The 107,038-nt window shown below is 61.6% G+C and carries 130 protein-coding genes (2 of these 130 only partly in view); 55 read left to right on the plus strand and 75 right to left on the minus strand.

Features of this window, described 5'->3' with window-relative positions; translation table 11 throughout:
- From lepB to folK, 8 genes are all read right to left on the minus strand, one after another.
- Positions 1-352, minus strand: the beginning of a protein-coding gene (lepB, locus tag V8J81_RS15375; protein ID WP_368476623.1) for a signal peptidase I. It extends 428 nt beyond the left edge of the window; only the first 352 of its 780 coding nucleotides appear in the window; the start codon lies at positions 350-352; its stop codon lies beyond the left edge, outside the window.
- Between the two features lie 165 nt (positions 353-517).
- Positions 518-970: a holo-ACP synthase gene (acpS, locus tag V8J81_RS15380; RefSeq protein WP_368476624.1), complete on the minus strand. Its 453-nt coding sequence runs from the start codon at positions 968-970 to the stop codon at positions 518-520.
- The gene (locus V8J81_RS15385; protein WP_368476625.1) at positions 967-1,407 is read right to left on the minus strand and encodes a hypothetical protein; all 441 of its coding nucleotides are present in this window, start codon (positions 1,405-1,407) and stop codon (positions 967-969) included. The genes acpS and V8J81_RS15385 overlap by 4 nt, the downstream gene beginning before the upstream one ends.
- A gap of 70 nt (positions 1,408-1,477) precedes the next feature.
- Complete coding sequence (locus tag V8J81_RS15390) at positions 1,478-2,218, minus strand: pyridoxine 5'-phosphate synthase (RefSeq protein ID WP_368476626.1); 741 nt, start codon at positions 2,216-2,218, stop codon at positions 1,478-1,480.
- 4 nt (positions 2,219-2,222) lie between these two features.
- Positions 2,223-2,855: a DUF2062 domain-containing protein gene (locus tag V8J81_RS15395; protein WP_368476627.1), complete on the minus strand. Its 633-nt coding sequence runs from the start codon at positions 2,853-2,855 to the stop codon at positions 2,223-2,225.
- A gap of 121 nt (positions 2,856-2,976) precedes the next feature.
- Positions 2,977-5,145 carry a RelA/SpoT family protein gene (locus tag V8J81_RS15400; protein ID WP_368476628.1) on the minus strand — a complete coding sequence of 723 codons (2,169 nt, stop codon included), beginning with the start codon at positions 5,143-5,145 and terminating at the stop codon, positions 2,977-2,979.
- Positions 5,142-5,495: a DNA-directed RNA polymerase subunit omega gene (gene rpoZ / locus V8J81_RS15405; RefSeq protein ID WP_368476629.1), complete on the minus strand. Its 354-nt coding sequence runs from the start codon at positions 5,493-5,495 to the stop codon at positions 5,142-5,144. The genes V8J81_RS15400 and rpoZ overlap by 4 nt, the downstream gene beginning before the upstream one ends.
- 84 nt (positions 5,496-5,579) lie before the next feature.
- The gene (folK, locus tag V8J81_RS15410; RefSeq protein ID WP_368476630.1) at positions 5,580-6,155 is read right to left on the minus strand and encodes a 2-amino-4-hydroxy-6-hydroxymethyldihydropteridine diphosphokinase; all 576 of its coding nucleotides are present in this window, start codon (positions 6,153-6,155) and stop codon (positions 5,580-5,582) included.
- A gap of 129 nt (positions 6,156-6,284) precedes the next feature.
- On the opposite strand from folK, the gene V8J81_RS15415 reads away from it, so the two are divergent.
- On the plus strand, positions 6,285-6,857 hold the full coding sequence (locus V8J81_RS15415) for a LabA-like NYN domain-containing protein (RefSeq protein WP_368476631.1): 573 nt from the start codon (positions 6,285-6,287) through the stop codon (positions 6,855-6,857).
- A complete protein-coding gene (locus V8J81_RS15420) occupies positions 6,854-7,315 on the plus strand; it encodes a hypothetical protein (RefSeq protein WP_368476632.1) in 462 nt (153 codons plus the stop codon). Before V8J81_RS15415 ends, V8J81_RS15420 begins: the two co-directional genes overlap by 4 nt.
- 8 nt (positions 7,316-7,323) lie before the next feature.
- Here V8J81_RS15420 and V8J81_RS15425 read toward each other — a convergent pair whose 3' ends face one another.
- On the minus strand, positions 7,324-7,824 hold the full coding sequence (locus V8J81_RS15425) for an anthrone oxygenase family protein (RefSeq protein WP_368476633.1): 501 nt from the start codon (positions 7,822-7,824) through the stop codon (positions 7,324-7,326).
- Positions 7,825-7,913: 89 nt separating this feature from the next.
- On the opposite strand from V8J81_RS15425, the gene V8J81_RS15430 reads away from it, so the two are divergent.
- The gene (locus V8J81_RS15430) at positions 7,914-8,501 is read left to right on the plus strand and encodes a TetR/AcrR family transcriptional regulator (protein WP_368476634.1); all 588 of its coding nucleotides are present in this window, start codon (positions 7,914-7,916) and stop codon (positions 8,499-8,501) included.
- Between the two features lie 9 nt (positions 8,502-8,510).
- Here the strand turns inward: V8J81_RS15430 and V8J81_RS15435 are convergent, their stop codons facing one another.
- Both V8J81_RS15435 and V8J81_RS15440 read right to left on the minus strand, forming a co-directional pair.
- The gene (locus tag V8J81_RS15435; RefSeq protein WP_368476635.1) at positions 8,511-9,035 is read right to left on the minus strand and encodes a cytochrome b; all 525 of its coding nucleotides are present in this window, start codon (positions 9,033-9,035) and stop codon (positions 8,511-8,513) included.
- A 12-nt stretch (positions 9,036-9,047) separates the two neighbouring features.
- Entirely contained in the window at positions 9,048-9,536 is a 489-nt protein-coding gene (locus V8J81_RS15440; protein WP_368476636.1) for an EF-hand domain-containing protein, read from the minus strand.
- Between the two features lie 70 nt (positions 9,537-9,606).
- On the opposite strand from V8J81_RS15440, the gene V8J81_RS15445 reads away from it, so the two are divergent.
- Entirely contained in the window at positions 9,607-10,050 is a 444-nt protein-coding gene (locus V8J81_RS15445) for a MarR family winged helix-turn-helix transcriptional regulator (protein ID WP_368476637.1), read from the plus strand.
- Between the two features lie 103 nt (positions 10,051-10,153).
- On the opposite strand, the gene V8J81_RS15450 is transcribed toward V8J81_RS15445, so the two are convergent.
- Positions 10,154-10,690: a peroxiredoxin-like family protein gene (locus V8J81_RS15450; protein ID WP_368476638.1), complete on the minus strand. Its 537-nt coding sequence runs from the start codon at positions 10,688-10,690 to the stop codon at positions 10,154-10,156.
- Positions 10,691-10,807: 117 nt separating this feature from the next.
- Positions 10,808-11,266: a GNAT family N-acetyltransferase gene (locus V8J81_RS15455; RefSeq protein WP_368476639.1), complete on the minus strand. Its 459-nt coding sequence runs from the start codon at positions 11,264-11,266 to the stop codon at positions 10,808-10,810.
- A gap of 224 nt (positions 11,267-11,490) precedes the next feature.
- On the opposite strand from V8J81_RS15455, the gene ispH reads away from it, so the two are divergent.
- The 12 genes from ispH (at position 11,491) to V8J81_RS15515 (ending at position 18,706) form a co-directional block, all read left to right on the plus strand.
- On the plus strand, positions 11,491-12,441 hold the full coding sequence (gene ispH, locus V8J81_RS15460) for a 4-hydroxy-3-methylbut-2-enyl diphosphate reductase (RefSeq protein WP_368476640.1): 951 nt from the start codon (positions 11,491-11,493) through the stop codon (positions 12,439-12,441).
- Positions 12,438-12,794 (plus strand): hypothetical protein, encoded by a 357-nt coding sequence (locus V8J81_RS15465; protein ID WP_368476641.1) that lies wholly within the window; start codon positions 12,438-12,440, stop codon positions 12,792-12,794. The genes ispH and V8J81_RS15465 overlap by 4 nt, the downstream gene beginning before the upstream one ends.
- Before the next feature lie 3 nt (positions 12,795-12,797).
- Positions 12,798-13,436, plus strand: a complete 639-nt coding sequence (locus V8J81_RS15470; RefSeq protein ID WP_368476642.1) for a 2-hydroxychromene-2-carboxylate isomerase — start codon at positions 12,798-12,800, stop codon at positions 13,434-13,436.
- Positions 13,437-13,482: 46 nt separating this feature from the next.
- Positions 13,483-14,313 carry a phytanoyl-CoA dioxygenase family protein gene (locus tag V8J81_RS15475; protein WP_368476643.1) on the plus strand — a complete coding sequence of 277 codons (831 nt, stop codon included), beginning with the start codon at positions 13,483-13,485 and terminating at the stop codon, positions 14,311-14,313.
- Complete coding sequence (locus V8J81_RS15480; RefSeq protein WP_368476644.1) at positions 14,310-14,765, plus strand: YdeI/OmpD-associated family protein; 456 nt, start codon at positions 14,310-14,312, stop codon at positions 14,763-14,765. The genes V8J81_RS15475 and V8J81_RS15480 overlap by 4 nt, the downstream gene beginning before the upstream one ends.
- Before the next feature lie 81 nt (positions 14,766-14,846).
- Positions 14,847-15,461 carry a LysE family translocator gene (locus V8J81_RS15485; RefSeq protein WP_368476645.1) on the plus strand — a complete coding sequence of 205 codons (615 nt, stop codon included), beginning with the start codon at positions 14,847-14,849 and terminating at the stop codon, positions 15,459-15,461.
- A gap of 74 nt (positions 15,462-15,535) precedes the next feature.
- Entirely contained in the window at positions 15,536-15,994 is a 459-nt protein-coding gene (locus V8J81_RS15490) for a DUF3429 domain-containing protein (RefSeq protein WP_368476646.1), read from the plus strand.
- Positions 15,991-16,587, plus strand: a complete 597-nt coding sequence (locus tag V8J81_RS15495; protein ID WP_368476647.1) for a class I SAM-dependent methyltransferase — start codon at positions 15,991-15,993, stop codon at positions 16,585-16,587. The genes V8J81_RS15490 and V8J81_RS15495 overlap by 4 nt, the downstream gene beginning before the upstream one ends.
- Positions 16,580-17,053: a ribonuclease HI gene (gene rnhA, locus V8J81_RS15500; protein WP_368476648.1), complete on the plus strand. Its 474-nt coding sequence runs from the start codon at positions 16,580-16,582 to the stop codon at positions 17,051-17,053. Before V8J81_RS15495 ends, rnhA begins: the two co-directional genes overlap by 8 nt.
- Positions 17,046-17,435: an NUDIX hydrolase gene (locus V8J81_RS15505; protein ID WP_368476649.1), complete on the plus strand. Its 390-nt coding sequence runs from the start codon at positions 17,046-17,048 to the stop codon at positions 17,433-17,435. The genes rnhA and V8J81_RS15505 overlap by 8 nt, the downstream gene beginning before the upstream one ends.
- On the plus strand, positions 17,432-18,058 hold the full coding sequence (locus V8J81_RS15510) for a trimeric intracellular cation channel family protein (protein ID WP_368476650.1): 627 nt from the start codon (positions 17,432-17,434) through the stop codon (positions 18,056-18,058). Before V8J81_RS15505 ends, V8J81_RS15510 begins: the two co-directional genes overlap by 4 nt.
- A gap of 327 nt (positions 18,059-18,385) precedes the next feature.
- A complete protein-coding gene (locus V8J81_RS15515; protein ID WP_368476651.1) occupies positions 18,386-18,706 on the plus strand; it encodes a hypothetical protein in 321 nt (106 codons plus the stop codon).
- A gap of 96 nt (positions 18,707-18,802) precedes the next feature.
- On the opposite strand, the gene V8J81_RS15520 is transcribed toward V8J81_RS15515, so the two are convergent.
- From V8J81_RS15520 to argH, 4 genes are all read right to left on the minus strand, one after another.
- Positions 18,803-19,834, minus strand: coding sequence for a hypothetical protein (locus tag V8J81_RS15520; RefSeq protein WP_368476652.1), 1,032 nt, complete (start codon positions 19,832-19,834; stop codon positions 18,803-18,805).
- Positions 19,835-19,903: 69 nt separating this feature from the next.
- Positions 19,904-20,374 carry a transcription elongation factor GreA gene (gene greA, locus V8J81_RS15525; protein ID WP_368476653.1) on the minus strand — a complete coding sequence of 157 codons (471 nt, stop codon included), beginning with the start codon at positions 20,372-20,374 and terminating at the stop codon, positions 19,904-19,906.
- A 129-nt stretch (positions 20,375-20,503) separates the two neighbouring features.
- Complete coding sequence (locus V8J81_RS15530; RefSeq protein ID WP_368476654.1) at positions 20,504-20,653, minus strand: hypothetical protein; 150 nt, start codon at positions 20,651-20,653, stop codon at positions 20,504-20,506.
- 33 nt (positions 20,654-20,686) lie between these two features.
- Complete coding sequence (argH, locus tag V8J81_RS15535; RefSeq protein ID WP_368476655.1) at positions 20,687-22,102, minus strand: argininosuccinate lyase; 1,416 nt, start codon at positions 22,100-22,102, stop codon at positions 20,687-20,689.
- Between the two features lie 32 nt (positions 22,103-22,134).
- Between argH and V8J81_RS15540 the strand changes: the two genes are divergently transcribed.
- A complete protein-coding gene (locus tag V8J81_RS15540; protein WP_368476656.1) occupies positions 22,135-22,692 on the plus strand; it encodes a TlpA family protein disulfide reductase in 558 nt (185 codons plus the stop codon).
- Between the two features lie 147 nt (positions 22,693-22,839).
- Here the strand turns inward: V8J81_RS15540 and V8J81_RS15545 are convergent, their stop codons facing one another.
- Complete coding sequence (locus V8J81_RS15545; protein WP_368476657.1) at positions 22,840-23,424, minus strand: DNA-3-methyladenine glycosylase I; 585 nt, start codon at positions 23,422-23,424, stop codon at positions 22,840-22,842.
- 105 nt (positions 23,425-23,529) lie between these two features.
- On the opposite strand from V8J81_RS15545, the gene V8J81_RS15550 reads away from it, so the two are divergent.
- The 4 genes from V8J81_RS15550 to yddG all read left to right on the plus strand — a co-directional run bounded on the left by V8J81_RS15550 (position 23,530) and on the right by yddG (position 27,612).
- Entirely contained in the window at positions 23,530-24,360 is an 831-nt protein-coding gene (locus V8J81_RS15550) for an EAL domain-containing protein (RefSeq protein ID WP_368476658.1), read from the plus strand.
- Between the two features lie 170 nt (positions 24,361-24,530).
- Positions 24,531-25,706, plus strand: coding sequence for an acetyl-CoA C-acetyltransferase (locus tag V8J81_RS15555; RefSeq protein ID WP_368476659.1), 1,176 nt, complete (start codon positions 24,531-24,533; stop codon positions 25,704-25,706).
- Between the two features lie 93 nt (positions 25,707-25,799).
- The gene (gene phbB, locus V8J81_RS15560; protein ID WP_368476660.1) at positions 25,800-26,522 is read left to right on the plus strand and encodes an acetoacetyl-CoA reductase; all 723 of its coding nucleotides are present in this window, start codon (positions 25,800-25,802) and stop codon (positions 26,520-26,522) included.
- Between the two features lie 214 nt (positions 26,523-26,736).
- Entirely contained in the window at positions 26,737-27,612 is an 876-nt protein-coding gene (yddG, locus tag V8J81_RS15565; RefSeq protein WP_368476661.1) for an aromatic amino acid exporter YddG, read from the plus strand.
- A 185-nt stretch (positions 27,613-27,797) separates the two neighbouring features.
- Here yddG and V8J81_RS15570 read toward each other — a convergent pair whose 3' ends face one another.
- Positions 27,798-27,938, minus strand: coding sequence for a hypothetical protein (locus V8J81_RS15570; RefSeq protein WP_368476662.1), 141 nt, complete (start codon positions 27,936-27,938; stop codon positions 27,798-27,800).
- A 325-nt stretch (positions 27,939-28,263) separates the two neighbouring features.
- Between V8J81_RS15570 and gcvA the strand changes: the two genes are divergently transcribed.
- Complete coding sequence (gene gcvA / locus V8J81_RS15575) at positions 28,264-29,211, plus strand: transcriptional regulator GcvA (RefSeq protein ID WP_368476663.1); 948 nt, start codon at positions 28,264-28,266, stop codon at positions 29,209-29,211.
- A 29-nt stretch (positions 29,212-29,240) separates the two neighbouring features.
- Here gcvA and V8J81_RS15580 read toward each other — a convergent pair whose 3' ends face one another.
- The 3 genes from V8J81_RS15580 to V8J81_RS15590 all read right to left on the minus strand — a co-directional run bounded on the left by V8J81_RS15580 (position 29,241) and on the right by V8J81_RS15590 (position 30,453).
- On the minus strand, positions 29,241-29,405 hold the full coding sequence (locus V8J81_RS15580; protein WP_368476664.1) for a YdcH family protein: 165 nt from the start codon (positions 29,403-29,405) through the stop codon (positions 29,241-29,243).
- Between the two features lie 107 nt (positions 29,406-29,512).
- A complete protein-coding gene (locus tag V8J81_RS15585; protein ID WP_368476665.1) occupies positions 29,513-30,241 on the minus strand; it encodes a tRNA1(Val) (adenine(37)-N6)-methyltransferase in 729 nt (242 codons plus the stop codon).
- Entirely contained in the window at positions 30,238-30,453 is a 216-nt protein-coding gene (locus V8J81_RS15590) for a putative signal transducing protein (protein ID WP_368477662.1), read from the minus strand. Before V8J81_RS15590 ends, V8J81_RS15585 begins: the two co-directional genes overlap by 4 nt.
- A gap of 52 nt (positions 30,454-30,505) precedes the next feature.
- On the opposite strand from V8J81_RS15590, the gene V8J81_RS15595 reads away from it, so the two are divergent.
- Positions 30,506-31,519, plus strand: coding sequence for a polyprenyl synthetase family protein (locus V8J81_RS15595; RefSeq protein ID WP_368476666.1), 1,014 nt, complete (start codon positions 30,506-30,508; stop codon positions 31,517-31,519).
- Here V8J81_RS15595 and V8J81_RS15600 read toward each other — a convergent pair.
- The 3 genes from V8J81_RS15600 to V8J81_RS15610 form a co-directional block, all read right to left on the minus strand.
- Positions 31,516-32,307 carry a 4-(cytidine 5'-diphospho)-2-C-methyl-D-erythritol kinase gene (locus V8J81_RS15600; protein WP_368476667.1) on the minus strand — a complete coding sequence of 264 codons (792 nt, stop codon included), beginning with the start codon at positions 32,305-32,307 and terminating at the stop codon, positions 31,516-31,518. The two genes, V8J81_RS15595 and V8J81_RS15600, sit on opposite strands and share 4 nt — an antisense overlap.
- Positions 32,304-33,986: a tetratricopeptide repeat protein gene (locus tag V8J81_RS15605; RefSeq protein WP_368476668.1), complete on the minus strand. Its 1,683-nt coding sequence runs from the start codon at positions 33,984-33,986 to the stop codon at positions 32,304-32,306. Before V8J81_RS15605 ends, V8J81_RS15600 begins: the two co-directional genes overlap by 4 nt.
- Before the next feature lie 77 nt (positions 33,987-34,063).
- A complete protein-coding gene (locus V8J81_RS15610; protein ID WP_368476669.1) occupies positions 34,064-35,713 on the minus strand; it encodes an electron transfer flavoprotein-ubiquinone oxidoreductase in 1,650 nt (549 codons plus the stop codon).
- A gap of 191 nt (positions 35,714-35,904) precedes the next feature.
- On the opposite strand from V8J81_RS15610, the gene V8J81_RS15615 reads away from it, so the two are divergent.
- The 3 genes from V8J81_RS15615 (at position 35,905) to V8J81_RS15625 (ending at position 40,221) form a co-directional block, all read left to right on the plus strand.
- Positions 35,905-36,213 carry a DUF2834 domain-containing protein gene (locus V8J81_RS15615; RefSeq protein ID WP_368476670.1) on the plus strand — a complete coding sequence of 103 codons (309 nt, stop codon included), beginning with the start codon at positions 35,905-35,907 and terminating at the stop codon, positions 36,211-36,213.
- Between the two features lie 158 nt (positions 36,214-36,371).
- Complete coding sequence (gene lysA / locus V8J81_RS15620) at positions 36,372-37,637, plus strand: diaminopimelate decarboxylase (protein ID WP_368476671.1); 1,266 nt, start codon at positions 36,372-36,374, stop codon at positions 37,635-37,637.
- Between the two features lie 31 nt (positions 37,638-37,668).
- On the plus strand, positions 37,669-40,221 hold the full coding sequence (locus V8J81_RS15625) for a DUF4175 domain-containing protein (RefSeq protein WP_368476672.1): 2,553 nt from the start codon (positions 37,669-37,671) through the stop codon (positions 40,219-40,221).
- 7 nt (positions 40,222-40,228) lie between these two features.
- Here the strand turns inward: V8J81_RS15625 and V8J81_RS15630 are convergent, their stop codons facing one another.
- Entirely contained in the window at positions 40,229-41,074 is an 846-nt protein-coding gene (locus tag V8J81_RS15630) for a zinc-ribbon domain-containing protein (protein WP_368476673.1), read from the minus strand.
- A gap of 246 nt (positions 41,075-41,320) precedes the next feature.
- Here V8J81_RS15630 and V8J81_RS15635 point away from each other — a divergent pair, with 246 nt between their 5' ends.
- Genes V8J81_RS15635 through V8J81_RS15655 form a run of 5 tightly spaced genes read left to right on the plus strand, consistent with a single transcriptional unit; the run spans position 41,321 to position 44,430 of the window.
- Positions 41,321-41,998 (plus strand): cell division ATP-binding protein FtsE, encoded by a 678-nt coding sequence (locus V8J81_RS15635; protein ID WP_368476674.1) that lies wholly within the window; start codon positions 41,321-41,323, stop codon positions 41,996-41,998.
- Complete coding sequence (locus V8J81_RS15640) at positions 41,995-42,897, plus strand: cell division protein FtsX (protein WP_368476675.1); 903 nt, start codon at positions 41,995-41,997, stop codon at positions 42,895-42,897. Before V8J81_RS15635 ends, V8J81_RS15640 begins: the two co-directional genes overlap by 4 nt.
- The gene (locus V8J81_RS15645; RefSeq protein ID WP_368476676.1) at positions 42,894-43,619 is read left to right on the plus strand and encodes a lysophospholipid acyltransferase family protein; all 726 of its coding nucleotides are present in this window, start codon (positions 42,894-42,896) and stop codon (positions 43,617-43,619) included. Before V8J81_RS15640 ends, V8J81_RS15645 begins: the two co-directional genes overlap by 4 nt.
- Positions 43,619-44,218, plus strand: a complete 600-nt coding sequence (locus V8J81_RS15650) for a pyridoxamine 5'-phosphate oxidase family protein (RefSeq protein WP_368476677.1) — start codon at positions 43,619-43,621, stop codon at positions 44,216-44,218. Before V8J81_RS15645 ends, V8J81_RS15650 begins: the two co-directional genes overlap by 1 nt.
- Positions 44,215-44,430, plus strand: a complete 216-nt coding sequence (locus tag V8J81_RS15655; protein ID WP_368476678.1) for a hypothetical protein — start codon at positions 44,215-44,217, stop codon at positions 44,428-44,430. Before V8J81_RS15650 ends, V8J81_RS15655 begins: the two co-directional genes overlap by 4 nt.
- Here the strand turns inward: V8J81_RS15655 and V8J81_RS15660 are convergent.
- The 7 genes from V8J81_RS15660 to def (V8J81_RS15690) all read right to left on the minus strand — a co-directional run bounded on the left by V8J81_RS15660 (position 44,427) and on the right by def (V8J81_RS15690) (position 50,161).
- A complete protein-coding gene (locus tag V8J81_RS15660) occupies positions 44,427-45,386 on the minus strand; it encodes an acetyl-CoA carboxylase carboxyltransferase subunit alpha (protein ID WP_368476679.1) in 960 nt (319 codons plus the stop codon). The two genes, V8J81_RS15655 and V8J81_RS15660, sit on opposite strands and share 4 nt — an antisense overlap.
- A gap of 91 nt (positions 45,387-45,477) precedes the next feature.
- Positions 45,478-46,653 (minus strand): LytS/YhcK type 5TM receptor domain-containing protein, encoded by a 1,176-nt coding sequence (locus V8J81_RS15665; RefSeq protein WP_368476680.1) that lies wholly within the window; start codon positions 46,651-46,653, stop codon positions 45,478-45,480.
- Between the two features lie 73 nt (positions 46,654-46,726).
- Positions 46,727-47,683, minus strand: a complete 957-nt coding sequence (locus tag V8J81_RS15670) for an L-malyl-CoA/beta-methylmalyl-CoA lyase (protein WP_368476681.1) — start codon at positions 47,681-47,683, stop codon at positions 46,727-46,729.
- A gap of 213 nt (positions 47,684-47,896) precedes the next feature.
- The gene (locus tag V8J81_RS15675) at positions 47,897-48,166 is read right to left on the minus strand and encodes a hypothetical protein (protein ID WP_368476682.1); all 270 of its coding nucleotides are present in this window, start codon (positions 48,164-48,166) and stop codon (positions 47,897-47,899) included.
- Between the two features lies 1 nt (position 48,167).
- The gene (fmt, locus tag V8J81_RS15680) at positions 48,168-49,076 is read right to left on the minus strand and encodes a methionyl-tRNA formyltransferase (protein ID WP_368476683.1); all 909 of its coding nucleotides are present in this window, start codon (positions 49,074-49,076) and stop codon (positions 48,168-48,170) included.
- On the minus strand, positions 49,076-49,570 hold the full coding sequence (def, locus tag V8J81_RS15685; RefSeq protein WP_368476684.1) for a peptide deformylase: 495 nt from the start codon (positions 49,568-49,570) through the stop codon (positions 49,076-49,078). The genes fmt and def (V8J81_RS15685) overlap by 1 nt, the downstream gene beginning before the upstream one ends.
- A 66-nt stretch (positions 49,571-49,636) precedes the next feature.
- Complete coding sequence (def, locus tag V8J81_RS15690; RefSeq protein WP_368476685.1) at positions 49,637-50,161, minus strand: peptide deformylase; 525 nt, start codon at positions 50,159-50,161, stop codon at positions 49,637-49,639.
- A 102-nt stretch (positions 50,162-50,263) separates the two neighbouring features.
- On the opposite strand from def (V8J81_RS15690), the gene V8J81_RS15695 reads away from it, so the two are divergent.
- Complete coding sequence (locus tag V8J81_RS15695) at positions 50,264-51,433, plus strand: MalY/PatB family protein (RefSeq protein ID WP_368476686.1); 1,170 nt, start codon at positions 50,264-50,266, stop codon at positions 51,431-51,433.
- Here V8J81_RS15695 and V8J81_RS15700 read toward each other — a convergent pair.
- The 4 genes from V8J81_RS15700 to V8J81_RS15715 are packed head-to-tail and all read right to left on the minus strand — an operon-like array spanning position 51,427 to position 54,268.
- Positions 51,427-52,299 (minus strand): DMT family transporter, encoded by an 873-nt coding sequence (locus V8J81_RS15700; protein WP_368476687.1) that lies wholly within the window; start codon positions 52,297-52,299, stop codon positions 51,427-51,429. The two genes, V8J81_RS15695 and V8J81_RS15700, sit on opposite strands and share 7 nt — an antisense overlap.
- The gene (locus V8J81_RS15705; protein ID WP_368476688.1) at positions 52,300-53,163 is read right to left on the minus strand and encodes a hypothetical protein; all 864 of its coding nucleotides are present in this window, start codon (positions 53,161-53,163) and stop codon (positions 52,300-52,302) included.
- Complete coding sequence (gene mobA / locus V8J81_RS15710) at positions 53,151-53,708, minus strand: molybdenum cofactor guanylyltransferase MobA (protein ID WP_368476689.1); 558 nt, start codon at positions 53,706-53,708, stop codon at positions 53,151-53,153. Before mobA ends, V8J81_RS15705 begins: the two co-directional genes overlap by 13 nt.
- Positions 53,705-54,268, minus strand: a complete 564-nt coding sequence (locus V8J81_RS15715) for a hypothetical protein (RefSeq protein WP_368476690.1) — start codon at positions 54,266-54,268, stop codon at positions 53,705-53,707. The genes mobA and V8J81_RS15715 overlap by 4 nt, the downstream gene beginning before the upstream one ends.
- A gap of 102 nt (positions 54,269-54,370) precedes the next feature.
- Between V8J81_RS15715 and V8J81_RS15720 the strand changes: the two genes are divergently transcribed.
- Together V8J81_RS15720 and V8J81_RS15725 are read left to right on the plus strand one after the other, a co-directional pair.
- Complete coding sequence (locus tag V8J81_RS15720; RefSeq protein WP_368476691.1) at positions 54,371-55,105, plus strand: AzlC family ABC transporter permease; 735 nt, start codon at positions 54,371-54,373, stop codon at positions 55,103-55,105.
- Positions 55,102-55,431 (plus strand): AzlD domain-containing protein, encoded by a 330-nt coding sequence (locus V8J81_RS15725; RefSeq protein ID WP_368476692.1) that lies wholly within the window; start codon positions 55,102-55,104, stop codon positions 55,429-55,431. The genes V8J81_RS15720 and V8J81_RS15725 overlap by 4 nt, the downstream gene beginning before the upstream one ends.
- Here V8J81_RS15725 and V8J81_RS15730 read toward each other — a convergent pair.
- Positions 55,428-55,898, minus strand: a complete 471-nt coding sequence (locus V8J81_RS15730; protein ID WP_368476693.1) for an Lrp/AsnC family transcriptional regulator — start codon at positions 55,896-55,898, stop codon at positions 55,428-55,430. The two genes, V8J81_RS15725 and V8J81_RS15730, sit on opposite strands and share 4 nt — an antisense overlap.
- Positions 55,899-56,035: 137 nt before the next feature.
- Between V8J81_RS15730 and ald the strand changes: the two genes are divergently transcribed.
- Positions 56,036-57,154: an alanine dehydrogenase gene (ald, locus tag V8J81_RS15735; protein WP_368476694.1), complete on the plus strand. Its 1,119-nt coding sequence runs from the start codon at positions 56,036-56,038 to the stop codon at positions 57,152-57,154.
- Positions 57,155-57,205: 51 nt separating this feature from the next.
- Here ald and mscL read toward each other — a convergent pair whose 3' ends face one another.
- Positions 57,206-57,643 (minus strand): large conductance mechanosensitive channel protein MscL, encoded by a 438-nt coding sequence (gene mscL, locus V8J81_RS15740; protein WP_368476695.1) that lies wholly within the window; start codon positions 57,641-57,643, stop codon positions 57,206-57,208.
- A gap of 156 nt (positions 57,644-57,799) precedes the next feature.
- Between mscL and V8J81_RS15745 the strand changes: the two genes are divergently transcribed.
- The gene (locus tag V8J81_RS15745; protein ID WP_368476696.1) at positions 57,800-58,501 is read left to right on the plus strand and encodes a glutathione S-transferase family protein; all 702 of its coding nucleotides are present in this window, start codon (positions 57,800-57,802) and stop codon (positions 58,499-58,501) included.
- Here V8J81_RS15745 and V8J81_RS15750 read toward each other — a convergent pair.
- The 6 genes from V8J81_RS15750 to pheS form a co-directional block, all read right to left on the minus strand.
- Positions 58,498-60,102 (minus strand): GMC family oxidoreductase, encoded by a 1,605-nt coding sequence (locus V8J81_RS15750; protein WP_368476697.1) that lies wholly within the window; start codon positions 60,100-60,102, stop codon positions 58,498-58,500. The two genes, V8J81_RS15745 and V8J81_RS15750, sit on opposite strands and share 4 nt — an antisense overlap.
- A gap of 48 nt (positions 60,103-60,150) precedes the next feature.
- Positions 60,151-60,600, minus strand: a complete 450-nt coding sequence (locus V8J81_RS15755; protein ID WP_368476698.1) for a YtoQ family protein — start codon at positions 60,598-60,600, stop codon at positions 60,151-60,153.
- Between the two features lie 148 nt (positions 60,601-60,748).
- Positions 60,749-63,154: a phenylalanine--tRNA ligase subunit beta gene (pheT, locus tag V8J81_RS15760; RefSeq protein WP_368476699.1), complete on the minus strand. Its 2,406-nt coding sequence runs from the start codon at positions 63,152-63,154 to the stop codon at positions 60,749-60,751.
- Positions 63,155-63,220: 66 nt separating this feature from the next.
- Positions 63,221-64,009 carry a CE1 family esterase gene (locus tag V8J81_RS15765; protein ID WP_368476700.1) on the minus strand — a complete coding sequence of 263 codons (789 nt, stop codon included), beginning with the start codon at positions 64,007-64,009 and terminating at the stop codon, positions 63,221-63,223.
- Positions 64,010-64,101: 92 nt separating this feature from the next.
- Positions 64,102-64,533, minus strand: coding sequence for a hypothetical protein (locus tag V8J81_RS15770; RefSeq protein WP_368476701.1), 432 nt, complete (start codon positions 64,531-64,533; stop codon positions 64,102-64,104).
- Positions 64,530-65,603, minus strand: coding sequence for a phenylalanine--tRNA ligase subunit alpha (gene pheS, locus V8J81_RS15775; RefSeq protein WP_439649903.1), 1,074 nt, complete (start codon positions 65,601-65,603; stop codon positions 64,530-64,532). Before pheS ends, V8J81_RS15770 begins: the two co-directional genes overlap by 4 nt.
- A gap of 338 nt (positions 65,604-65,941) precedes the next feature.
- On the opposite strand from pheS, the gene V8J81_RS15780 reads away from it, so the two are divergent.
- The 3 genes from V8J81_RS15780 to V8J81_RS15790 are packed head-to-tail and all read left to right on the plus strand — an operon-like array spanning position 65,942 to position 67,472.
- Positions 65,942-66,118: a hypothetical protein gene (locus V8J81_RS15780; RefSeq protein ID WP_368476702.1), complete on the plus strand. Its 177-nt coding sequence runs from the start codon at positions 65,942-65,944 to the stop codon at positions 66,116-66,118.
- 4 nt (positions 66,119-66,122) lie between these two features.
- Positions 66,123-66,980, plus strand: coding sequence for an OmpA family protein (locus V8J81_RS15785; protein WP_368476703.1), 858 nt, complete (start codon positions 66,123-66,125; stop codon positions 66,978-66,980).
- A gap of 15 nt (positions 66,981-66,995) precedes the next feature.
- Complete coding sequence (locus V8J81_RS15790) at positions 66,996-67,472, plus strand: hypothetical protein (protein ID WP_368476704.1); 477 nt, start codon at positions 66,996-66,998, stop codon at positions 67,470-67,472.
- A 79-nt stretch (positions 67,473-67,551) separates the two neighbouring features.
- On the opposite strand, the gene rplT is transcribed toward V8J81_RS15790, so the two are convergent.
- Positions 67,552-67,911, minus strand: coding sequence for a 50S ribosomal protein L20 (rplT, locus tag V8J81_RS15795; protein ID WP_339987467.1), 360 nt, complete (start codon positions 67,909-67,911; stop codon positions 67,552-67,554).
- Positions 67,912-67,923: 12 nt separating this feature from the next.
- Entirely contained in the window at positions 67,924-68,124 is a 201-nt protein-coding gene (gene rpmI, locus V8J81_RS15800; protein ID WP_368476705.1) for a 50S ribosomal protein L35, read from the minus strand.
- Positions 68,125-68,297: 173 nt separating this feature from the next.
- Between rpmI and V8J81_RS15805 the strand changes: the two genes are divergently transcribed.
- Entirely contained in the window at positions 68,298-68,900 is a 603-nt protein-coding gene (locus V8J81_RS15805) for an exopolysaccharide biosynthesis protein (protein ID WP_368476706.1), read from the plus strand.
- A 53-nt stretch (positions 68,901-68,953) separates the two neighbouring features.
- Here the strand turns inward: V8J81_RS15805 and V8J81_RS15810 are convergent, their stop codons facing one another.
- Positions 68,954-69,184 carry a hypothetical protein gene (locus V8J81_RS15810; RefSeq protein WP_368476707.1) on the minus strand — a complete coding sequence of 77 codons (231 nt, stop codon included), beginning with the start codon at positions 69,182-69,184 and terminating at the stop codon, positions 68,954-68,956.
- Between the two features lie 2 nt (positions 69,185-69,186).
- Positions 69,187-70,635, minus strand: a complete 1,449-nt coding sequence (gene pyk / locus V8J81_RS15815; protein ID WP_368476708.1) for a pyruvate kinase — start codon at positions 70,633-70,635, stop codon at positions 69,187-69,189.
- A gap of 174 nt (positions 70,636-70,809) precedes the next feature.
- Between pyk and V8J81_RS15820 the strand changes: the two genes are divergently transcribed.
- Entirely contained in the window at positions 70,810-71,559 is a 750-nt protein-coding gene (locus V8J81_RS15820) for an N-formylglutamate amidohydrolase (RefSeq protein WP_368476709.1), read from the plus strand.
- A gap of 21 nt (positions 71,560-71,580) precedes the next feature.
- Positions 71,581-71,877: a DUF1244 domain-containing protein gene (locus V8J81_RS15825; RefSeq protein ID WP_368476710.1), complete on the plus strand. Its 297-nt coding sequence runs from the start codon at positions 71,581-71,583 to the stop codon at positions 71,875-71,877.
- A 210-nt stretch (positions 71,878-72,087) separates the two neighbouring features.
- Here V8J81_RS15825 and yaaA read toward each other — a convergent pair whose 3' ends face one another.
- The 5 genes from yaaA to V8J81_RS15850 form a co-directional block, all read right to left on the minus strand.
- Positions 72,088-72,867 carry a peroxide stress protein YaaA gene (gene yaaA / locus V8J81_RS15830; protein ID WP_368476711.1) on the minus strand — a complete coding sequence of 260 codons (780 nt, stop codon included), beginning with the start codon at positions 72,865-72,867 and terminating at the stop codon, positions 72,088-72,090.
- A 42-nt stretch (positions 72,868-72,909) separates the two neighbouring features.
- Positions 72,910-74,970 carry a DNA helicase RecQ gene (gene recQ, locus V8J81_RS15835; RefSeq protein ID WP_368476712.1) on the minus strand — a complete coding sequence of 687 codons (2,061 nt, stop codon included), beginning with the start codon at positions 74,968-74,970 and terminating at the stop codon, positions 72,910-72,912.
- Positions 74,971-75,077: 107 nt separating this feature from the next.
- Positions 75,078-75,731, minus strand: a complete 654-nt coding sequence (locus V8J81_RS15840) for an HAD family hydrolase (RefSeq protein ID WP_368476713.1) — start codon at positions 75,729-75,731, stop codon at positions 75,078-75,080.
- On the minus strand, positions 75,728-76,285 hold the full coding sequence (gene rsmD, locus V8J81_RS15845) for a 16S rRNA (guanine(966)-N(2))-methyltransferase RsmD (RefSeq protein WP_368476714.1): 558 nt from the start codon (positions 76,283-76,285) through the stop codon (positions 75,728-75,730). Before rsmD ends, V8J81_RS15840 begins: the two co-directional genes overlap by 4 nt.
- A gap of 10 nt (positions 76,286-76,295) precedes the next feature.
- Positions 76,296-77,504: an NAD(P)/FAD-dependent oxidoreductase gene (locus V8J81_RS15850; protein WP_368476715.1), complete on the minus strand. Its 1,209-nt coding sequence runs from the start codon at positions 77,502-77,504 to the stop codon at positions 76,296-76,298.
- A 75-nt stretch (positions 77,505-77,579) separates the two neighbouring features.
- Here V8J81_RS15850 and V8J81_RS15855 point away from each other — a divergent pair, with 75 nt between their 5' ends.
- Complete coding sequence (locus tag V8J81_RS15855) at positions 77,580-78,068, plus strand: peroxiredoxin (protein WP_368476716.1); 489 nt, start codon at positions 77,580-77,582, stop codon at positions 78,066-78,068.
- Positions 78,069-78,127: 59 nt separating this feature from the next.
- On the opposite strand, the gene V8J81_RS15860 is transcribed toward V8J81_RS15855, so the two are convergent.
- The 5 genes from V8J81_RS15860 to V8J81_RS15880 are packed head-to-tail and all read right to left on the minus strand — an operon-like array spanning position 78,128 to position 81,815.
- Positions 78,128-79,021 carry a mechanosensitive ion channel family protein gene (locus V8J81_RS15860; RefSeq protein WP_368476717.1) on the minus strand — a complete coding sequence of 298 codons (894 nt, stop codon included), beginning with the start codon at positions 79,019-79,021 and terminating at the stop codon, positions 78,128-78,130.
- A 27-nt stretch (positions 79,022-79,048) separates the two neighbouring features.
- On the minus strand, positions 79,049-79,348 hold the full coding sequence (locus V8J81_RS15865; protein ID WP_368476718.1) for a 4a-hydroxytetrahydrobiopterin dehydratase: 300 nt from the start codon (positions 79,346-79,348) through the stop codon (positions 79,049-79,051).
- A complete protein-coding gene (locus V8J81_RS15870; RefSeq protein WP_368476719.1) occupies positions 79,345-80,526 on the minus strand; it encodes a GNAT family N-acetyltransferase in 1,182 nt (393 codons plus the stop codon). Before V8J81_RS15870 ends, V8J81_RS15865 begins: the two co-directional genes overlap by 4 nt.
- 60 nt (positions 80,527-80,586) lie before the next feature.
- On the minus strand, positions 80,587-81,351 hold the full coding sequence (locus V8J81_RS15875; protein ID WP_368476720.1) for a glycerophosphodiester phosphodiesterase family protein: 765 nt from the start codon (positions 81,349-81,351) through the stop codon (positions 80,587-80,589).
- A complete protein-coding gene (locus V8J81_RS15880; protein ID WP_368476721.1) occupies positions 81,348-81,815 on the minus strand; it encodes a RidA family protein in 468 nt (155 codons plus the stop codon). Before V8J81_RS15880 ends, V8J81_RS15875 begins: the two co-directional genes overlap by 4 nt.
- Positions 81,816-82,092: 277 nt before the next feature.
- Here V8J81_RS15880 and V8J81_RS15885 point away from each other — a divergent pair, with 277 nt between their 5' ends.
- Positions 82,093-82,887: an MlaA family lipoprotein gene (locus V8J81_RS15885; protein WP_368476722.1), complete on the plus strand. Its 795-nt coding sequence runs from the start codon at positions 82,093-82,095 to the stop codon at positions 82,885-82,887.
- Entirely contained in the window at positions 82,877-83,491 is a 615-nt protein-coding gene (locus tag V8J81_RS15890) for an MlaC/ttg2D family ABC transporter substrate-binding protein (RefSeq protein WP_368476723.1), read from the plus strand. The genes V8J81_RS15885 and V8J81_RS15890 overlap by 11 nt, the downstream gene beginning before the upstream one ends.
- A 7-nt stretch (positions 83,492-83,498) precedes the next feature.
- Here the strand turns inward: V8J81_RS15890 and hspQ are convergent, their stop codons facing one another.
- Positions 83,499-83,825, minus strand: coding sequence for a heat shock protein HspQ (hspQ, locus tag V8J81_RS15895; protein ID WP_368476724.1), 327 nt, complete (start codon positions 83,823-83,825; stop codon positions 83,499-83,501).
- Positions 83,826-83,912: 87 nt separating this feature from the next.
- Here hspQ and V8J81_RS15900 point away from each other — a divergent pair, with 87 nt between their 5' ends.
- Positions 83,913-84,800 (plus strand): AEC family transporter, encoded by an 888-nt coding sequence (locus V8J81_RS15900; RefSeq protein ID WP_439649904.1) that lies wholly within the window; start codon positions 83,913-83,915, stop codon positions 84,798-84,800.
- Between the two features lie 86 nt (positions 84,801-84,886).
- A complete protein-coding gene (locus tag V8J81_RS15905) occupies positions 84,887-85,462 on the plus strand; it encodes a transglycosylase SLT domain-containing protein (RefSeq protein ID WP_368476726.1) in 576 nt (191 codons plus the stop codon).
- On the opposite strand, the gene V8J81_RS15910 is transcribed toward V8J81_RS15905, so the two are convergent.
- The 6 genes from V8J81_RS15910 to V8J81_RS15935 all read right to left on the minus strand — a co-directional run bounded on the left by V8J81_RS15910 (position 85,459) and on the right by V8J81_RS15935 (position 92,908).
- Complete coding sequence (locus tag V8J81_RS15910) at positions 85,459-86,076, minus strand: LolA family protein (RefSeq protein WP_368476727.1); 618 nt, start codon at positions 86,074-86,076, stop codon at positions 85,459-85,461. The two genes, V8J81_RS15905 and V8J81_RS15910, sit on opposite strands and share 4 nt — an antisense overlap.
- 122 nt (positions 86,077-86,198) lie before the next feature.
- Positions 86,199-86,747, minus strand: a complete 549-nt coding sequence (locus tag V8J81_RS15915; protein ID WP_368476728.1) for a YbhB/YbcL family Raf kinase inhibitor-like protein — start codon at positions 86,745-86,747, stop codon at positions 86,199-86,201.
- Positions 86,748-86,848: 101 nt separating this feature from the next.
- On the minus strand, positions 86,849-87,403 hold the full coding sequence (locus tag V8J81_RS15920) for a class I SAM-dependent methyltransferase (RefSeq protein ID WP_368476729.1): 555 nt from the start codon (positions 87,401-87,403) through the stop codon (positions 86,849-86,851).
- Positions 87,404-87,415: 12 nt separating this feature from the next.
- Positions 87,416-90,286: a DNA translocase FtsK gene (locus tag V8J81_RS15925; protein WP_368476730.1), complete on the minus strand. Its 2,871-nt coding sequence runs from the start codon at positions 90,284-90,286 to the stop codon at positions 87,416-87,418.
- A gap of 12 nt (positions 90,287-90,298) precedes the next feature.
- Positions 90,299-91,480, minus strand: coding sequence for an aminotransferase class I/II-fold pyridoxal phosphate-dependent enzyme (locus tag V8J81_RS15930; RefSeq protein WP_368476731.1), 1,182 nt, complete (start codon positions 91,478-91,480; stop codon positions 90,299-90,301).
- A 105-nt stretch (positions 91,481-91,585) separates the two neighbouring features.
- The gene (locus V8J81_RS15935) at positions 91,586-92,908 is read right to left on the minus strand and encodes an amidase (RefSeq protein ID WP_368476732.1); all 1,323 of its coding nucleotides are present in this window, start codon (positions 92,906-92,908) and stop codon (positions 91,586-91,588) included.
- 48 nt (positions 92,909-92,956) lie between these two features.
- Between V8J81_RS15935 and V8J81_RS15940 the strand changes: the two genes are divergently transcribed.
- The 3 genes from V8J81_RS15940 to V8J81_RS15950 all read left to right on the plus strand — a co-directional run bounded on the left by V8J81_RS15940 (position 92,957) and on the right by V8J81_RS15950 (position 95,148).
- Positions 92,957-94,210: an FAD-dependent monooxygenase gene (locus V8J81_RS15940; RefSeq protein WP_368476733.1), complete on the plus strand. Its 1,254-nt coding sequence runs from the start codon at positions 92,957-92,959 to the stop codon at positions 94,208-94,210.
- A 97-nt stretch (positions 94,211-94,307) separates the two neighbouring features.
- Positions 94,308-94,751, plus strand: coding sequence for a hypothetical protein (locus tag V8J81_RS15945; RefSeq protein WP_368476734.1), 444 nt, complete (start codon positions 94,308-94,310; stop codon positions 94,749-94,751).
- Complete coding sequence (locus V8J81_RS15950; protein WP_368476735.1) at positions 94,744-95,148, plus strand: hypothetical protein; 405 nt, start codon at positions 94,744-94,746, stop codon at positions 95,146-95,148. Before V8J81_RS15945 ends, V8J81_RS15950 begins: the two co-directional genes overlap by 8 nt.
- A gap of 12 nt (positions 95,149-95,160) precedes the next feature.
- Here the strand turns inward: V8J81_RS15950 and V8J81_RS15955 are convergent, their stop codons facing one another.
- The 5 genes from V8J81_RS15955 to V8J81_RS15975 all read right to left on the minus strand — a co-directional run bounded on the left by V8J81_RS15955 (position 95,161) and on the right by V8J81_RS15975 (position 98,888).
- Entirely contained in the window at positions 95,161-95,340 is a 180-nt protein-coding gene (locus tag V8J81_RS15955; protein WP_368476736.1) for a Trm112 family protein, read from the minus strand.
- A complete protein-coding gene (locus V8J81_RS15960) occupies positions 95,337-95,981 on the minus strand; it encodes an LON peptidase substrate-binding domain-containing protein (RefSeq protein WP_368476737.1) in 645 nt (214 codons plus the stop codon). The genes V8J81_RS15955 and V8J81_RS15960 overlap by 4 nt, the downstream gene beginning before the upstream one ends.
- Positions 95,982-96,033: 52 nt before the next feature.
- Positions 96,034-96,954 (minus strand): tetratricopeptide repeat protein, encoded by a 921-nt coding sequence (locus V8J81_RS15965; protein ID WP_368476738.1) that lies wholly within the window; start codon positions 96,952-96,954, stop codon positions 96,034-96,036.
- 63 nt (positions 96,955-97,017) lie between these two features.
- On the minus strand, positions 97,018-97,809 hold the full coding sequence (locus V8J81_RS15970) for an exodeoxyribonuclease III (protein WP_368476739.1): 792 nt from the start codon (positions 97,807-97,809) through the stop codon (positions 97,018-97,020).
- Between the two features lie 113 nt (positions 97,810-97,922).
- Complete coding sequence (locus tag V8J81_RS15975; RefSeq protein ID WP_368476740.1) at positions 97,923-98,888, minus strand: alpha/beta fold hydrolase; 966 nt, start codon at positions 98,886-98,888, stop codon at positions 97,923-97,925.
- A 44-nt stretch (positions 98,889-98,932) separates the two neighbouring features.
- Between V8J81_RS15975 and V8J81_RS15980 the strand changes: the two genes are divergently transcribed.
- On the plus strand, positions 98,933-100,171 hold the full coding sequence (locus tag V8J81_RS15980; protein ID WP_368476741.1) for an MFS transporter: 1,239 nt from the start codon (positions 98,933-98,935) through the stop codon (positions 100,169-100,171).
- Between the two features lie 98 nt (positions 100,172-100,269).
- On the opposite strand, the gene V8J81_RS15985 is transcribed toward V8J81_RS15980, so the two are convergent.
- Positions 100,270-100,647 carry a VOC family protein gene (locus V8J81_RS15985; RefSeq protein WP_368476742.1) on the minus strand — a complete coding sequence of 126 codons (378 nt, stop codon included), beginning with the start codon at positions 100,645-100,647 and terminating at the stop codon, positions 100,270-100,272.
- A gap of 160 nt (positions 100,648-100,807) precedes the next feature.
- A complete protein-coding gene (locus V8J81_RS15990; protein ID WP_368476743.1) occupies positions 100,808-101,494 on the minus strand; it encodes a response regulator transcription factor in 687 nt (228 codons plus the stop codon).
- Positions 101,495-101,643: 149 nt separating this feature from the next.
- Between V8J81_RS15990 and ribA the strand changes: the two genes are divergently transcribed.
- Both ribA and V8J81_RS16000 read left to right on the plus strand, forming a co-directional pair.
- Positions 101,644-102,717: a GTP cyclohydrolase II gene (gene ribA / locus V8J81_RS15995; RefSeq protein ID WP_368476744.1), complete on the plus strand. Its 1,074-nt coding sequence runs from the start codon at positions 101,644-101,646 to the stop codon at positions 102,715-102,717.
- Positions 102,718-102,778: 61 nt separating this feature from the next.
- Entirely contained in the window at positions 102,779-103,294 is a 516-nt protein-coding gene (locus V8J81_RS16000) for a L,D-transpeptidase family protein (protein WP_368476745.1), read from the plus strand.
- Here V8J81_RS16000 and V8J81_RS16005 read toward each other — a convergent pair.
- Both V8J81_RS16005 and V8J81_RS16010 read right to left on the minus strand, forming a co-directional pair.
- Complete coding sequence (locus tag V8J81_RS16005; RefSeq protein ID WP_368476746.1) at positions 103,291-103,944, minus strand: YggS family pyridoxal phosphate-dependent enzyme; 654 nt, start codon at positions 103,942-103,944, stop codon at positions 103,291-103,293. The genes V8J81_RS16000 and V8J81_RS16005 overlap by 4 nt on opposite strands.
- A gap of 71 nt (positions 103,945-104,015) precedes the next feature.
- Positions 104,016-105,215, minus strand: a complete 1,200-nt coding sequence (locus V8J81_RS16010; protein ID WP_368476747.1) for a porin — start codon at positions 105,213-105,215, stop codon at positions 104,016-104,018.
- 513 nt (positions 105,216-105,728) lie between these two features.
- Between V8J81_RS16010 and V8J81_RS16015 the strand changes: the two genes are divergently transcribed.
- Together V8J81_RS16015 and leuS are read left to right on the plus strand one after the other, a co-directional pair.
- Positions 105,729-106,220, plus strand: coding sequence for a DUF3576 domain-containing protein (locus V8J81_RS16015; protein ID WP_368476748.1), 492 nt, complete (start codon positions 105,729-105,731; stop codon positions 106,218-106,220).
- 84 nt (positions 106,221-106,304) lie between these two features.
- A protein-coding gene (gene leuS, locus V8J81_RS16020; protein WP_368476749.1) for a leucine--tRNA ligase crosses the window boundary here: on the plus strand, positions 106,305-107,038 show its 5' end (the start). Its footprint extends 1,840 nt past the window's final position; the window shows 734 of its 2,574 coding nt (coding positions 1-734); its start codon is at positions 106,305-106,307; the stop codon falls past the right edge of the window.

The raw sequence follows: 107,038 nt of genomic DNA on the forward strand, positions 1-107,038 counted from the left end.
GATGCAGTACACCGTCGATCATTTGTACCCGGTCGCCGGGAAGGCCGATCACACGCTTGATGAAATCGGTGCCATTGGTCGGGTGGCGGAAAACAACCACATCGCCACGCTCCGGCTCAGAGCCAAAGATACGACCCTCGAACGGGCAGGCCGAAAACGGGCAGGAATGACGCGAATAGCCATAGGCCATTTTATTGACGAACAGGAAATCGCCGATCAACAGCGTGTCTTTCATTGACCCTGACGGGATCCAGAACGGCTGGAAAAACAGGGTGCGAAAGATGCCTGCGATCAACAAGGCCCAGAACACGGTCTTCACCGTCTCCATGATCCCGCCTTCGGATTTGGCCATGCTCTGGCTCTCCTGCCGTTAGATGTCGTTCGGGCGGTTCTGGCCCGCGCCCCTGCCCTAGTCAAGCAAAGCGGCGCCACTTTCGTGTCAGGACGCGGGTTCGCGCCAGCCCCTCGGGACGGCGGGAGGGGCGACGCGCCTTGCGCGAGCGTCTCCCCGACGTCCTCAGGACATACGCCGGGGCGCCCGCCGCTCAGGCACCGGGCGCAATTCCTCAACGTCCGCCGGCAAGGCCTCGATCACCACCATCGCCTGCGCCCAGGGGTGATCATCGGTCAGCGTCACATGGATCACGGCCACATGGCCCTCCGGTGTCATGGCGTCCAACCGCTCCTTGGCCCATCCCGTGACCTCCATCACCGGCTGACCCGTCCGCAAATTGCGCACCGCCATGTCTTTCCATGCAATCCCCATGCGCAGCCCTGTGCCCAAAGCCTTGGAGCAAGCTTCTTTCGCCGCCCACCGCTTGGCATAAACCGCCGGTGGCTCCGGTACCCGTTCGGCGCGGGCCTGCTCAACCTCGGTATAAACACGGTTGCGAAACCGGTCGCCAAACCGTTCCAGCGTGCGCTCGATCCGTTCGATATTGGCCAGGTCCGTACCGATCCCAAGGATCATCGCAGCGTAACCGTCCCAGTCGCTTGGTTTACCGCAAAGGTCACGGGCCGCGTGCCACTGCCGTCCGCAAACGCAATTGGCACCGTGATGATCAACCCGGCTGACGCATCGTAAACCGCCGTCGCCTGATTGATGAAGGCCTGCCCAAAGAACCGCGTCACGCCCGATGCATAAATCGCAGTGCAGCGACGGAACGGGCCACCTGCATCAGATGGCACCGGGTGCAACACACCCAGAGCCGCACCGCTGGCAACATTCGGGTCAATGAAGACCTCGAAGATACGGATCGCCCCGTTGGCAAAGGCTTGGGAGCTTTCCTCCCACGGCTCGGTGATCGTCATGGGCGTGAATTCAGGACCGCATTCGTCAACGACAAAGGCGCTGGCCGGTGCGGCCAAGGCGCAGATGGCGGTCAGGGTGGAAAGGGCTCTCTTCATCGGACACTCCAAATTCATTGATCTCAATAGACCGGAACTTTTCCGCATCCGGGCCGCCCGCGCAATGGCGCTAAACCCGCGCTGCATCCATGCGGGCGCGCATTCCCGCAATCGCCGCCTCAAGGCCCACGAACAGCGCCTCACCCATCAGGAAATGCCCGATGTTCAGCTCTCGCACCTCCGGCAGGGCGGCAATTGGCGCAACCGTGTCGTAGTTCAACCCGTGGCCCACGTGCACCTCAAGACCCAGATCGTGACCCAGCTTCACCCCGTCCACAATCCGCGCAAGCTCTGCATCGCGCGCCTCGATATTCCCCTCACTGTCGAAATCCGTGTAAGCGCCCGAATGGATCTCGATCACCGGCGCACCGATCCGGGCAGCAGCTTCAATCTGCGACCGTTCGGCGGCGATGAAAAGTGACACGCGAATGCCCGCATCGCGCAGCGGCCCGATATAATGCGATAGCCGGTTCTGGTCGCCCGCCACCTCAAGCCCGCCTTCCGTCGTCCGCTCTTCCCGCTTCTCGGGCACGATGCACGCCGCGTGGGGCATATGCTGCAACGCGATCCCCTGCATCTCGTCCGTCGCCGCCATCTCGAAATTCAGCGGAATGGAAATCGCCTCCATGATCGCCCCGATATCCGCATCTCGAATATGCCGACGATCCTCCCGCAGATGCGCCGTGATCCCGTCGGCGCCCGCCTGCTCGGCCAGCACAGCCGCGCGCACCGGGTCCGGCGTGGCCCCGCCCCGCGCATTGCGCAGCGTCGCCACATGGTCGATGTTCACACCCAGCCTTAGCTTTTCCATCTGCTCACTCCGCTGCTTCCGCCTGCTGGCGGAGCTTGTCCATCTTCTTGCGCAGTCGCGCCGCGCGGCGGTTCTGATAGGCCCGGATCACCGGAACGCTCAGATAATAGCAAACGATCCCGCAGATCAGGCCGGGCAGAATACCCCCGACCGTCCAGGGCCACACCACCGTATCCCAGAAAATATGCAGCTCCCGCCACGAGGCCACATCATCTGTGAACATCGCCTTGAAGTTATGCCACAAATCGCCCGCCGCATTGCCAAACCGCGCGAACATGGAATCGTTGATTTCGCCATGCATCCGCGTGCCCAGCATGAAATGCCCGATCTCAAGCGAGATGAACGCGATCGGCACATAGGTCAGCGGATTACCTATGAACGTCGCCAATAACGAAGCGATGATCGACCCTCGCATGACCCGCGCCAGAAACGCGGCCAAAACGAAGTGCAGTCCGAAATAGGGGGTGAAAACAACAAACGCCCCGGCCATGATCCCGCGCGCAATCTGCTCTGGCGTGCCAGGCAGGCGCCGCATCCGGTGTTTGACATATTGCGCCGCACGCACCCAGCCGCCCCGGGGCCACAACGCCTCGAGGATCACACGATACCAGGGTCTGTAATCACGGCGTCTGAACACGCGCCGCCCCTTCCGTCATGATGCTGTCCTAAGTCACAGATATGGACCGCATAACCCCGTTGAACAACTCTTGTTCCCGCGAAGCCATGCGCCTTCATGGTCGGCGTTGCATACGTGCCCGTCAGGGCCGCCGATCCAGATCACGAAACCGGTCCAGCGTGGCAACGTCGCCTTCGGCCTCAACTGCGATCATGACCGCATGCAGATGCTCTGCATCACGCACATCCACATCAATCAGCAGACGGAAGAAATCCGGCTTCCGGTCTACGAAGTGCAGGTCCGATATATTCGCATTCTGCTCCCCGATCAGAGTGCAGATCCGCCCGAGCACGCCATTCTCGTTCGAGATCGTCACATCCAGAGTCACATTGTGGATCGCGGCATGCCGACCCTCGGTCCAATGCAGATCAATCCAGCGATCCGGCTGGTCGTCAAAGGCCGCTAAGGCTGCGCAGTCAATCGAATGCACCAACGGCCCTTTGCCCGGATAAGCAATCCCGATGATCCGCTCACCCGGAACCGCCTGACAGCATTGCGCCCGCTGCGTGCGCGCGCCCGGCGGCAGGCCGATCACGGCGCGCGTCTCTTCGATTACCGCTTCGTCGCCCTTGTCGGCCAATTCCGGGTAAAGCTGCTGCACCACGTCCCGCGCGCTCAGCTCAGCCGATCCGATCCGCGCCAGAACCTCGTCTGCATCTTTCAACGCCAGTGCCTTGGCCGCTGTCGAAAGCGCCTGATCCGTCGCCTTCTTGCCGAATTGCTCAAACGCCACTCGGGCCAGCTCACGGCCCAGCTTGATATAACGGTCCCGATCCACTTCGCGCAGCGAGCGTCGGATCGCGGCCTTGGCCCGGCCCGTCGTGGCAATGTCGATCCATGTGGCCTGCGGCGTCTGCCCCTCCGCGGTGATGATATCGACCGATTGGCCGTTCTTCAGCCGCGTCCACAGCGGCACACGAATGCCGTCCACCTTGGCACCCACGCAGGAATGCCCGATCCGCGTGTGGATCGAATAGGCGAAATCAATCGGCGTCGCCCCACGCGGTAGCTTCACCACATCGCCTTTGGGCGTGAAGCAGAAGACCTGGTCCGAATACATCTCAAGCTTCACATGCTCGAGGAATTCGTCGTGGTCGTCGGCGTTCTCAAACCGCTCGGTCAGGCTTTCCAACCATTTGGCAGGATCGACGGCAAAGGGGTTCTGGACCCGCACACCGTCCCGATAGGCCCAGTGGGCCGCAACACCGGCCTCGGCCACTTCGTGCATCTGGCGGGTGCGGATTTGTACCTCCACCCGCTTCCCATCACGCCCGCTGACGGTGGTGTGGATGGACCGGTAGCCGTTCGACTTCGGCTGGCTGATATAGTCCTTGAACCGCCCCGGCACCGATTTCCACCGCTGGTGGATCGCTCCCAGAACGCGGTAGCAATCGTCTTCCGTCTCAGTAATCACGCGGAAACCGTAGATGTCGGACAACCGGCTGAAAGCCAGCTTCTTATCCTGCATCTTGCGCCAAATCGAATAGGGCTTCTTCGCCCGCCCAAAAACCTGACCCGTCACGTTGTGCTTGGCCAGAACCAGATCAATATCGTCGGTGATTTTCGGGATCACGTCGCCCGTCTCACGTTGCAACGTGATGAACCGCCGCAAGATAGAAGACCGCGCCTCAGGATTGACCACCCGGAAGGAGAGGTCTTCGAGCTCCTCCCGCATCCAGTGCATGCCCATCCGCCCCGCCAAAGGCGCAAAGATGTCCATCGTCTCCTGCGCCTTCTGGCGCTGCTTCTCTGGGCGCATATGCCGGATCGTGCGCATGTTGTGCAGCCGGTCGGCCAGCTTGACCAGGATCACCCGCAGGTCCTTTGACATCGCCATGAACAGCTTGCGGAAATTCTCCGCCTGCTTGCTTTCACGGTTGCTGAGCTGCAGGTTCGTCAGCTTCGTGACGCCATCGACCAGCCCGGCGATTTCCTCGCCGAACCGATCCGCCACTTCCGTGTAGGTCGAGCGTGTGTCTTCAATCGTGTCGTGAAGAAGCGCCGTGACGATGGTGGCGTCGTCCAACTGCTGCTCCGTCAGGATTGCGGCGACGGCAACAGGGTGGGTGAAATACGGCTCACCAGAATGCCGCGTCTGCCCTTCGTGCATCTCGCGGCCATAGTCAAAGGCGCCGCGGATCAGCGCCTCGTTCGTGTTCGGATTGTAGTTGCGGATCAGGCTGAGCAGATCGTCGGCGTCGATGGCCTCATCGGCGCCGGTGCTATGATCGAGCGCAGCCTGCCTGTTCACTTCTGGCCCTGAGCTTCCATGAGCGCGCGCAGCATCTGCTCTTCGCTCATGTCATCCTGGGCCGGGCGATCCTGCTCGACACCCTGCAGAAGCGCCATGGCATCTTCTTCCGGCTCGTCGACTTCGATCTGGGTCTGATGGCTCTCGATCAGGCGCTCGAGCAGATCGTCGGCCTGCTGGGTTTCGTCTGCAATCTCACGCAGGGCAACGACGGGATTCTTGTCGTTGTCGCGGTCAATGGTCAGCGGATCACCAGCGGAAATCTCACGCGCGCGATGCGACGCAAGCATCACCAGCTCAAACCGGTTCGGGACCTTATCAACGCAATCTTCAACCGTGACGCGGGCCATGGGGGCACTCCAGACGTGTAGAACAGATGGATTAGAGCGGCCTACATAGTGGCCAATCCCTTTATTGACAACCTGATTCCACCCTCAACCCAAGGGGCAGATTGTTTCCAATTCTTCCGGGTCGAGCGCGTCCAGCATGGCGCGCACCGAAAGCCCCGTCGACGGGTCCACCCAATCGGGCGCAACATCGGCCAGCGGCACCAACACAAAGCCACGGTCGGCCAGCCTCGGATGCGGCAGGATCAACTGATCCGGTACCACCTTCGCAGCCTCTTCCGGCGACAAGGCCGCCCACTCGGCGCGCACCTCAGGGCTTGGCAGAACCGCATCGCCAAACCCGATCAAATCAAGGTCCATCACCCGCGCTTCCCAGCGGTTGGCCCGCGTGCGCCCGAACTCTTCCTCAATACCGTGAAGGGCTTGCAGCAACGCTTCTGCCGAGCGGCGCCACATCACACGCATCGCGGCATTGACGAAATCAGGCCCCGAACCTGCCGGGAAGGCAGGGGTGGAAAACAATCGGCTCCGCACCGCGCCCGGCCCACAAATCGCCTCGAGTCGATCCATCGCCAGCGGCACGCTGTCTTCCGGCGGAATGTCGCCCGAAGGCAGGTTCGCGCCTAGCGCAATCAAGCCAGTCGTCGTGTCACCTGTATACATGCCGTATTGCACCTGCCCCGTCGAACATCCATATTGGCATGCATCCCGTGCCGCGGGCGCCCGGCCTCACTCTCCGGACATTACTTTGCTTGCGGTGCATTACACTCACTCACGGGCTTTGGACATATTATGTTTTATCGTGACGAACGTTTGGCGCTGTTTATCGACGGCTCCAACTTATACGCCGCTGCAAAAGCGCTTGGATTCGACATCGACTACAAGCTGCTGCGGCAGGAATTCATGCAGCGCGGCAAACTCCTGCGGGCCTACTACTACACCGCCCTGCTTGAGAATGATGACTATTCGCCGATCCGGCCACTGGTCGACTGGCTGCACTATAACGGCTTCACCATGGTCACCAAACCGGCCAAGGAATTCACCGACAGCCAGGGCCGCCGCAAGGTCAAAGGCAACATGGATATCGAGCTGACGGTCGATGCCATGGAAACCGCCGAGCATGTTGATCACATCGTCCTGTTCTCAGGCGATGGCGATTTCCGGCCTCTGGTCGAAGCGCTCCAGCGCAGAGGGTGCCGCGTCTCCGTGGTCTCCACGATCCGGTCGCAGCCTCCGATGATCGCCGACGACCTGCGCCGGCAGGCCGACAATTTCATTGAGCTGGAAAGCCTCAAGGACGTAATCGGCCGCCCGCCACGTGAGCCTCGTCCGATGGACGACCACGCGGAAGAAGCCGTCGAATGATCCGTCGCCTGGGCGCAATCGCGGCTGCGGCGCTGATCATCGGCGCCCCGGCAGCATTGGCCCAGGATGAACAGGTCTGCTCCAGCACAGGTGCCGCCGCCACCGATGAAAGCTACACCACCTTCGCCGCTCAGGCCTTCCTGAACAGCGAATGGGGCCAACCGGATGAGACCATTGCCACGGTCACACCCGGCGACCATGAACGCATCATCACTGAAGGCGAAGATCCCACACTTTACCCCGGTGCGTTTGTCAAAACCTCCTCTGGGCGCATGTTGCATGTCACCACGTTCGGCGATGTGCAGGGCGGCGGTCTGATCCCCTACCATCGCGTGGGTGTTGTCAGGTCCGCCGATGTGCAGGGTATCCTTGCGCTGACAGCCTGTGGCGAGGTCTATTTTCACACCTGGACGCAGCCGAGCTTCCTTTCGCAATTCACTTGGCCGGAGCCGGGCTGACCGACCACTCAGGGCTTCGCCCCCAACGCGACCAAACCCAAGCCTGTCAACACCAACGCCCCGCCCGACGCGCATGTCCGCACGATGTTAAAGGTCTGCCATCTGGGTGAATATTCAGTCCAGATCGCGCGCGCAGCTTCGACATCAGTAGGCACCACCACCTCAGCCAAAGCCTCGTTCATCGGCACGTTGACCATCATGGTCAGGACCAACCCGCCAACTAGATAGAGCACACCGGCAACGGCAAAGATCCGGCCCGCGCGCCTGTTGCCAGCGCCATACGCCAAGGCCCCCGTCACAAACAGGGCAAAGGGCGTGCCAAAGAAAGCCGGTGCAAATACCGCGTTTCGCACGCTCGCATTCATCCCCTGCATCGCCTCGATCGCCACGCGCGGATCAATTGCGTCCAGCCCCCACATGGTCGAACAAACCCAGGCGTAGAAAAACCCGAAAATCGCACCCACCAGCAGCAGCGACAGGAATGCGAAGCCATACGTCGTTGTGGTCATCATACTTTCCTTTCAATAACCGTAATCTGCATTACGTCTTGCGATAACCCGTAACCGTAATTACGATTACAGATCAAGAGGGAAGGCACATGAAACCGGACAAACAAGAAGAACGCCGCACTCAGATCGAGGATGCCGCCTACAGGATGCTCGGCGAAAGGGGCTATTCCGGCACGTCGATGCAGGCGATTGCCAAGGCCGCCAAGGCCTCCAACGAGACGCTCTACAATTGGTATGGTGACAAGAAGGGTCTGATGGCCGCGCTCATCGCCCGCAACACGGAGGTCGTGCGCGCGGCACTCGCGGAAAACGACGCCGACGACCCGCTAGACCAACTCGCCCGCCTTGGCCCCATCCTGCTCGGCATGGTGCTCGGCCCCCGCGCCGTGGCCCTCAACCGCGCCGCCGCCGCCGATCCCTCTGGCGATCTGGGCCGCGCGATTTCCGCAGGCGGGCGAGAGGTCGTCGCCCCCATGATCACCGCGATCATGGCCCGTGCCATAGCCGAAGGCCCGCTACACGGCACAGCTGAGGATCTCGCCCAACTCTACCTCACTCTCCTGATAGGAGACCTGCAAATCCGCCGTGTCACCGGCGCAATGGACGTGCCTACATCTGAATTTTGCAGGGACCGCGCGGCAGGGTCCCTGCATCATATTCAAAACCTAACCCGATAGCGGCCCGGCTCAGCGGCCCGACACCATCCGCGTCAGCGTCCGATCTTTCAGGATCAGATGGTGATAAATCGCCGCCCCTGCGTGCAGCAAGATCGCCGCCGCAATCAGACGACCGCCGATCCCATGGGCCGCCCGTGGTGGCAAATCGGCAAGCTCCGGCATCGGCGCCGTGCCAAATATCGCGTCCGGCAGGCCCGACATCACCGACATCGCAATACCGCTGGCCAGCATCACGAAGATCAGCAGATATAACGCCCGATGCGTCCAATGCGCCGCTGTTTCCTGCCACGCTGGCACACCGCCGACGGGCCCGGGCTTGCGATCAAACCGCAACCACCAGATCAGTCGGAAAACGGTCAAAAGCAGAACAAACACCGCCACCGGCACATGCACGCTCCAGGCCGATAGCTTCACCTCCGGGTCGGTGGCAAAACCGGCCCGAAACCCACTCCCGACAAGTGTGATAATCAGCAGCGCACTGGCCCAATGGATCAATCGGGCCATGCCGCCATAAGTCTCGGCTGTGCTTTTCATCGCGCCGCCCTCCTAGAGGTCTGGCCGAATGGCGGCGCGCATGGCCACCATAATCGGGAAGCTCTGGATGAATTCCTCCGGCGTCAGCAGCCCATCGTTGTCCAGATCGGCGCGCCGGAAATCATGGGCCATCGCAAAACGCATTTCCGGCTCGGTCATCTCTCCGTTGCCATCGCGGTCCCAGAAAGCGAACACCACCCGCGACGCGGTTGCGAAATTGTCCAGCCGACCTTCGGCTTCGGCAATGCGCGCAAATCCCGGGTCCCAGCTTGTGAACTCCTCATACGTCACTCCGCGATCGCCATTGCTGTCCATGCCTGCAAAGACGCTGTCGCGGAATGCCTCCATGTCACCGGCGTGGATCGACCCGCGGTTCGTCGTATCGATGGTTGCAAACAGGGTCTCGCCCAGCACCCGGCCCTCCTGCCCCTGCGCGGCAATCGGCCCTGAAAGCGCTGCCGTGATCAGCGCGGCGGTTAAAATCGGTGTTCGGATATTCATTGCTGTTCTCCCATCGACTCACTTGGTAGGGTTACATAACCTGACAATTATTTACATGGCAACTATTAATATGGAAGCTAAATCTCTCTCTGCGCCGCACTCCATCGGACGCCAGCTCAACTTCGCGGCCTCAACGGCCTCAGCTGTATGCAATCAGCTGCTGGAACCCCACGGCCTTACGCTCGCGCAATGGGCGGTTCTGGTGGTGCTTTGGCGAAATGGCGAGGCGAGCGTGAAAGACATCGCGGCGCTCACCGGCAACGCCCCGCCCGCCGCCTCTCGCATCGTGGATCGCATGGTCGCCGCCGATCTGGTGGAACGGCGCCAAAACCCGACGGACCGACGCGCGGTGTCCGTTGCCCTGACCGAAAAGGGCGAAGGCCTGCGCCCCCTCCACGACATCTACGAACAGGTAAACGCGGTCATGCTGGCCGATCTGTCCGAGGCCGAGGCAGAGACCCTTTTTGCCCTTCTGGCCCGTGTGCAGGCGTCAGGGCGCAATTGGATGAAGTGACAGGTCGACAGGCGGGAAAACAGTTGAACCAAAGGTTAACAGATTAAGATTATGATTTACTAACAGTGACTTAACCCCTCCGCTCACGCGTGAGCAGCCCGCCTCAAACCGGCCCCTCATACTCGCCCCGAGCCGGGTAATTCTTCTCGATGGCGAAATCGACCGCCCCCAGAAGCTCCCGGAAATGGGGTCGTACAAACGGCATCGTCTGCACGCTCATATAGTAGAGCGTCTGGTCGGGATTGATCAGGAACAGCCCCGGCTCCGCAAACAGCGCAGGCTCCTCGATCCCAATGGAAGTCTTGCCCCGTGAGGTGGAGATATAAAGCCCCCATTCCCGCGCTTTGGCGAGCGGCAGGTCATAGCCAAACCGTAGCTTGGTTGCGCCGATCTTTTCCTTCATCCCCGCCGCGCGCTCCTCGCCATCGCTGGAAATCGCCACCGAAGCGATCCCTCGCTCAGCGAACTGATCCACCAACTTCTCAAACTCCGTCAGATAAGTCGCGCAAATCGGGCAATGCAGCCCCCGATAAAAGCACACGACTGTCCCGCGCTCTGACGTCTCAGCAGACAGATCAAACGTCCCACCGCCCACAAGCGGCAAGGAGAGGTCAGGGGTTTTCTGGCGGGGCATCAACATGGGCGGGTTCCTTTTCCAAGCGTTTCGCCCATCCAAACCACGCCCGAAACCCGCCGTCTATTCCGCACCATCGCAGAGCCCCCCGCGCACAATCGCGCAGAGGACTTGCCACGGGACCTACAGCCTTTTCGCCAAGGAAATACGGTCCTCACCTTCCGCCCAAAAGTCGCGCACGACGCCCTCGATGCGGTAGCCAACCGATTGATAGAAGGCCACTGCCGGGATCTGCGCGACGTCGCTTGAGGTATCAACCACCAGCAACCGACCGCCCATTTCCCGCACGGCATCCTCGGTCGCCCGCACAAGACCCTGCCCAACCCCGCTACGATGCAAAGCGGGGGACACGGCGAGAGCCTTCATATTCCATACCGCATCGGCCAGCTCTTCAGCGCGGGTGAAGGACAGGCCAACGGGCACGCCATCGCGCAGGGCAGTGATCCAAAGCTGATCCTGAGCCCCTTCCAGAAAGGGCGCGATCAGCTCTGGCAGCATGTCGCCGGGAAACAAAGTGGCATCGGCGATCTTTGAAAGGTCAGTCACGTGATCCGGCTGAGCCGGCATGTAGATCATGGTCATGGTATGTCTCGGAACTTGAAAGTGGCCGAGGTGAGGACCATCGGCACAGAAAAAACGACCCATCGCGCATCTGCGTTGGGAAGACAGTGGATATGTCCGTAGCCGCCGAGCTGGGGCAGCAATACCCCCGCCGCACTATTATCGCAACTCCACCGCCTGCGCCGATGCACCACTTTACGCCTCACCCGTGAAGCCTTACCTCTGAGACGACAGGAGACGCGACCATGACCAAGCCCCCCCTCACGCTCTACCTCGCCGCCCCGCGCGGCTTTTGCGCAGGCGTGGACCGTGCCATCAAGATCGTGGAGATGGCATTGGAGAAATGGGGCGCGCCCGTCTACGTCCGGCACGAGATCGTCCACAACAAATACGTGGTCGACGACTTGCGTGCCAAAGGGGCCGTGTTCGTCGAAGAGCTTGAAGAATGCCCCGATGACCGCCCCGTCATCTTCTCGGCCCATGGCGTCCCGAAATCCGTGCCCGCCGCCGCCCAGGCGCGCGAGATGGTCTATGTCGACGCCACCTGCCCGCTGGTGTCCAAGGTCCATATAGAGGCACAGCGCCATGCCGATAACGGCCTGCAGATGATCATGATCGGACACAAGGGCCACCCCGAAACGGTCGGCACTATGGGCCAGTTGCCCGAGGGCGAGGTCCTTTTGGTGGAAACTGTCGAAGACGTCGCCACCGTCGAAGTCCGCGATCCTGCGAAACTCGCCTTCGTGACGCAGACAACCCTCTCCGTGGATGACACCGCCGACATCGTCGCGGCCCTGCAGACCCGCTTCCCCGCCATCGTAGGCCCCCACAAGGAAGACATCTGCTACGCCACGACCAACCGGCAGGAAGCCGTAAAGGCCATGGCCCCGAAGGCTGACGCGATGCTGGTCGTCGGTGCGCCGAATTCCTCCAACTCCAAGCGCCTTGTCGAGGTGGGCGCCCGCGCAGGCTGCAACTATTCGCAGCTCGTCCAACGCGCGTCCGACATTGACTGGCGCGCATTGGAGGGGATCACGTCGCTTGGCATCACCGCGGGCGCCAGCGCGCCCGAAGTCCTGATCGAGGAGGTGATCGGCGCGTTTGAGGATCGTTTCGACGTGACCCGCGAGCTGGTCGAAACCGCCGTCGAAAACGTTGAATTCAAAGTCCCCCGCGTTCTGCGCGAACAGGCATGAACGCCGCCGCGCTGCACCCTTCCGTCGCCGCACTCAAGGCACTGGGACGGCCGCTCACCGACGATGATCCTGACCTGATCGCAACAGCCCATCCGCTGACCGACGAACTGCCCGCCAACCCGAATGCGGCCGAGGTCGAAGCCCTGCTCGGGTTGATGCCTGCAAACGGTGATACCGGCCACGGCCTGAACTGGTCCATCCTGCACTGCATCGAGGCCTCGCCCGATTGGCCCCTCTGGGATCTCATCGCCGAGCCCGACCACGAATGGCACACGATCCTACGCACCCGTCTGAAGAATGGCGGCTATACCCCTCCGAAAGCATCATTCCTTAAACGTCTGTTCGGGGGCTGATCCGTGTCAGAAATCATCTACGTCTATTCCGCCCATTCCGCCTATGCCTATCTTGGTTCCGCTGAGCTGATGCGCATTGCTGCCGCCCACAATGCCAAGATCATACACCGCCCGATCCTCCTGTCGCCCGTGGTTGAGCATCAAGGCAGTCAGCCTTTCGCCGACCGCACGCAAGCCCATGTCGACTACTTCTTCGGGCGCGAGATTGAACGGTGGGCGGAATATCGCAACGTGCCGATCATCAATCATCGCCCAACGTACCACGATGCGGATTACAGCCTCGCCTCCGGAATGATCCTCACCTTGGGTGAGTCCGGACCAGCGGTGGACGATTTGGTGCACCGCCTGCTGGAGGCTCATTGGCGCGACGACATCGACTTGTCTGATAGAGACGCATTGGCGGATGTCGCAACAGCCGCAGGCCATGATGCGCGCGCCCTGCTGATCAAGGCGGGGTCTTCTGCTGTTCAGTCCCGCCTCAAGGCCAACAACGATTGGGCCGTTTCGCAAAGCGTCTTCGGCTCCCCGACGTACATTGTCGACGGCGACCCGTTCTATGGGCAGGACCACCTGGGACTTGTGGAGCGGGCGTTGCAGACCCCTTTCGCACCATCCACTTGGCGCAACCCACCGGTAGGATGACGCAAACACGCTTGTTGTGTCGGGCCTGAGCGGCCACACTTCCGCCATGCTCGATCTTCAGACCCTCCCCACTGACACCCTCGCTAACTTCCGCCGCGATGGCGCTGTCGCGATCCGCAATGCCTTCTCGCCCAACTGGCTCGACAAATTGCGCCACGGCATCGACACCGCCACCGCCGCGCCCCATCCCAACGTGGCCCGCCACACCAAGGACCCCGACGCCCCCGCCTATCTGGAGGGCTATTGGCTTTGGTCCGAGATCCCGGAGTTCACCGATTTCGTCCACAACTCCCCCTGCGCGCCGCTGGCCGCGCAGCTGTTGGATGCGCCAAGCATCAATCTGGTGATGGACAACTGGTTCCTGCGTGAGGCGGGCTCAACCTCTCGGCCACCGTTCCATCAGGACCTCGCCTATTTCGATTTCGAAGGCACGATGTGTGTCCTGTGGCTACCGCTGGAACCAGTGACCAAGGAAAACGGCATCGCCTTCGTGAAAGGCTCTCACCTTTGGGACAAGCTGTTCATGCGGGTGCGCTTCGCCGATGGGCATGCCAGCATGGAGCCGCAGACGGTCAACGGAAAAACCTACCACATCCCGCCCGAGATCACGGCGGACAGCCACGAGTTGCTGCAATGGGATCTCGACCTCGGCGATTGCATCTTCTTCGACATGCGCACCCTGCACGGCGGCCTTGCCTCGGTCACGCCAACAGAAACGGTGCGCCGCTTCACCCTGCGCATGACGGCGCCGGACGGCATGATCCGCTACCGTGGCGATTGGGCCAAGGACGAACGCGCGCAGTTCGAGGCGGCGGGTTATGCCGAAGGCGACCGGATAGCAGGCGATTTCTTCCCACAACTCTGGCCGCGCCCTTGAGCGACTATGTGACGTTCGAGGCGCAGGTGCAGCCGATGCCCTGGGGCGAGGCCGTCTACACGGTGGTGCCCCTTTCAGAGGAAATCCTCGCGGCCCTCGGCAAAACAAAGCGCGTGGAAGGAGAGTTCAACGATCATCCGGTGAACCTTGCCATCGCCAAAGCACCGGCCGATGTGATTGCGACGCCCTTTCTCTGGGCCGGCAAATCACTGTTGGATCGCATTGGGTTGGAGCCAGGCGAAGTGTTCGAGGCACGCCTGCGCCCCGCGGCGGATGATCAGGTTGATGTTCCGCAGGATGTGCTGAATGCATTGCGCTCGTCCGGGCTGAGCGAGGCGTGGGACGCATGGACTCCGGGCAAGAAACGCAGCGCGCTCTACCCGGTCGAAACCGCCAAACGCCCCGAAACCCGCGCAAATCGCATCTCAAAGCTGTTGGATACCCTCCGATAGATCCGACCTTCGGCAATGTCCTTGCCCTCCGCTGGGAAACCTGCGAGGTTAAATCCGTAATTTAAGTTACGGACACACCCAATGCTTAGCACCCAATTCCTTCTAACCGCTTTCGTCGTTGTCATCGCCCCCGGAACGGGCGTGCTTTATACGTTGGCGCTCGGCCTTGGCCGGGGCCGCCGCGCGGCGCTTTGGGCGGCTTTGGGCTGCACCTTCGGCATCGTGCCGCACCTGCTGGCGGCAACACTTGGCCTCGCCGCCGTGCTGCACACCTCGGCTTTGCTCTTTAACGTGGTGAAATTCGCGGGCGTGGCATACCTGCTCTACCTCGCCTATTCCGCCCTGCGCTCCGGCGGCGCCCTGAATGTGGAGCCGTCGACAAACCCAGAGCCCGGCATTGCCATCGCCCGGCGCGGCGCGCTCATCAATATCCTCAACCCAAAGCTCTCGATCTTCTTCCTTTCGCTGTTGACCCCGTTCCTGTCCGGCAACCCGGCCACCGTGACGCAGGAGATCCTCATCCTCGGCTCCGTCTTCATGGCCATGACTTTCGCGGTCTTCGTTCTCTACGGCCTGTTCGCTGCCCAGGCGCGCGCGAAAATCCTCGGATCGGCCCGGATCATGGCGTGGCTCAACCGCTCCTTCGCGGCGATCTTTGCGCTGCTGGCGGGCCGCCTCGCGCTTGAGCGCGCCTGACCTGTAAGGTCTTCGATGCGCGCGCATATCGTTCTGACTGGACGCCATCCCAAACGCGCGCCACATAGGCAGCCATGTCACGCATTCCAAACTCCGCGCTGCTTCTTGGCCTCGCCGGCCTGATCCCCTTTCTTTGGGGCGCAGCCAGTGCCGCATGGATCGTGGCAGACTACCTGAATGTCCCTGACATCGTACTGATCTATAGCGGCGTGCCGGTTCTGATCGCCTATGGCACAATCATCCTCAGCTTCATGGCAGGCGTGATCTGGGGCTTTGCGGCCAAAGACGGCGGTCCGTGGATGCCCATTGGACTGACCCTTTCAGTGCTGCCCGCGCTGTTGATGTTCTTCGTGTTCAACTTGCCAGCCCTGACGCAAATCTTCGCACTAATCCTCGGCTTTGTGGGCCTTCTGGCCGTCGACTGGGTTTGCGCCCGCAAAGGCCTCGCCCCCGACTGGTGGATGAGTCTGCGTCTGATTCTGACCCCAGTGGTTGTCTTTTGCCTCGGCATTGGCGCAGCCTTCGTCCCATGACAGACCGCGAAACCATTGACGTCTACGAGGCGCAGGCGCAACGCTACGCCGATCTGCCCATCAGCCAGATGCAGCGCGACGCCATCAACCGCTTCCTGTCGATGCTGCCGCCGCGCGCCACGATCCTTGATGCCGGCTGTGGACCGGGTGTGCACGCCGCCGTCATGGTCTCGGCAGGCCACGACGTCCACGGCATCGACCCGACCGAAGCCTTTGTCAGCGACGCACTCCATCGCGGGGTGAACGCGCGTCTCGGCAGCTTCGACGACATTACCGGCGACGCACTCTTCGACGGCGTCTATGCCAGCTTCAGCCTGCTTCACGCTCCCCGCGCGGACCTACCCCGCCACCTCGCGGCCATGGTTAAAGCGCTCAAACTTGGCGGTGCGCTGTTCATCGGCATGAAATCCGGCAGCGGCGAAGAGCGTGACACAATCGGCCGCCGCTACACGTACGTGACGGAACTCGAGATGCGCGGCCTCCTGCGCGATCTGGGCGCAAACGTCACCCATGTTGAAACCGGGGAAGAGGCCGGTCTTTCTGGCGAAGTCGCCCCCTTCTTCCTGATGCATGCAAGAGGGCCAGATGCCTGATCTCTACGCCTATACAGACGGCGCCTGTTCCGGAAACCCCGGCCCCGGCGGCTGGGGCGCGCTTTTACAGGCCAAGAACGGCGAGACCGTGGTCAAAGAGCGTGAGCTGAAGGGCGGCGAGGCCGAGACCACCAACAACCGGATGGAACTGCTGGCCGCGATCCATGCGCTCGAAGCCCTCGAACGCCCCTCCGCCCTGACCGTCGTGACCGACAGCGCCTATGTGAAGAACGGCATCACCGGCTGGCTGCACGGCTGGAAGCGCAACGGCTGGAAGACCTCCACCAAGAAACCCGTGAAGAATGTCGAACTCTGGCAACGCCTTGATGAGGCCGCCGCCCGCCACAACGTGACATGGGAATGGGTCAAGGGCCATGCCGGCCATCCCGAGAATGAACGCGCCGACGAATTGGCCCGCGCGGGCATGGCGCCGTTCAAGCCGTCGCGCAAAAGCGAAAATGGATAAGGTTTGCCCGGTCGTCATTCGAGGGGACGGCCGCATATTGGCATTCCGACACCCGCTGGCCGGACTGCAATTCGTGAAAGGCACGTTGGAAGAAGAGGAGTCGACCCCAGAGGCGGCAACACGCGAACTCCACGAGGAGGCAGGCGTGGTTCTTTCGGCTGTGCATTATCTTGGCGAAAGCAGCACAATCGTGGATGATGAGACATGGCATTTCTGGCTCATGCAAGACTCCGACCTGCCCGAAACTTGGGACCATGCCTGCGAGGATGATGGGGGCCATGTGTTTTCCTTCTTCTGGCAAGATCTTACTCAACCCTTACCGCAGGAGTTCGCCGCACCGTTCCAAAGGGCCGCAGAGCATTTGCGTGAGGTGCTTACATGAATGTAGCGCTCAGCCTCGACTATACGTCGGCTCTGATCTTTGCCCTCTCTGGCGCGCTTGCAGCCTCCCGCGCGCAGCTCGACATTGTCGGCTTCATCTTTTTCGCGGCCCTGACCGCCATAGGCGGCGGCACCGTGCGGGATCTGTTGTTGGACCGTGATCCGGTGTTCTGGATCGCCGACCCCACACCGCTTGGCATCGCGGCGCTGGCCGCCATCCTCGTCTTCTTCACCGCGCACCTGCTGGAAAGCCGCCTGAAATGGTTGATCTGGCTGGATGCCGCTGCCCTTGCCATTGCCGTCGCAGCCGGCGTGGCAGTGGCGCGCAGCCTCGACGCCTCAGCGCCGGTAGTACTGGTGATGGGCGTGGCCACCGGCACGTTCGGTGGGTTGGCCCGCGATGTCATCGCCAACGAAGTGCCGCTGGTCCTGAAACAGGGGGAGCTTTACGTGACCGCCGCCTTCGGCGGCGCGGGCGCCGCGTTGCTCGGCCTACACTTCCTCTCAGCCGACCCGATTTGGGGGACGGTCATTTGCGTCGCCGTCACCTTCGGCCTGCGCGCAGGATCCCTTCTGTTTGGCTGGTCCCTGCCCGTCTACAAGGCCCGCCCGCCCCGCCGATAATGAAATTGGTAGCTGCCCCTAAACGAACTGCAAGCGACTCGGCCTAAGCCCCCCGAATCCTCCAAATATTTCAATCACCCCTCCCCCGTCTCACGCCCCCGCGAGCCGTGATCACGCGGGCGTGGGGTTCGTGCAGCGCATGGGGAAGTCTGTGCACATGCGCACCTATATCCGCTAATTCTCGCGCTTCCGTGTATGGAATGTCAGGCCCGCACCCCGCATATTCATCTCATCGGACGGCCACAGAGGCTCTCCACCGAAACCAAACCAAACCCGGGCCACCTCCCAAATCAGGCCCACACACCAAAACTGAATAGGACCAGTAAAATGAAAAAGATCGCTCTCATCGCCGCCGTTGTCGCCACTGTTGCCGCCCCGGCTTTCGCCCAATCCGCAGCCTCCGTCGCCGCGATCCAGCACTTCAACATGTTCGAGGACAACGCGCTGGAGCGCACCAATGTGAACGGCGTTGGTCAGTCGGTGTCGCCCAGCGGCGCGCTTGGCCAGACCTTCGAGATCCTCAACAGCGACCAGGACGTCGCCTCTGACCTGCGCGGCGTGAATGGCGCGACGCTCGTCAACGGCCAGCCGGCCTACGGCGCTGACATCTTCGACCGCCTGCGCGCAGCGTCGCTCGAAGACGAGTAAGACCAGTTACACGAATGAGCCTTTTCGAGGCTCTGGTCCGGGTGCCCTCCGCCAGTAATGGTGGGGGGCATTCGACATTTTGGGGGAGTCTAGACGTCAATCAAACGTGCCGGTCACACGCCCAAGCAACATGAACGCCCGCGCCGTGCGCGTGTCGGACAATTCAGCAATTTCGGCATCCGAGGCGTTCTTTTCGAACTCCATGAAGGTCCGGTCGAAATGGCGCAGGAAATGGTGGACCGCATCGCGGAACACCGGGTCTTTGCGCATCCGGCCCGCCGCCAGAACCAGCGACGAGCGGTCGTGAATACCCCCAAGCGCTGCAATGGGACGGCCCCGTTCGCCCTTGGCAAAGCGGCGCCAAACCTCGGGCCGTGACCGATCCGGGCGCAGATCGTCCATGTAGATGCCGTCCTGCGACAGAAGCGTCAGCACATCCTGGCTTGCGCGGATCAACCGTTCCGTCGCGCGATCTTCCAGCGCACGGCGCAGGGTGCGGAATCCTTCCTTGTCATGCTCATTCTCGGGGAAATTCAGCGCCTTGATGAAATCGGCCACCGAAATGGGCTCAACCTCGGCAGGTTGCACAAGGCCCAGAACCGGTTGCGGCTGCGCAGGGTCTTCGGGCAAGGCAACCGGCGGAACAGCGGCCCTGACATCCGCCGGGCCAGACGTGCGCAGGGACGTGAACGTCGCAAGCTTCGTTTCCGCCGCGGCCTGTGCCGCCACCAGATCATCCAGTTTCTGCACCAGCTCGGGCTTCATCTCCATGCTCTGGCGCTGCTGCTGTTCAACATAGGCCGCGCGCATCGCATCAATCGACGCTTGAAGCCGCGCAGCCTCTTGCCGCAGTGCGCGGGCCGTGCGCGCCGCCATCGCGGCCACCCAGATCAGGGCCAGCGGCAGGATCACCGCCAGAAACGACAGCAACATGCTTAGCCCGGTTTGCGCATCGGCTGCCTGTTCCCCGCCGAAGCCAAGAAAAATGACCGCCACAATCCACAGAAGCGAAACACCAATCGCGACAATCTCGATAACCGTGATCTTCGGACCCGCCTCAGCCCGCGCGTAAAGGCCAAGGTCCAGCGCCGTCGGAACGGGCTGTGTCGAGGTGCGGTCGTTGCTCATGTCCGAAGACGGCATCTGCGGCCTCAACCTGCGTTACGTTGGTCTGTCGTTGGCGCGGGCCAGACCCGGTCAGACATAGGAAATCTTGACGATCTCATAATCCTTGGAGCCACCCGGCGTGCGCACTTCGACGCTATCGCCCTCCTCCTTGCCGATCAAGGCGCGGGCAAGCGGCGATTTGATGTTCAACAGACCCTTCTCGATATCGGCCTCAGCCTCACCGACAATCATGTAGGTCTTCTCTTCCTCGGTCTCTTCATCAACCAACTCGACGGTCGCGCCGAACTTGATCGGGCCGGACAGCGTTTTCGGGTCAATCACCTGCGCCAGAGAGATCATGCCCTCAAGCTCCTTGATGCGCCCCTCGATGAAAGACTGCTTTTCCTTGGCCGAGTGGTATTCGGCATTCTCCGACAGATCGCCATGCTCACGCGCTTCGGCAATCGCCTTGATGATGGCGGGCCGCTCCACGCTTTTGAGCTGCTTGAGTTCGGTGTTCAGGGCATCAAGGCCCTTCGGCGTCATCGGGATCTTGTCCATGGGTCGAAACCTTGTGACGGGTTGGCAAACAAAGCCCCGGCCAAGGCGCGTGCCAGCCGGGGGAGATGGAAAGTTAGGCGCGAACGGGCGCGGGATCAACTGGGATTGCGAAAGGCCGCGAAGAGCCGCCTAGTTCCGCCCCGCGATACCAATTGAGACGCTGCCAGAGACGCTGATACCGGTCGACGCACGGTCCGGCTGCTCAGGCTCTCCATCCACGCCACAAGCGGCGAGGGTGCAGACGGCAAGGATTGCGGCGATGAGTGCAACGGGTTTCATGGCAGATCTCCAAATCTCTTTCGTCAGCCTATATCAGCCCAACACGCCCCGCCACCGCGCAATCTGCTCGCGCACCCGCACCGGCGCCGTGCCGCCGTAAGAGGTGCGCGAGGCAACCGAGTTATGCACACCGAGCACTTCGAACACCGCCTCGGTGATCTCACCGTGAACGCTTTTCATATCCTCCAGCGACAGATCGGGCAGGTCACAGCCCTTATCTTCCGCCAGCTTTACCAGCGACCCCGTCACATGGTGCGCATCGCGGAACGGCATGTCCAACGCACGCACCAGCCAATCGGCCAAGTCGGTTGCGGTTGAAAACCCGCTGGCCGCAGCCGCCTCCAACTCCGGCACCCGCGCCTGCATATCGCCAACCATTCCAGTCATCGCAGCCAAAGCCAGCATAAGATTGTCGGCGGCATCAAAGACCTGCTCCTTATCTTCCTGCATGTCCTTCGAATAGGTCAGCGCCAGACCCTTCATCACCGTCATCAATGCCACATTGGCCCCGAAGATGCGCCCAATCTTCGCGCGGATCAGCTCCGCCGCATCGGGGTTCTTCTTCTGCGGCATGATAGAAGAGCCGGTGGAGAACCGATCACTCAGCGATACAAACCGGAACTGCGCCGACGACCAGATCACCAACTCCTCCGCCAAGCGGCTTAGGTGCATCGCGCAGATGCTGGCACTGCTCAGAAATTCCAACGCGAAATCCCGGTCGCTAACCGCATCCAGCGAATTCGCACATGGCCGGTCAAAGCCCAAAGCCTTCGCTGTCATCTCCCGATCGATCGGAAAGCTCGTTCCCGCCAAGGCCGCCGCACCGAGGGGCGACTCGTTCATCCGCACGCGCGCATCACGAAACCGGCTCGCATCACGTCCGAACATTTCCACATAAGCCATCATGTGATGGCCCCAGGTCACCGGCTGCGCCGTCTGCAAATGCGTGAAGCCGGGCATGACCCAATCGGCCCCCGCCTCCGCCTGCCCCAACAAAGCATGCTGCAACGCTTTAAGCCCGGCAATCGCCGCATCCATCTGGTCGCGCACCCACAGCCGAAAATCCGTCGCCACCTGATCGTTGCGCGACCGTGCCGTGTGCAAGCGCCCCGCAGGCTCCCCTACAATCTCCTTCAGCCGCGCTTCCACATTCATGTGGATGTCTTCCAGCGCCGTCGAAAAGGCGAAATTCCCGCCCTCGATCTCTGACAAGACTGTGAGCAGCCCTTCCCGGATCGCCTCCGCATCGTTATCCCTGACAATGCCCTGCGCGGCCAACATGGCCGCATGGGCGCGGGAGCCTTCGATATCCTGCCGTGCCATCCGCTGGTCGAAACTGATCGAGGCATTGATCGCCTCCATGATCGCATCCGGCCCAGCGGCAAAGCGTCCGCCCCACATGGCGTTTGCGGTGCTGGTCTGGTCGTCGTCTGAGCCCATATTGGTCATGTGCATCTGCCCTGCTGAAAAAGGAACCGCGAATGGTCCGCAAAATCCTGATCACCGCCGCTTACCTCGCCGCAAGCTTGGGTGCAAATATCGCCAGCGCGCAGGACCTGTCTGGCCTGCTGACCGGAGAGATGCGCGGGCTGGCCGTGCACGAAACGCCAACCGACGCCTCGGCGCTGCCGTTCGAATTGGCCGATGGGTCCGAAGCCAGCCTGGCTTTGTACCAGGGCCAGTATGTGCTGCTGAACTTCTGGGCCACTTGGTGCGCGCCCTGCCGGGAAGAGATGCCGTCGCTGCAAAACCTGCAAACCGAACTGGGCGGCGACAGCTTCCGGGTGGTGACGTTGGCCACTGGCCGCAACCCGCCACAAGCCATCCAGCGCTTCTTCGATGAAATTGGCGTTACCAACCTGCCGCAACACCGCGATATCAACCAACAGATCGCCCGCGAGATGGGGATCTTTGGCCTGCCCATCACCGTCATCCTGAACCCCGAAGGTCAGGAAATCGCCCGCCTGCGCGGTGATGCGCATTGGGACAGCCCTGAGGCCATCGCCGTCATCGAGGCCCTGATCAGCGGCGAAAGCTGACGGCGCACTCCTCCGATCTTCGATCGTCCCCACAGCGCATCTTTGTTCTGAAAATATGCCTGGGGACGCCCAAAGGTTGGGGGGCAGCGCCCCCAACCCGCGGGACGGCGGGAGGGGCGAAGGCATCAGCCGAGCGTCTCCCCGTCCTTAGCGCGCCATTCGCGCAACCTCATCATGGCGAAAACACCCAACCAAATGGTCGTTGACGACCCCCGTTGCTTCCAACCAGGCATATACTATCGTCGGCCCGCAAAACCGGAACCCCGCCTTCTTCATGTCCTTTGACATCCGCTCGGACAGCGGCGTTTTCGGTGGCACCTCCTCCAGTGTGCGAAACGTATTCCGCAGCGGCTTGCCATCGAAATAGTCCCAAACAAACGCATCGAACCCGCCGCGCGCCTCCATCGCCTGCCAGGCTTTCGCGTTGGCAATGGCTGCCTCGATCTTCCCGCGATGCCGCACGATCCCCGCATTCTGCAAGAGCCGCTCCACGTCACGCTCGCCCCAGTTTGCGATGGTATTGGGGTCAAACCCCTCGAACGCCGCCCGAAAAGCCTCGCGTTTGCGCAGGATGGTGAGCCACGCCAACCCGGCTTGAAACCCATCGAGGATCAGCTTCTCCCACAAGGCCCGGCTGTCATATTCCGGCACACCCCATTCCGTGTCGTGATAGGCCACATAGTCAGAGGCTGTCCCGCACCATCCGCAACGCCCTTGCATGTCGTCCACCATCACCACTTTCCCCGCATTTTTCGCGAATACCGTTTTTCACCCTTCTTTAAGAGCCTGCCCGTCACAACTGCAAAGTCGATCGTGAGATTCTTTCGGAGTGGGATGATGCCCGATAATCGCGTTGAGCTGGTGGAACCCGGCATGGAAAGCCCGCTGGACGCTGCAATCTCACAGCGCGACCGAGGGACATTGGCGATGGTCGAACAGGCCCTCGCGCGCGGCGATGCGCGCCTGGCCTACCAACCCATCATGCGCGCCGATGGCAAAGGCATCGCCTTTTTCGAAGGGCTGATCCGCGTGCTGGATGAAACCGGTCGCGTCATCCCAGCCCGCGATTTCATGGGCGCGGTCGAAGACAGTGACATCGGCCGCCAGATCGACTGCACCGCTCTCAGCATCGGGCTTGAAGCACTCAAAGCCCACCCGACGCTGCGCCTCTCCATCAATATGTCCGCGCGCTCCGTTGGCTATCCACGCTGGATGAAGACGTTGCGCAGCTATTTGGCAAACCATCCAACGATCGTGGAACGCCTGATCCTCGAAATCACCGAGAGCTCGGTGATGATCATGCCAGAAATCGTCGCGATTTTTATGGAAGATCTTCAGGATAAAGGGATCACATTCGCCCTTGATGATTTCGGTGCGGGCTACACGGCTTTCCGCTATTTCAAGACCTTCTACTTCGACATCCTGAAGATCGACGGCCAATTTTCCCGCAACGTGGCACAGGATCCTGACAATCAGGTCCTGAGCGAGGCCCTGATCTCCTTGGCCCGGCATTTCGACATGCTCGTCGTGTCCGAAGCGGTCGAAAATGCCGCTGATGCCGCATGGCTGGCTAAGGCCGGCGTGGACTGCCTGCAAGGCTATTACTACGGCGCGCCCTCCATGCGCTTGCCCGATCTGACCGGTTCGGTGATGGCCAAATCTGCCTGATCCCACACCTCCAAGCTCTGCAATCGGCGCATATCCGCCCTTATATTATTGCCTGAGACACTGTGTCGGTTGCCCACCCCTACCCCTGACCCTTATGACGCACCGCAGCATAAGCATGCGGTCGGGCCTTCACGCTTTGCCCTGACCCGGACAGGAAAGGACACCTCAATATGACCAATGTCGTCATCGCCTCCGCCGCCCGTACACCGGTCGGTAGCTTCCTCGGCTCCTTCGCCAACACGCCAGCACACGACCTCGGCAAAGCCGTGATCGAGGCTGTGGTGGATCGCGCAGGCGTCGACAAGGCAGAGGTGTCCGAGACCATTCTTGGACAAGTTCTTACCGCCGCCCAGGGCCAGAATCCCGCCCGCCAGGCCCACATCAATGCAGGCCTCCCGCAGGAAGCCGCCGCATGGGGCATCAACCAGGTCTGCGGCTCGGGCCTGCGCGCCGTGGCGCTTGGCGCCCAGCACATCCAGCTTGGCGATGCCGCCATCGTCGTCGCCGGCGGCCAGGAAAACATGTCCATGTCCCCCCATGCCGCTGCCCTCCGCCAGGGCCAGAAGATGGGTGACATGAAGTATATCGACACGATGATCCGTGACGGTCTGTGGGATGCCTTCAACGGCTACCACATGGGCCAGACGGCTGAGAACGTTGCCGAGAAATGGCAGATCTCGCGTGAGCAGCAGGACGAATTCGCCGTCGCCTCGCAGAACAAAGCAGAAGCCGCGCAAAAGGCCGGCAAATTCGCCGATGAAATCACCTCCGTGATCGTCCCCAACCGCAAAGGCGACATCACCGTCGATCAGGATGAATACATCCGCCACGGCGCCACGATGGAAGCGATGCAGAAACTGCGCCCCGCCTTCACCAAGGACGGCTCCGTCACCGCCGCCAACGCCTCCGGCCTGAACGACGGCGCGGCCGCCACGCTCCTGATGTCCGCAGACGACGCCGAAAAGCGGGGCATCCAACCGCTCGCCCGCATCGCCTCCTATGCGACCGCAGGCCTCGACCCGTCGATCATGGGCGTCGGCCCGATCTACGCCTCGCGCAAAGCGCTGGATAAGGCAGGCTGGAAGGTCGAAGACCTCGACCTGGTGGAAGCCAACGAAGCCTTCGCCGCGCAGGCCTGCGCCGTGAACAAGGACATGGGCTGGGATCCGGCCATCGTGAACGTGAACGGCGGCGCCATCGCCATCGGCCACCCGATCGGCGCCTCCGGCTGCCGCGTTCTGAACACTCTGTTGTTTGAGATGCAGCGCCGCGACGCCAAGAAGGGCCTCGCCACGCTTTGCATCGGTGGCGGCATGGGCGTCGCCCTCTGTGTCGAGCGCGACTGATCAGATCAACACGAAACGGCTGCGCAATATAATTGCGCAGCCGTTTCTATTTCGCTAACAAGATTTCAATAATACCCAAAAGGAGAGACAGACATGGGACGAGTCGCACTGGTCACCGGCGGCAGCCGCGGAATCGGCGAAGCCATTTCTAAGGCCCTGCAGGCCGAGGGCTACACGGTCGCCGCCACCTACGCGGGCAACGATGAAGCCGCAGCTAAGTTCACCGCGGAAACCGGCATCAAGACCTACAAGTGGAACGTCGCCGACTACGACAGCTCCAAAGCGGGCATCGAACAGGTCGAAGCCGACCTCGGCCCGATCGAAGTGGTTGTCGCCAATGCCGGTATCACCCGCGATGCGCCCTTCCACAAGATGACGCCCGAGCAGTGGCATCAGGTCATCGACACGAACCTCACCGGTGTCTTCAACACCGTCCACCCGATCTGGCCCGGCATGCGCGAACGCAAGTTCGGCCGCGTCATCGTGATCTCTTCGATCAACGGCCAAAAGGGCCAGTTCGCCCAGGTCAACTACGCCGCCACGAAAGCGGGGGACCTCGGCATCGTGAAATCCCTCGCCCAGGAAGGCGCGCGCGCCGGCATCACCGCCAACGCGATCTGCCCCGGCTACATCGCGACAGAGATGGTAATGGCCGTGCCTGAGAAGGTGCGCGAATCGATCATCGGCCAGATCCCCGCAGGCCGGCTGGGCGAGCCTCAGGAAATCGCGCGCTGCGTCTGCTTCCTCGCCTCCGATGACAGCGGCTTCATCAACGGCTCGACGATCTCCGCCAACGGCGCGCAGTTCTTCGTCTGAACCGACTTGAATAAAACACAAAAGGCCTCCGCTCACCCGCGGGGGCCTTTTTCGTCCGCATCTTTGTTCCATAAATATGCATCACCCCTCACTGCTGCCAGAAACTCCCCATCCCACGCACGACCTCAGGGTCGGCGGGCGGGGGCGGGTGGGTGGGACGCACGGCGACCCTGAGGCCCTGTCCAACCCGACTGAACTCTCCTAAACCAACTCCATGACCCGCCGCACCGCGACATCCATCGGCTTCATCGCTGTCCTGCTTTGGGCGCTCCTCGCGCTGTTCACGATCGGTACAGCCCCGGTCCCACCCTTCCAACTCAACGCCATGACCTTCGCGGTCGGCGGTACAATCGGCCTTGGTTGGGTGACGGCAACAAACGGCTGGCCTCGCCTCCGAACCGTCCCGCTGCACGTCTACATCCTCGGAACGATCGGCCTCTTCGGCTACCACGCGCTCTATTTCAGCGCGCTCCGCCTCGCCCCACCAGCAGAAGCGAGCCTCATCGCCTATCTCTGGCCGCTCTTCATCGTTCTCTTCTCCGGCCTTCTTCCGGGCGAACGCTTGGGCCTTCTGCATATCCTAGGCGCCCTCATCGCCTTTGCAGGGGCCGCGCTTCTCATCGCGCCAGACGCCAACGGCTTCACCGGCGGCGCAGGCCTTATCCTCGCAGGCCTCTGCGCTCTCACATGGTCCGGCTACTCGGTGCTGTCCCGGTCGTTCGGTGCGGTCCCCACGGACAGCGTCGCCGTCTTCTGCATCCTCACAGCACTGCTCTCCGTGCCTCTGCACCTGATGCTGGAACAAACCCAATGGCCCGCAGACGCGCTCGGCTGGAGCGCAGTTCTCGCCCTCGGCCTCGGCCCAGTCGGGCTGGCGTTTTACGTCTGGGATGTGGGGGTCAAGGCAGGGGACATTCAGCTATTGGGCGTCGCAAGTTACGCGGCCCCGCTTCTGTCGACCCTGATCCTTGTCATCGTGGGGGTAGCGTCAGCCTCCCTCACCCTTCTTCTTGCTGCCGCCCTAATCGCAGGCGGAGCAGGGCTGGCCGCTTACGGCTCAGCCAGGGCTCAGCGCAGCGCGCCGAGATAGCCCATCAAACGCGCCATATCGCGTGCTTCATTTGCACGGCGGGCGGCGGCCATCGCCGATACACGGCGCACATAAGTAAAGAGCATTTTAATCGACCCTCTCTGATCCTGAGGCATAACGGGGAAGAGCCCGTCCCTTACACCCAAGAACCGGCCCACCCAATTGCCAATTTCGAATAGCTGGTATCAGCTGGCTGCAACCCGTGTGGCTGCCCCATCTGCGCGACCCATGACGCGCATCCAGACCGAACGGACGTACGCACGCCGCGCGGCGCGGGCCTCAGCCACGACGGTGTTGAATCCAGGGTCGCAATAGAACTCATACATGATGCACCTGTTTAGACGATTGAAGCGGTATGCGCCTATAAGTATGTGCTTTCGGCGCATTTAGAATTGCATTCTGTGCAACCCCGCTTCCCGTCTCGTGGCCCTTAGCGGCGGCCCGTCAGAAAGCTCCAGACTTCGCCCAGGATCTTGCCACGCTCAGCATGGGCGCGGGTGATGGCGTTGCGGGCGGCAGGGTTGGTTGTGTTGTCGAAAAACATCTTTAACCTCATTGGTATCTTTTGGCTGTTGAAGGATATTTGGGGCGCCACCCGCATTTTCACAAACGAGACTTTCCATTCCTTCAGTCAAGCGATACTTAACTGAAATGTCCGATCGCCTTCCGCCCCTCACCGCCCTTCGCGCATTCGACGCTGCCGCCCGCCATATGAGCTTCTCCAAGGCCGCTGCCGAATTGAACGTGACCCCCGCCGCCCTGTCCTTCCAGATCAAGTCGTTGGAAGAACATCTGGAAGCGCCGCTGTTCCGCCGCCTCAACCGCGCGGTGGATTTGACCGATGCAGGCCGCGCCCTCGCGCCGGGGGCGGCCGATGGCTTCACTGCGCTGTCCGCCGCCTGGCGTGCCGCCCGCCGCACCGTCGATCAATCCACACTCACCGTCACCGCAGGCCCCGCCTTCACCGCCAAATGGCTCGCCCCGCGCCTCTTCACCTTTGCCGAAGAGCATCCGGGCATCGAACTCCGCTTTTCCGCCACGCTGCGGATCATGGACTTCACGCGTGACGATGTGGACGTCGCCATCCGCTTCGGCTTCCCACGAGAGGAGGAGGGGCTGTTTTCCCGCAAGGTGATGGACGAGTGGCTCACCCCGATGATGAGCCCGGCGCTGGCCGAACAATTCCCCGCCCCCTCAGACCTCGCCCGCGCGCCGCTTCTGCACCAGGACGACACCGCAGGCTTCAAACCCGCCTTCGACTGGGCCGCATGGTTCCGCGCCGCCGGTCTGCCGCCGCGGTTCGCGTCGGGCACACGGTTCAGTCAGGCGGACCACGCCATCGACGCGGCAATCGCCGGCGGTGGGGTTGTTCTGGGCAGGATTTCACTGGCCGAAGGCGATCTGCGCGAAGGGCGGCTCGTCGCCCCCTACAAGATCGGCCTTAGGACCGAGGCGCAGTATCGCTTTGTCTGCCCGGAAGGGTCCGAGCATCGCCCGCAAGTGCGCGCATTCCTCGATTTCCTTGAGACCCACACAGAGGCGCTCAAGACCTATCGGGACGGTATGTCGTTCGTGGACGCAGCCGAGGTTGCCGAATAACGCGGCCATCCCCGGCCAGCGTCACCGCATCAGCTGTCGAGCCGCGCGATTTCTTCCTTGAGGCGAAGCTTCTCTTTTTTCAGCTCACGGATGATCAGATCATCCGTGGCAGGGCTCCGCTGGCTTTCCTCGACCTTGGCCGAGAGGGTGGCGTGCTTCTTCTTAAGTTCCTGAAGATGGGCGCCTAGCGACATATGAGTCTCCTCTCGATGTGGAATGTGAACGATCCAAGTGCAGCACAAAAACGCCTTCATGTCACGTTCGGCAAAGCCGTTCGATAAAAAGCTTGGCACTTAATAGGTTAATCGAAAGTTAAAGCCGCCCCATCTCTCAGCACCGCGCGGGCTGTTGCCGAATAGTCATCCCCATCGCGCAGATGCGTCGCACCTTCATGTATAAGAACCGGCGCGCACAGCCGAAACGCCCCGCGTCCCCCCTTCCGCGCACGCAGCACAACGCGCCCTGCATCGCGCCCCTCCCGCGCGGCCAACGGCAAAACAGCGATCGATCCAAACCCATCCAGCCCGGCAAGCACGTCCGGCAAACGCTCCGCCAGGTGGATCATCGTCAACCACCCGCCCGGCTTCAGCCGCGCGCGCGCGACGGTGCACCACTCCGCCAGCGGCGTCTCCTCCCGAAACGCACCCTCGCGCCCGGCATCCTCCGCCGCCGTCCCGGCCCCAGCCGCCAGATAAGGCGGGTTCGCAATCACATGGTCAAAGGACCTCTGCCGCAACTCCGCAGGCAGCGCGGTCAAATCCGCCTCAACCACATCGACCCCATTGCGCCGAGCCAGATCCGCATAAAATGCCTGCCGTTCGACCCCCGTCACATGGCACGCGACACGCGCCGCCAGACACAGGGCCGCAACGCCTGCCCCACAGCCCAATTCCAGCACATGCTCCCCCGCCTTCGCCGGGCACGCTGCCGCCAGAAACACCGGGTCGGTCGCCGCGCGATAACCAGTCCTGGGCTGCCATGCCTGCACGCGCCCGCCTAGAAATCCGTCTTGCGTCAGCTCTCTCGTCACTCACTCACCGGCAGGTCATTGTCACGCAGCGTGGCGCGCGCCGTGAACGCATCTTCGCGCCGCACCAGCAGGCGGCGCGGCAATATGCCGATGCTGCCTTCCAGGGCGCTCATATGGACGTCCATCTCGAACACCTCTATATCCTCGCCCGATAGAAGCGCCGAGGCGAAGGCGATCACGGTCGGGTCGTTGCTGCGCAGAATTTCAAGCATATCCGACAGGTAAGCAGCCGCCGCCGGGATGTCGAGACAGGGGATAAGGCACATGAGCCTCGATCACGCCGCCGCCAAGCCGCATGAGCGCCTCAGCGCCCTGTTGTCCGATGATCTGGATGGCGTGAATGCCCTGATCCGTGAGCGTATGGCGTCCGAGCACGCCCCCCGCATCCCTGAGGTCACAGCCCATCTGGTCGAAGCCGGCGGCAAGCGCGTGCGCCCAATGCTCACCCTCGCCTGCGCGCGGCTCTGTGGCTACTCGGGCGACGATCACATCAAGCTCGCCGCAACGGTCGAGTTCATCCATACGGCTACACTGCTGCACGATGATGTCGTCGACGAAAGCGAAAAGCGGCGCGGGCGGCCCACGGCCAACCTGCTGTGGGACAACAAATCAAGCGTGCTGGTGGGCGACTACCTTTTCGCCCGCGCTTTCCAGTTGATGGTCGAACCGGGTTCCCTCCGCGTTTTGTCCATCCTGTCCAACGCCGCCGCCACGATTGCCGAGGGCGAGGTTCTGCAACTCTCCGCCGCAATGAACATCGACACCACCGAGGATACGTACCTGCAAGTCATCCGCGGCAAGACTGCCGCCCTGTTCGAGGCCGCCTGCGAGGTCGGAGGGGTGATATCAGACAGTGACGAAGCAATCGTGAAGGCGCTGGCCGCCTATGGCGACGGCCTCGGCGTGGCCTTCCAGATGGCCGACGACCTGCTTGATTGGGGCGGCGTCGATGCCGCCAGCGCAGGCACGCTCGACAAGAACATCGGTGATGATTTCCGCGAACGGAAGCTGACCCTGCCGGTGATCCGCGCGATCGCCGCCGCCGACGCCGACCAACGCGCCTTCTGGTCCCGCACCATCGCCAAAGGCGACCAACGCGACGGCGATCTGGAAGAGGCCCTGCGCCTGCTGACGCAGCACGGTACGCTCGCCCAGACCCGGGATGAAGCGAACGCCCACGTGGCACAAGCCAAAGCGGCCCTGGCCGATCTGCCAGACGATCCGATCCGCGATATGCTGAGCGATCTGGCCGACTACGTCGTGGCGCGGCTGAACTAGGGCAGAACCTCCGCCGCCTCGGCCCACCACTCATCAGGCATTGATGCTGCAGCCGCCCGGGCAGTAGCCTCGGTCTCAAACAGCCCAAAGCACGTCGCGCCTGATCCGCTCATACGCGCCAACGCGCAATCTTCGGCAGCAGCCAGTCGATCCAACACATCTCCGATCACCGGTTGCATTGCCATCGCAGGCACCTGCATGTCGTTGCGCGCGATTGACAACCATCTGATAAAGCTGGAAAAATCGCTCCAATTCGGCTCCGGCAAAGGCGCATTGTCCACGCGCTCCATCGCCCCAAAGACCGCCCCCGTTGGCACTTCCACACCCGGGTTGACCAGCACGATCCACATTGGCGGTAGCGCCGGAACATCCTCCAGAACCTCACCAATCCCGCCCATCTGCACGGGCCGCCCGTGTACACAGACCGGCACATCTGCACCCAATGCCTCGCTGCCCTCAGCCACGCCACCAAGGGCGCGGATCACCGCAGCAGCATCCGCTGACCCGCCACCAATGCCCGCCGCATGAGGCAGATATTTTTCTATAAGAATATCAGCTGGCACCCCAAGCCATTCGGCAGCCTTCCAGGCGATGTTGCTCGCATCGACCGGAACACCAGCCGCGCGCGGCCCTTCGACCCGCAGACACATTGCCTTGGCAGGGTCAACGCTCACCCAATCGCCAACCCCGGCAAATACCACCAGCGAGTCGAGCAGATGCAGCCCATCCTCGCGCTGCCCGACAACGTGCAGCGCGAGGTTGACCTTCGCAGGCGCCAGCAGCCTCACTGGCTTTCGCCCACGCCACCTTCCTCTTCGAGAACCTCGTAAAGTCCGACCTCCAGCTTGCGCCGAATACGTTCGGCTTCGACCTCATCATCGGGGTCGAAACTCAGCGCGCGATGCCACTGAAACTCCGCCTCACGGTAGCGGCCCACCATCCAGTAGACGTCGCCCAGATGGTCGTTGAGGATCCAGTCGTTCGGCTCCAGCTCCACCGCACGCTCCATGGGTGCGACGGCATCGTCGAACCGGCCAAGGCGGTAATAGACCCAGCCAAGGCTATCCACAATGAACCCGCTTTCGGGCCGCGCGGCGACAGCGCGCTGGATCATGTCGAGCGCCTCATCGAAATTCCGGCGTTGCTCGACCAGTGAATAGCCAAGGTAATTCAGGACGTTTGGCTGTTCGGGGTTCAACTCCAAAGCGCGGCGAAAATCAGCCTCTGCCGGGGGCCAATCATCCAGCTGATGATAGCAAATCGCCCGCGCGTAATGGATGAACCAGTAGCGTGGCAGGTCCGCATCGACGAGGTCGAGCACCGCTGAATAGGCCGTGATCGCCTCCTCAAACCGTTCGTTTCGGCGCAGGATATCGCCATAGGCGGCCTGCAACGACGCCAGCTCAGGCCGCGCTTCGACCAGAGCGCCCAACGTGGTCACCGCCTCTTCGCTTTGCCCTAGTTCTTCCAACGCATTGGCGCGCCCCATTTGCGCTTCGATGTAGTTGGGGTCTTCTTCGGGAACCGACGACAAGGTCGTTGCTGCAAGCGAATGCTGCCCATCCTCGGCCATCAGCTCACCCGCCAGAAGCGCCGCATCGGTGTGCGTCGGATCAATCCCACGCGCCGCCTGCGTCATCAGCAACGGCAAAGTCCGGTTCCGGTCGCCCGACAAAAGCTGCGCCACCGTGAAGAACACTTCCGCCACGCCATCCTGCGCCGTGATGACGAAATCATAGGGCGTTTCCGCGCCGCTCCCGATTTCGGCCTGCAACGCCAGCAAGCCTGGGTCCGGCACGGCCTGCGTGTACCCGTCCAGCAAGTCCAACGCTTCGCCCCGCAACCCTATCTGAACCATGATTTGCGCGCGGGCGCGGACGACACGCTCGGTATTGGTGATCTGCACCCCTGTCTCGCCAGACAAGATCGCATGGGCCGCCTCGAAATCGCCAACCGCCCCACGCGCCAGCGCAAGGTGCAGGGCGGCCAATTCCTCAAGCCCGCGTTCGCTCGCCAAGGCCTCGAACGTTTCCACGGCACCCGACATGTCGCCTTGGCCAAAGGTCAGCCAAGCGCGCGCCAGATCATCGGCCAGCGGCCCGGGGCCATCCCCGGCCTCAATCATCGCAACCGCGTCGGGCAATTCGTCCTGCGCCACATGGCGTACAAAGCGGACCAATTCCACCAGTTCCTGACCATCGGCATCCGCAGGCAAAGCCGCCGCGATCTCAGCCGCACGCTCCCATTCCGCAAGCGAGGCATGGGCAAACACGGCATTGGAAATCAGGAAGGGATTGCCCGGATCAAGCTCCAGCGCGCGGTCGAAATACTCAGCCGCCGCCTCATGGTTGCCCGAGATCGCCGCCGACCGCGCCGCAAGGTACGATCCGGCCAGTCCATCCGCTGAAACAGGCCCGGCAAGCCCCGCCAGAACGGCGAAAACGGATAGGTGAGTTTTGAAGGCCATGCGAATGCTCTCCCGGTAAGGCGCGGCTTTGGTCAGAAGACTAGGCCGCGCCCATGGGAAGGGCAATCGCAGGTCACTTACATGTTAGGGTAATTCGGCCCGTCGCCGCCCTGTGGCACCGTCCAGACGATATTCTGGCTCGGATCCTTGATGTCACAGGTCTTGCAATGCACGCAGTTCTGGAAGTTGATCTGGAAGCGCGGGTCCTTGCCCTCCTCCTCGACCACCTCGTAAACGCCCGCCGGGCAATAGCGCTGCGCGGGCTCCGCATATTCGGGAAGGTTCACCGCAATTGGGATGCTCTCGTCCTTCAGCTTCAGATGCGCAGGCTGGCTTTCCTCGTGGTTGGTGAAGGAATAGCTCACGTTCGTCAGCCGGTCGAAGGACAGCTTGCCATCGGGCTTCGGATATTCGATCGGGTTCCAGCGCGCCGCCTTCATCGTGGCGTCGGCGTCCGACTTGCCATGGCCCTTTGTCCCGAACAGCGAGAAGCCGATGGTATTGGTCCACATGTCGAATCCGCCCAGACCAAGCGCGCTCATAACGCCGCCGTTCGATTGGAACGGCTTCACGTTACGCACCTTGTAAAGGTCCTGACCCACCGGGCCTTCGCGCAAGGCGGTGTTGTATTCGACCAACTCGTCGCTGGCGCGGCCTTGGCCAATCGCCGCAAACGCCGCCTCAGCCGCCGCGATCCCCGACAGCATCGCGTTATGGTTGCCCTTGATCCGCGGCACGTTCACCAGCCCGACCGAGCAGCCCAGCAGCGCCCCACCGGGGAAACACGCCTTGGGCATCGACTGATACCCGCCCTGCGTGATCGCTCGCGCGCCATAGGCCACGCGCTTACCTCCTTCCAGAAGCTCCGCAATCATCGGGTGATGCTTGAAGCGCTGGAATTCCATGTAGGGCGACAGATGCGGGTCCTTGTAGCCCAGCGCCGTCACCAGACCGATGAAGATCTGGTTGTTCTCGGCATGGTACACGAACGAGCCACCCTGCGCGTTCTTGCCCAAAGGCCAACCCAGTGAGTGGAAGACAGTGCCTTCCTTGTGCTTGTCCGGGTCGATTTCCCAGATTTCCTTGATCCCGATGCCGTATTTCTGCGGCTCAGCATCCTTATCCAGCTCGTACTTCGCGATCACTTCTTTCGACAGCGACCCGCGCACGCCCTCGCTCAGGAACACGTATTTGCCGTGAAGCTCCATCCCCGGCTCGGTGTTCTCGCCGTAAGACCCATCGGCCTCCAGCCCAAAGACACCGGCCACAACGCCCTTCACTTCGCCATTGTCGCCATAGACCAGCTCGGAACAGGCCATGCCCGGGAAAATCTCAACGCCCAGCTCTTCGGCCTGCTCGGCCATCCAGCGGCAGACATTGCCCATCGAGACGATGTAATTGCCGTGGTTGTTCATCAGCGGCGGCATCGGGAAGTTCGGGATGCGCAGGCCACCGGCCTCACCCAGCATGTAGAACTTGTCGTCCTTCACCGGCACATTCAGCGGTGCGCCCTTCTCTTTCCAATCCGGGATCAGCGTATCAAGGCCCACCGGATCAAGCACCGCGCCCGAAAGGATATGCGCGCCCACTTCCGAGCCCTTTTCAAGAACCACGACGTTCAGATCAGCGTCCAGCTGTTTCAGCCGAATGGCCGCCGACAGCCCCGCAGGCCCCGCGCCCACGATGACCACATCGTATTCCATGCTTTCGCGTTCGATCTCGGACATCCGTTTGATCCCTCTCAAGCTGTCATCAGGCCGTCCCAACCGGCCCGGAAATGGCATTTGCATGGGCCTAGCGCGCCCTTGCCCTTAAGGTCAATTATGACGCAGTGGCACGGGCACTTGGTCTGACGATTTGACGCGTCTGGTCTTAGGGGCAAGGGCCGCTATGTCGCGCTTCAAAGGAGTTCTCCCCCATGCTGCGCATTCTCTACTTCGTCCTGTTCCTGATCGGCCTCTATCCGTGGGTGCATTTCTACCGCTGGTTCGACCAGAACGGCTGGGACCTCGGCCCGATGGTCGACGCCTGGTACGTGAATGAGGCGACAACGGGCATCACGTGGGACCTCACCATCGCTGCGATGGTTCTGGTGGTCTGGACCATTGTGGAAATCGTCCGGCATCGCGACTGGTGGTTCCTGCTGGTCGTCCCCGCCACCTTCGGCGTCGGCGTCTCTGCCGGGTTGCCCTTGGCGCTGTTCCTCAAGGCCCGAAAAAATGCATAAGAATGCGGCCAAACTCCTCCCGCTCGGGAAGGCTTCCGGGCCTTGTTAACCACAAAACCCTCCCGTTCGGAAACAACTCCTCCCGAACGGGAAGATTTCTGACCTTTGCGCCACCCCGCCAACAATGCTAGCTGCGCCGCGAAACGAAAGGGCCGGTGATGGATCATTTTCTGTACAAAAGTGGCGTTCTTCACGCCGAAGATGTCCCGCTGACCGACATCGCGGCCCAGGTCGGCACGCCCTTCTATGTCTACTCGACTGCTACGCTGACACGCCATTTCGACGTGTTCACGGAGGCGCTTTCCGGCATGGATCATCTGATCTGCTACGCCATGAAAAGCAATTCAAATCAGGCGGTTATCGCACACATGGCCTCGCTTGGGGCGGGCATGGACGTGGTCTCGGGCGGTGAATACCTGCGCGCCAAAGCCGCTGGTGTGCCGGGTGAGAAGATCGTGTTTTCGGGCGTCGGCAAGACCCACGAAGAAATGCGCATGGCGCTGGAGGGCGGCATTCGGCAATTCAACGTCGAATCCGAGCCAGAGATGGAACGCCTTAGCCAAGTCGCTGATAGTATGGGACAAATCGCCCCCATCACCATCCGCGTGAACCCGGATGTAGACGCCAAGACGCATGAGAAAATCAGCACGGGCCGCAAGGAAGACAAGTTCGGCATCCCTATCTCCCGCGCGAGAGAGGTTTATGCCCACGCAGCCTCCCTGCCCGGCCTCAAGGTCATAGGCATCGACGTGCATATCGGCAGCCAGCTAACCGACCTTGAACCCTTTGAAATCGCTTACCAAAAAGTGGCTGAGCTGACGCATCAACTGCGCGCCGATGGCCATGAGATCACCCGCCTCGACCTCGGTGGCGGACTTGGCATCCCGTATGAGCGCTCCAATTCCGCGCCGCCATTGCCCATCGAATACGGCGCCGTCGTCAAACGCACTGTGGGCGATCTGGGTTGCGAGATTGAGATTGAGCCGGGCCGCCTGATCTCAGGCAATGCGGGCCTACTCGTGGCGTCCACAATCTACGTAAAGCACGGAGAAGGCAGGGATTTTCTGATCCTCGACGCCGCGATGAACGACCTGATCCGCCCCGCAATGTATGGCGCATGGCACGATATCGTGCCCGTGACAGAGCCTGCACCCGGTGCCGAGCAGACCCCCTATGACATCGTAGGCCCCGTCTGCGAATCCGGCGACACATTCGCCAAACAGCGCAATCTGCCGGAACTGAAAGAAAACGACCTGATCGCCTTCCGCTCTGCCGGCGCGTACGGCGCAGTGATGAGCAGTGAATACAACTCTCGCCCACTCATTCCCGAGGTTATGGTGAACGGCGATCAATTCGCCGTCATCCGCGCACGTCCATCGTTTGACGACATGATAAACCGCGATACTATTCCCACATGGGCGTGACGCCCGCCGGGGCACGCCCGGGAAAGGGAATATGACCGAGCGCGACCCAAAGACCTCCGCTTTTCAGCGCCTGATCTGGCCCCTGCGCCTGACCCGTTTGGGGATGGTTTCAGAGCGTTTGGTCCGGTCCTTCTGGCCAGTCTGGACCCTGCTTTTCGTGGTATTGGCCGCCGCCGCCTTTGGTGCGGGCAGCTTGTTGCCCCCGAGCTGGGGCTGGCCCGCCTTGGGCGTTATCGCATTGGTGTTGCTAGGCTTTCTGGCACTTGGTGTCCGGCGCTACAGCCACCCGACCCGTGACGAAGCCTTGGTACGCCTCGACAGCACGATGCCCGGTCGCCCGATCACGACCCTGATGGACACACCCGCCGTCGGCGGTGATGATCCGGCCAGCCGCTCCGTCTGGGCCGCCCATGTGCGCCGCATGGCAGACCGCGCCGCATCTGCCCGCGCGCCGGAGCCTGATTTGCGCCTGTCGCAACGCGACCCGTACGCGCTGCGCTACATTGGTGCGACCGCTCTTGCGATGGCGCTGATGTTCGGCGCGTTCAGCCGCGTGGGTGAGGTGGGCGAAGTTCCGCTGGGGGCTGGCCCCGCCACGGCCTCCTCCGGCCCAAGCTGGGAAGGCTGGGTGGAACCGCCGCTCTACACCGGGCTGCCCTCCCTCTATCTCAATGAAATCACAGCGGATTCCTTTGAAGCTCCGCTCGGTTCAGAGATCACCTTGCGCGCCTACGGGGTCCCCGGCGAAATCACCTTGCGGACAGACATCGGCGAACTGCCCGAACTGGACCCCGATGCCTATGCGCAAACAGTCGTTATGGAGCAGGGCGGGACGCTTGCAGTCGATGGCCCCGGTGGCCGCGAATGGCGCGTCATCGTTCGGCCCGACCAACCGCCAACTGTTGCTTTGGAAGGTGAAGTCGAAGGCGAGCCGCCCGGCGCGATGGAGTTCAGTTTCACGGCCAGCGACGACTACGGGGTCCGCTCTGGCACCGCGACCATCCGGTTGAATCTCGATGCCGTCGACCGCCGTTATGGCCTGGCGCTTGACCCAGAACCGCGCGAGCCCGTCGTTCTGGACCTGCCGATGCCGTTCCGTGGTAACCGCGATGAATTCACAGAGGTGGTGCTCGAAGACCTAAGCCAGCACCCCTTCGCCAACTTGCCCATCACGCTGACACTGACGGTCAACGACGATGCCGGTCAGATTGCCACCGTCAGCTATGATGTGGACCGTCTTCCGGGCCAGCGCTTCTTTGACCCGATGGCGAACGCCTTGATCGAGTTGCGCCGCGACATCCTTTGGAATCGGGACAATGCCGGCCGCTCCGCCCGGTTGCTGCGCGCGATGACCCACCTGCCCGAGCCCGGGATGCCCGAGCCGGTCTACCTTTCCTTGCGCTCTGCTATCCAGCGGCTGGAAAGCGCCATCGACCTCGTATCGCTCGAAGTGCAGGAAGATGTGGCCGAAATCCTTTGGGAAGCCGCGCTTGAGCTGGAATTTGGGGAGCTTGCCACCGCACTTGAACGCCTGCGTCGCGCCCAAGAACGCCTCGAAGAAGCCATGCGGCAAGGCGCCAGCGAAGAGGAAATCGCCGAGCTGATGCAGGAAATGCGCGAGGCGATGGACGATTACATGCAGGAATTGGCCGACAATACCGAGTTCGTCGATGGCACCGATCAGCCGGATCAGGATGATGGCGAGCGCATGGAAATGTCGTCTGCCGATCTCGACGCAATGTTGGAGCGTATTCAGGAACTGATGGAAGAAGGCCGCATGGCCGAGGCGATGGAGCTGTTGCAGCAGCTGCAGGAGCTTCTGGAGAACATGGAAATCACGCAGGGCGAAGGTGGCGGCGATGGCCCGCAGACGCCCGGCCAGCAGGCGATGGAAGGCTTGCAGGACACGCTCCGCGGCCAGCAGGGCCTAAGCGATGACAGCTTCCAAGAGCTTCAGGACCAGTTCAATCCCAACCGCCCCGGCCAGCAGAGCGAGCAACAGGGCCAAGCCCCGCAAGGCAATCAGCCCGGACAGGACGGCCAGAACCCCGGCCAAGGTCAAGGTGGTGACAACGAGCAAGGCGGCGGCTCACTTGCCGAGCGTCAGGAAGAACTGCGCCGCCAGCTTGAGGAACAGGCGCGTCGCCTGCCCGGCACCGGAACCGAGGCGGGCGATGAAGCCTTGGATCAGCTGGAAGGCGCGGGCCGCGCAATGGAAGAGGCCGCCGAAGCCTTGGAACGGGGCGACATTGCCGAAGCTTTGGACCTGCAATCCGAGGCGATGGAAGCGATCCGCGAAGGCATGACCCAGTTGGGCGAAGCATTGGCGCAGGAACAGGGGGCCGAGCCGGGCCAAGGTCAGGCCGAGGGCAATATGGCCGAAAGCCGCCCGCTACAGGACCCGCTGGGACGTCAGGCCGGCAATAACGGGGCATTCGGCTCGGACGAGGAAGGCAGCCTTGGCGGCGAGGAAGCCCGCCGCAGGGCACGCGAATTGCTTGACCTGCTGCGGGACCGCGCAGCGGAACAGGGCCGCCCTGAGATTGAGTTGAATTACCTGCGCCGCCTGCTAGACCAGTTCTGAAGCGGTATTACTCACCTGAACCCGTGGCCCCACCCGCAATCGACCGCGCCATGTCATCCAGCCAGAAGCGCGCGGAATTCACGGCATTCACGTAGCTTTCCAGCGCAGACTCCAATTGCGGAACGGCTGCTGCGATTTCATCGGCATAGACATACACCGCCACGCCGATCGCGGCGAGGAGGAGGATCAGGAAAAAGCCGCGCCGTACCTGCCCCCGGCGCTTCACGCTTTCGACAATTGTGTCGACGTCGCTGGCATCATCTTCGGCTTCGCTCCGGTCGCCAGTGGCGCGCAGGGTCGAGTTGATTTCTTCGATATCGGGCAGAAGTTCGCTTCGTGACGCCGCTGCCGCGACGACGCCTGAGACGGCCAGATCTTCGGCTTCAAACGCATCCTCAGCCTCTTCCAGGTCCGCCAAACGACGGGACCGCGCACTATCTTCCTCGCTCTGAAGCGGCATCTCGGATTGCGTTTCGACCGGATCCGGCTCCGCATCGCCACGACGCAGGCGCGCTTCGCGCTCGGCCTCTTCGCGGAGAATGTCTGCAACGCCTGCATCAATCTGGCGGCGAGCGGGGCGTTCGGGTGTGTCTTCGCCCGGCTCCTCTCCCGGTGCGCCGCTTGGCCCATCCACTGCAATCTCTTCAAGCTGCGGCTCGGGCTCGGGCGCGGGGGGGTCAGGCGCGGGAGGCGGTGCCTGGACCTCTGGCTCAGGCTCCGGGGCCGCCACACGAGGACCGGGCTGGAACCAGGTCGACGAACAGTTGGAACATTGCACATCCCGCCCACCGGCCGGGATCATGCTTTCATCAACTTCGTATCGGGCGCTGCAATTCGGGCACGTCAGCCGCATTGTTCACTGCTCTCGTGGCTAGGCCAAAAAACCGGCCGCGACGGCTCCGACAACATGGGGCCGACTGCTTGTAGTCGCCAAAGATTAACAATCCCCGTTGCTGTTTCCAATCCCTGCATAATTCCAACCATTTGGCCGTTGCATCTGCGTGTCAGATCGGGGGCAAGCGCCAGGGGTGCGATTGCAAGTATGTGCCCAAGAGTGCAAGACAGGGGCAACAAGAATGGCGCGGGGGCGCGAGGCCAGATGATCGAGATGCAGGACGCAGCCTATGGCTACGGATCGGAGCCGCTGCTTTCCGATTTGTCGCTGCATCTCGCGCCGGGGTCGTTCCACTTTCTGACGGGTCCCTCGGGTGCGGGAAAAACGACCTTTCTGAAGCTGTGTTATGCAGAGTTGCTGCCAACCGGCGGGAACATCACGCTGTTTGGCCACACCGCAACGGGCCTCAGCCGCGACGGCATCGCCGACATTCGGCAGAAGATCGGCGTCGTGCATCAGGATTGCAAATTCCTCGACCATCTGCCCGTTTCTGAGAATATTGCCCTGCCACTTTCCGTGACGGGCAAAGGCGGAATGGCGCAGGATTCCAACTTGAATGAATTGGTCAGCTGGGTCGGGCTGACTGCGCGGGCTGAGGCCCTGCCACCAGAACTGTCGGGCGGGGAACGGCAACGCGCCGCACTGGCTCGCGCGATCATCATGGACCCGGATTTGATCCTGGCGGATGAACCGACCGGCAATGTCGATTGGGACATGTCGCTTCGGTTGCTCAACCTTCTGATCGAGTTAAACAAGCTTGGGAAAACGGTCGTTATCGCGACCCACGACCTTGCCCTGATCCGCGCCGCAAAACAGCGCGTCCAGGCCCGCGTATTGCGAATCCAAGGTGGGCAGATCACAGCGGCGGGGGCGGACCTATGAGCCTTCGCAGTGACCTTATGGCCCTTGTGCGCGGCGATCGCGGAGCCGACCGGGTTGTGCCGCGCAGCGGGCAATCCGCACGCCTGACTTTTGCGACGTCGGCGGCCATGGCCTTTCTCGCCGTCTTCGCGATGGCCCTGGCGATGGCATCGGGCCGCTTGGCAGATCGCTGGTCGGATGCCTTGGCGCAATCATCGACCATCCGCATCTCGGCCCCGCCGGCTGAGATGGAGGCGCAGACGTGGGCTGTGCTGACCGTGCTTGAGCAGACGCCGGGCGTCGAAAGCGCCCGCGCCTTGAGCGATGAAGATCAGCAGGCACTGCTGGCGCCTTGGTTTGGGCCAGACCTCCCGCTCGACGATCTTCCCGTTCCGCAGTTGATCGAGATCACGGAAACGGCGGATGGTTATGACGCAGACGGATTGCGACAACGTTTGGCCGCCGAAGCCCCCGGCGCCGTGTTGGACGACCACGACCGGTGGCGCCGCCCGCTAGCGGAGGCGGCAGGGCGGCTTCGGGTGCTTGGTTGGCTGGCGCTTGTCCTGATCCTTGGGGCAACCGGCGCAATGGTCACGCTTGCCGCGCAATCGGCGCTGAGCGCGAATGAGCAAGTGATCCGTGTGCTGCGCCTTGTCGGCTCGCGCGACAGCTACATCGCCCGCGCCTTCGTGCGGCGCTTCACAATCCGCGCGTTTACTGGCGCTGCCCTAGGGGTGTTGATCGGTTTGTTGGCGGTGGCGATCCTTCCCTCAGCCCGCGACACGGCGGCTATCCTGACGGGTCTGAGCTTCTCTGGTGCCGGGTGGCTGTGGCCGCTGATCATTCCACCTTTGGCCGGGGCAACAGCTTTCGCCGCAACTCGTATCGCAGCCTTCCGCACGTTGAGGGGCCTGCAATGATCCAGTGGCTGCGTTCCTTCCTGCACATCGTCCAGATGTACATCGCCATGTTGGTTCTATCGATTGCGTTCTTTCCCTATGCGCTGCTGAGCGCGTCGGGCGCCCATGCGGCATGCCACACCTTCTGCCGCTGGGTGTTTTGGACCCTTGGCTGGATGGTTGGCCTGAAGACCGAAGTGCGCGGCACGCCGCCCGAAGACGAGGTAATGATCGCTGCGAAACATCAAAGCTTTCTGGACATCATGATGATCTACAACGCCGTGCCACGCGGCAAATTCATCATGAAAAAGCAGCTGATGTTCTCACCCCTTCTGGGGCAATACGCGCTGCGCATCGGGTGCGTTCCTGTGAACCGGGGCAAGCGCGGGGCCGCTATCAAGAAGATGCTGCATGACGTGAAATCCGGCAAGCAGCAGGGCGGGCAGTTGATCATCTATCCGCAGGGCACACGTGTGGCCCCCGGAGTTTCCGTGCCTTACAAGGTCGGCACCGCCGCATTGTACGAACAGCTTGGCCAGCCTTGCGTTCCAGTGGCTGCAAATGTTGGCGTGTTCTGGCCGCGCCACGGGATCATGCGCAAGCAAGGCGTCGCGGTGGTCGAGTTCTTGCCAAGGATCGAACCAGGCCTGGACACAGCCGCGTTCATGGAGCGGTTGGAGTCAGATATTGAGACCGCTAGCGACCTGTTACTAGACGAAGCCGGCTTTAAACGGAGCACCTGATGCGGAAAATCACGGATCTGGAAGACCTCAGCCAGCTCTACGGTACGCCCGTCCCCGCATCTCTGACCAAGGTGATGAACGGTCTCACCCCGCTGTATCGTCGCTGGATTGATGCATCGCGCTTTGTCGTTCTGTCGACAGTCGGCCCCGAAGGCACAGATGCCAGCCCGCGCGGAGATGACGGCCCCGTTGTCAAGCTGGTGGATGATCGGACGATCTGGTTGCCCGATTGGCGCGGCAATAACCGCATCGACAATCTGCGCAATATCGTGCGCGATCCGCGAGTGTCGCTGATGTTCATGGTCCCCGGCTGCAACAATGTGGTGCGCGTAAACGGCTCTGCGTTCCTGACCGACGATCCGGAGGCGACAGGTGCGTTTGAACAACGAGGCCGGCACCCAAAGACGGTCATCGTGATCGAGACGGAAGAGATCTACTTCCAATGCGCCAAGGCCCTGATGCGCTCTGGCCTCTGGTCGCGCGACGATTCCGAAGGGCTGCCCACGCCGGGCGATTTCGTGAAGGCCGTCGATGCAGATTTCGACGGTGCCGCCTATGACAGCGGCTATGTAGAATATGCCAAGGACCGCATGTGGTGAGGGCGCTTGGCTACCTTCTATTCACCTTGGCCGTGATCATGGCGACCGTGGCTGGGTTTGTGTTCTTTGCCGCGATCTCGGATTGGCGTAATCGGGGCTGCCCCGGGGCTGAGCAATGCTCGGACGCTGTCAGCGTGATGGTCCTGACGGGCTGCGCACTGGTTGCGGCAGCCGTCATGGCATTTGCAGGGATGGTGTTCGTGCGCCGCTAGGCGGCCAAGCCCTTCGAGCCGAGATCAAGGAACTTGCGGCGGCGGTTGGCAATGACCTCCTCCCGCGCGGGCGATCCAATGTCCGCCAACAAAGCAGAAATGGCCTTTCCGACCGCCTCAATCGTCGCCGGTTTGTCGCGCTGTGCGCCGCCCAAAGGCTCACCAATAATGTGGTCGCAGACGCCTAGGGAATTCAGATCCTGAGCCGTCAGACGCAGGGCTTCTGCCGCTTCGCGCATTTTCTCAGCATCTTTCCAAAGGATCGACGCGCAGCCTTCCGGGCTAATGACCGAGTAGATGGAATGTTCCAGCATGGCCAGCTTGTCGGCTGTCGCAAAAGCGACTGCACCGCCCGATCCACCTTCGCCGATGATGATCGAGATCAGTGGAACACCGATCTGCAGGCATTTCTCGGTTGAGCGTGCGATGGCCTCCGATTGACCCCGCTCTTCCGCACCTTTGCCGGGATAGGCACCGGGCGTGTCGACAAGGCTGATCACGGGCAGGTTGAAACGGTCCGCAAGATCCATAAGCCGAACGGCTTTGCGATAGCCTTCGGGACGGGCCATGCCAAAATTGCGCTCGATCCGGGTCTTGGTGTCATGGCCCTTTTCGTGACCAATTACCACGACGGGCTTGTCGTCGAACCGGGCGAGCCCGCCCATGACGGCGTGGTCGTCAGCGAAGTTTCTATCGCCAGCCAGCGGCGTGTATTCAGTGAACAGGGCCTCGATATAGTCGCGGCAATGGGGCCGGTCGGGGTGGCGCGCGATCTGGCATTTCCGCCACGGTGTCAGATCCTTGTAAAGGTCGCGCAACATGTCGGCGGCCTTCTTGTCGAGCGCGGCTGCCTGATCCTCAACATCCATACCTTCTTCGCGTCGTGCCATGGCGCGCAGCTCTTCCGCCTTGCCCTCGATCTCGGCCAGCGGCTTTTCGAAGTCCAGATAGTTCATTGCGGCACTCACTGCTCGGTTCTTGACGCAATGTATATGGCTGGGGCGTGGACGGGATGCAACTCGGGCCTTCAGAAAGCGACAACCGTGATCAACTGCGGCCCCGTTCAATCAGGAAATTCGCTTTTGCGAAAAGGGCCTCATGCTCATCTGGATTGAAGATCTTAGATCGCCGCACACGCGATGCACCATTGGGTTTCAAGCTGGAGTAGCGCATCGCTTTAGTGCGACTTATCCAATCCGGGTGGGTCGTCAGCGCTGCGCATTCGACACGTCGCAGGAAGTCAGCGGGGTCATCGGCCTCAAGCGACGAAACTTCCCAAAACAAAGATGTCTTTCCATCAAGCGCGTGGTCCGACAGCAAATCGCGGATCAAGGGGCGCAAGCGGTGCACAACCTCGAGCTCTTGCCGTGTGATTGGGACGATAATCCTGCCGTCAGCAGATCGTCCGGCTAGCGACCAATGGGTCAGCGTATCCGAAAAAATGCGCGCCTCGACTTCTGGTAATTCGGACTTTTCGCTGCGCGAAAACAAGCTGCGCCAAACAGAACGATCCGGCTCGATCAATAGGATACCTGATAGCGAACCCAAAGGATGCGCAGCGAACGCATTGGTAACTTCGCGTACAAGGGAATGCCCGCTCAACAGCCCAGTGTTGGGGTATTTTGACCGCATCGAGGCATGTTCTTCCTCCGCAAGGATGCGGCGGTTTTCTCGTTCCAGAAGTGCGCCGATCAGGGGAACCGCGATCAGGTTCATTACCAAGATCGGGCCAGCCGCTGATGTATAAAACCAAACGGCTAAGTCGCGCGGAAGTGCCACGGCTCCCAGCAAATGCGCCGACATGGCCAGAGCCAGCAATAGGAGCATGCCAAAGTTCCGTTTCGGAAGGCCCGCAAGTTTCCGGCACCAAATCATGCCTGCAAGGCCGGTGATCACCATCGCCCATAGCCCTGAAACCATACCGACGCCGCCGATCTCGATCCGAACAGCCATGGTGATCAACAAACACGGAATAAGACCGCGCCAGCCCAGGAAAGCGCCGGCCAGTGCGACGGGGATATTTCTCAGGTCGATGATGAGACCATCAAAAGGCTCAATCGGGGTGTGCATTTGTAGTGCTGACATCGCGCCGAACAACACACCCAGAACGATGGGGGCCGTGTAATTGCCGGTAACGCGTCGACGAACAGCCCCGTAGCTTTCCGCAATCAACGCGGTGACCGCCAAAGCGGCGGCCATGTCCATCAAGATCGGAAAGTTCATGTGGCCCCCTATGTGCCCAGAGATTTCGGCGGACACTAGGAGAACTCAGTTTCTGCGGCGTTAATCGCGCAGACTATCCAGCAAGCATTTCAGACTGTTTTACGATAACTTGAGCCTGTTTTATCGAAGCAATGTCTACGAGCCGACCCTTATAGACGGTCGCACCGGAACCGTCCGCCTTCGCCTGTTCCATGGCGGCAAGGATTTCCCGAGCCTCCGTGACGGCTTGCTCGGATGGCGTAAACACCTCATTCGCAAGGGCAATTTGCTTGGGGTGGATGGCCCATTTGCCGACCATGCCGAGGGTCGCGGAGCGCTTGGCCTGAGCGCGATAGCCATCGTCATCGGAGAAGTCGCCGAACGGCCCGTCAACGGGCAAAACGCCATGGGTCCGGCAGGCAGCCACGATCGCGGTTTGCGCCCAATGCCAGGGATCGGACCAGTGCTTCTGACCCTCGTGGAGCATATAATATGCTTCCTGCGTGCCACCGATGCCGGTGGTCTGCATCCCCATAGACGCGGCGAAATCAGCGGCGCCAAGGCTCATGGCCTGAAGGCGCGGGGAAGCGGCGGCGATCTGTTCAACATGGGCGATGCCGGCGGCACTTTCGATGATAACCTCAAACCCGATGGGTTTGCTGCGCCCCTTGGCGGCTTCAATCGCCGTCACTAGCGCATCAACTGCGTAAATGTCTGATGCGCAACCAACTTTCGGGATCATGATGATGTCGAGCCGGGAGGTGTCGGCCTCAAGAAGCTCTACCACATCACGGTACCAGTAAGGCGTATCAAGACCGTTGATGCGAACGCTGAGGGTCTTGTTGCCCCAATCGACACTCTGGATCGCCTCGATGATATTGAGCCGCGCCTGATCCTTGTCGGAGGGTGCGACGCTGTCTTCGAGGTCAAGGTTGATCACGTCTGCATTGGACGCTGCCATCTTTGCAAATAGCTTGGTGTTCGAGCCCGGGCCAAACAACTGGCAGCGGTTCGGACGGGCGACTGGGGCGGGTTGCAGGCGGAAGCTCATGGGCGGACCTCGGCGAAAGGATGTTTCGTACACGTTCGCCAGAGGGGTAGATTATTGCGCTGCGGCGTGCAAGTGCTGCGACGCAGAAAGCGGAATGACGGCCGCGAAATTGGGGATCGCAGCTATAATTTTCCTGTAGTGCATCCGTAGTTATTCCGTAACTACCAAAGGGCGCACATGTGCCTATGCAAACACAGTGTTCTGTGCGCGCGCTCAGCGGTCGCGCCGGTTCCGTTTGCGCCGATTGGCGGCATATTCTGTCGGAATGAGGATCAGCGCAGCGGCAGACCCCACCGCCGCATCGAAGCCGGGTGAGCCAAGCGAGAGACCGAAGGTTGACCGGACCATGAACAAGACAAAGACGGCCCCCAAGGCGATCAGAAGCGATGGCAGGATGCCGTTATGCGTCCAACCCCACTTCTCGGACAGGAAGGCCACGACACCGGCGATCATCATCGACCCGAAAAAAGCGAAAAAGCCCATCCTACTCTCCAATCCTGTCGCCGGGTGCGATCCGCGCCCCGCGCAACCAGTCTTCCGCCGCCATTGGCCCTTTGCCCTCTGGCTGGACCTGCGTGATTTCAACGGCCCCTTCGCCGCATCCGATTGTCGAACCGTCCATGACGATGCCGGCTTCACCCGAACCTGACGCCACTTGCGACTTCAGTAGTTTCACACGCTTTCCATTCACCATAGTCCACGCCCCAGGAAACGGGGAAAGACCACGGATCTGAGCATCTATATGGGCGGCGGGCTCGGTCCAATCCACCTTTGCCTCAGATTTGTCGATCTTTTGGGCGTAAGTGACGCCCTCTTCCGGCTGCTTCTGTGGTTGCAACGTTTCCAGTTTAGGCAGCGCTGCGCGGACGATTTCGGCCCCCGCGATGGAGAGTTTGTCGTGCAGCGTGCCAGCAGTTTCACCAGCGGCAATCGCGACCTCTTCCCGCAAAAGGACCGGGCCGGTATCGAGGCCTGCTTCCATCTGCATCAGGCAAACGGCAGTCGACTCATCGCCCGCCATGATCGCGCGCTGAATGGGCGCGGCCCCGCGCCAGCGCGGCAGATCGGAGGCGTGGACGTTGACGCAGCCAAGGCGGGGCGCATCGAGGATCGCCTGCGGCAGCAAGAGGCCGTAGGCAACCACGACCGCGACATCTGCATTGAAATCGGCAAAGGCGGCCTGTTCATCCGCCCCCTTGAGGCTGACTGGATGGCGCACGGGCAAACCAAGCGCATCGGCGCGCTGGTGCACCGGGCCGGGGCGTTCCTTCTTGCCGCGCCCTGCGGGGCGCGGCGGTTGGGAATAGACGGCCACAACTTCGTGCCCCTGATCGACGATCGCATCGAGGATCGGGACGGAGAAGTCCGGCGTGCCCATGAAGATTACGCGCATCAGCGAGCCTTTCTTGCCTTCTTGAGCAACATCTCACGCTTTACCTTGCTGAGATTGTCGAAATACATGCGCCCGTTGAGGTGGTCGATCTGGTGCTGCACGGACGTGGCCCAGAGGTCGACGAACTCCTGCCGCACGCGCACTCCCATATGGTCGGTGAAGGCGACAGTCACCCGTGCCGGGCGGGTGATCTTGGCCGACACACCGGCGAGATTGGGGGAGCCTTCGGGGTAAGTGCTCAGATCATCGGAGGCGGCGATGACCTCTGGATCCGCCATGCGGATGGCCTGCCCACGTTCATCACTTGCATCAACGACGGCGAGCCGCAGCATCACGCCAATTTGCGGCGCGGCAAGGCCAACGCCGGGCATGGCATCCATGGTCTCGATCATGTCGTCCCAGATCGCGCGATGCTCGTCCGTGATTGCACCAACGGGATCGGCAGGCGTGCGCAGGCACTTGTTCGGCCAGGGCAGGAAGGGGCGGGTGGGCATGGAGGTGTCTCCGACGGATGCAGCCCCTCCTCCGGCCATGGGGCCGTCCTCGCAGCTGCGATGCGCTTAGGCCTTTTCGGTGGCCTTGTTGCGTTTGAACTTGACCATCTTACGGGTGATCAACTGGCGCTTGAGCGGGCTGAGATAGTCGATGAACAATTTGCCATCGAGGTGGTCGATCTCGTGCTGGACGCAGGTGGCCCAGAGGCCATCGAACGTGTCTTCCTGCTCGGCCCCGTTCATATCAATCCAGCGCACAGTCACGGCTTCGGGCCGGGTCACGTCGGCGTAGATCTCAGGGATCGAGAGGCAGCCTTCCTCATAAACGTTTGTCTCGTCCGAGGAGGACACGACCTCAGGATTGAACATCGCCATCGGACGCGGGGGCGCACCTTCTTCCTTGACGCAATCGAGCACGATCAGGCGCAGTGATACGCCGATCTGCGGCGCCGCAAGACCAATACCGGGCGCGTCATACATCGTCGCCAGCATGTCGTCGGCCAGCGCACGCAATTCATCGGACACATCGTCGATGGGCGCGGCCACCTTTTTCAGGCGCGGGTCGGGGTGCAGGACAATCGGGCGTTTCATGGAGGCCCATGTAAGACAATCCTGCGCGCGAATAAAGGGCGTGGGGTTGCGGCCAAACCTGCGCACGCTAGGGTCCGATGCGACGCACGAAGGAGGCTATCCATGTCATTCGACGAAATCATCGACCGCCGCGGCACCCATTGCGTGAAATGGGACATGATGGAGACCCTTTACGGTGTGTCCCCGAATGATGGCGTGTCGATGTGGGTGGCAGATATGGATTTCCGCCCGCCGGGCTGCGTGCAGGATGCCGTGCAGGCGATGGTGGATCACGGCGTCTACGGCTATTTTGGCGATGACAGCAAATACCGCGCGGCGATTTGCTGGTGGATGGCAGAGCGGCACGGGTGGGAGGTTGATCCGGCGCATATTTTCTCGACCCACGGGTTGGTGAACGGCACGGCGATGTGCGTGGACGCGTTCACGAATGAGGGCGACGGTGTGGTGTTGTTCACGCCGGTCTACCATGCCTTCGCCAAAGTGATACGTGCCGCAAACCGCGATCTGCGGGAGTTGGAGATGGGGCAGGAGGACGGCAAATACGTTCTCGATTTCGAGGCCTTCGACGCGCAGATGACGGGTAACGAAAAGATGCTGGTGCTCTGCTCACCGCACAATCCAGGCGGGCGCGTTTGGACGCGGGCTGAGCTGGAGGGCGTGGCGGAGTTTGCAAAGCGGCATGACCTGATCATCGTATCGGACGAGATCCACCACGACCTTCTGATGCCCGGGCAGACGCATATCCCGATGACCAAGATCGACGGGATTGCGGACCGGCTCGTGATGATGACGGCGGCGACGAAGACGTTCAACATCGCAGGGTCTCATATCGGGAATGTCATCATCGCAGATGAAACCCTGCGGGCCCGTTTTGCGGCACGGATGGCGGCGTTGGGCATGTCTCCCAATTCTTTCGGCTTGTTCACGGTCACAGCCGCCTATTCGCCCGCAGGCGCTGAGTGGTTGGACAATCTGCGGGAATACCTCGCCGAGAATGCGCGGGTGTTCGACGAGGGGATCAACGCGATCCCCGGCCTGCGGTCGATGCCGCTTGAGTCAACCTACCTCGCTTGGGTCGATTTCGAGGGCACCGGCATGACGCGGGAGGAGTTCACGGATCGTGTAACAAACTCAGCCAAGATCGCCGCAAACTACGGGCCGACCTTCGGCAAGGGCGGCGACAGCTTCCTGCGGTTCAACATTGCCGCCCCGCGCGCAGTGATTGAAGATGCCGTGGCCCGGATGAAAACAGCGTTTGGCGATCTTCAATAACGGCGGCGTTGCAAACCAAGATAAAGGGCGAGGCTGCCGACCACGATGGCCCCGCCCACGAGCATCAGGGCCGTCGGCGCCTCACCAATGGCCAGCCAGACCCAGAGCGGCCCCAGCACGGTCTCCAGCAGCAAAAGCAGGCTGACATTCGCCGTGGCTGTGTGGCGTGAGGCGAGGGACAGGCAATAGAAGCTAATCGGCAAGACAAGGCCGCCGGTCACGATGATGGGCCAAAGGGTGATGCCGTCGAGTGATTGAACCGGCCCTGTCATGGTCAGGCCTGTGATGCCAGCGGCCAGTGCGCCAAGGCCGACAGCCAGGGGGATCGGGACAGTCTGGTGGTGCCGGATCAGCACGAAAGACAACGCGAGGCAAAGCGCAACCCCAAGGCCGAATGCCGCCCCGATCAGCGATGCCGTATCAAAGCCGACCCCTCCGGATTTGCCGAAGATCGCGACCGTCAGCCCTGCAAGAACGGCCCCGATGGTGAGCCATGTGGCACGGCCTGTGGCCTCTCCCATCAACAGCCACGACAGCAGGGCGGAAAGGATAGGCACCGTAGCGACACCTAGCAGAACGGGCGTGACCGGATAGCCAACGATGCCGAAGGTGAAGAGCGCACCGTTAACGGCCTGACAGAGCGCGATGGCCATGCCGCCGAGACTGAGGGACGCTGCCAAATCCGCACGCTTCTGGCGGCTTGTTGCAGCCCAAACGCCTAGCAAGACCAGCCCCATCAGGCTGGAGCGCCAGCCAAGCATCTGCACCCCTTCCATTCCCGACAGGCGCATCAACATGGCGTCTGGCGTCAGGACAAGCGCGCCGAAGGTGGCAAGGCCAAGGCCGTAAAGGGGGCCGCGTTGCATTCAATTCAGCCCTGCGATCAGGGCATCTTCATCGCCGAGACCAAGGATCCATCCCTCCTCTGCGTCGCCCTCCTGCAGCAGGTTGTTCAGATGCGCGGGATCGAGCCGTGAGAAGGCGCGAGCCACAAGACGCACCTGGGCCGCGTCGAGGATTTCGTCTTCGCGCAACCGCGCCTTGATCGTAGCGTCGATGAGGCCGGGATAGATCTCGGCCAAGACAATGGGGGTATCGGGCGACTGAAAGGGGCTGACGCTGAGCGTGTCGCCATAGCGTTGCCGAAGGTTGTGGAGGTGCGGGAGACCAAGCAGGACCTGCGACCCGACAGAGCCTGTGGTGAACAGCTTCCAACAGGGTTGCGCGCGGGGTAATTCGCGCTCCACCGCGCGGCGTTCGGGCATGCCATGGCCGTGACGTGCGGTGCCCTTGGCGGGCAAAGTGTCGGTCTCACGCGCCGCCGGGCAGCCCCAGAAGGGACCGACACCGGGGAACAATCTGTTCAGCCCTTCGGCCACGTCGAACCGGTTGTTGCCGTTGGCTTTGTCATCCTCGATCACATCGTCCAGATAGGCCCAAAGGTTTAACGGATCGTCCGAGCCGCACACGGCCCGCGCGAAACTGCGTGGATAGCCGAACGGAAAGTCGAACCCCGCCAGCACGCGGCGGCCTGCCCGCAACTCACCATCCAGCAGCCCCGTGAGCGCGCGCATGGCAGCGTGGCGGGTGCGGTGGTAAGTCACCGCTTCTCGCCCATTCCGGCTGATGCCAACGAAAATCGCATCCTTGGTGGGTTTGGCAGGCGATGGCTTGGACCTTGCAGACCAATCGACCATGACGATGGTGTCGAAGCCCTTCATCCCAGCCAAGCTTCCGCTTGGGCGAGGTCTTCGGCGGTGTTCACGTTGAAGAAGGGCGGTGGGACGGTCTCAGGGAAGCGGATGCGCGTGACAGTGTGCTCAGCCGCCCAATCCGTTACTTTACGCGTTCCACGATCAAGCGCTTGGGCCAGATCGGCGGACAAATACACCGGCCAAAGTGCTGTGGTTCCGTGCAATCCGTCTTGGGTTTCAGCCACAGCGATGCCCGGGCCTTCCGACAAACGACCGACCAGATCGGCGGGCAAAAAGGGCGTGTCCACCGCAACCGTCAGCACATTGTCCGCACCAAGGCTTTCAGCCCATGTCATCGCCGCCAGAATGCCGCCAAGCGGGCCTAGGCCCGGCACCTTATCGGCAATGACCGGTAGCGACCCAAGCGGGTCCGGCCCGTTGATCACCAATTCACTCACCTGCGGCGCGAGCCGGTCATGGACATGCCGCCACAAGGGCTTTCCCGCCAATAGGCGCTGCGCCTTGTCCCCGCCGATGCGACGGCCCTGCCCGCCTGCGAGGATGACACCGGGAACAGTCATTCCTGCGCTGCCGCTTGCCATGCACGCATGTTTGCCAAGGCTTCCTTCGCCTCTTCCATCGAGGCAAACCCGCTCAAGGGAATGGAGGTCCAGGCAAATCCGGCCATGACGAGAATGAAGGCCGGGTGGACGTCGATCCGGTCAATGTCAGCCCAAGCCAAGCTCGTCTGCGTTTGCCCTGCGACGACGCGGACAGAGTCCTCTGAAATCAAAACGTGAGCGCTTGCTTGCATCGAATCTGTGCAATAGGCGCGCCAAAAGCGGCGGGTATTGGCCGCATTCAGCCAGGCATAAACCACAACAAAGGCAACGATCCCGGTAAGGATCGGAACGAATGCCGCAAACTGGGGGGCGAAATCTGCCGCCTGAAGCAAGGGAAAGAGCCACAGAAACATCAAACCGGCACAGCATCCCGCAGCTAACAGGTAAACCAACCACCCTAGAAACGCGCTGTTCGCGGCGGCATTTGCGCGTTCTAACATGATGGTCTCGGCGGCGGCGCTGGCTTGCGCCATTGCATCAGGGTCACCGGGCCCCTCTATCCTGTAAGTCACCGTCATTTCACGCAATCCCTTTGGTGATCATCCAGATCAACAGGCTTCATTTGCATCCCCTGATAGCCGGATTTAAGGCGATGCATAGCGTCAGGAGTAATCGACACCATGGCCAGTGCCAACTCATCCCGATCCGCGTTCTTGCAGGGCGCCCGCGATGCAGGCCCGTTCCTGCTTGTCGCCGGGCCGTTTGGGGCCTTGTTCGGGGTCGTGGCGACCGAGGCGGGGCTTAACATCGCGCAGGTCATGGGGTTTTCGGTTGTGGTGATCGCGGGTGCGTCACAGCTGGCGGCGTTGCAGTTGATGCTGGATCAGGCGCCTGCGGTGATCGTGCTGTTGTCAGCCATCGCGGTGAACCTGCGGATGGCGATGTATTCGGCCTCTCTCGCGCCGCATCTTGGGGCGGCTCCGTTATGGAAGCGGGCTTTGGTGGCGTACATGAATGTCGACCAGACCTACGCCGTGTCTGTCCTGAAGTACGAAGACGCGCCAGAGATGAGCCTGGCGGAGAAACTCGGTTATTTCTTTGGCACCTGCGTGCCGATCATCCCGGTCTGGATCATCGCCACTTATATCGGCGCGCGCCTTGGCGAAGTGATCCCGAGTGACTGGGACATTGCGTTCGCGGTGCCGGTGGCGTTCCTCGCCATGGTCGCCCCGGCCCTGCGTACGGCGGCTCATGTGGCGGCGGCCTTTGCGTCTGTCGTGTTAGCCATCGTGTTTGCTGGATTGCCATACAATCTTGGCCTGATGCCTGCGGGCATTGGCGCCATGATCGTGGGGGCCGAGGTTGAACGCCGGATGGGCGCGCGGTTTGTGCCACCTACGGGGGGCAGCAAATGATCGGTTGGACGGGTACGGAAATCTGGCTGATCATTGTGGCGCTTGGGGTGGCGACTTACACGATCCGCTTTTCCTTTCTGGGGCTGATCGGCAACCGGGAGCTGCCCGATTGGCTGTTGCGCCACCTGCGCTACACCCCCGTTGCAATCCTGCCCGCCCTCGTCACGCCCGGTGTGCTTTGGCCTGAGGGTAGCGACGGAAGCCTGAGCTTGCCGCATATTGCATCGGCTGTGGTGGCGCTTGGCGTTGGCTATTGGCGCAAGAGTGCAGTCTTGGCGGCAGTCTGTGGCGTGTTGGCGTTCGTCGGGCTGAACGCGCTTCTCTAGACAGGCAGCGCGGTTGTCTTGAACACCGTCTTCAACGCAAAGCTTGATTGCATCTGCGCCACGCCGGGCAGGCGTGACAGGTGCTGGCGGTGAATACGGGCGAAATCCTCAGAGTCCCGTGCGACAACTTTCAGTAGATAATCCGCCGTGCCCGCCATCAGATGGCATTCAAGAACGTCGGGAACGCGCGCGACGGCCTTTTCGAACGCATCAAGAATTTCGTCGGATTGGCCTTGCAACTTGATCTCGACGAATACAGTCGTCACACGCCCGACCGCGCGGGGGTTGAGAAGCGCGACGTAATCGCGGATCACCCCTGATGCTTCCAGCCGCTGGACGCGCCGGTGGCAAGCGGAGGGGGACAGGTTCACGCGCTCGGACAATTCCGCATGGGTCATGCGGCCCTGCCGCTGAAGCACTCGAAGAATCGCGGCATCTGTGTCGTCTAGTTCCTGCTCAGCGCTCATCTCTCTCAATATCCCATAATACTACGCACACTTCTTGCATTGATTACGCTAACAGCGGGCGTTTTTTCAAAGTAATTCCGCCACCTCAGGCGCATTCTCCGGTCACCGCAGTGACCTGTCCAAAGGAGGAGTGGACCATGCACATCGGCTGCCCAACAGAGATCAAGCCTCAGGAATTCCGCGTGGGGCTGACCCCTGCCGCCGCGCGCGAAGCGATTTCGCATGGCCATACCGTCACGATGCAGGCTGGCGCTGGTGAGGGGGCGGGGTTTTCCGATGAGCATTACCGCACCGTGGGTGCTGCCATCGCAGACAGTGCTGAAGCCATCTTTGCCGACGCCGAGATGGTCGTGAAGGTGAAGGAGCCGCAGGCGGTTGAGCGCAAGCAATTGCGCGAGGGGCAGATCCTGTTCACCTACCTCCACCTTGCCCCGGACCCGGACCAAACGCGCGACCTGCTCGACAGCGGGGTGACGGCAATAGCCTATGAAACCGTCACGGACGCGGCAGGCGGTTTGCCTTTGCTTGCCCCGATGTCGGAAGTGGCCGGTCGCCTTGCGCCTCAGGTCGGATCCTGGGCATTACAAAAGGCTAATGGCGGGCGCGGCGTGTTGATGGGCGGCGTGCCCGGAGTCGGCCCGGCAGAGGTCGTCGTGATCGGCGGCGGCGTCGTGGGCACTCAGGCCGCGCGGGTGGCGGCGGGTATGGGCGCGGATGTGACGATCCTTGATCGGTCCCTGCCCCGGCTACGTTACCTTGATGACACATATCGCGGCGCGTTCAAGACGCGCTATGCCAGCGCCGATGCAACGGCCACGCTGATCCAGACCGCCGATCTGGTCATTGGTGCGGTCCTCATCCCCGGGGCTGCCGCGCCGAAACTTGTGACCAAGGCGCAGCTTTCGACGATGAAGCCCGGTTCGGTGATCGTGGATGTCGCCATTGACCAAGGTGGCTGCTTTGAGACGTCGAAGGCCACCACGCATCAGGACCCGATCTACGAAGTCGACGGCGTCGTGCATTATTGCGTGGCGAACATGCCTGGGGCCGTGGCGCGCACCTCGACGCTGGCCCTTGGCAACGCAACCATGCCGTTCATGCTGGCCTTGGCGGATAAGGGCTGGCGGCAGGCCTGTGCTGACGATCCGCATTTGATGGAGGGGCTGAACACCCATGCCGGCAAGCTGACGAATTATGCCGTGGGTAAGGCCCTTGGGATCGACGTGTTGTCGCCTTCACTGGCGATCAAAGGCTGAAACGAAAAAGGGCCGGGAAATGCCCCGGCCCTTTCCGTGTTTTGCGGAAATTCAGCTTTGCGCCTTCAACGCATCGCGGATTTCGGCCAGCAGCTCTTCTGCGGTGGGGCCTGCGGGCTCTTCCGGGGCCGCCTCTTCTTCGGGGCCTTCCGCAGCCGCTTTGACCTTGTTGACGTAACGCACAAGCATGAACACCACGAAGGCAATGATCAGGAAGTTGATGATCGCCATGATGAACGAGCCATAGGCAAAGACACTGGCCCCGGCCTCGCGCGCCGCTTCAAGCGAGGCACCTTCCGGCACTTCGCCCGCCAGCACGGCATAGTTATTTGTGAAATCCAGCCCGCCGGTGAACAAGCCGATGATCGGGTTGATCAGGTCGCCCACCAGCGACGTGACGATGGCGGTAAAGGCCGCACCGATAATGATACCGACGGCCATATCCATAACATTGCCCTTGGCAATGAAGTCCTTGAATTCTGAAAGCATGTGGTCGCTCCACCCAGTCCTGTTCCGTAATATGGGCGGCATCCGTTGGTGCGCACGCGCACAGGCCCCCCTCTAGCGCGTGTAGAAAGACCGGTCTGGCGCAACGTTTCAAGGGGAACTATCTGCAATAGGTCACATTCCGCCATGAGGTAAACCATGAGCACGCTTGAGAATTTCGAAATCAACAGCCGGTGGACGGCGCAGGACCCGTCGGTGATCCAGCTCTACTCCTTCCCCACGCCCAATGGTGTGAAGGCCTCTATCGCGCTGGAAGAGATGGGCCTGCCCTATGAGGCGCATCGCGTAACGCTGTCCGACAGCGACGTGAAAAGCGATGAGTTTCTGTCGTTGAACCCCAACAACAAGATCCCTGCGCTGATTGACCCCAACGGACCGGATGGGGAACCGATTGCGCTTTGGGAATCCGGTGCCATCCTGATCTATCTTGGCGAGAAAACGGGCAAGTTCATTGGCCGGACGGACGCTGAGAAGTATCAGATCATCAAGTGGGTCATGTTCCAGATGGGTGGCCTTGGCCCGATGTTCGGCCAGCTTGGCTTCTTCGTGAAGTTCGCAGGTTCTGAGATCGACGATCCGCGCCCACGTGAGCGCTATGTGGCCGAGGCCAAGCGCCTGTTGAACGTTTTGGAAGGCGAATTGGCGGATAAGGAGTGGATCGCAGGCGATTACTCGATTGCCGACATGGCGATTGGCCCATGGCTGGCGGCGCTCGATTTCTACGGCGCGAAGGAGCTTGTGGGTTGGGACGGCCTGAAAAACGTACCCGCCTATCTTGAGCGTTTCCTCGCCCGTCCGGCCGTTCAGAAAGGCCGCGTCACTCCGCCGCGCGAAGACTAAGCGAGCCCTCGGATCAGATCAGCGGCCTTTTCGGCCATCGCAATGGTGGGGGCATTCGTGTTCCCACCGATCAGCTTCGGCATGATCGAGGCATCGACCACACGTAGCCCGTCGACGCCGCGCACCCTGCAGGCCGGGTCAACCACGGCCATATCATCCACGCCCATCTTACAGGTGCCAACGGGGTGATAGATCGTGTCTGCACGGGCGCGAATATCAGCTTCCAACGCTGCATCGCTGCCGTCGTGGGAGTAGAAGCGCTCGCCCCGCCAAGGGGCAAGCGGCTCGCCCTCAAGCACCTGCTCCATCAGACGCGCGCCCTTCATCATGCTTTCAAGATCACGGCTGTCACTCAGATAAGCAGGGTCAATTCGGGGCGGCTTGCGGAAATCGCTGTTTTGTAGCCCGACATGACCAACGGAATGGGGCCTGAGCACACAGAGATGGCAGGAATAGCCATCCACGAAATGCAGCTTGCGCATGTGCTGATCGACGATGCCGACGACAAAATGCATCTGAAGGTCGGGCCGGTCGAGGCTCGAATCACTTTTCACAAACGCGCCCGCTTCGGCCATGGGGGAGGCGAACAGGCCCGCCCCCGTCTTGCGCCATGCCAGACCCGCCTTCGCCAGACGCATCAGGCCAGCCGGCCCCAGCCCCACGACATCTTTCCGTTTGGACCTGTAGGAGATGACGTAATCGAGGTGGTCTTGCAGGTTCTGACCCACACCGGGCAGGACATGGACGGGGGCGATGCCATGGCGTTGCAATTCATCCTCGGGTCCGATACCCGACAGCATCAGAAGCTGTGGCGACCCGAAAGCACCCGCGCTCAGGATCACCTCCCGCCGTGCCTTGAGAGTCGTCGGAATGCGCCGCTCCCACACCCGCACGCCGGTTGCGCGCCCGTCTTCAACGAGGATCCGTTCGACGGTGCTGCGCGTCAGGACTCGCAGGTTCGGGCGATCCATCACTGGATGCACATAGGCCGCCGCTGCTGAGCATCTCTCCCCTTTGCGCGGGCCATCATGGAACTGGGTGACGTGGTAGTATCCCGCCCCGTCCTGTCGCGCGCCGTTGAAATCGTCCGTGCGCGGGATCTGCGCCGCTTCGCTAGCGTCAAGGAAGGCTTCACTAATGGGAAGCGGCGCAGATTGGCTTCGCACCTGTAGAGGGCCATTATCGGCGTGATAATCGGTGTGACCGCCCTCAAACCCCTCAGCCCGCAGGAAATAGGGTCGCAGGCTCTTCCAATCCCAGCTCTCGCAACCGCGATTGGCCCAGTCATCATAATCGCCCGGATGCCCCCGCACGTAGAGCATGGCATTGATCGCCGAGGACCCACCCAACGCCTTGCCGCGTGGCTGAAATCCGCGCCGGTTGTTCAGACCCGGCTGCGGCTCGGTATGGAACGCCCAGTTGTTGATCTTTGGGCGGCCCGACACCATCGCGGCCACCAAGGCCGGCGCCCTGATAAAGATGTCGCGGCCCTGCCCCCCCGCTTCGACCAAGCAAACAGAGACGCTCGGGTCTTCCGACAGGCGCGCAGCCAACACAGACCCGGCCGAGCCGCCACCGACGATGATGTAGTCAAATTCCATGTGCCGCAGACTACGCGCCATGCCGCTCCACGGAAACAGAACGTGGCGTCAGCCCGGCAACGAACCGCTCAGGACATAACGCAGGATCTGCACCACCTGCTCGGGCTCTTCCGCCACGGCCAGTGCTGCCGCGTGCACCTCTTTCAAGGGATGCTGATGCTCCGGCATCGACAGCACGATGATCGGCTTGCCCAATGCGCTGGCATAACCTGCGTCAAACGCCGCGTTCCACTGTTTGTATTTTTCGCCAAACCGTACGACGACCACATCGGCATTCTCGATCCCGTGGCGGGTGCGGATCGCGTTAACCATGGCGCCCTTATGGTCGTGCCAATACTTGTTCGGCTCTTCCCCGAGGATCGCCACGCCGCAATCATCGCTGGCCGCATGGTCGGTGACAGGGCCCGAGAACGACAAGTCCAAATCGGCAGAGCCGTCCACAATACGCTCCCGCCAATCGGTGTGAATCTCTCCCGACAGATAGACATTCAGCGTCATCGCGCTCTCCTTCCACTGGTTTCAAATACTCAAAAAGGCGCACCGGCCAATCGAGCAGAGCTAGCCCGCCTTCGAAAAACGCCCACCACATGCGCTGCAATTTTCCTTTGGAAAATTGCCTCCGGCGACCGCGAAGCGGGCGCAATCCCTAGCCGCGCAACGTGCCGCCGGTGGCCTTGCTGACCTTCTCGACGATCTTCACACCGACTGCTTCAATCTCTTCCTCGGTCAGCGTCTTGTCCGTTGGCTGCATCCGCACCGTGATTGCCAAAGACTTCTGGCCTTCGCCAAGCGAGCCGCCGATGAATTCATCGAACACGCGCACCTCTTCGATCAGGGCCTTGTCGGCACCCGCCGCAGCGTTGACCAGATCGAGCGCGGCCACATCTGCCGCCACGACGAATGCGAAATCCCGTTCCACGGCTTGCAGATCAGCCATCGTCACCGCCCCACGGCTGGCGCTTGCCTTGCGCGGCATCGGCACCTCTTCAGGGAAGATCGTGAAGGCCATGGCAGGGCCTTTGACATCCATCGCGTCCAGCACTTTCGGATGTAATTCGCCGAAGATGCCAAGCACCTTCTTCGGCCCAAGGCAGATCATCCCATGCCGGCCAGGATGCCACCATTCGCGAGCACCGCGCAGGATTTGCGCCTTGGCAGGTGCACCGATTGCCGCCAGCACAGCCTCCGCATCCGCCTTCACGTCGAACACATCGACGCTGCGCCGTGCGCCGTGGGGGTCGCGTGGGCCTGTTTGGCCGATCAACAGGCCGCTCACCATCAGATGCTGCTCACCGGGCTCACCGCCATGGAACGCCGCGCCGACTTCAAACAGGGCCATATCCATCATGCCGCGTGCCTGATTGCGCGCCGCCGCCTGCAACAGGCCCGACAAAAGCGCAGGCCGCATGTGCGACATCTCGGACGAGATCGGGTTCTCCAGCATCACGTCATCGGTGCCGCCACCGAACAACTCAGCCGAGGCCTTGTCGATGAAACTGTAGGTCACGCATTCGTTGTACCCGAGCGCCGCCGCCGTCCGCCGCGCGCTGCGTTCGCGCAGCTGCATCGGCGTCAGAACAGGCGCGGGCACGCCGGGCTCGCGCGGCAAGGGCTGCGGCTTGAGACCGGTTAGAGAGGTCACACGCGCGACTTCTTCTACAAGGTCAGCCTCTCCATGCACGTCACGCCGCCAAGATGGCACCCAAACCTCCAACGTGTCGCCAGATCCAGACGCGCTGAATCCAAGGGCGGTCAGGATGCGGACCTGTTCGTCTCGGGCAATCTCCATGCCGACAAGGCTTTCGACGCGTTTGGGGTCGAGCGTGTAGCTGCGCGCGGTTTGCGGCGCGGCACCAGCCTCCACAACCTCGGACGCCTCGCCTCCACAGAGATCGAGCACCATCTGCGTCGCGGCCTCAAGGCCGGGGCGGGTATATTCAGGGTCCACGCCCCGCTCAAACCGGTAACGGGCGTCGGAATTAATCTTCAATTCACGGCCAGTATAGGCAATGCGCACAGGTTCCCACCACGCGGATTCGAGGAAGACGTTGACGGTCTCCTCGGTGCAGCCCGTCTCGGCCCCGCCCATCACACCGGCGATGCTTTCGGGGCCATTATCATCGGAAATCACGACCTGTCCGGCGACGAAGGTGTAGTCTTTGTCGTCCAATGCGGTGATCGTCTCACCACCCGCCGCGCGATGGACACGCAGGTTCCCCGCGACCTTGTCAGCGTCGAAGACGTGCAGAGGGCGGTTCTGGTCGAAGGTGAAGAAGTTGGTGATGTCGACAAGCGCGGAAATCGGGCGCAGGCCAATCGCGCGCAAGCGATCCTGCAGCCACTCCGGGCTGGGGCCGTTCTTCACGCCACGGATCAACCGCCCGGTGAAATGCGGGGCGTCGTCCAGCGTATCGGCGTCAATCGTCACGTTGATCGGGCACGGGAAGGTGCCGGGCACCTCTGTCGGGTTGTGCGCCTTGAGCGTCCCAAGCCCCCGCGCTGCAAGATCGCGCGCGATGCCGTGGACGCCAAGCGCGTCCTGCCGGTTTGGCGTGATGGCGATTTCGATCACGGGATCGACCTTGGCGGGGTCGTTCTCGGCCAGCCAATCGACAAAACGGTCACCCACCTCACCGCTCGGTAGCTCGATGATGCCGTCATGCTCGTCTGACAGCTCAAGCTCGCGCTCAGACGCCATCATGCCAAAGCTCTCGATGCCCCGGATCTTGCCCACACCAATCGTCGTATCGATGCCGGGCACGTACATGCCGGGCTTGGCGAGGACCACGGTGATCCCCTCGCGCGCATTGGGCGCGCCGCAGATGATCTGCTGCATGCCTTCGTCGGTCTCGACCTGGCACACCCGCAGGCGATCTGCGTCGGGGTGCTTCTCGGCCGACTTCACCTTGGCGATGGTAAAATCCTTGAGCCGCGCGGCGCGGTCCTCCACCTCTTCCACCTCAAGCCCGAGGTCGGTGAGGGCTTCCAGGATATCATCAAGGCTCGCCTCGGTTTCGAGGTGATCTTTCAGCCAGGAGAGAGTGAACTTCATAATGGGCCCCAGGGGTCGAATTCATCGGCCCCGGACATGGCAAAGAATGCCTTCAGACACAAGCCATCAGGGGTAGCTGTTGGGCAATCCCAGCAGTTCGTCGAGCTGCCGTGCGATCCAGCCGTGGGGGATGAAATGCCCGCCGGGATGGGTGTCGAGCGCAACCCGGCCCGTGTCGCACACCCATTCAGTGCGGGTGAGCGTGAGGAACGAACGCTGCTGCCACTCGCCGATGACCTCGCCCTCACTGCAGCCCATCGCCTCACGCCAGAGGGCGACGGGGTGATCGGTTTCGCCGTTTGGTCCGAACGGGAAGCGCAGGACGGTGTCGTCAAACCCATAGACCTGCCGCGCGTTTTGGGGATGGGTTTGGCAATCGGTGGATTGTGGCAGGGCGCCGGAGATCGCCAGAAGCGCTGCGATGTCAGCCCCGTCTTCACAGACAAACCGCCATGCCATCCGGGCGCCGTAGCTGTAGCCGGACACGAATATCTGCTCGGGATCGATGGGGTAGCTACTGGCAACATCGTCCAGCACCGCGCGGGCGAACGGCACGTCCGGCGAATTGGCGGTGCGGAACGTCCATGTCCCGTTATTGCCGTTGGGGGCGACCAACAGCACACCGCGCCGTTCCGTCGCCCCGGCGATCCGGGCATGCTGAACGATCAGCGTGCCTTGCCGTTGCCAACCATGGAAATGCAGCAGGACGGGGAGTGGGGTTTCGCCATCCCATCCCTCAGGTTCAAGGACGTGGTAAGACCGATCCCCGAGTTCGCACGGGGTTTGCCCAGTGCACGCATTGGCTTGGCTGACAAAGGCAATAAGCAGGAAGGCGACAGAGAAAAGCGTTTTCATGGGCTTGAAGTTGCCCGGTGCGCTGGCAGTGTCAATTCACGGATCGGTCAGTTGTAGGAAGTCGGGCTGGAAGTAACCTGCACCCGTGGTCGTTAGCGCCCTTCAAAGCCGAGCCAATACATCAATTCAACCGTTACTATGATCATGATGAAGGGAAATATGTATATAATGAACACAGGCACAATGACCGTTCGAAACTTGATCTTGAACCAGTTCCAGTTGCGCAGCGTAACCCGCCTGATCGGCGTATTGTTACGATGCCACTTTATCCTGTCGCGCCCGGCCCGAAGGAGCCGGACGGTCAAGCCAGCGTCAGTTCTCCAAATCCTGACAAACCCACGCTCCGCCATCTGATCCAAGTGGAATAGAGTATCGTTTTCGCGTTTCGCGACATCGTCGTAGAGCGGAATAGGCGTGTCGTCTGCGCCAGCATTCGTCTTGAGGCTTTCATGTGTCCAGCGTTGTGTGCCTGCCTCCTGAATCAACAGAAGCAGCTGCCGCTCAACCTCCAGATCGTACCTCACACCCCTGCGTGCACCGTCGGGACCTCAAGCGCTGCAAATCCATAGTGGCGCAGCCACCGCAAGTCGCTTGCGAAGAAGTCGCGCAGGTCGGGGATGCCGTATTTCAGCATCGCAATCCGGTCGATGCCCATGCCAAACGCGAAGCCCTGGTACTTGGACGGGTCGATCTTGCCGGCCTCAAGCACCTTGGGGTGGACCATACCGGAGCCCAGGATTTCCAACCAATCGTCACCCTCACCAACCTTCACTGTGCCGCCTTCGAAGCTGCATTGAATGTCGACTTCGGCCCCCGGTTCCACAAACGGGAAGTGCGAGGCGCGGAAGCGGGTTTTGACGGCGACACCGAAGAAGGCGGAGTAAAACTCTTCCAGCACCCACTTGAGGTTCGCCATGGAGATGTCTTCACCCAGAACCAACCCCTCGACCTGATGGAACATCGGTGTGTGGGTCTGGTCGTAATCGGCGCGATAAACACGGCCCGGCGCAATGATGCGGCAGGGCGCGCCGTGCTGTTCCATATGGCGGATCTGCACGGGGCTGGTATGGGTGCGCAACACATGCGGCGGGCGATTATCGCCCTCCTTCCGGTGCGTATAAAACGTGTCCATCTCGGCCCGCGCGGGGTGGTGGCCGGGGATATTGAGCGCGTCGAAATTGTAGAAATCCGTCTCGATCTGCGGACCTTCCGCGACAGAGAAACCCATATCGGCGAAGATTGCCGTGACCTCTTCCATGACTTGTGACACCGGATGAATGGTGCCTTGACGGCGCGGACGCGACGGCAAGGTCACATCCAGCCATTCCGCCTTCAGTCGCTCATCAAGCGCCGCATCGGCCAGACCGGCCTTCTTCGCAACGATCGCCGCGTTGACCTCATCCTTCAGCGCGTTCAGCGCGGGGCCGGCAACCTGACGCTCTTCCGGGGTCATCTTGCCCAACTCGCGCATTTTCAGGCTGATCTCGCCCTTTTTGCCCAGGGCCGCTACACGAAACTCTTCCAAAGCGCCTTCATCTGTGGCCCCGCCGATGCGGTCCAGCCAGCTTTTGCGAAGATCGTCCAAGCCGTCCATTTTTGCGCGCTCCATCAAGAAGAATTCCGGCCTGTCCCCTACCAGAGCGGCCCCGGATTGCAAGCCAGCGCAGCGGTCGCGCCCCATTCTCGCCACATTTGGCCCCATTTCAGATCACTCGCTGATTTGGCGCATCCAATGGCCACCTTCCGCCTGTAAAAATTGACCAAAACGTAATCCCGCGCGGCCACGCAAAAAGGTTAACGGCGGCATTCCTGCAACAGCGCGAACGCTCCGATTGCCCTAAATGCGTCAAATCGTTGACTGAAATGAGGCTTACCCTCAGTTTGCATACCAAGCCGGACAAAAAAACACCGGCAAACATTGGGCAGGAACACGTGAGTAAGTTGATCTCAGAACGGTCGAAATCCGACCCGTCTGGTGCACTATATGCGCCAGAAGCCGTCGCCGGTATGCGCGGCGGGATCGCCACATCCACAGATCAGCAACGTGTGTCCGCAACGGGTCAAATCCGCATGCGCCGTGAATTGGCGTGCGGACACAATACGGAGTAGAGTTATGGCGATCTTCAATAAGCGTCGCAAAGCCGACGAGGCACGGGAAGAGGCGGGACAGCGCCTTGCACATGCCGCACGCCGCGCCGATCATTACCGCAAGCTGGTGGCGACGCCGTCGGTTCTTGCCGCAGCAGGCTTGTTCACCCTTTCAGGCATTGCCGGTGGTTTCCTTGCAACCGGTCAAACCGCAGCGGTTCGCACGCCAGCCGCACCAGTGCAGCCCGCCGTTGTTCCTGTCGCAGCCGTGCCCGAGGCACCGATGCCGCCGACGCTGATCGACATGACCGGCGCAGATGCCGAAACGGCAAGCGTCGTTCCAGTGGCACGCCCGGCTGAACTTGAGGCAGTGCTGGACCTTGCCGAAGCAAGCGCGGACGCCACGCCCGAGGAACCGGAAGAGCAAATTTTCACCTCCCTTTCGATTGATGCGGCAACGGGACGGGAAGAACGGCGGGCAATCCGCCCTGCCCTGACCGAAGCGCAGGCGGAGGTGTGCCGGGAGAACTTGGCAGCCGCCGCAGATCGCCTGTCGGTTCGGTTCTCGGCCAGCTCTACTGACGCAGCACCTGAGGATCTTGATGCCGCCTTCTCGTTCGCAGAAGGTGTAGCAAGCTGTGCAGGCCTTCGCATCCTGGTACGCGGCCATGCCGATGCCACCGGAGACGAGACGCAGAACCTCTTGCTGTCTTGGGAACGGGCCGAAGCCATCATCGAGGCAATCGAGGCGGCTGGCCACGACACATCGATTTATGAACCCGTCGGCTATGGGTCGCGTCAACTTCTGAGCGATGCCCCTGCAGAACAAGCCGAAGCCCTCAGCCGCCGCGTTGAATTCGCGGTCGTGCCCTTGCGTCAGTAACAAAGGACAAACGGTATGCCACTTCTTTTGAACCTCACCCTTGTCCTCGTGCTGATCGCCTCGGCGGGCGTCGGGGGCTATCTTCTGGCCCGCGCGCATTTCACTGCGACCATCGCGAACCGTGTTCTGGCCTATCAGGCCCGTCTGGCACGGGCGAACCGCGACACCAAGCAAGCCCATAAAGACATTGACCGCCTCACAGCCGAGGCTGATGTCCTGAAGGCCGATCTGGAGCGTTCGCGCGAAAGCCTGGAACGCTATGAGACCGCCTTGTTTGAGGCACAGCCCGCGGCAGCGGCACCCACCACCATGGTTGCCCCAGCTCCTGTTGAGGTCGCGCCGAGCCCCGAAATGCCGCTGGAACAGCAGGCCGAGGCTTATATCCAGCACGTCGGCGGCTATGACGATTTTGAGCGCTCCAGCGGCATGGAAGAGGCCGAGCCGGTTGCGGTTGACCCCCATCCCCATACGCTGAGCCGCGCGATCGCCTGATCGCCAGCGCCAAAGAAAAAGAAAACCCCCGCCGAGCAGATCGCCCGGCGGGGGTTTTTCGTTTCGGAAAGCGTTTCGCTTAGAGCGCAGCTTTGGCCTGATCTACAATGGCACCGAATGCTTCGGGCTCATGCACGGCCAGATCAGCCAGAACCTTGCGGTCCACTTCGATCCCGGCTTTCGCCAGACCGTTGATGAAGCGGCTGTATGTCAGCGCCTCATCATGGGCGCGGACAGCGGCGTTGATACGCTGGATCCACAGGGCGCGGAACTGACGCTTGCGGGCCTTACGGTCACGCGTGGCGTACTGGTTCGCCTTGTCGACGGCCTGCGTGGCGGTGCGGAAATTCCGCGAACGTGCGCCATAATAACCTTTGGCCGCGTCAAGAACCTTCTTGTGGCGGCGATGAGTGACGGTTCCACCTTTGGTACGGGACATATCCGGTTCTCCTTAGCGGTCGTAGGGCATGTAGGATTTGGCGATCTTGGTGTCGGGAGCAGACAATTCGCTTGTCCCCCGAGCATTGCGGAGGAACTTGTTCGTCCGCTTGATCATCCCGTGCCGCTTACCGGCCTGACCGGCGAGTACCTTACCGGTGCCCGTCACTTTGAAGCGCTTCTTGGCGCTCGACTTCGTCTTCATCTTCGGCATTTCCAACTCCTCAAGTCTTACGAGTGGTTCGGGCGCGTCGCGGCATGCCGTTTTAGGCCGGACGCACCGTTCGGAAGCTGCCGCATAAAGCCAATCCCGCCGTCTGACAAGAGGAGTCTGCATAGGCAATGGGTTCTTGATGAAAGCAGTGTGGCCGCATAGGTCGGAGCGCAATGGAAGAGACGACCACATCTGATGCCGAGGCACCGCCCGCATCCCTACCCGAGATCATTGACCGGGTCCTTCAGGCCGCTGAGGCCGAAACCACAGACATCCGTGCGATCCTGCATTCCTTCGGTCGAGCCAGTTTCACTCCGGTATTGCTTCTGCCCGCCATCGCCGTGGCCACGCCGCTCAGCGGTATACCCCTGTTCTCGTCCCTGATGGGGATCTTCATCGCAATCGTATCCGCGCAGATGCTTGCCCGCAGACGACACCTCTGGCTGCCGAATTTCATCCTGTCGCGTCGGATCAGCGGGGAAAAGCTACGCGCTGCCTTCAACTGCATTCGCCCAACCGCCGTCTGGATTGATGCCCGCACCGCCAAGCGCCTCCGCCTATTGTCGCGTAGGCCGTTGATTTTCATCCCGCAGCTGATCTGCCTGCTGTCAGGGCTGCTGATGCCGTTCCTGGAATTTGTGCCATTCTCTTCTTCTGTCGCAGGCCTCGGCGTGGCGATCCTCGCCCTTGGCATGTTGGCCCGGGACGGCGTGGTTATTCTGCTGGGGTTGCTGCCATACGCGGGCGTGGCCTGGCTGATCCTGCGCGTCATCTGAAGCGTAAGATGACTCTCTGCGCCCAATAAGGCTCCTGAGATCGAGCAGCCGTTCTAATTTACCACACGTGCAGCGACCGAGATGAAAGCGTTGGGCACATCCAGCGGCGTAAGCCCATCGGTCATCTCAAAATGCAGGTAGGCGAAAAGACCAATCGCAATGCTGAACGAGATCATGGACAGCCAAGGCCAGCGTTTGACTGTCCAGGCCCCGATGATGGACGAGAAGGAGAAGACCGCCACAATCGTGGCGATCACCAGAAGAATATCTGGCGTGACCTCCAAACCTATTCCAGCTCGGACGCGTAGATCAGGCGCTCATCACATGGGGCAATCCGCAGAATGTTGGTCGAGCCGGATTGGCCAAACGGCACACCTGCGGTCACAACGATCAGGTCCGACTGATCCGCCAGCTTTTCTTCAGTTGCTGCACGCACGGCGTTGATCACTGCTTCTTTGAAACGGCCGACGGTACCGACTTTGACGCAATGGCAGCCCCAGGTCAGGCACATACGGCGCGCGGTCGCCTGGCGGCTGGTGAGCGCAAGAATAGGGACGTTAGGACGCTCACGCGCGGTCAGCGCGGCGGTGGAGCCACTTTCCGAGAAACAGCAGATCAGCTTGATGTTCGTCGTCTCGGCGATTTCCCGTGCGGCGGAGACGATCGCGTCGGCCACGGTGTCCTTGTCGCCGCCACGGGACGCTTCGATGATATTGCGGTAGGTCGGGTCGTTTTCGACCTCCTTGGCCACGTTATTCATCGTGGTCACTGCCTCAATCGGGTAGTCACCTGCTGCCGATTCCGCACTCAGCATCACGGCGTCTGCACCTTCGTAGATCGCGGCCGCGACGTCCGACACCTCAGCGCGCGTTGGCATGGGCGACTCGATCATCGATTCCAGCATCTGAGTGGCCACGATTACGGGCTTGGCGGCATTCCTGCATTTGCGCACAAGGCGCTTCTGGATCGGCGGCACGGCCTGCACCGGGCATTCAACGCCCAGATCGCCGCGCGCAACCATGATCCCATCAGAGGCCTCAAGGATCGCTTCGAAATTCTTCACGGCTGCGGGCTTTTCGATCTTCGACAGGATCGCGGCGCGGCCTTTGGCCAATGCGCGGGCTTCCTCAACATCATCGGGGCGTTGCACAAAGGACAGCGCCAGCCAGTCCACCCCAAGCTCGCATACGAATTCCAGATCCTTGCGATCTTTCTCGGACAACGCTGCCAGGGGCAGAACCACGTCCGGCACGTTCACGCCCTTTCGGTTGGAGATGCGACCACCGGCCAGTACCTCGCAATTGGCATAATCAGTGCCACACTCCAGAACCTTCACCCGGATCTTGCCGTCATTCACCAGAAGTGTTGCGCCGGGCTCCAATGCATCGAAGATTTCCTTGTGGGGAAGCTGGACGCGGGTCTCATCGCCCGGGGTGTCATCAAGATCGAACCGGAACGATCCGCCGTCTTCCAGATCATGGCCTTCGTCATTGGCGAACACGCCGCAGCGCAGTTTCGGGCCTTGAAGGTCGGCGAGGATGGCGATGGGACGGCCCAGATCGACCTCAATCTGGCGAATGATGGCGTGGCGCGCTGCAATTTCTTCGTGATCGCCATGGGACATGTTCAGGCGGAACACATCGGCGCCCGCCTCGTTCAGGGCGCGGATCATCTCATAGTCGTTGGACGCGGGTCCAAGTGTGGCGACGATTTTGACGTTGCGGTCGCGTTTCATGGATTTTTATCCCCCAGGTCCCGTGCATCCGCCTGAAAACAGGCATGTTGGCGCTATCATTCAACAGTCGCGCCTCTATTGACGCAAATCATCGCGCGGAACAACCGCTGACCGGCTGGTCTTTGACGATGCGGCGATTTACGCAGGCGTGAAGCATTCCATTGCGACAGAGGCATGACAAGCAAGATGGGCGAGGCCTTTACTTTGACCGGCGCAGACCGGACTGGGCGGTGGGTGGTGACCTGCGACCATGCCAGCAATGCCGTGCCATCTGAAGTCGCCAATGGCGATCTGGGGCTACCGCGGACTGACATGGAGCGCCACATTGCTTATGATGTTGGGGCGATGGGCGTGGCGCTGGCTTTGGGGGAGGCCCTTTCCGCACCCGTTGTCGCCTCCACCTTCTCTCGACTAGTTATTGATCCGAACCGGGGGGAGGATGATCCGACCCTTTTGATGCAGGTCTACGACGGCTCGATCATCCCTGCCAATCGCGGTGCAACGCCTGATGAAATCGAACGGCGGTTAGAGCTTTTCCACCGCCCCTATCACCGTACGGTCGCCGAGGTGCTGGACGCCCGTGAGGATCCGCTGATCATCTCCATCCACAGCTTCACCCCACAATTCGTGGGGCGCCCGCCGCGCCCTTGGCATGTGGGTGTCCTTTATGCCGAAGACCGAAGGCTCGCCGTTCCGCTGATCGACCGGCTGATTGTGGAGGGCGATTTGTGTGTCGGGGACAATCAACCCTATTCTGGGCACCTACCAGGCGACGCGATGGATCGGCACGGGGTGCAAGCGGGGCGGAAGCATGTGCTGATCGAGGTCCGCAATGATCTGATCGAGACACCTGGGCAACAGGATGTATGGGGCAAGCGGCTGGCACGGGTGCTTGAAGACACGCTGGCGCACGCCGATCTATGATTTGAACAGGAGGAGGTCTTTATGTCTGAGCCGACCCAAACCGAATTGGAAGCCGCCGCGTTCCGGCGCCTTCTGAAGCATCTGGATGAGCGCAAAGATGTCCAAAATATAGACATGATGAACCTGGCCGGGTTCTGCCGGAATTGTCTGAGCCGTTGGTATGCCGAAGAGGCCGCCGCGCGGGGTGTGGAGATGGACAAGGAAGCTGCGCGGGAGGTGGTTTACGGAATGCCCTACGCGGAGTGGAAGGCGAAGTATCAGACCGAGGCGAGCGCGGATCAAAAGGCTGCGTTTGAGGCATCGAAGCCGGATCACTGATCGCAGCTCCTCCTCGAGCCTTGCGGCTCTCCTCGCAGCTGAGAGTTGATTTGCTCACGCGTGAGCAGGGGGTCCATATCGTTGATTTTGCGGCAGTTTCTGCAAACTGTTTACGTTTCACTAACCGTGAATAAATGGGGGCGCTACCCCCGTCGCCAAAGGCTCCTCCCCCGGGATATTTTAAGCACATGGAAGACGGGGGTTGCGCGCTCAGGCGGCGGCTTTTGCCTTGGCCTCGGTGCGGAAGAAGGCAGGCTTGCCCGGCGCGCTGAGATCGGGGGCATGTTCATAGCCGCCGGTGTCGAATTCGAGGATCTGGTCTGCTGACGTCAGGCGGCGTTCGACGATAAAGCGGGCCATGGCACCGCGGGCCTTCTTGGCGAAGAAGCTGACGATCTTGGGGCCGTTTGGTTTGTCTTCGAAGAACTGCGGGGTGATGATGTCGAGATTCAGGGCCACTTGATCCACGGCGCTGAAATATTCGACCGAGGCGCAGTTCACGAGCGTATCTGTACCTGTGGCCTGCGCCTGTTCATTCAGCGCCTCTGCGATGCGCGGGCCCCAATAGGCATAGAGATTGGCCCCTTTGCGGGTCTTCAGGCGGCTGCCCATTTCAAGGCGATAGGGACGGATCGCGTCGAGCGGGCGCAGCAGGCCGTATAGGCCTGACAGAATCCGCAGGTGGTCTTGCGCGTAGGCCATGGTGTCGGGCTCAAAGCTTTGCGCCTCCAGCCCCGTATAAGTGTCACCGGCAAAGGCCAAAGCGGCGGGGCGTTCGCCTTCGGGCGCGTCCTCAAAGGCCTTGAAGCGGTCCGCGTTCAGCTTGGCGAGATCCGGGCTGATATCCATCAGCTTGGACAGGTCTTTCTGGCTGAGCCGTTTGGCCACGCGCGCCAGTTTCACCGCGTCATTGGCGAAATCGGGCGCCGTCATATTTATGGAGCGTTCCGCCCAATCGAGGCGTTTGGCGGGTGAGATCACGGTCAGCATGGGCGGTCCTCCTTTCGGTTGGATGTAAGCGGCAGTGTGGGCTTATCCAGCCTCGCGCAGAACTTCGAGGAAGACTTCGCCGAAACGGTCCACCTTCTGGTCGTTCATGCCATTGATCCGCGCCATGGCATCGAGGCTGTCGGGTTTTCGTTCGGCGATCTTGCGCAGGGTAGTGTGGGGGATCGACAGGTATTTGCCGGTACCATCATCGCCGCGCATCAGTTCCTGACTGGCTTCCATCAGGCGGTCGAAAACATCGCCCGCGTCTCGACCTGCCAGCGCGCGGCGGGCGGGGTGGATCGGTTCGGGCGCATCGCCGGTGATGACCTGCAGAAAGGCGTCACCGTAGCGGTCGAGCTTGGTCGCGCCGACGCCGGAGATCCGCGCCATGGCGTCGAGGGTCGTGGGGCGGGTTTCGGCCATTTCGATCAGGGTCTTGTCAGTGAAGATGACGTAAGCCGGCACGCGGGCGTCTTCCGCCAACGCACGGCGCTTGGCCTTGAGGGCAGACATCAGCGGGGCGTCTTCTTCGCTGACCAGCATCTTCACGGCAGGGCGGCGGGGGGCCTTGGTGATCGTGTCTTTGCGGAGCGTGATGGAGGCCTCGCCGCGCAGGATCGGGCGGGCGGCCTCGGTCATGCGGAACGCGCCGTGGCGGGCAGGATCGGGGCGGACGAGGTCGCGACCCATCATCTGGCGGAAGACGGCCTGCCACTGGCGTTTGTCGAATTCGGTGCCGACACCGAAGACGCTGAGCCTGTCATGGCCGCGCTGGCGAATCTTGTCGTTGTCCGCGCCAAGCAGCACGTCGATCAGATGGCCCGCGCCGAAGTATTCGCCGGTGCGCAGCATCGCGGACAGCGCCTTTTGCACGGCGACGGAGGCATCGAACAGCTCAGGCGGTTTTTCGCAAAGGTCGCAATTTCCGCAGCCCTCAGCCTCCTCCCCGAAATAGCCAAGCAGCACCTGACGGCGGCAGCCTTGCGCCTCGGCCAGACCGAGCAGCGCATTCAGGCGGGCATGGTCTGCGTCTTTGCGTTCGGGGGGCGCGAGGCCTTCGTCGATCTGCTGGCGGCGGAAGCGGATATCGTCGGAGCCGTAGAGCGTGAGCGTATCGGCCGGCGCGCCATCCCGGCCGCCGCGACCGATTTCCTGGTAGTAGCTTTCGATCGACTTGGGCAGGTCGGCATGGGCAACCCAGCGGATGTCGGGTTTGTCGACGCCCATCCCGAAGGCCACTGTGGCGCAGACGATCAGGCCGTCTTCCGCGTTGAAGCGGTGTTCCACCACGCGGCGGTCATCAACGTCCATCCCGGCGTGGTAGTGGCAGGCGTTGTGGCCAGCTTCCCGAAGGCCCTGCGCCAAGGTTTCGGTCTTGGCGCGGGTACCGCAGTAGACGATGCCGGACTGGCCCTTGCGGGCGGCGGCGAAGCTGAGGATTTGTTGGCGGGGCTGGTTCTTGACCTCGAACGCGAGGCTCAGGTTGGGGCGGTCGAAGCCGCGCAGGAAAATGTCAGGCTCTTGATCGTCGAAGAGGCGGTGGCAGATTTCCGTGCGCGTTTCCGCGTCGGCGGTCGCGGTGAAGGCGGCGATGGGGACGTTCAGCGCGCGGCGGAGCGCGCCGATGCGCAGGTAGTCGGGGCGGAAATCGTGGCCCCATTGGCTGACGCAATGGGCTTCATCGACGGCGATCAAGGAGACGCCTGCGCGGCTGAGCATCCGCTCGGTGCCGCCGGAGGCGAGGCGCTCGGGGGCAATGTAGAGGAGTTTGAGACTGCCCTGTTCGAGCGCGTTCCAGACGGCATCGGTTTCCTCGGGCCTGTTGCCGGAGGTGAGCGCGCCAGCCTCGACCCCCGCTTCACGCAGGCCGCGGACCTGGTCGCGCATGAGGGCGATGAGGGGCGAGATGACGACAGTGACGCCGTCGCGCATGAGCGCGGGCAGCTGGAAGCAGAGCGATTTGCCGCCACCGGTGGGCATGATGGCAAGCACGTTTTTGCCTGAGGCCACAGCCTCCACAATCTCGGCCTGTCCGGGCCGAAAGGCATCGAAGCCGAAGGTCGACTTCAGGATGGCAGAGGCGTCTGGATGCGCGACCAGCATGGGTGGAGGGCAGCCTGCTTAGAGTTTGTTTCGAATGCTCGTTATTCTGGTGAACGTCCCATATTGAGATTCGGTAAACAAGACCAACAAGATGCGGTTTCTGTGGATTATTTCAGGTGCAGGAGGGCGGGAAGGTCGGCCATGTCGCGGAAGACATGCGCGCCCTGTTCGGCCAGTTTGCCGCCGCCCTCGGGTGCGTAGCCGAAGCACGGCATGCCGGCGCGTTTTGCGGCCAATGCGCCGGAGGGGCTGTCTTCGATCACCACGGCGCGGTCTGGGGTAACGCCCATTTCGCGGGCGGCGATCAGAAAGAGGTCTGGGTCGGGCTTGGCAACGCCAAGCTCATGGGCCGAGAAGCGTTTGCCGTCGAAGCGCGGCGCGAGGCCGGTGCCGCCAAGGGTGATGTCCATCTTGGCCTGCGAGCCGTTGGTGGCGACGCAGAAGGGGATGGCGTTGCCGTCGAGCGCATCGAGGACATTTGTAATGCCGGGGATCAGGTCAACGCCTTGGCGGAGGCGGGCATAGCCTTCCTCGTAAATCTCGTCGATCCACTGGTTGTCGGTGCCGGGGTAGGACGCGCCGAGATCGCGCGCCTTTTGGACGACGCTGGTCATGGAACTGCCGATGAAGGTCGCCATGACGTCGGGCAGGGTCATCGACAGGCCGTAGCGGGCGAGGTTGGCGGCGAGGACTTCGTTGAAGGGCGGCTCGCTATCCACAAGCACGCCGTCGCAGTCGAAGATGACGAGGTCAGGGGTCATGGGAACCTCAGAAGTGTGATGGTGGTGTTGCCGTAGGTGCGTTGGTCGAGCGTCTCGAATGGGGCGGGGATAATGGGGGCGGCTTCCTCCTCCCACACGATTGTTGCGCCGCGGGCGAGCCAGCCTTCGGAGGTGAGGATCGGCAGGACCTCTTCGCCGAGGCCCTGGCCGTAGGGCGGGTCCAGAAAGACGAGGTCGCAGGGGCGCTGCGCGGGGCCGATCTGGCGGGCGTCTTTGCGGAACACCTTGGTGATGCCTTGGGCGGCACAGGCGGCGATGTTTTCGCGCAGGAGCGCGCGGGCGGCGGTGCCGTTGTCGACGAAGGTGGCATGGGTGGCACCACGGCTGAGCGCCTCTAGGCCAAGTGCGCCAGTTCCTGCGAAGAGGTCGAGCACACGAGTGCCTGTCACCAGATCGCCGTTGCGCCCATTGGTCAGAAGGTTAAACAGGCTTTCGCGGACGCGGTCGGTGGTCGGGCGCAGATGCGCCGCCGCATCGCCTGCACCGACATCGGCCAGTTTCTTGCCGCGCAGGCGGCCTCCGACAATTCTCAATGATCTGGCCTCATGCCTTGAGCAGTGCCTTCAGGTCACTCTCCGGGTCAGCCACAACCTCAGGCGCAGGCGATTTCCCAGCCTCGATCAACCGCTTACCGATCATGTAGCCGCGCGGGTCGTTCATGGCGTCTACGGCCAGCAACTCATCGCCCTTATAATACCAATGCGACCGACCCTTTTCGCCGTCGCGCACCGCCACTTTGTCGTAGCCGATATTCAGGCCCGCGATCTGGAGCTTTACGTCGTATTGATCCGACCAGAACCACGGCTTTGGCACGTAATCCTCATCCGCGCCGAGGATGTTCTTGGCGACTGCTTCGGCCTGATCAATCGCGTTCTGGACCGACTCCAGCCGGATGCGCTCACCGCGATATGGCAACGACGCGCAATCGCCCGCCGCCCAGATATTCGCATCCGACGTGCGCCCATGAGCATCGGTCGCAATCCCGTTTTCCAAGGACACCCCAGCCTCAGCCGCCAATGCATCGTTCGGCGTCACCCCGATCCCGGCGATGACCAGATCATAGGGATGCTCTTCCCCATTTTTCAGCATGGCGCCAACCACTTTACCGTCCGCCGCGTCGAGGCACTCCAGCCCGACACCTTCCTTGATCGTCACGCCATGGCTTTCGTGCAGCCCGCGAAAGTAATCCGCCGTCTCGGTGCAGGCCACGCGGCCCAAAATGCGCGGGGCGGCTTCGATCAGGGTCACGTCCATGCCACGCTTGCGGGCGACAGCTGCGGCTTCCAAGCCGATGTAACCACCACCGACGATCAGGCAGCGGCGATCTTGCGTCACCGAGGGTTCCATGGCGTCCACATCTGCTAGCGTCCGCACCACATGCACGCCAGCAAGGCTCCCGCCAATCTCTGGTGGCAAGTGACGCGGCGTGGACCCTGTTGCGAGGACAAGTGCGTCGTAAGGCAGCGCTTCGCCGCCAACCGTCACCGTCTTGGCAGAGGCGTCAATGGCCTCAACCGGCTGCCCCATACGCAGATCAATATTGTTTTCGTTGTACCAATCCAGCGGGCGGAGGTAGAGCCGCTCCAACTCCATATCGCCGAGCAGGTAAGCCTTGGACAGCGGCGGGCGCTGGTATGGCGGAACCGGTTCGTCCCCGATCAGTATGATCGTGCCGTCAAACCCTTCGGCCCGCAATTTCGCAACACAGGCAGACCCGGCCTGCCCCGCCCCGATGACAATGATACGATCCATGGCGCTTTCCTGTTGGCGTGCTTCTGGCGGACCCTATATCCGCATCAACGAACTCGACAAGCAGGAGAGACCCAGATGTCCATTTCCGCCGGCGATACACTGCCCAACGCAACCGTCCTTCGCATCGGGGCCGAAGGGCCGGAGCAAGTCGATATGGACAGCCTGACCAAAGGCCGCAAGGTCGTGATCTTCGGCCTGCCCGGCGCCTATACCGGCACCTGCACCTCGGCCCATGTGCCATCTTTCATGCGCACCAAGGACGGGTTTGATGCGAAGGGTGTGGATGAGATCATCTGCGTATCGGTGAACGACCCGTTCGTCATGGATGCGTGGGGGGCTTCGACAGGTGCGAAAGATGCGGGTCTTACTATGCTTGGGGATGCGAGCGCCGAATTCACCAAGGCCATCGGCATGAACTGGACAGCAGAGCCCGTGGGTTTTTACGACCGGTCACGCCGCTATGCGATGTATGCCGAGGATGGCGTGGTGAAGGTGATCAACGTCGAGGAAGGCCCCGGCGTCTGCGAAGTATCCGCTGGCGAGACGCTGCTGGAACAAATCTGAGCGCCGTCTTCTCGAACGCCATGGAAAAAAGCCCCGGAGCTTCCTCCGGGGCTTTTGCTTTATTCGGCCGCAACCTCTTGCGGGTTAGCCGCCAATCGGATCGGCGCATTGTCGTGAATGACCGTGCGGGTCGGGAACGGAATGTCGATGCCCTTCTCATCAAACGCCTCTTTCAGCTTGCGTTTGATGTCGGCCTGATAGTCCCAGTATTTCGGCTGATCGACCCAAGCGCGGACGAGGAAGTCGACCGACGAGTCGTTCCAGTTGTTGATCTGAACCCAAGGTTCAGGCTCGGCATGGGTGCGGTCATCGCCCGATAGCACATCTCGAATGATCCGCTCGGCCTCGGCCAGATTGACGCCATATCCCACACCGAACGTCCATTCGGCGCGGCGGGTGTCGTAGCCGGAGTAATTCTTGATCTCGTTGCCCCAAACCTCGGAATTCGGGACAAAGATCTGGACGTTTCCGATGCTGGCCAGCTCCGTCATATTGAGCGAGATGTTCCTCACGGTCCCCATTTCATCCCCGACCTCAACGAAATCGCCGATCTTGATGGGGCGGAAAAGGATGATCATGATGCCCGCCGCCACGTTGGACAGTGCGCCTTGCAACGCGAGGCCGATCGCCAGACCGGCCGCACCGAGGGCCGCAATGATCGAGGTCGTTTGCACGCCAAAGGTATTCAGGACGAACAGCAGGCCAAACGCCATGATCACGTAGCGCGCGATGTTGCCGAGGAAGGTGAACAGCGTGTTGTCGAGGTGCCGATGGTTTTCGCCAATCGCGCGGATACGTTTGCGGACCCAACCCGCGAAAAGAACGGCTACGACAAGGATCAGCAGCGCTGCGACGACGCTGCCGAGCACGCTTGCCATGAATTCAATGGTGAAGATATCGCCTACGGTCGTGCCGGCGGCGATTTCGGTGTTCAGGATATTCTCAAAGTCCATTTCGGGCCCTTGTTGTGGCCCCGGAGTTTAACCCGCCAGACGATCCATCTTGGACGCCATGGCGATGTCGAGTGTCGAAAGCCCGCCGACATCGTGTGTCGTCAGCGTGACCTCAACCGTCTTGTAGACGTTCGACCATTCCGGGTGGTGGTTCATTTGTTCTGCCACCATCGCCGCGCGGGTCATCCAGCCAAAAGCGTCCGAGAAATCCGTGAAGGTGAAGGTCTTGGAGATCGCATCCCGGTCAGGATCATGGGTCCAGCCACGGTCTGTGACTTCGGCCAAAGCCGCGTCGCGATCTGCGCCTTGCAGGGTCTCCGCCGTCATTCCGGCTCCTCCACATTTGCTTTTCTGAACGGGCCGTAGCCTGTCAGAACCTCGATTTCTTCGTCCACTGCGGCGCGTTCGGCTTCAAGATATTTGCCGATCGCCTCAGCGAATCCCGCATCGCGCACCCAATGAAGTGAGTGCGTGGTGACGGGCATATAACCCCTGGCAAGCTTATGGGTTCCCTGTGCGCCTGCTTCGACGCGCTTGAGGCCGTTTTTGATCGCGTAATCAATGGCCTGATAATAGCAGAGCTCGAAATGCAGGCAGGGGTGATCTTCGGTGCAGCCCCAGTAGCGGCCATAGAGCGTTTCTGCGCCGATGAAGTTGAGGGCACCTGCGACGGGTTGGCCTTCGCGGATGGCGAGGCAGAGGAGCATGTCTTGGGCCATCGTCTGGTGGGCGATGTCGAAGAAATCTCGCGTCAGGTAAGGCTGGCCCCATTTGCGCGCGCCGGTGTCTTGGTAGAAACGCCAGAAGGCGTCCCAATGCTCGGGTCGGATGGCATCGCCGGTCAGCGAGACAATCTCTCCGCCGAAGTTCTGCGCGCGTTCGCGTTCCTTGCGGATGTTCTTGCGCTTCCGGCTGGAGAGGGAGGCGAGGAAGTCGTCGAATGTCTCGTAGCCGTCATTCATCCAATGAAATTGCTGCGAAGCGCGGCGCATGAGGCCGATTTTTTCGCCTGCGATGGCCTCATCCTCGGTGCAGAAGGTGACATGGAGGGAGGAGAGGTCATTGTCGGCGGCGACCTGAACCGCGCCTTGGATCAGGGCGGAAATCCCGACGGCTTCCCAGCCGGGCCGAGTTAGAAACCGGCGTCCTGTGGCAGGCGTGAAGGGGGCTGCGATCTGAAGCTTGGGGTAATACTCGCCACCCGCATTTTCATAGGCATGGGCCCAGTTGTGATCGAAGATGTATTCGCCCTGCGAATGACCCTTGGCGTACATCGGGGCGCAGGCGATGGCCTTATCTTCATGACGGGCGACGAGGTAGCGGGGTTGCCAGCCGCTGCCGGGGCCGACGCTGCCCGATTGTTCCAGCGCATCGAGAAAGCGGTACGTTGTGAAGGGGTCACTGGGGCGGCCTTCTTCCGGACAGGCGCAGGCATCCCATTCTTCCGCGTCGATCTGCGAAAGGCTGCTGAGCAGGTCAATCGTGATGGGGGTGTCGCCGTCCAACGGGTCGCTCCAAATCTGGCTTACCCCAAAGATGGGTTCGCGCAGGCGATGGTCAACGGATCAGCCGGGAAACGGCGCGGCGTATCCCTCGAACGTGATATTGTCGGCGACTTTACGGGCCATCGCCTCATCTTCGGGCGATTTCACGGTCCAGCAGAGGATCGGCACGCCCCTCGCCTTCAGTTCTAACACGCGCGGTGCGCCCAATTGGTGGCAATTGTGGCTGATGAAGCTGGCACCAACGGCATCGAAGGCCGCAATCTCACGCAGTTGGTGGAGCGAGTCAGAGGAGAGGTCAGGCCATTCCTTCTCGGCATAGCCATCGGTCGTGATCCCACGCACGACCTGAGGGGCGCGTTTGGCGAGGTTGGCGACCATGTGCGGATTGAACGACATGACCGCCACGGGGCCTTCATAGCCTTCCAATGCCTGCGCCACGGCGCGCTCAAGATCATCAGGCGCAGAGCCGGTTCCGCCGGACTGGTCTTTGAGCTCGATCAGCAAGGGCACCTGCCCTGCAACCACCTCCAACACTTCGGGCAGGGTCGGCACACACTCGTCCGAGCCCGTAAGCCGCAGCGTTCCCAGATCGCGGGAGGCCCAGCCCCGGATCGGGCCGCTTTCGCCGGTCAGACGATCCAATCGATCATCATGGAACACCATTGCCGCATTGTCGGAGGCCAATTGGACGTCAACCTCGATCCCATAGCCCGCCGCAATGGCGGCCTTCACGGCGCCCATGGAATTCTCGATCACGCCATTCGCGCGGTTATGCAACCCGCGATGCGCCAGCGGGATCGTCAGAAAGGAAACGTCGAGCGTCATGGCTTGATCTGAAAAATGCCTTCGATCTCGACGGCGACGTTGAACGGCAAAGCCCCTGCGCTGACCGCGGAGCGCGCGTGGCGACCTGCATCGCCCAAAGCTTCCACAAGGAAATCGGAGCAGCCATTGATCACCGCAGGCTGTTGCTCAAAATCAGGGGTGGAATTCACGAAACCAGTCAGCTTCACAACCCGTTCCAGACGATCCAGATCGCCACCACAGGCCGCTTTCACCTGCGCTAGAAGGTTTATGCCGCAGACCCGCGCGGCAGCCGCACCCTGTTCAACACTCAGGTCAGCGCCGACAGTCCCCTTGATCATCTCACCATTTTCCATGCTGATCTGACCGGAGACATAAAGCGTCTCACCGACCTGCACGAAGGGCACATAATTGGCGGCGGGCGCTGTCGCCTCGCCCAATGTAACGCCGAGCTCAGCCAATCTTGCTTCGAATTTCCCGCTCAAACCGAGCCTCCCTTGAACCTTGGATTCGCCGCGAACCGTAAGCCGCGTCACCGCCAAGGGAAAGGGGCGTCAGATGCGTGCGTCACCCGGTTTGTGAGTTGATATCCGCCCAAATCTCGCGGTCTTGTCATCTGAAACGACAATTCAGGTGTCGTGCCCTGCGCCCTTGCCCTATATCGTTAGGAACAGGCTTCGGTTTCCGCACTGCCATGTTGGGGCCGCGACGCATTTGGGGGATATCGTGCGCAATCGGATTTCTATCCATTCAGCAAGCACCATGGGCGTCCTGGCGCTGACGTTGCTGATCACCGCATGCGGCCCCGCGACTTTGCCGCCAGGTGATCAGGTCGAAGATCAGTATGAGGCCCGCAACCGCGCGGCCCACGAATTCAACCTGTCGCTGGATCAGTCCTTGCTGGGGCCAACGTCGGACGCCTATGGCAATTCCGTACCCGAGCCTGTGCGCGACGGCGTATCGAATTTTGCGTCCAACCTGAACCAGCCCGGCTATGTGATTAACAATCTGCTGCAACTTCGCTTGGGCGATGCGGCGCAGAACACGCTGCGGTTTGCAATCAATTCGACGCTTGGTGTGGCAGGCCTGTTCGATGTTGCGTCTGAGCTAGGCGTGCCCGCCGAGTCGACAGATTTCGGTGAGACACTACACATCTACGGCTTCGGGGAGGGCGACTACATCGTGCACCCGGTGCTTGGTCCGTCCACCACGCGCGACACGGTGGGCATGGTTGTCGACTTCGCCATGAACCCGCTGCGCCACCATGTGGATACGCCCGAAAGCTACTACCTCACCGCGACCTCCGTCGCCTCAGGCCTCGACAGCCGCTACCAGTTCGATGGCACCATCGACTCGATCCTGTACGAGTCAGCGGACAGCTATGCACAACTCCGTTCCCTCTACCTGCAACAACGCCGGTTTGAACTTGGCGGAGCGGCTGCCACCTACGAAGACCCGTACGCCGGGGATGACCCAGCAGCCGCGGCAGAAGCCGTTGCCGCCGATCCCTATTATGACCCTTACTCGGACCCGTATTTTGATCCCTATGCCCAATAACCTGCTCAAATTCCGCCGCCGCGCCTTTCTGTCCACCGCCCTTGCCGGGACGACCTTGCCGTTCCTGCCACGTCAGGCGCAGGCCCTGAATGCCGCCCAAGCGCAGGCTCTGGTCGATGCCGCCGTGGCCGATGTGAACCGCGTGATCGCTTCTGGCGGGTCAGAGGCGCAGGTCTTGCCGCAGATGGAGCGGATATTTCAGACCTACGCAGACGTGCCCACCATCGCACGTTCGGTTCTTGGACCGCCCGCACGCAGCGCAAGCCGCGCCCAGATGCGTGCCTTCACAGACGCATTCCAAGACTACTTCTCCGCCAAATACGGCCGCCGCTTCCGCGAATTCATCGGTGGTTCCATCGAAGTGAATTCCACCCGTGCCGTGCGCTCATTCTTTGAGGTCATTACGACCGTAAACATGCGTGGAGAGGCCCCGTTCGAATTGCGGTGGCTGGTGTCGGACGGTTCAGGCAGCCCGCGCTTTTTCAACCTGATCATCGCGGGCGTGAACCTGATGATCTCGGAGCGGACAGAGATTGGTGCGATGTTGGAGGCCCGCGGCGGATCCATCGACGCGCTGACGCAGCACCTGCGTACGCTCGCCTGAGCCTGCTTCAGTTCAGCTGATATTCCAGCGGGTAATGCCCGTCCTGAAAATCACCAAACAGATCCGGCAAATCGGGGTGGCCCACGGGCTCTCCGGTTTCGTCCGGGATCAGGTTCTGTTCGGACACATAGGCCACGTAGTAGGTCTGATCATTCTCGGCCAGCAGGTGATAGAACGGCTGTTCCTTCCGAGGGCGCGCCTCTTCGGGAATCGCTTCGTACCACTCATCGGTATTCGAAAATTCGGCGTCGATGTCGAAAACCACCCCACGAAAGGGGTGTTTCCGGTGCCGAACCACCTGGCCGATATTGTATTTGGCGTGTGTCTCAAGCATGGCTTGCCCCCGGGTAGTAGCCTGTTTGTTAACGAAAACGGGCGCGGTTTGTCCATGCCGAGACGCGGAATCTAAGGGAAACAGTCTGTGAACCTTGCCCTAACAGTGCTTGAGATCACGGCGCCTGTGTTCCTTCTGGGCGCGGCTGGCTTTGGCTGGGTGCGGTTGGGTTATGACTATCCGACCGAGTTCGTGACACGCCTTGCGATGACGTTAGCAGTACCCTGCCTGATCTTCACGGCTTTGGTTTCGGCGGATATCGATGCGGGCGCGGTCCTGTCGCTTGGGTTGGCCACAGCGCTCGCCTACGGGGTCGCGGCGGTGCTGGTGCTGGGCCTTTTGCGGCTGATCGGTCGTAACCTGCGCGCCTTCTCTGCCCCGCTCACGTTCGGCAATACCGGCAACCTCGGCCTGCCGCTTGCCCTCTTCGCATTTGGCGATCAGGGGCTTGGCCTGGCCGTCGTTGTCTTCGCCATCATGGCTATTGTGATGTTCACGTTTGGTCTGTGGATGGTGGCAGGGGCCGCCAACCCGTTGCGCGTTTTGAAAGAGCCGATCCTTTGGGCATCCGTTCTTGGCGTCGTTTTCCTGTCGCTCGATCTGACTCCGCCCGAGGTTGCGATGAATGCGCTGGGTCTGATGGGGCAAATGGGCATTCCCCTGATGCTGCTGACCCTTGGTGCGGCGGTCGCTCGGCTGAAACCCGCCGGCGTGGTACAGGCACTTGGCCTTTCTCTGGCCAAGCTGGCAATCGGGCTTGCGGCGGCCATTGTGGCTGTGTGGGCGCTTGGCCTGACAGGTCTGCCCGCCGCCGTCCTGATCCTGCAAATGGTCACGCCTGTTGGGGTCACGTCCTACCTGCTGGCCGAACGCTACAAGCAGGAGCCTGAGGCGGTCGCCGGCCTTGTCGTGATCTCCACCCTGCTCGCCATTGCCACGCTGCCGGTCACATTGTCGTTTCTGCTCGCCAACTGAGGCATTCCACCAGTTTTACTGCGCGGCTTTTTCGGCTATACTTATCCACAACGTCGAAAAATCGGCACCAGAGGCAGAGCAGGCCCATGTACAGACGAACATTTACGGTGGGCCTTGTGGCCCTTGTCAGCGCGTGTGGATCGCGCGAATTCGAATCTCCCCGCAATCTGGATGATGCCTGCGCGCTACTGCGCGAACGGCCCAATTACGGGCGAGCCATGCGTCGAACGGAACGGCGCTGGAATGTGCCGGTGCATGTGCAGATGGCGATTATTCATCAAGAAAGCCGGTTTGATGGCGATATCCGCCCGCCCTTTCGCTACGCGCTTGGTGTGATCCCGATGGGTCGCCAAAGCTCGGCCATTGGCTACAGCCAGGCACTGGATGGGACGTGGGAAGAGTATCAGGAGGCCGAGGGTCGGCCCCGTGCGCGCCGCACCGATATCGACGATGCCACGGATTTCATGGGCTGGTACATGAACCTGACGCTGGAGCGGAACAACATCCCGCTCGATGACACGCGCCGCCAGTACCTCGCGTATCACGAAGGCCATACCGGCTATGCACGCGGGTCGTACAATTCAAAGCCTTGGCTTCTGGATGTCGCCCGGCGCGTCGAAGAACGCGCCGAGATGTATCGCCAACAGCTTGAGCGCTGTTAACCGGCGCGTGCGTTGATTTCTTGCTGGATTGCGAAGTAGCGGGCGGGGATTGAGCCGCCTGTCTCTAACCCGCCCAACACGACCGTTGTGCGCTGGCCGCCTTCATCAGTGATAATCCACTGGCGCAGCTCAATCGGGTTCGGCGTGAAGACCAACGTGATGGAGCCGATATTCGGACGCTCCGGGTCGCGGGCCACCACGCGCGTTGATGTGCCATCGAACGAATGCTCGCTGACCATGCCCGATTGGCCAAGGTTCACGTTGCGCTGCAGGATGATGCGCAAGGGTGTCTCACTCAGCGGATATTGCTCAGGCGGGCCCGAGGCGCGGCCATCGAAGATCGCTACCTGGCTGCCGCCGGCCATCACCAATAGATCTTCGCCGTCATACTCGAAGCGCACGCGGCCCGGGCGGTGAATGAACACGGTACCGGTCGAAACAGAGCCGTCCGAGTTGATTTGGGTAAACGGGCTTTGCGCCGTCTGAATACCATTCAGGTAGTTGGACAATTGCCCGAGCGGAATGGCGTTTGCGTGGGCCGCCCGCACGCCCAGAAGCGAGGCAGAGGTTGCGGCGGCGGTGGCACCCAGCAGGGCGCGTCGTGTGATCGGCATGGGGATTTCTCTCCGATTCGAAATGCTTACCCGAAATATAGGCATAGCCGGGTCGCTATACGATAACAGCAGCGGAAAACCCGCAATCAAAGGCGCGTGACACCGAAGGAGGGGCGGGCCGCCTATCGCCCGTAGGTTGCCGTGATACGGGACGAGCCAAGGGCATTTTCCTCTATAGCCGCCTGCACGTCTGCCGGGCTTGCCGCATCCGCCAGTCCAAGGGAGGCCACGCCCAGCGCGTAGACGGTGAATTCATAACGATGATCTTGGCCTTGCGGCGGGCAAGAGCCATCATAGCCCGTCTCTCCGAAGTCCGTCATGCTTTGTACGGTTCCGGCTGGCATCGTGCCATCATCCGAACCCGCGCCTTGTTCCAGCGACATGACATCCGCTGGAATGTCGAAGGCCAGCCAATGCCACCACCCGCCGTCCCGCGGGGCGTCTGGATCGAAGACGGTGAACGCGAAGCTTTCCGTGCCCTCTGGCGCATCGCTCCATGCAAAGGCGGGGGAGGTATTGCCCCCGGTGCAGCCGAACCCGTCGTAGATGAATGCGTCGTCAATGCGCTCTCCTTCCACAATGTCGGGGCTGGTCAGGGTGAAGGCGCCATCCGCATAAAGCGGCCCGGCAAAGGCCAAGCAAACGGCGAGATACGCAAATCCTCTGGGCATCGACATGCTCCTGTCCGGGTTATGATCACCGCAATGGATAACAGACCGGATGCAGTGGATGAACCATTGCACCGCGCAAGGCCCAGAACCGGCGGATCACGTCACCTGGTGCCCACGGCCCAGGCTACAATCGGGAATTTCGGATCATTCTCCAACGAGTGGATCGAAGCATCGTACTTCGTCCACTTCTTGCGGCAATCCGCCTGCGCGACCTGCAGATTTCCCCATTGGTCGGACCAGATCTTGTCTTCTTCAAAACCGCATTCGATCAGCAGGTTCTTCAGCCCGCGCGCGGACCAGCGGCTGCAATCGACCGGGAACTCGTGATAGCGCACGTAGAATGGCGTGCAGACGTAGAACTGCCCGCCCTTCTTGAGTATCTGGTAGACGTTCTTCGTGGCCGCATAGGGCCGTTCCAAATGCTCCCACACCTGATCGGCGATAACGACGTCAAACTTGCGCAGCTTGCCTTTTTCATCCCGGAACGGGCCTTGGCAGATGTCATAGTCGGGGAAGTGAAATTCCTCGTATTCCTTGAACCCGAAGCCCTTCCCGAACCCGCCAGAGATCTCCGCACAGCTCATATTGGCCGTGTCCATCTCTTTGAAGATCCGCGTCGCCTCGTTTTTGTAGGCAACGCGATTGTAGAAGGCCATGTGCTGCGCCCCTTATTCCTGTTCAGGCACGAGGATTTCGCGCTTGCCGACGTGGTTAGCGGCTGAGACCAGCCCTTGTTCTTCCATCTGCTCCACTAGGCGCGCGGCCTTGTTGTAGCCAATGCCGAGCTTGCGCTGGATGTAGCTGGTCGAACATTTCCGGTCTTTCACCACGACGGCGACGGCCTGATCGTAAAGCGCGTCCTCGCCGTTGGTGTTGCCGCCCGTGTTCAGACCCAGAACGGCGTCAATGTCAGCTTCCTTGTCTTCCGCTGGCCCGTCGAGGACGGAGGTCGCGTATTCCGGTGGCCCGAAGCTTTTCAGGTGGCGGACGATTTCCTCGACCTCTTCATCGGAACAGAACGGCCCGTGCACGCGGGTGATCTTCGACCCGCCGGCCATGTAAAGCATGTCACCCATGCCCAGAAGCTGCTCGGCGCCCATCTCGCCCAGAATGGTGCGGCTATCGACTTTCGAGGTCACGTGGAACGAAATCCGCGTCGGGAAGTTCGCCTTGATCGTGCCGGTGATCACGTCGACCGAGGGGCGCTGTGTGGCCATCACCAAGTGGATGCCGGAGGCACGCGCCATCTGCGCAAGACGCTGGATACAAGCCTCAATCTCCTTGCCCGCGACCATCATCAGGTCGGCCATCTCGTCCACGACGACGACGATGTAGGGCATCTTCTCGGGCAGATACTCTTCGGTCTCGAAGACGGGTTCGCCGGTTTCATCATCAAAGCCGGTCTGGAACGTGCGCGAGAACATCTCCCCCTTGTCCAGCGCGTCTTTCACCCGGCCATTGTAGCCGTCGATGTTCCGCACGCCCATCTTGGACATCTTGCGGTAGCGTTCTTCCATCTCGCCCACGACCCATTTCAGCGCGACCACGGCCTTTTTCGGGTCGGTCACAACGGGGCTGAGCAGATGCGGAATGCCATCATAGACGCTCAGTTCCAGCATCTTCGGATCGATCATGATCATCCGGCAATCTTCTGGCTTCAGCTTGTAAAGCAGGCTGAGGATCATCGTGTTGATGGCCACGGATTTACCGGAGCCAGTCGTACCGGCGATCAGCAAGTGGGGCATCTTGGCGAGGTTGGCGATGATCGGCTCCCCGCCGATATCCTTGCCCAAAGCCAGCGGCAGCTTGTGGTTGCCGTCACCGAAATCGCGGTGGGACAGCATCTCCCGCAAAACCACCATTTCGCGGTTCTGGTTCGGGAGTTCGATGCCAATAACAGTGCGGCCCGGAACGGTGGAGACGCGGGCGGAAAGTGCGGACATGGACCGCGCGATGTCGTCGGCGAGGCCGATGACGCGGGAGGCTTTGAGGCCAGGCGCAGGTTCCAGTTCGTACATCGTGACAACGGGGCCGGGGCGGACCGAAACGATCTCCCCCTTCACGCCGTAATCATCGAGCACGTTCTCCAGCATCCGCGCGTTTTCTTCTAGCGCTTCATCGGAGAGGTGATGGCGTTCGATCGTCGTCGGATTGGTCAATAGCGTCAGCGGTGGGAACTCATAGGGTTCCGGCTCGGACAAAGGCAGCGAGGGCTGGCTGTCGGCCTTGGCCTGACGCGATTGCGCCGGGGCCTTGCGGGTCGGCTGTTGCACGACACGACGCTGGATACCGGGCTGAGCCGCGGGTGCCACCGGCGTCGGGATCGGTTCAGGCGCGGGTTCGTGCAGTTCGACCGGCTCGACTTCAGCCATCGGGGCCTCTGTGGGTGCAGCATGGGCGGCGGTCAGCGGCGGTTCCTGACGATTCAGGCCGGGCACCTTGGACGGCGTGCCGGGTGTCACACGGGCGCGAGCCGCGATCTCAGCGATTGTGTTGCCTGTCGGTTCAGGCGCAGACGGGCGTACCCGAGCGCGGATGGCGTCGGAGATGCGGGAGCGGACGCGCTCTTCACCGACCGGCGCATCGTGCAGGTCTTCCGCGAGCACGGGATCGGCTTCGGGCAGCGGGCCTTCCAGCGGCGGCTCCGCGTCACGCATCAGGCGGGGCATACGGGCGAACAGACCCTGCGGCTGCGGGGCCGGGGCAGGTGTGGGGTAGGGATCATCGACAACCTCGAAGTCCTGCTCAACCGGCGTTTCGGCGCGCAGAACGCGCGGCTCAGACGCGGCTGGGGCAGCGACCGGCGCATTGGCGCGGGCTTCGGCCCGTGCAACGCGCGCGGCCTGAATGGCATTGGCGGTGGCAGCGGTTCCCTGCCCGACGCCGCGGCCAAAGCTGCGCATCATCGCCATCACGGCAGAGCCGGTTGCGACCATACCGACCAGCAGGAAGCGCAAGGTCAGGCCGAATTCGCGCTTGGTTACTCCAAGCACGTAGAGAACCAAAACGGCGGTCGCGGCAAAGGCAAGGAACGCGGCGATCTTGATGCCGACTTGTGGCGCGAACGGCATGGCGCTGAGGAGCGCACCAAGGATCGTATCACCGAACAGACCACCAGCGCCAAAGTTGTGCGGCCAGACCTGCGGCGGCACATGGGACGCAGCATAGATCGCGGCCAACGCAATCGCGATGGGGAGGAACAGGACGCGGCCCAAGGCGCGTTCCTGCCCGCGATGGAACACGAAGCGCACGCCCCATGCCAACGCCGTGGCAGGTAATACCCAAGCCGCAAACCCCATGATCATGATCAGGATCGCAGCGACAGACGCCCCACCCCGGCCCAGCAGGTTTTCAGGCTGCGCATCGGTCGCGGCCATCCAGTTGGGGTCTTCGGGCACGTAGCTCCACAATAGCGCAGCCAAGGCCAGACCCAGGCCGATCAGGGCCATGCCGATCATTTCCTGCCCGCGTCGGGCGAGGATTTCCTGCATGTGTCCGTCCAGAAGCGGTTCACGTCCGCTGCGGGTCTGATAGGCCATTCTCTCGCCTCCTCAATCGTAGAGCGTTTCGCGGAGCGTTTTCAGCCCGCGTCGCATTTCTTCTTGTTCTGCCACCATGGCCACGCGGATGCGGTCGTGCCCGGGTGTGACCCCATCGACCTCGCGCGCCAGATAGGCGCCGGGCAGGACCCGAACGCCGGTTTCGCGCCACAGCTTCAGCGTGGCCTCTTCACCATTTTCGACCGGAAGCCACAGGAAAAACCCAGCCTCTGGCGCCTGATATCCGGGGACATCGGCGAGGATCTCGTCCGCGATCTTGTACTTCGCCTGATAGAGCGCGCGGTTGTCCTCGACATGGTCTTCGTCGGCCCAAAGCCGTTCCGCCACTGCCTGCAGCGGCATCGGCAGGGGCGAACCGGCATAGGATCGCAACTGCTTCATGCGCGTGATGCTTTCGGCGCCACCCGCGCAAAAGCCTGAGCGTAGGCCGGGCACATTGGAGCGTTTGGACAGCGAGTGGAAGACCAGCACACGGTCCGGGTCCGCATCCATCTTTTGCGCCACCTGAAGCGCGCCGGGGGGCGGGGTGTCACGGTAGATCTCGGAATAGCATTCGTCCGCGAAGATCTTGAAATCGTGCTTCTCGGCCAGCGTGATCAACGCTTCCCAGTACGCTTCGGATGCCACTGCGCCCTGCGGGTTGGCGGGCGAGCAGATATAGGCAATCGCCGTGCGGTCGAGGATTGCGGAATCGACGGAATGAAAATCAGGCAAGTCGCCCGTGTCAGGGGTCGCGGGCAGGTAGATGGGCTCTGCCCCTACAGAAAGGGCCGCAACGGCATAGACCTGATAGAAAGGGTTCGGCGTGAGTACGACAGGCTGTTGGTCGTTCTTTTGCTCAGGGCACAAGGCCATGCAGGCATTGTAAAGCCCTTCGCGCGTCCCGTTGAGCGCTAGGACGTTCTGGGAGGGATCGACTGAGACGCCATAACGCTGCGCCAGCCACGCGGCTTGCGTTTCCCGCAGCGGATCGGAGCCTTCATTGACGGGGTAATTGCCGAAACTATTGAGGTTCTGCGCCAGGATTTCAGCAATCCAGGGCGGGAAAGCGTGGCGCGGTTCGCCAATGGTCATGGCAATGGGATCGCCGCCCGGTTCATGGACGTCCAGAAGCTTCCGCAGACGCGGAAACGCATAGTCCGGAAGGTTCGAAAACCGCTCAGGAAACACCATAACTGCCTCAATTTCAGGGTCATTGACGCCCTGTTTGGAGGCAGAATAGCGAAGCCGGGCCCTGTGGTCCAGAAAAAGGCGAGGGGAATCAGGCGGGTGTGGCCGTTAGGCCAGCGCCTTCTCCGCCGCCGCCGCCAGCCTCAAAAGCCGCGCATCACTGCCCGGCGCCCCCATCAGCATGATGCCTGTGGACGGTTCGCCGGTGGGCAAGGTGATCGCACACAGGCCCATCAAGTTACCGACCCGCGTATTGCGCAAGGTCAACAGGTTCTCAGTGACGAAATAATCGTCATCGCTATCGAGGCGCTCAACATCGGGCGGAAGGTTCGCAGCCGACGGGATCAGTACCGCGTCATAGGTGGCTGTGGCGCGCTGATAATCTGCCCGAAGAACGCGCAGGCGCTGCCAAAGGGCTACGAAATCGGCGGCTTTTACGTCCGCCCCTTGACGGAAGCGATCACGGATTCGGTGGAACATCTTCTCCGGATCAGCCTCGATCACCTTCCCCCATGTTCCGTAAGCCTCTGCGGTATATAGCGAAAGTGTCGTCTCCATCGCTTCATTGACGGCAGGAATATCCCCCGTCTCAATCCGCGCGCCCGCGTTGCTCAGGCGCTCGACAGCCGATTGAAACGCCGCCCCCGGCGCCTCGCGCACGTCAGAAGCATAGGGGTTCAACACCAGCATCCGCGTGCCATCCAGCGAGGCTTCGCGCAGATCAGGCGGCGCTGTGTTGCCCATAACGGCAAACAGTTCTGCGCAATCCTCAACCGTGCGGCAGAGCGGGCCAACTGTGTCGAAGCTCTCGCAAAGGGGAACAACGCCCTTCAAAGACAGCGCGTTATGCGTCGGCTTGAAGCCGACAAGGTCGTTCCATGCCGATGGCAAACGCACCGACCCGCCCGTGTCCGAGCCGATCCCGGCCGCCGCCAGACAAAAGGCCACAGAAGCTGCAGCTCCCGAAGACGAACCACCCGGCGCAAGATCGGCCCCGTGCACGTTGGGCGGCGTCGCGGTGGACGGGTTCACGCCAAGGCCCGAGAAGGCCAGCTCCGTCATGTGGGTCTTGCCCAAACAGACCAGCCCGGCATGGGTCGCGTTGGCCAAAACCTCTGCATCGTCGGACGGCACCCGCCCCTCAAGTAACTTGCTGCCAGCTTCCGTCGCGACGCCCGCCGTATCGAACAGGTCCTTCCAACTGATCGGCACCCCGTCGAGCAAGCCGCGCCTTATGCCGAACTTCGCGCGGTCATGGGCGGCTATCGCCTCAGACAAGGCGCGCCCTCGGGTGCGGCGGGCGTAGATATGATCGCCATGGGGGTGGTCTTTTGCGGCATCCAGATAGGCTTCGGTCAATTCAACCGGGTCAACGCGGCCCTCGCCGATGCCGCGCCCGATCTCGCAGGCGCTTTTCCACATCCAGTCCATAGGCTTGCCCCCTTTTGCCGCAGCGAAAGGCTAACCGGGGGCTGCGGCATGGACAATCCCCGCCCCGCCCCCATTATCAAAGGCATGGCACAAGTAGACGCAGATATCCTGATTGTTGGCGGCGGGTTGAATGGCCCGTGCCTCGCCTTGGCCTGTGCGCAAGCGGGGCTGAGCAGCATTGTGCTGGATGCCCTGCCGGAAGAAACCCGAACCGAGCATGACTTCGATGGCCGCGCCTATGCGCTGGCGCTGGCGTCGGTGCGGATGTTGGGGGCGCTAGGTATCTGGGACGAAGTCGCAGATCACGCGCAGCCGATGTTGGAGATCAAAGCCTCTGACGGGCGGGCCGGCGAAGGGGCCGCGCCGTTCTTCCTACATTTCGATCACGCCGAGATCGAGGAAGGCCCGATGGGTCACATGCTCGAAGATCGCTATCTGCGCGGGGCGCTGATGGCGGCGTTGTCTGCTGAACCGCTTGTTCAACACCGGCCCAACGCGCGGGTTGTGGCGCAAGACGGTGCATCCGTTACGCTGGATGGCGGCGACGTGCTGCATGGCCGCCTGCTGGTAGGTGCCGATGGGCGGCGGTCGGGCGTGGCTGAACGCGCCGGGATCAAGCGCACCGGTTGGGGGTATGAGCAGACAGCACTTGTCTGCGCCGTCGATCACGAGCTGCCCCATAACGGCACCGCGCACCAATTCTTCATGCCCGGTGGGCCGCTAGCAATCCTGCCGCTGCCCGGCAACCGATCCTCCATCGTCTGGTCCGAGACGGAACCGCGCGCTGGCGAACTCGCCGCTTCGGACGATGAGACGTTCCTCGCTGCCCTGCGCCCAGCCTTTGGCGATTTCCTGGGCGAGATCACACTAACCGGCAAGCGCCACAGCTACCCACTTGGCCTGTCTCTCGCGCAGTCGTTCATTGGTGATAGGCTCGCCCTTGTTGGAGATGCCGCACACGGCATTCACCCCATTGCCGGTCAGGGCCTGAACCTTGGCCTACGCGATGTCGGTGCCTTGGCGGAAGTGCTGGCCGATGCCAAACGGCGCGGCGAGGACATTTCGGCCCCAGATGTGCTGGCCCGCTACCAGCAGTGGCGGCGCTTCGACACGGCTGGCCTTGCCGTTGCCACTGATACAGTCAACAGGTTGTTCTCGAACGATAATTCGGCACTAAGGGCTGTGCGTGATATAGGTATGGGAGCGATCAGCGCCCTGCCCGGCCTGCGTCGCCGCTTTATCCGGGAGGCCGCTGGCCTGACCGGCGATCTGCCCCGTCTGATGCAAGGTCGTACGCTCTGACCCCAACGCTGTGTGGGGCCGGAAATCCGCACTTTTGCGCATCGTTTAAACCAGCCTAAACTGCGCCCGACATATTCATTCTACGAAAGCCTTTTCCATGTCCGGCCCAAAACTCACCGCCCTTGTCTTGTTCTGCGCCCTCGCCCTTCTGTTCGGCTTCATCCTGAGCGTCGGGGTCGTCGGCGGCTTCGGCGGATTTCTGACAGGCGTAATCGCCGCGGCCGGCACAGGCGCTTTCATCTGGTTTGCTGATATCGGGAAGATCGCTTTCGCTCGCGGGTTTCTCGCCCTTGGCGCGGTCTTCATCGTGGTCCCAATTGTTGGTCTGGCCGGGCTTGGGGAGCAAGTGGGTGATGTGGCGGTCGAAACACTGACGACCGAGCAAAGCCTGACCGAAGAGCAATTCAATCAACTGGCCATAACCTCCATCTTCGCTTCGGCCGGTCTGATCTTCGGCATCGTGGTCGGCCTAATACTGATCCTGATCGGTGGCCTGATGCACAAACGCCCTGCCCCACCGGCACCCACGTCCGATGGCTAATCGTCACCCCGCCATCCTGATCGTCACAGTCGCAATTGTCGCTGTGCTCAGCTATCTGATCGTGGCGCAGATCACCTACCCTTGGCGCGGTGCGGCTGCTGGGTTTTTGCTTGGGGCGTTCGCGGGCGTGCTCGTCTGGTTCGCAAAAACCAGGCGCCATGCCGTTGCACGCGGCATCATCTCGGTCGGTGCGACGGCCATTGCCGCGCCTGCCGCAGGGCTCGCAGCCGCCCAGAACGATTTTCTATTCAATATCATCACAGACGATGGCGATCTGAACGATGCCGCCTTCGACGGGTATGAGGCCGCCATGGCGACCGGACTAACCCTTTTGTGGATGGGTGCGATCGCAGCACTTGTCCTGTTCATCACCGGATGGCGACTACACCGCCGCTGACGTAAGCCCTGCTCAATCCAGCTTGCGGGCTTCTTCTTCCAACATGATCGGAATACCGCCCCGGATCGGGTAGGCCAAATGCGCGGCCTTCGAGATCAACTCCTGCGTCTCCGCATCATAGGTCAAAGGCGCTTGGGTGACGGGGCAAACCAACGCCTCCAACATCCGGCGATCAACCGGCGCGTCGCTCATTGCATCCGCTCTTCATCGGACCCCGCCCGCAATGCGAATTCCAACAAAGTCACGATGGTTTCGCGTCGCGTGCTCAGCGACGGGGCCTCCAGAAGCGCCTGCTTCTCTTCGGGATCGAACGGGCAGAGCATAGACAGCGAGTTGATCAACAACTCATCATCCGCCTCTTTCAGGCTTTCCCAATCCGTCGACAGCGACAGGGCATCGAAATACCGCGCCAGAAGATCAAGGAACGTGTCGCGGTCAAAGCCCTTGTCGACCTCAGCCGGGCCAAGATCAGCGCTGAACCCGTCCCAGGACACATCGCATCGGCGATAGGGCGTGAAGCCCGTCACTTCCTGCTGAATACGAAAGCGCGACATGCCCGAAAGAGTGATCATGTAGCGGCCATCCTCGGTTTCCGAGAACTGGGTCAACCGACCAGCACAGCCGATGGTATGCAGCTTTTTCTCGCCCCCGCCCGGCGCATCGTAGGGCTGCACCATACCGATCAAGCGGTGCGAGGTCTTCAGCGTGTCATCCAGCATCTGAAGGTAGCGCGGCTCGAACAGATGCAACGGCAGACGCGCACGCGGCAGCATCAAGGCGCCCGGCAATGGAAAAACCGGGATCGTGTTCGGGAGGTCGGCCGCAGACATCATGGGATCAGAGGTAGGCTGATACTTGTATTTGGCAACGATTACGCCGCCTTGCTCACATGAAAATCATGGAGCTCAGGCGGCGGCGACCATTCAGGGCCACCGGATCCTGCGGCTTCAGCGCATCAAAAATGGTAAACAACTGCGCCTTCGCAGCCCCGTCATTCCACTCCCGGTCCCGCTTGAAGAGGTCCAGCAATTGCTCAACCGCTTCCTCCACATTGCCATCGGCATGGAGCGCCTGCGCATAGTCGAAGCGCGCCTGGTGGTCGTCCGGGTTGGCCTCCACGGCGGCTTGCAGATCGCCCAGCGGCCCGGCCCCGGCAGCCTGCCGCGCCAGCTCGATCTGCGCACGCACGGCCTCGATCTCGGGCGCATTGAATATCGCTTCAGGCGCGGTGTTCAGCAGGCTCTCCGCCTCATCAATCTGATCCATCGCCAGATGCGCGCGGGCCAAACCGCCCATCGCCGCCGCATTCTCAGGCTCTTCGCCCAGGATCGCGGCAAAGGTCTGCGCGGCATCGGCCACGGCCCCCTGCGCCAACATCTCTTCCGCAGCTTCAAGCGCTTCGCCCAGGCCGCCATCGCTGCCCGCCATGTCGCAGAGCTTCTTGATGAACTCCTTGATCTGGCTTTCCGGCACCGCGCCTTGGAACATGTCCACCGGGCGGCCCTGCACAAAGCCCACAACGGTCGGGATCGACTGGAGCGGCAAGCCCTGTTGCGCCAACGCACCTGCCAAACGCTGCTCGGCGTCGACGTCGATCTTGACCATCTTCACCTTGCCCTTGGCCTCGGTGACGGCATTCTCCAGCATCGGACCGAGCGTTTTGCAGGGCCCGCACCAAGTCGCCCAGAAATCGACGATCACGGGCACCTCGGCGCTGCCTTCGATGACATCGGCCATGAAGCTGGCTTCCGTGCCGTCCTTGATCAGGTCGGTGGGGGCGGCGGTGTCGGTTCCGAATTCGAGCATGACGGGCTCCGTCTGTAAGGCGTGTTGCGGCCTATATGCGGGCGCGACCCGGCGGGGACAAGGTTATAGGTCGAATGTCGCAAAGACCGGCGCGTGATCCGAGGGTTTTTCACTCCACCCACGCGCGGCGCGCAGGATGCGGCTGGAATGACCCGCATTGGAAATATCCGACGTTGCCCAGATATGGTCCAACCGCCGCCCTTTGTCGGCATCCGCCCAGTTCGGCGACCGGTAAGACCACCAGCTGTAGAGATTGCCTTCGGGGATATCCTGCCGCGTGATATCGACCCATTTACCGGCCTCCTGCGTCTCGGCCATATGCTCCACCTCGATCGGGGTATGCGACACGACCTTCAGCAATTGCTTGTGGCTCCAAACATCATCCTCGCGCGGGGCGATGTTGAGATCCCCCACAAGAATGGACTTCCCAGGCTTCTCCTTGTGCGCCCAATCCCGCATGTCGGTCAGGTAGTCGAGCTTCTGGCCGAACTTCACGTTCTTCTCCCGGTCCGGAACGTCACCGCCGGCTGGCACGTAGAAATTGTGGACCGTCACACCGTTTTCCAGCCGTCCGGCGATATGGCGTGCATGGTCAAGACCGGCAAATTCAAAGCTGCCCGCCTGCTCCATCGGGATTTTCGAAAGGATCGCGACGCCGTTGTACATCTTCTGCCCACGCGCAACCATGTGGGTGTATCCCAGCGCCTGAAACACATCGAAGGGGATCTGCTCTTCCAGGCATTTACATTCCTGCAGGCACAGAACGTCCGGCGCTTCCTCTTCCATCAACTGCGCTACGATGCCCTGCCTCAAACGGACTGAGTTGATGTTCCAAGTGGCAAGGGTGAAGGGCATGATGTGGGCTCCGTCCTGTAATGGAGCGCGGAGGATAGGCGCATGAATTCCAGTGTCCAGAGCCCTCCTGACACGGAACCAATGCACACCTTCAAGGAGGGGCGCCTCGCGGCCTAGCGGGTGGTATTGCGCGCCAGTGCGGCCAGTAACGCCTGGTGGAACGCCACCTCGTCTTCGATCATCGGGATATGCCCCACATCCGGGATCACGGTCAGCGTCGCATTCGGGATCAACGCGGCGAGGTTTTCGCCTTCCGTAAGGGGCGTGGTCGCATCCTCCGCGCCCCAGATGAGTTCGACCGGCAGGAAGAGGTCGCGATACGCCTCCGATTGCGCCGATGGCAGGTCGGTTGGCGGTACGAGCAGGGTCGGCAACCATTGCGCCAGCGCCTCGGTCGCGCCCTCTTGCGTCGCGGGCATCCGCAGGACCGAAAGGACCTCATCAGTCGCGGCCTCATCGCGGTGCAGGAAGGCCTGAAGCAGGGGGCGCGCAGCAATCGGGTTGGTGACGGTCGCGGATACAATCACCTCGCGCAACCAGACCGGGCGCAAGTAGAAGGGCAATTCGGCTTCGCCGTCCGGGTCCAACGGAAGCGCGCCCGCGATGATCGTCAGCGATTGGGCGCTGGCTGGCCAATCCATGACCGATTCCACGGCAGCCCCCGCCCCAAAGGAATGGGCAACGATGTGCGGGTCCAGACCAAGTGTGTCTATAAACGCAAGTATGCGGTCAGCACTTGCGGCGCGGCCGTAGTCAGCGCCCGGCGTGCGACCGGAATAGCCCATGGGCGGGACGTCGATGGCCACCGCGAAATACCCCGCATCGGCCAGCACCTCCAACGTATGCAACCAAGAGCCCGACCACCCGACCGATCCATGGATCAGCAGAACATGCTCCCCCTCAGGCGGGCCCATGGCGATGGCATAGATCGGCCCGTTTTCCGTGTGAACAAACCGCCCCATGTCCGGGCTGGCATTGGCATCCTCCGTTTCGCGGAGATGGGCAGCAAGCCGCAGCCCTGCCAGCGCCAGGACAGTCAGCACGAGCAAAAGCATCATAAGGCGGAAGAGAAATCGCATGATCCACATTGTGCGGAACGGCTGCATCTGCGCAAGCTGTTGGCATGGCTGCATTGCTCAAGGAAAACCGCAACTTTCGCCTGCTGATGTCCGGCGCGGGTCTGTCGAACCTGTCGGACGGGATCGGCGTTCTTGCCTTTCCCTGGCTTGCGACCCTTATCACCACAGACCCCCGCGCGCTCGCCATTGTGGCTTTTGCAACGCGCGTTCCCTGGTTCCTCTGGTCCTTGCCCGTGGGCGTCCTGACCGACCGTGCGGATCGCCAGCGCATGATGGTGCGGGCTGATCTGACGCGCATGGCGCTGGCGCTAGCGGTCGTTGCCTTGATCCTGTCGGGGCCTGGGGCCGGGGCAGTCGGCTGGCAAATCGCCGGGCTGTCCGCACTCGCTTTCCTGATGGGAACCGCCGAAGTATTCCGTGACAACGCCGCGCAAACGGCCCTGCCAAGCCTTGTCCACAAGGACCGGCTGGAGGAAGCCAATGGCCAGATCTGGTCGGTCGAGCAGATCATGGGCCAGTTCGTCGGCCCACCTTTGGCCGGCCTTCTGATCGCGCTGGCCGTGCCAGCCCCGTTTCTGTTCGAGGCCATGGGATTTGCCCTCGCCGCCTGGGCCGTCTGGGCCATCGCCTTTCCCGCCCGTGCGATTGTCAGCCAACGCGACGGCTTCTGGAAAGAGATGCACGCCGGATGGGCCTGGATCCGCGAGCACAAAGTCATTCTGCAACTGGCCCTGATCCTCGGCGGGTTGAACGCCGCGCACATGGCGGGCTTCACGATCCTCGTTCTTTACAGCCAAGAGGTCCTCGGCCTCGGCGCGGTCGGCCATGGTATGTTGCTAACGGCGGGCGCGGCAGGTGGCGTGGCGGGCGGGCTTCTATGCCCTGCGCTGGCGCGCCGTTTCGGGTCCGAACGCAGCTTGTGGATCGCTCTCGCCCTGATGCCGCTGCCTTTCATCGGCCTATATCTGTCCAGCTCAGTTCCCCTCGCGGTTGGGCTGCTGTTTCTGGAGACTTTCGTCGCGGTGCTGTGGAACGTCGTAACCGTCTCCTACCGCCAGCGCGTCATCCCCGATGCACTGCTAGGGCGCGTGAACGCGATCTACCGTTTTTTCGGCTGGGGCATGATGCCGATCGGGGCCTTGGCGGGCGGCTGGATCATGGCGTTTGCCGAACCCACTATGGGCCGAGAAGATGCACTGCGTCTGGTGTTCCTGATCGGCGCTTGCGCCTTCATCGCGCTGTTTGCCTATGGCGTCGCCCGCCTGCGCTTGCCAAAGGCGTGACAAAAGAAAACCCGACGCGTGAGCGCGCCGGGCATAGTCGCAACGGGAGGTTGTGATCCTTTTCTAATGAATCGGATGAGCCTCCGATTTGACCCAAATCAATATTCCACCACTTCGATCTCCAGCCCATTCTCATCGCGGAAATAGAAGCGGCGGCCCGGCTCGTAATTCCCGTGGCTGTAGGCCGTGTATCCACGCGCTTTGACCCGCGCCTCGACCGCATCCAGATCGTCGACGGTCACACCCAAATGGTTCAAGCCGCCGACCCGTGTGTAGGAATTGCTTGGCTCCTTCAGCGGCGTGCCGGGCGCATAAAGCGCCACATAGCTGTCGTCGGCACCGACATGGACAGAATACCCATCATCTTTGGCACTGCCCTGCCAGCGAATGCGCCAGCCAAATATATCTTCCAGCATAGCCGCAGTGGCTTTGGGGGCCGGCACCGTGACGTTGAGATGTTCGAGTTGGGCTTGCATGAGTCTTCTCCTGAAATTCGGGGCGACTCAGCTTATAATTCCTCAAGCTAACTTGAGGTAAAGCGCTTTTCGAAAAAAGACCCGGGCACGAAGCCCGGGCCAAGTCCAACAGGGAGAGATGATGCCGTAACCCGGGCATCTACGGGTACTGAACTACTGTTCACGCAACCAGACGATAGCCGCCCGATTCGGTCACAAGAAGGCGCGCATTGGACGGATCTGGTTCGATTTTCTGCCGCAGGCGGTAGATATGCGTCTCAAGCGTGTGGGTAGTGACACCGGCATTGTAGCCCCAGACTTCGTGCAGAAGAATGTCCCGGGCAACGACGCCATCCTGTGCACGATACAGGAACTTGAGGATGTTTGTTTCCTTCTCCGTAAGGCGAATCTTACGCTCATCCTCGGTGATCAGCATCTTCATGGCGGGCTTGAAGGTGTACGGCCCAAGCTGGAAAACCGCGTCTTCCGATTGCTCATGCTGCCGCAATTGCGCCCGAATGCGGGCCAGAAGCACCGGAAAGCGGAAGGGCTTCGTGACATAATCGTTGGCGCCTGCATCCAGACCCAGAATCGTGTCGGCATCGCTATCATGGCCCGTCAGCATCAGGACCGGGCATTTCACACCTTGCTTGCGCATCAGGCGGCAAAGCTCGCGGCCATCCGTGTCGGGCAGACCCACATCGAGGATCACAAGGTCATAGATGCCTTCCTTGGCACGCTCCATTGCCTGAGACCCGTTGGCGGCCTCAAAGACATCGAAGTCTTCAGTCATCACCAATTGCTCACTCAGCGCTTCGCGCAGATCGTCATCATCATCGACGAGAAGGATTTTCTTGAGGTTTGCCATGTTTCGCGTCCCCGTGATTGCTGTTCCGTTGCAATGACATGACCTCGCGGCACCCAGTTTGTCTATGGATGTAACCGTCCCTCACGCGCGTGTGTGAGATGGTGAGGGAATGTTTCAATTTCTGTCATTGGGGGGTTATGTGGGGTGAAATGACCTTGTTGCCGACCCCATCCGAACTTGTCGCCCGCGCCCGCAGTGATTTGCGGGTTGGTTTGCCTGTTGTCTTGCAGGGCGCAGATGGCCTGCTGATGGTTATGGCTGCAGAGACGGCGGGGGAAGATCGGCTGGCCGCTATGCGCGCCCTTGGCCCGGTGGATGCGGCCATCACCGGCTGGCGGGCGGCCACCCTGAAGGTGCGCGTCTATGACGGGGACATTGCCCGCATTGCGCTTCCTGCTGATGCAGGGGCGGCCTGGCTTTGCGACCTGGCCGATCCTGCCTGTGATCTGGCGGCGCCGCTGCGCGGCCCGTTTCGGGAGATACGTGAAGGCGATGCCACGTTGCATCGCCTCGCGCTGGTGCTCGCCAAGTCGGCGCAGCTTCTCCCGGCGGTAGCGGCTGTTGCAGTTGCCGACGTGCCCGAGGGGCTGACCGTTTTGAACGCAGGGTTGGCGGCGCAGGATCTGGCAGCGGCTCCGGCACTGGCCCCGGTTGCGGCGGCGGGTCTGCCGATGGAGGCCAGTGAAGCCGGGCGGCTCCATATCTTCCGTCCCGACAATGGCGAGATTGAACATTACGCGATCGAGATCGGGCGGCCCGACCGCTCCAAACCGGTTCTCGCGCGTCTCCATTCTGCCTGTTTCACCGGCGACGTTTTGGGCTCGCTCAAATGCGATTGCGGGCCGCAGCTGCGGACGGCCCTGGCCGATATGGGCAAAGCCGGTGCGGGCGTGCTGCTCTACTTGAATCAGGAAGGGCGCGGCATTGGCCTGGCCAACAAGATGCGTGCCTACGCGTTGCAGGATCAGGGATTTGACACGGTGGAGGCCAATCACCGGCTGGGGTTTGAGGATGATGAACGCGATTTCCGCCTCGGCGCAGGCCTGCTGAAACGCATGGGCTTTGGGGCAGTTCGGTTAATGACGAACAATCCCCGCAAGGTCGAAATGATGGGATCCGAAGGAATCGAGGTGGTCGAACGTGTCCCACTCGTGACGCCAACCAATCGGTTCAATGCCCATTACCTAGACGTGAAGCGTGAAAAATCGGGGCATCTGCTGTGATCAACGCATCTTCACCGCCCGCCCTCCGGTATCTCGCCGTCCTCGCAACTGTGACCTGAGAATGCGGACCACGCCGGAAGATATGGTGCTGACGCCCTCTGGCTTAAGATTCTGGGGGGCGCGTCTGCCGTTTTCCGTTGGGCGCGGCGGGGTGGTCCGAGACAAACGCGAAGGCGATGGCGGGACACCAGTCGGTGTGCATCGCATTGTCGGCTGCCTCTATCGCCCGGATAGGCTGGCGCGGCCTTGCGATTGGGCTGTGCCCATCGGACCCAGCGATCTTTGGTCGGATGCCTCCGGTTTGAACGACTATAACACCATGGTCCGCGCGCCCTACGGCGGCTCCGCCGAGCGGCTGATGCGGGGCGATCCGCTCTACAACATCATCTTGATCACCGATTGGAACTGGCCCCATGCCGAGGCCGGTCGAGGCTCCGCCATCTTCATCCACCAATGGCGCGGGCCTGGGCGACCGACAGAGGGCTGCGTCGGATTGCGCCCGGATCACCTGCGCTGGATTGTCCCGCGGATCAGCTATGCGACGCGGTTGATCGTGCCCGAGGCTCTCGCGGACTAGCCGTAATCCCGTTCCCCGAAGATCGCAGACCCGACGCGGATATGGGTGGCCCCCTGCCCGATGGCCGTTTCAAAGTCAGACGACATGCCCATTGAGAGCCCCTCCAGACCATTGCGCGCAGCGATCTTGGCGAGCAGCGCGAAGTGCAGGCTGGGTTCTTCTTCCACCGGTGGGATGCACATCAGGCCCTTCAGAGGCAAGTCGAGCGCGCGAACCTCAGCGATAAAGGCGTCCGCATCCGACGGGAGGCAGCCCGCTTTCTGCGGCTCCTCCCCCGTGTTCACTTGCACGAAAACCTCTGGGCTCCCCCCCCGTTCCTGCGCAAGACGCGCCAGGGTCGTCGCCAGCTTGGGTCGGTCTACCGTGTGGATCGTCGAAAACATCTCAATCGCCTGCCGCGCCTTGTTGGTTTGCAGCGGGCCAATCAGATGGAGGTGGATATTATCGAATGCCTCCTGAAACGCAGGCCAACGCCCTTGCGCCTCCTGCACCCGGTTCTCGCCGTAGATGCGATGACCTTCGTCCAGCACGGCCTGCACCCGTTCGGGCGGCTGCACCTTGGAGACAGCGATCAAGGTGATGTCGGCTGCGTCGCGGCCATGGGCCTGCGCGGCAGCCTCAATGCGGGTGGTGATTTCAGACAGAGACATGTGTGCCGTTCCACCAAAAGAAAAGAGCGGGCACAAGGCCCGCTCTCTCCGTATCCGATAATCCGTTAGGATTAGAAGGACATTGCCACGCCGAGCGACCAGTTGGAGCTCGTGCCGGTTGCAGCTGCGGGGCCGGAGGCACCGTAGTAACCGTCGGCCGATGCGTTCAGAGCATCGATCGAGGAGGAACCGTAGCCGATGTGAGCCGAGAGACCGCCGCCCAGATCGTAGGACGCTGCCAGGCCGTAGCCCGAGGAGTCATACGCATAAGCTGTGGGGTCCCAGTCGTACTGGCCATAGTTGGCGTGCACGGTGATGTCGCCGAACGCATAGGATGCGCCGATCGCCATGTGCGTACCGGAGAAGTTGGACGCGATGACCGCGGCACCAAGTGCGTCGGGTGCGTTACCCGCGCGAGCTGCGATACCCAGACCTTCAACGTCGATCTGCGAGTAGTTGAAGCCAGCCGAGAAGCCGCTGTCCAGAGCAACCGTTGCCGAGATGCCCATGATGGTGATGCCCTGAGCGCCAGCAAGATCGGCGTCAAAGTCTTGGACCGTCTGGTAGCCAGCACCAACAGTGTAGGAGCCGCCGCCGAACGAGCCGGCATAGCTTGCGCCGATGCCGTAGATTGCATCGCCGGTAAGGCCGTCACCAGCAAGGATCGCGCCAGCGTAGCCAGGGATGTTGAACGGAGCAGGATCGGCACCGGTGACGGGAGCAACAAGTGCGCCGTCGATTGCACCGTTGTTTGCGCCGACGAATGCAGCAGTTGCGCCTGCATCATCGTCCATCTCGATCGAGCCGGTGATCGTGAAGCCCGAAACCGAGTAGGAGTAGGACAGGATCTGGCCGTCATACAGACCGTCGAGGCCCGAGTTGCCCGAGTAACCAGAGTGCGTGGTCTCGTTGTCGTTGATCGAACCCGGCGAACCGATGTTCACTTCCTGCATACCTGCGTCGAAGCCGCCGTCGGTGTCGCCCATGGTGAGCGTGCCGAAGTCGCCGGAAACGAAGATCGCAACGCCTGCGTCGTCGGTGCCAACGCCCGAAGCCGATTCGTCGAGATCGATAGCTGCACCAAAGGTGATGCCGCTGTCGGTTTCACCGGACATGGTGAAAGTTACGTCGATGTCCTGAACGAACTGGGTGATCGTGGTGCCGGAGCCACCCTGGACGCCCATTTGTGCCGAACCGCTGAGCGCGACGTCGGCCGATGCGTAGCCAGCAGTCGCAACAAGCGCTGTGGTCGCAAAGAGAACCTTTTTCATGGTTTTTCCCTCGTGTTCACTTAGAAGGTGCACCCCAAAACGGAACATCCGTGCTGGGTATGCCTCTGTCTCGCTCTTTGCCCCTGTGAATGCAAGAAACCGTCCCAGAGCCTCAAAAGGTTGCCTCACGCATGGTGCAGACATGCCACAGTCTGCCCCATGGCCCGGCACAACAACGCCCCAACCCTGCCGAAAAGTGGCGGAAATAAGGCAGATGCCAAGGAAAAGGTTGGTAAATTCAACGGGCATCTTAATCGGGGCGACTCGCACCGGCCACAATCCGAGAGCGTTCATTTAACTCCGCGCACGCGCGAGGGAACCGCGCCCCCGCAAACGAATCGACGGCGGATAGGGGCCGTTTGTAGCGGCACCCGCGGCACCTTGTTGCCGCGCAAGCGCGGCGATTCCCGGCAGCCTTTTGCACGCAATCGCCCGACCAACCCGTCTGTGGCCTTGCCGCTCTAGGTGCGCTTGGGTAGAACAGCGCGACAGATTTGAGCAGGGCAGTTGAGAATGGGTATGCGTTCAGGAAACTTTGTCGCCTTTGGCGCGGTGCTGGCCCTCTTGGCGGCGTGCGGTGGAACAAGCGACTTTGCCAATGACACTGACCTGCAAGCCGAGCGGCTGCAGCGTGAAGGCATTCTGCGTGATCCCGATCGCGAGACCATCTGGGATCTGTTCGGCGATAACGAAGACCCGTCCGTTACGGTCGAGGTGAACAGCTATCTCTGGCAAGCGTCGCTCGAAATCCTCGACTTCATGCCGCTTGAAGCCGCAGACCCCTTCACCGGAATTATCGCGTTTGGCTATGCGACCCCGCCCGGTGGCAATCGCGCCTATCGCGCGACCGTCTACGTGTCTGACCCTGCGCTGGAGGCCCGCAGCCTGCGTGTGGCCCTGCAAGGACGGAACGGCACCGCCGTCAGCCGCGCCACCGCCCGTCAGGTCGAGGATGCCATTCTGACCCGCGCGCGCCAGCTACGCGTGGCGGACGGTCGGCTGTAGACCAGCCCGACTTGTCCGCTTAAACACACGCCGGGTTCTCAACCCGGCGTTTTCATGTCCGCTCTACCTTTTAGGAAAAATACGATGTCCCGCTACGACCCCGCAAAGATCGAGCCCAAATGGCAAAAGGCCTGGGAAGAGGCCGGGACGTTCCTTGCGAAAATGTCCGCCGATAAGCCCAAGTATTACGTGTTGGAAATGTTCCCCTATCCGTCGGGCCGCATCCATATCGGGCATGTGCGCAACTACACGATGGGCGACGTCATCGCGCGCTACAAGCTGAGCACCGGCCACAACGTCCTGCACCCGATGGGCTTCGACGCCTTCGGCATGCCGGCTGAGAACGCGGCTATGGCGCAAGGCGGCCACCCCGCAGATTGGACCTACGAGAATATCGACACGATGGTCGCGCAGATGAAGCCCCTGGGCTTTGGCATCGACTGGTCGCGCATGTTCGCCACCTGCGACCCGGAATACTACGGCCAACAGCAGGCCTTGTTCCTGGATATGCTGGAAGCAGGCTTCATCGACCGCAAGAACGCTGTCGTAAACTGGGACCCGGTCGATATGACCGTTCTGGCCAATGAGCAGGTGATCGACGGCAAAGGCTGGCGCTCGGGCGCTGAGGTCGAACGCAAAGAACTCACCCAATGGTTCTTCAAAATCTCCGACATGGCGGATGAGCTGTTGGGGGCGTTGGACGGTCTGGATGACTGGCCAGCCAAGGTAAAGCTGATGCAGGAAAACTGGATCGGCAAATCGCGCGGCCTTCAATTCGCCTTCGGGCTGGTCGATGCGGTGGGCGGCCACGACCGGGT

The organism is Gymnodinialimonas sp. 202GB13-11 (assembly GCF_040932485.1).
GTDB lineage: Bacteria > Pseudomonadota > Alphaproteobacteria > Rhodobacterales > Rhodobacteraceae > Gymnodinialimonas > Gymnodinialimonas hymeniacidonis.

What these genes read in the sequence shown, in the direction of transcription:
- V8J81_RS15985 (WP_368476742.1), bottom strand. Translation starts at nt 100,647, where the DNA reads ATGCAAGCCCAACTCGAACATCTCAACGTCACGGTGCCGGCCCCCAAA.
- pyk (WP_368476708.1), bottom strand. Translation starts at nt 70,635, where the DNA reads ATGAAACGCGACCGCAACGTCAAAATCGTCGCCACACTTGGACCCGCG.
- V8J81_RS15670 (WP_368476681.1), bottom strand. Translation starts at nt 47,683, where the DNA reads ATGAGCTTCCGCCTGCAACCCGCCCCAGTCGCCCGTCCGAACCGCTGC.
- V8J81_RS15950 (WP_368476735.1), top strand. Translation starts at nt 94,744, where the DNA reads ATGGCTAATCGTCACCCCGCCATCCTGATCGTCACAGTCGCAATTGTC.
- V8J81_RS15475 (WP_368476643.1), top strand. Translation starts at nt 13,483, where the DNA reads ATGCTCGATCTTCAGACCCTCCCCACTGACACCCTCGCTAACTTCCGC.
- V8J81_RS15415 (WP_368476631.1), top strand. Translation starts at nt 6,285, where the DNA reads ATGTTTTATCGTGACGAACGTTTGGCGCTGTTTATCGACGGCTCCAAC.
- V8J81_RS15570 (WP_368476662.1), bottom strand. Translation starts at nt 27,938, where the DNA reads ATGTATGAGTTCTATTGCGACCCTGGATTCAACACCGTCGTGGCTGAG.
- V8J81_RS15875 (WP_368476720.1), bottom strand. Translation starts at nt 81,351, where the DNA reads ATGACGCTCGACGTTTCCTTTCTGACGATCCCGCTGGCGCATCGCGGG.
- def (WP_368476685.1), bottom strand. Translation starts at nt 50,161, where the DNA reads ATGAAACGCCCGATTGTCCTGCACCCCGACCCGCGCCTGAAAAAGGTG.
- V8J81_RS15765 (WP_368476700.1), bottom strand. Translation starts at nt 64,009, where the DNA reads ATGAAAACGCTTTTCTCTGTCGCCTTCCTGCTTATTGCCTTTGTCAGC.
- V8J81_RS15960 (WP_368476737.1), bottom strand. Translation starts at nt 95,981, where the DNA reads ATGATGTCTGCGGCCGACCTCCCGAACACGATCCCGGTTTTTCCATTG.
- V8J81_RS15965 (WP_368476738.1), bottom strand. Translation starts at nt 96,954, where the DNA reads ATGCTCGAATTCGGAACCGACACCGCCGCCCCCACCGACCTGATCAAG.
- V8J81_RS15645 (WP_368476676.1), top strand. Translation starts at nt 42,894, where the DNA reads ATGATCCAGTGGCTGCGTTCCTTCCTGCACATCGTCCAGATGTACATC.
- V8J81_RS15885 (WP_368476722.1), top strand. Translation starts at nt 82,093, where the DNA reads ATGGGCGTCCTGGCGCTGACGTTGCTGATCACCGCATGCGGCCCCGCG.
- mscL (WP_368476695.1), bottom strand. Translation starts at nt 57,643, where the DNA reads ATGCTTTCAGAATTCAAGGACTTCATTGCCAAGGGCAATGTTATGGAT.
- V8J81_RS15805 (WP_368476706.1), top strand. Translation starts at nt 68,298, where the DNA reads ATGGAAGAGACGACCACATCTGATGCCGAGGCACCGCCCGCATCCCTA.
- V8J81_RS15635 (WP_368476674.1), top strand. Translation starts at nt 41,321, where the DNA reads ATGATCGAGATGCAGGACGCAGCCTATGGCTACGGATCGGAGCCGCTG.
- rplT (WP_339987467.1), bottom strand. Translation starts at nt 67,911, where the DNA reads ATGTCCCGTACCAAAGGTGGAACCGTCACTCATCGCCGCCACAAGAAG.
- V8J81_RS15820 (WP_368476709.1), top strand. Translation starts at nt 70,810, where the DNA reads ATGACAAGCAAGATGGGCGAGGCCTTTACTTTGACCGGCGCAGACCGG.
- V8J81_RS15545 (WP_368476657.1), bottom strand. Translation starts at nt 23,424, where the DNA reads ATGGTGGACGACATGCAAGGGCGTTGCGGATGGTGCGGGACAGCCTCT.
- V8J81_RS15750 (WP_368476697.1), bottom strand. Translation starts at nt 60,102, where the DNA reads ATGGAATTTGACTACATCATCGTCGGTGGCGGCTCGGCCGGGTCTGTG.
- recQ (WP_368476712.1), bottom strand. Translation starts at nt 74,970, where the DNA reads ATGCTGGTCGCGCATCCAGACGCCTCTGCCATCCTGAAGTCGACCTTC.
- V8J81_RS15625 (WP_368476672.1), top strand. Translation starts at nt 37,669, where the DNA reads ATGACCGAGCGCGACCCAAAGACCTCCGCTTTTCAGCGCCTGATCTGG.
- V8J81_RS15590 (WP_368477662.1), bottom strand. Translation starts at nt 30,453, where the DNA reads ATGCTTGAAATTCTGCGCAGCAACGACCCGACCGTGATCGCCTTCGCC.
- V8J81_RS15450 (WP_368476638.1), bottom strand. Translation starts at nt 10,690, where the DNA reads ATGTTGATGCCCCGCCAGAAAACCCCTGACCTCTCCTTGCCGCTTGTG.
- V8J81_RS15640 (WP_368476675.1), top strand. Translation starts at nt 41,995, where the DNA reads ATGAGCCTTCGCAGTGACCTTATGGCCCTTGTGCGCGGCGATCGCGGA.
- acpS (WP_368476624.1), bottom strand. Translation starts at nt 970, where the DNA reads ATGATCCTTGGGATCGGTACGGACCTGGCCAATATCGAACGGATCGAG.
- V8J81_RS15785 (WP_368476703.1), top strand. Translation starts at nt 66,123, where the DNA reads ATGGCGATCTTCAATAAGCGTCGCAAAGCCGACGAGGCACGGGAAGAG.
- V8J81_RS15945 (WP_368476734.1), top strand. Translation starts at nt 94,308, where the DNA reads ATGTCCGGCCCAAAACTCACCGCCCTTGTCTTGTTCTGCGCCCTCGCC.
- pheS (WP_439649903.1), bottom strand. Translation starts at nt 65,603, where the DNA reads ATGGACGGCTTGGACGATCTTCGCAAAAGCTGGCTGGACCGCATCGGC.
- V8J81_RS15445 (WP_368476637.1), top strand. Translation starts at nt 9,607, where the DNA reads ATGGAAGCTAAATCTCTCTCTGCGCCGCACTCCATCGGACGCCAGCTC.
- V8J81_RS15455 (WP_368476639.1), bottom strand. Translation starts at nt 11,266, where the DNA reads ATGACCATGATCTACATGCCGGCTCAGCCGGATCACGTGACTGACCTT.
- yddG (WP_368476661.1), top strand. Translation starts at nt 26,737, where the DNA reads ATGACCCGCCGCACCGCGACATCCATCGGCTTCATCGCTGTCCTGCTT.
- argH (WP_368476655.1), bottom strand. Translation starts at nt 22,102, where the DNA reads ATGACCAATATGGGCTCAGACGACGACCAGACCAGCACCGCAAACGCC.
- V8J81_RS15420 (WP_368476632.1), top strand. Translation starts at nt 6,854, where the DNA reads ATGATCCGTCGCCTGGGCGCAATCGCGGCTGCGGCGCTGATCATCGGC.
- V8J81_RS15390 (WP_368476626.1), bottom strand. Translation starts at nt 2,218, where the DNA reads ATGGAAAAGCTAAGGCTGGGTGTGAACATCGACCATGTGGCGACGCTG.
- V8J81_RS16000 (WP_368476745.1), top strand. Translation starts at nt 102,779, where the DNA reads ATGCGGACCACGCCGGAAGATATGGTGCTGACGCCCTCTGGCTTAAGA.
- V8J81_RS15435 (WP_368476635.1), bottom strand. Translation starts at nt 9,035, where the DNA reads ATGAAAAGCACAGCCGAGACTTATGGCGGCATGGCCCGATTGATCCAT.
- V8J81_RS15910 (WP_368476727.1), bottom strand. Translation starts at nt 86,076, where the DNA reads ATGCCGATCACACGACGCGCCCTGCTGGGTGCCACCGCCGCCGCAACC.
- V8J81_RS15715 (WP_368476690.1), bottom strand. Translation starts at nt 54,268, where the DNA reads ATGACGGTGACTTACAGGATAGAGGGGCCCGGTGACCCTGATGCAATG.
- V8J81_RS15915 (WP_368476728.1), bottom strand. Translation starts at nt 86,747, where the DNA reads ATGCCCAGAGGATTTGCGTATCTCGCCGTTTGCTTGGCCTTTGCCGGG.
- V8J81_RS15850 (WP_368476715.1), bottom strand. Translation starts at nt 77,504, where the DNA reads ATGGATCGTATCATTGTCATCGGGGCGGGGCAGGCCGGGTCTGCCTGT.
- V8J81_RS15825 (WP_368476710.1), top strand. Translation starts at nt 71,581, where the DNA reads ATGTCTGAGCCGACCCAAACCGAATTGGAAGCCGCCGCGTTCCGGCGC.
- V8J81_RS15595 (WP_368476666.1), top strand. Translation starts at nt 30,506, where the DNA reads ATGAGCCTCGATCACGCCGCCGCCAAGCCGCATGAGCGCCTCAGCGCC.
- def (WP_368476684.1), bottom strand. Translation starts at nt 49,570, where the DNA reads ATGCCCACCCGCCCCTTCCTGCCCTGGCCGAACAAGTGCCTGCGCACG.
- V8J81_RS15855 (WP_368476716.1), top strand. Translation starts at nt 77,580, where the DNA reads ATGTCCATTTCCGCCGGCGATACACTGCCCAACGCAACCGTCCTTCGC.
- V8J81_RS15430 (WP_368476634.1), top strand. Translation starts at nt 7,914, where the DNA reads ATGAAACCGGACAAACAAGAAGAACGCCGCACTCAGATCGAGGATGCC.
- V8J81_RS15920 (WP_368476729.1), bottom strand. Translation starts at nt 87,403, where the DNA reads ATGGCCTTCTACAATCGCGTTGCCTACAAAAACGAGGCGACGCGGATC.
- yaaA (WP_368476711.1), bottom strand. Translation starts at nt 72,867, where the DNA reads ATGCTGACCGTGATCTCACCCGCCAAACGCCTCGATTGGGCGGAACGC.
- V8J81_RS15485 (WP_368476645.1), top strand. Translation starts at nt 14,847, where the DNA reads ATGCTTAGCACCCAATTCCTTCTAACCGCTTTCGTCGTTGTCATCGCC.
- V8J81_RS15440 (WP_368476636.1), bottom strand. Translation starts at nt 9,536, where the DNA reads ATGAATATCCGAACACCGATTTTAACCGCCGCGCTGATCACGGCAGCG.
- V8J81_RS15615 (WP_368476670.1), top strand. Translation starts at nt 35,905, where the DNA reads ATGCTGCGCATTCTCTACTTCGTCCTGTTCCTGATCGGCCTCTATCCG.
- V8J81_RS15520 (WP_368476652.1), bottom strand. Translation starts at nt 19,834, where the DNA reads ATGAGCAACGACCGCACCTCGACACAGCCCGTTCCGACGGCGCTGGAC.
- V8J81_RS16005 (WP_368476746.1), bottom strand. Translation starts at nt 103,944, where the DNA reads ATGTCTCTGTCTGAAATCACCACCCGCATTGAGGCTGCCGCGCAGGCC.
- lysA (WP_368476671.1), top strand. Translation starts at nt 36,372, where the DNA reads ATGGATCATTTTCTGTACAAAAGTGGCGTTCTTCACGCCGAAGATGTC.
- V8J81_RS15385 (WP_368476625.1), bottom strand. Translation starts at nt 1,407, where the DNA reads ATGAAGAGAGCCCTTTCCACCCTGACCGCCATCTGCGCCTTGGCCGCA.
- V8J81_RS15610 (WP_368476669.1), bottom strand. Translation starts at nt 35,713, where the DNA reads ATGTCCGAGATCGAACGCGAAAGCATGGAATACGATGTGGTCATCGTG.
- V8J81_RS15980 (WP_368476741.1), top strand. Translation starts at nt 98,933, where the DNA reads ATGGCTGCATTGCTCAAGGAAAACCGCAACTTTCGCCTGCTGATGTCC.
- V8J81_RS15530 (WP_368476654.1), bottom strand. Translation starts at nt 20,653, where the DNA reads ATGAAACCCGTTGCACTCATCGCCGCAATCCTTGCCGTCTGCACCCTC.
- V8J81_RS16015 (WP_368476748.1), top strand. Translation starts at nt 105,729, where the DNA reads ATGGGTATGCGTTCAGGAAACTTTGTCGCCTTTGGCGCGGTGCTGGCC.
- V8J81_RS15550 (WP_368476658.1), top strand. Translation starts at nt 23,530, where the DNA reads ATGCCCGATAATCGCGTTGAGCTGGTGGAACCCGGCATGGAAAGCCCG.
- V8J81_RS15630 (WP_368476673.1), bottom strand. Translation starts at nt 41,074, where the DNA reads ATGCGGCTGACGTGCCCGAATTGCAGCGCCCGATACGAAGTTGATGAA.
- V8J81_RS15675 (WP_368476682.1), bottom strand. Translation starts at nt 48,166, where the DNA reads ATGGGCTTTTTCGCTTTTTTCGGGTCGATGATGATCGCCGGTGTCGTG.
- V8J81_RS15955 (WP_368476736.1), bottom strand. Translation starts at nt 95,340, where the DNA reads ATGAGCGACGCGCCGGTTGATCGCCGGATGTTGGAGGCGTTGGTTTGC.
- ald (WP_368476694.1), top strand. Translation starts at nt 56,036, where the DNA reads ATGCACATCGGCTGCCCAACAGAGATCAAGCCTCAGGAATTCCGCGTG.
- V8J81_RS15970 (WP_368476739.1), bottom strand. Translation starts at nt 97,809, where the DNA reads ATGCCCTTCACCCTTGCCACTTGGAACATCAACTCAGTCCGTTTGAGG.
- rpoZ (WP_368476629.1), bottom strand. Translation starts at nt 5,495, where the DNA reads ATGGCCCGCGTCACGGTTGAAGATTGCGTTGATAAGGTCCCGAACCGG.
- fmt (WP_368476683.1), bottom strand. Translation starts at nt 49,076, where the DNA reads ATGCGCGTAATCTTCATGGGCACGCCGGACTTCTCCGTCCCGATCCTC.
- V8J81_RS15790 (WP_368476704.1), top strand. Translation starts at nt 66,996, where the DNA reads ATGCCACTTCTTTTGAACCTCACCCTTGTCCTCGTGCTGATCGCCTCG.
- V8J81_RS15665 (WP_368476680.1), bottom strand. Translation starts at nt 46,653, where the DNA reads ATGAACTTTCCGATCTTGATGGACATGGCCGCCGCTTTGGCGGTCACC.
- V8J81_RS15495 (WP_368476647.1), top strand. Translation starts at nt 15,991, where the DNA reads ATGACAGACCGCGAAACCATTGACGTCTACGAGGCGCAGGCGCAACGC.
- V8J81_RS15860 (WP_368476717.1), bottom strand. Translation starts at nt 79,021, where the DNA reads ATGGACTTTGAGAATATCCTGAACACCGAAATCGCCGCCGGCACGACC.
- V8J81_RS15695 (WP_368476686.1), top strand. Translation starts at nt 50,264, where the DNA reads ATGTCATTCGACGAAATCATCGACCGCCGCGGCACCCATTGCGTGAAA.
- ribA (WP_368476744.1), top strand. Translation starts at nt 101,644, where the DNA reads ATGACCTTGTTGCCGACCCCATCCGAACTTGTCGCCCGCGCCCGCAGT.
- greA (WP_368476653.1), bottom strand. Translation starts at nt 20,374, where the DNA reads ATGGACAAGATCCCGATGACGCCGAAGGGCCTTGATGCCCTGAACACC.
- V8J81_RS15720 (WP_368476691.1), top strand. Translation starts at nt 54,371, where the DNA reads ATGGCCAGTGCCAACTCATCCCGATCCGCGTTCTTGCAGGGCGCCCGC.
- rnhA (WP_368476648.1), top strand. Translation starts at nt 16,580, where the DNA reads ATGCCTGATCTCTACGCCTATACAGACGGCGCCTGTTCCGGAAACCCC.
- V8J81_RS15755 (WP_368476698.1), bottom strand. Translation starts at nt 60,600, where the DNA reads ATGACGCTGAATGTCTATCTGTCGGGAGAGATTCACACCGATTGGCGG.
- V8J81_RS15990 (WP_368476743.1), bottom strand. Translation starts at nt 101,494, where the DNA reads ATGGCAAACCTCAAGAAAATCCTTCTCGTCGATGATGATGACGATCTG.
- phbB (WP_368476660.1), top strand. Translation starts at nt 25,800, where the DNA reads ATGGGACGAGTCGCACTGGTCACCGGCGGCAGCCGCGGAATCGGCGAA.
- V8J81_RS15580 (WP_368476664.1), bottom strand. Translation starts at nt 29,405, where the DNA reads ATGTCGCTAGGCGCCCATCTTCAGGAACTTAAGAAGAAGCACGCCACC.
- V8J81_RS15975 (WP_368476740.1), bottom strand. Translation starts at nt 98,888, where the DNA reads ATGCGATTTCTCTTCCGCCTTATGATGCTTTTGCTCGTGCTGACTGTC.
- V8J81_RS15930 (WP_368476731.1), bottom strand. Translation starts at nt 91,480, where the DNA reads ATGGTGTTTCCTGAGCGGTTTTCGAACCTTCCGGACTATGCGTTTCCG.
- V8J81_RS15700 (WP_368476687.1), bottom strand. Translation starts at nt 52,299, where the DNA reads ATGCAACGCGGCCCCCTTTACGGCCTTGGCCTTGCCACCTTCGGCGCG.
- hspQ (WP_368476724.1), bottom strand. Translation starts at nt 83,825, where the DNA reads ATGCTTGAGACACACGCCAAATACAATATCGGCCAGGTGGTTCGGCAC.
- V8J81_RS15605 (WP_368476668.1), bottom strand. Translation starts at nt 33,986, where the DNA reads ATGGCCTTCAAAACTCACCTATCCGTTTTCGCCGTTCTGGCGGGGCTT.
- gcvA (WP_368476663.1), top strand. Translation starts at nt 28,264, where the DNA reads ATGTCCGATCGCCTTCCGCCCCTCACCGCCCTTCGCGCATTCGACGCT.
- V8J81_RS15465 (WP_368476641.1), top strand. Translation starts at nt 12,438, where the DNA reads ATGAACGCCGCCGCGCTGCACCCTTCCGTCGCCGCACTCAAGGCACTG.
- V8J81_RS15490 (WP_368476646.1), top strand. Translation starts at nt 15,536, where the DNA reads ATGTCACGCATTCCAAACTCCGCGCTGCTTCTTGGCCTCGCCGGCCTG.
- V8J81_RS15865 (WP_368476718.1), bottom strand. Translation starts at nt 79,348, where the DNA reads ATGACGGCGGAGACCCTGCAAGGCGCAGATCGCGACGCGGCTTTGGCC.
- V8J81_RS15510 (WP_368476650.1), top strand. Translation starts at nt 17,432, where the DNA reads ATGAATGTAGCGCTCAGCCTCGACTATACGTCGGCTCTGATCTTTGCC.
- V8J81_RS15745 (WP_368476696.1), top strand. Translation starts at nt 57,800, where the DNA reads ATGAGCACGCTTGAGAATTTCGAAATCAACAGCCGGTGGACGGCGCAG.
- V8J81_RS15730 (WP_368476693.1), bottom strand. Translation starts at nt 55,898, where the DNA reads ATGAGCGCTGAGCAGGAACTAGACGACACAGATGCCGCGATTCTTCGA.
- V8J81_RS15890 (WP_368476723.1), top strand. Translation starts at nt 82,877, where the DNA reads ATGCCCAATAACCTGCTCAAATTCCGCCGCCGCGCCTTTCTGTCCACC.
- V8J81_RS15840 (WP_368476713.1), bottom strand. Translation starts at nt 75,731, where the DNA reads ATGACCCCTGACCTCGTCATCTTCGACTGCGACGGCGTGCTTGTGGAT.
- ispH (WP_368476640.1), top strand. Translation starts at nt 11,491, where the DNA reads ATGACCAAGCCCCCCCTCACGCTCTACCTCGCCGCCCCGCGCGGCTTT.
- rpmI (WP_368476705.1), bottom strand. Translation starts at nt 68,124, where the DNA reads ATGCCGAAGATGAAGACGAAGTCGAGCGCCAAGAAGCGCTTCAAAGTG.
- V8J81_RS15515 (WP_368476651.1), top strand. Translation starts at nt 18,386, where the DNA reads ATGAAAAAGATCGCTCTCATCGCCGCCGTTGTCGCCACTGTTGCCGCC.
- V8J81_RS15925 (WP_368476730.1), bottom strand. Translation starts at nt 90,286, where the DNA reads ATGGCCTATCAGACCCGCAGCGGACGTGAACCGCTTCTGGACGGACAC.
- V8J81_RS15940 (WP_368476733.1), top strand. Translation starts at nt 92,957, where the DNA reads ATGGACAATCCCCGCCCCGCCCCCATTATCAAAGGCATGGCACAAGTA.
- V8J81_RS15555 (WP_368476659.1), top strand. Translation starts at nt 24,531, where the DNA reads ATGACCAATGTCGTCATCGCCTCCGCCGCCCGTACACCGGTCGGTAGC.
- V8J81_RS15425 (WP_368476633.1), bottom strand. Translation starts at nt 7,824, where the DNA reads ATGACCACAACGACGTATGGCTTCGCATTCCTGTCGCTGCTGCTGGTG.
- V8J81_RS15935 (WP_368476732.1), bottom strand. Translation starts at nt 92,908, where the DNA reads ATGGACTGGATGTGGAAAAGCGCCTGCGAGATCGGGCGCGGCATCGGC.
- pheT (WP_368476699.1), bottom strand. Translation starts at nt 63,154, where the DNA reads ATGAAGTTCACTCTCTCCTGGCTGAAAGATCACCTCGAAACCGAGGCG.
- V8J81_RS15505 (WP_368476649.1), top strand. Translation starts at nt 17,046, where the DNA reads ATGGATAAGGTTTGCCCGGTCGTCATTCGAGGGGACGGCCGCATATTG.
- V8J81_RS15905 (WP_368476726.1), top strand. Translation starts at nt 84,887, where the DNA reads ATGTACAGACGAACATTTACGGTGGGCCTTGTGGCCCTTGTCAGCGCG.
- V8J81_RS15660 (WP_368476679.1), bottom strand. Translation starts at nt 45,386, where the DNA reads ATGAACTATCTGGACTTCGAAAAGCCGCTGGCCGAGATCGAGGGCAAG.
- folK (WP_368476630.1), bottom strand. Translation starts at nt 6,155, where the DNA reads ATGTATACAGGTGACACGACGACTGGCTTGATTGCGCTAGGCGCGAAC.
- mobA (WP_368476689.1), bottom strand. Translation starts at nt 53,708, where the DNA reads ATGACTGTTCCCGGTGTCATCCTCGCAGGCGGGCAGGGCCGTCGCATC.
- V8J81_RS15650 (WP_368476677.1), top strand. Translation starts at nt 43,619, where the DNA reads ATGCGGAAAATCACGGATCTGGAAGACCTCAGCCAGCTCTACGGTACG.
- V8J81_RS16010 (WP_368476747.1), bottom strand. Translation starts at nt 105,215, where the DNA reads ATGAAAAAGGTTCTCTTTGCGACCACAGCGCTTGTTGCGACTGCTGGC.
- V8J81_RS15540 (WP_368476656.1), top strand. Translation starts at nt 22,135, where the DNA reads ATGGTCCGCAAAATCCTGATCACCGCCGCTTACCTCGCCGCAAGCTTG.
- V8J81_RS15725 (WP_368476692.1), top strand. Translation starts at nt 55,102, where the DNA reads ATGATCGGTTGGACGGGTACGGAAATCTGGCTGATCATTGTGGCGCTT.